This window comes from Xanthomonas sp. AM6 (genome assembly GCF_025665335.1).
Classification (GTDB): Bacteria; Pseudomonadota; Gammaproteobacteria; order Xanthomonadales; family Xanthomonadaceae; genus Xanthomonas_A.
The window spans coordinates 4043373-4157523 of sequence record NZ_CP106869.1; the positions used below are offsets into that span (position 1 = coordinate 4043373).

General features: G+C 68.1%; 97 protein-coding genes, 1 pseudogene and 1 riboswitch (2 of these 99 only partly in view). Of the genes and pseudogenes, 45 read left to right on the top strand and 53 right to left on the bottom strand.

Annotation, left to right across the window (positions count from 1 at the left end; all coding sequences use genetic code 11):
• From purL to xerD, 3 genes are all read right to left on the bottom strand, one after another.
• Window positions 1-1433 carry the start of a phosphoribosylformylglycinamidine synthase gene (gene purL / locus OCJ37_RS17255; RefSeq protein ID WP_263110918.1) on the bottom strand. 2620 nt of this gene lie to the left of the window's left edge, so the window shows 1433 of its 4053 coding nt (coding positions 1-1433); its start codon is at window positions 1431-1433; its stop codon lies beyond the left edge, outside the window.
• Window positions 1434-1762: 329 nt separating this feature from the next.
• Window positions 1763-2569 (bottom strand): DsbC family protein, encoded by an 807-nt coding sequence (locus OCJ37_RS17260; RefSeq protein ID WP_263110919.1) that lies wholly within the window; start codon window positions 2567-2569, stop codon window positions 1763-1765.
• Window positions 2570-2709: 140 nt separating this feature from the next.
• Window positions 2710-3684 carry a site-specific tyrosine recombinase XerD gene (gene xerD / locus OCJ37_RS17265; RefSeq protein WP_263110920.1) on the bottom strand — a complete coding sequence of 325 codons (975 nt, stop codon included), beginning with the start codon at window positions 3682-3684 and terminating at the stop codon, window positions 2710-2712.
• Between the two features lie 178 nt (window positions 3685-3862).
• Here xerD and OCJ37_RS17270 point away from each other — a divergent pair, with 178 nt between their 5' ends.
• Complete coding sequence (locus OCJ37_RS17270) at window positions 3863-4342, top strand: RDD family protein (RefSeq protein ID WP_263110921.1); 480 nt, start codon at window positions 3863-3865, stop codon at window positions 4340-4342.
• A gap of 68 nt (window positions 4343-4410) precedes the next feature.
• Here the strand turns inward: OCJ37_RS17270 and OCJ37_RS17275 are convergent, their stop codons facing one another.
• Genes OCJ37_RS17275 through lptF form a run of 3 tightly spaced genes read right to left on the bottom strand, consistent with a single transcriptional unit; the run spans window position 4411 to window position 6906 of the window.
• A complete protein-coding gene (locus tag OCJ37_RS17275; RefSeq protein WP_263110922.1) occupies window positions 4411-4713 on the bottom strand; it encodes a hypothetical protein in 303 nt (100 codons plus the stop codon).
• Between the two features lie 4 nt (window positions 4714-4717).
• The gene (gene lptG / locus OCJ37_RS17280; RefSeq protein WP_263110923.1) at window positions 4718-5824 is read right to left on the bottom strand and encodes an LPS export ABC transporter permease LptG; all 1107 of its coding nucleotides are present in this window, start codon (window positions 5822-5824) and stop codon (window positions 4718-4720) included.
• The gene (lptF, locus tag OCJ37_RS17285; RefSeq protein WP_263110924.1) at window positions 5821-6906 is read right to left on the bottom strand and encodes an LPS export ABC transporter permease LptF; all 1086 of its coding nucleotides are present in this window, start codon (window positions 6904-6906) and stop codon (window positions 5821-5823) included. Before lptF ends, lptG begins: the two co-directional genes overlap by 4 nt.
• 108 nt (window positions 6907-7014) lie before the next feature.
• Between lptF and OCJ37_RS17290 the strand changes: the two genes are divergently transcribed.
• The 3 genes from OCJ37_RS17290 (at window position 7015) to OCJ37_RS17300 (ending at window position 12062) form a co-directional block, all read left to right on the top strand.
• Entirely contained in the window at window positions 7015-8502 is a 1488-nt protein-coding gene (locus OCJ37_RS17290) for a leucyl aminopeptidase (protein WP_263110925.1), read from the top strand.
• Between the two features lie 121 nt (window positions 8503-8623).
• Window positions 8624-9049: a DNA polymerase III subunit chi gene (locus tag OCJ37_RS17295; protein WP_263110926.1), complete on the top strand. Its 426-nt coding sequence runs from the start codon at window positions 8624-8626 to the stop codon at window positions 9047-9049.
• 109 nt (window positions 9050-9158) lie between these two features.
• Window positions 9159-12062: a valine--tRNA ligase gene (locus tag OCJ37_RS17300; protein WP_263110927.1), complete on the top strand. Its 2904-nt coding sequence runs from the start codon at window positions 9159-9161 to the stop codon at window positions 12060-12062.
• Between the two features lie 203 nt (window positions 12063-12265).
• On the opposite strand, the gene OCJ37_RS17305 is transcribed toward OCJ37_RS17300, so the two are convergent.
• The 4 genes from OCJ37_RS17305 to pssA form a co-directional block, all read right to left on the bottom strand.
• Complete coding sequence (locus tag OCJ37_RS17305; protein WP_263110928.1) at window positions 12266-13417, bottom strand: pectate lyase family protein; 1152 nt, start codon at window positions 13415-13417, stop codon at window positions 12266-12268.
• A 564-nt stretch (window positions 13418-13981) separates the two neighbouring features.
• Window positions 13982-14470 (bottom strand): ribosomal protein S18-alanine N-acetyltransferase, encoded by a 489-nt coding sequence (rimI, locus tag OCJ37_RS17310; protein WP_263110929.1) that lies wholly within the window; start codon window positions 14468-14470, stop codon window positions 13982-13984.
• Window positions 14467-14958: an alanine acetyltransferase gene (locus OCJ37_RS17315; protein ID WP_263113727.1), complete on the bottom strand. Its 492-nt coding sequence runs from the start codon at window positions 14956-14958 to the stop codon at window positions 14467-14469. Before OCJ37_RS17315 ends, rimI begins: the two co-directional genes overlap by 4 nt.
• Before the next feature lie 8 nt (window positions 14959-14966).
• Window positions 14967-15740, bottom strand: coding sequence for a CDP-diacylglycerol--serine O-phosphatidyltransferase (gene pssA / locus OCJ37_RS17320; protein WP_263110930.1), 774 nt, complete (start codon window positions 15738-15740; stop codon window positions 14967-14969).
• A gap of 75 nt (window positions 15741-15815) precedes the next feature.
• Between pssA and OCJ37_RS17325 the strand changes: the two genes are divergently transcribed.
• The 3 genes from OCJ37_RS17325 (at window position 15816) to OCJ37_RS17335 (ending at window position 18754) form a co-directional block, all read left to right on the top strand.
• Window positions 15816-16208, top strand: a complete 393-nt coding sequence (locus OCJ37_RS17325) for a DUF4124 domain-containing protein (protein WP_263110931.1) — start codon at window positions 15816-15818, stop codon at window positions 16206-16208.
• A 100-nt stretch (window positions 16209-16308) separates the two neighbouring features.
• Complete coding sequence (locus tag OCJ37_RS17330; protein ID WP_263110932.1) at window positions 16309-18003, top strand: proline--tRNA ligase; 1695 nt, start codon at window positions 16309-16311, stop codon at window positions 18001-18003.
• 280 nt (window positions 18004-18283) lie between these two features.
• Window positions 18284-18754, top strand: coding sequence for an H-NS histone family protein (locus tag OCJ37_RS17335; RefSeq protein ID WP_263113728.1), 471 nt, complete (start codon window positions 18284-18286; stop codon window positions 18752-18754).
• A gap of 70 nt (window positions 18755-18824) precedes the next feature.
• Here the strand turns inward: OCJ37_RS17335 and OCJ37_RS17340 are convergent, their stop codons facing one another.
• On the bottom strand, window positions 18825-20084 hold the full coding sequence (locus tag OCJ37_RS17340; RefSeq protein ID WP_263110933.1) for a threonine/serine exporter family protein: 1260 nt from the start codon (window positions 20082-20084) through the stop codon (window positions 18825-18827).
• A gap of 108 nt (window positions 20085-20192) precedes the next feature.
• Between OCJ37_RS17340 and OCJ37_RS17345 the strand changes: the two genes are divergently transcribed.
• The 4 genes from OCJ37_RS17345 (at window position 20193) to OCJ37_RS17360 (ending at window position 23801) form a co-directional block, all read left to right on the top strand.
• Window positions 20193-21305 carry an ABC transporter permease gene (locus tag OCJ37_RS17345; protein WP_317633196.1) on the top strand — a complete coding sequence of 371 codons (1113 nt, stop codon included), beginning with the start codon at window positions 20193-20195 and terminating at the stop codon, window positions 21303-21305.
• A gap of 79 nt (window positions 21306-21384) precedes the next feature.
• Window positions 21385-22206 carry an ABC transporter ATP-binding protein gene (locus OCJ37_RS17350; RefSeq protein ID WP_263110935.1) on the top strand — a complete coding sequence of 274 codons (822 nt, stop codon included), beginning with the start codon at window positions 21385-21387 and terminating at the stop codon, window positions 22204-22206.
• 3 nt (window positions 22207-22209) lie between these two features.
• Window positions 22210-23136, top strand: coding sequence for an MlaD family protein (locus OCJ37_RS17355; RefSeq protein ID WP_263110936.1), 927 nt, complete (start codon window positions 22210-22212; stop codon window positions 23134-23136).
• On the top strand, window positions 23133-23801 hold the full coding sequence (locus tag OCJ37_RS17360) for an ABC-type transport auxiliary lipoprotein family protein (protein ID WP_263110937.1): 669 nt from the start codon (window positions 23133-23135) through the stop codon (window positions 23799-23801). Before OCJ37_RS17355 ends, OCJ37_RS17360 begins: the two co-directional genes overlap by 4 nt.
• A 144-nt stretch (window positions 23802-23945) precedes the next feature.
• Here the strand turns inward: OCJ37_RS17360 and OCJ37_RS17365 are convergent, their stop codons facing one another.
• Complete coding sequence (locus OCJ37_RS17365) at window positions 23946-24527, bottom strand: alpha-ketoglutarate-dependent dioxygenase AlkB family protein (protein ID WP_263110938.1); 582 nt, start codon at window positions 24525-24527, stop codon at window positions 23946-23948.
• A 113-nt stretch (window positions 24528-24640) separates the two neighbouring features.
• Between OCJ37_RS17365 and OCJ37_RS17370 the strand changes: the two genes are divergently transcribed.
• Window positions 24641-26284: an electron transfer flavoprotein-ubiquinone oxidoreductase gene (locus OCJ37_RS17370; protein WP_263110939.1), complete on the top strand. Its 1644-nt coding sequence runs from the start codon at window positions 24641-24643 to the stop codon at window positions 26282-26284.
• 80 nt (window positions 26285-26364) lie between these two features.
• Here the strand turns inward: OCJ37_RS17370 and OCJ37_RS17375 are convergent, their stop codons facing one another.
• Window positions 26365-26997: a CoA transferase subunit B gene (locus OCJ37_RS17375; protein WP_263110940.1), complete on the bottom strand. Its 633-nt coding sequence runs from the start codon at window positions 26995-26997 to the stop codon at window positions 26365-26367.
• A 1-nt stretch (window position 26998) separates the two neighbouring features.
• Window positions 26999-27736 (bottom strand): CoA transferase subunit A, encoded by a 738-nt coding sequence (locus OCJ37_RS17380; protein WP_263110941.1) that lies wholly within the window; start codon window positions 27734-27736, stop codon window positions 26999-27001.
• A gap of 134 nt (window positions 27737-27870) precedes the next feature.
• On the opposite strand from OCJ37_RS17380, the gene OCJ37_RS17385 reads away from it, so the two are divergent.
• Entirely contained in the window at window positions 27871-29217 is a 1347-nt protein-coding gene (locus OCJ37_RS17385; RefSeq protein ID WP_263110942.1) for a phosphohexomutase domain-containing protein, read from the top strand.
• A 55-nt stretch (window positions 29218-29272) separates the two neighbouring features.
• On the top strand, window positions 29273-30676 hold the full coding sequence (locus OCJ37_RS17390) for a mannose-1-phosphate guanylyltransferase/mannose-6-phosphate isomerase (protein WP_263110943.1): 1404 nt from the start codon (window positions 29273-29275) through the stop codon (window positions 30674-30676).
• A gap of 167 nt (window positions 30677-30843) precedes the next feature.
• Here the strand turns inward: OCJ37_RS17390 and rfbD are convergent, their stop codons facing one another.
• Genes rfbD through rfbB form a run of 4 tightly spaced genes read right to left on the bottom strand, consistent with a single transcriptional unit; the run spans window position 30844 to window position 34297 of the window.
• On the bottom strand, window positions 30844-31746 hold the full coding sequence (gene rfbD, locus OCJ37_RS17395; protein WP_263110944.1) for a dTDP-4-dehydrorhamnose reductase: 903 nt from the start codon (window positions 31744-31746) through the stop codon (window positions 30844-30846).
• Entirely contained in the window at window positions 31743-32300 is a 558-nt protein-coding gene (rfbC, locus tag OCJ37_RS17400) for a dTDP-4-dehydrorhamnose 3,5-epimerase (protein ID WP_263110945.1), read from the bottom strand. The genes rfbD and rfbC overlap by 4 nt, the downstream gene beginning before the upstream one ends.
• Window positions 32297-33184, bottom strand: a complete 888-nt coding sequence (gene rfbA / locus OCJ37_RS17405) for a glucose-1-phosphate thymidylyltransferase RfbA (RefSeq protein WP_263110946.1) — start codon at window positions 33182-33184, stop codon at window positions 32297-32299. Before rfbA ends, rfbC begins: the two co-directional genes overlap by 4 nt.
• Window positions 33185-33241: 57 nt before the next feature.
• Complete coding sequence (rfbB, locus tag OCJ37_RS17410; protein WP_263110947.1) at window positions 33242-34297, bottom strand: dTDP-glucose 4,6-dehydratase; 1056 nt, start codon at window positions 34295-34297, stop codon at window positions 33242-33244.
• Window positions 34298-34517: 220 nt separating this feature from the next.
• Here rfbB and OCJ37_RS17415 point away from each other — a divergent pair, with 220 nt between their 5' ends.
• The 8 genes from OCJ37_RS17415 to OCJ37_RS17450 all read left to right on the top strand — a co-directional run bounded on the left by OCJ37_RS17415 (window position 34518) and on the right by OCJ37_RS17450 (window position 42955).
• Window positions 34518-35264 (top strand): electron transfer flavoprotein subunit beta/FixA family protein, encoded by a 747-nt coding sequence (locus OCJ37_RS17415; protein WP_263110948.1) that lies wholly within the window; start codon window positions 34518-34520, stop codon window positions 35262-35264.
• Window positions 35264-36205 carry an electron transfer flavoprotein subunit alpha/FixB family protein gene (locus OCJ37_RS17420; protein WP_263110949.1) on the top strand — a complete coding sequence of 314 codons (942 nt, stop codon included), beginning with the start codon at window positions 35264-35266 and terminating at the stop codon, window positions 36203-36205. Before OCJ37_RS17415 ends, OCJ37_RS17420 begins: the two co-directional genes overlap by 1 nt.
• 79 nt (window positions 36206-36284) lie before the next feature.
• Window positions 36285-36989, top strand: coding sequence for an NAD-dependent epimerase/dehydratase family protein (locus tag OCJ37_RS17425; protein ID WP_263110950.1), 705 nt, complete (start codon window positions 36285-36287; stop codon window positions 36987-36989).
• Window positions 36970-37926, top strand: a complete 957-nt coding sequence (locus OCJ37_RS17430) for a glycosyltransferase family 2 protein (protein ID WP_263110951.1) — start codon at window positions 36970-36972, stop codon at window positions 37924-37926. Before OCJ37_RS17425 ends, OCJ37_RS17430 begins: the two co-directional genes overlap by 20 nt.
• Window positions 37923-38345, top strand: coding sequence for a GtrA family protein (locus tag OCJ37_RS17435; RefSeq protein ID WP_263110952.1), 423 nt, complete (start codon window positions 37923-37925; stop codon window positions 38343-38345). The genes OCJ37_RS17430 and OCJ37_RS17435 overlap by 4 nt, the downstream gene beginning before the upstream one ends.
• Before the next feature lie 5 nt (window positions 38346-38350).
• Window positions 38351-39673, top strand: a complete 1323-nt coding sequence (locus tag OCJ37_RS17440; protein ID WP_263110953.1) for an NAD(P)/FAD-dependent oxidoreductase — start codon at window positions 38351-38353, stop codon at window positions 39671-39673.
• Window positions 39670-41700, top strand: a complete 2031-nt coding sequence (locus OCJ37_RS17445; protein WP_263110954.1) for a hypothetical protein — start codon at window positions 39670-39672, stop codon at window positions 41698-41700. Before OCJ37_RS17440 ends, OCJ37_RS17445 begins: the two co-directional genes overlap by 4 nt.
• 187 nt (window positions 41701-41887) lie before the next feature.
• The gene (locus OCJ37_RS17450; protein WP_263110955.1) at window positions 41888-42955 is read left to right on the top strand and encodes a class I SAM-dependent methyltransferase; all 1068 of its coding nucleotides are present in this window, start codon (window positions 41888-41890) and stop codon (window positions 42953-42955) included.
• Between the two features lie 235 nt (window positions 42956-43190).
• Here OCJ37_RS17450 and OCJ37_RS17455 read toward each other — a convergent pair whose 3' ends face one another.
• From OCJ37_RS17455 to OCJ37_RS17530, 16 genes are all read right to left on the bottom strand, one after another.
• Complete coding sequence (locus tag OCJ37_RS17455; RefSeq protein ID WP_263110956.1) at window positions 43191-44525, bottom strand: hypothetical protein; 1335 nt, start codon at window positions 44523-44525, stop codon at window positions 43191-43193.
• A complete protein-coding gene (locus OCJ37_RS17460) occupies window positions 44522-46177 on the bottom strand; it encodes a DUF6311 domain-containing protein (RefSeq protein WP_263110957.1) in 1656 nt (551 codons plus the stop codon). The genes OCJ37_RS17455 and OCJ37_RS17460 overlap by 4 nt, the downstream gene beginning before the upstream one ends.
• 28 nt (window positions 46178-46205) lie before the next feature.
• Window positions 46206-46805 carry a hypothetical protein gene (locus OCJ37_RS17465; RefSeq protein WP_263110958.1) on the bottom strand — a complete coding sequence of 200 codons (600 nt, stop codon included), beginning with the start codon at window positions 46803-46805 and terminating at the stop codon, window positions 46206-46208.
• Window positions 46802-47200 carry a GtrA family protein gene (locus OCJ37_RS17470; protein ID WP_263110959.1) on the bottom strand — a complete coding sequence of 133 codons (399 nt, stop codon included), beginning with the start codon at window positions 47198-47200 and terminating at the stop codon, window positions 46802-46804. Before OCJ37_RS17470 ends, OCJ37_RS17465 begins: the two co-directional genes overlap by 4 nt.
• A complete protein-coding gene (locus tag OCJ37_RS17475; RefSeq protein WP_263110960.1) occupies window positions 47184-48137 on the bottom strand; it encodes a glycosyltransferase in 954 nt (317 codons plus the stop codon). The genes OCJ37_RS17470 and OCJ37_RS17475 overlap by 17 nt, the downstream gene beginning before the upstream one ends.
• Window positions 48134-49081, bottom strand: a complete 948-nt coding sequence (locus OCJ37_RS17480; protein ID WP_263110961.1) for a UDP-glucuronic acid decarboxylase family protein — start codon at window positions 49079-49081, stop codon at window positions 48134-48136. Before OCJ37_RS17480 ends, OCJ37_RS17475 begins: the two co-directional genes overlap by 4 nt.
• Before the next feature lie 164 nt (window positions 49082-49245).
• Window positions 49246-50160 carry an NAD-dependent epimerase/dehydratase family protein gene (locus OCJ37_RS17485; RefSeq protein WP_263110962.1) on the bottom strand — a complete coding sequence of 305 codons (915 nt, stop codon included), beginning with the start codon at window positions 50158-50160 and terminating at the stop codon, window positions 49246-49248.
• Complete coding sequence (gmd, locus tag OCJ37_RS17490; protein WP_263110963.1) at window positions 50160-51200, bottom strand: GDP-mannose 4,6-dehydratase; 1041 nt, start codon at window positions 51198-51200, stop codon at window positions 50160-50162. The genes OCJ37_RS17485 and gmd overlap by 1 nt, the downstream gene beginning before the upstream one ends.
• Before the next feature lie 115 nt (window positions 51201-51315).
• Window positions 51316-53841 (bottom strand): glycosyltransferase family 4 protein, encoded by a 2526-nt coding sequence (locus tag OCJ37_RS17495; protein WP_263110964.1) that lies wholly within the window; start codon window positions 53839-53841, stop codon window positions 51316-51318.
• Window positions 53841-56108, bottom strand: coding sequence for a methyltransferase domain-containing protein (locus tag OCJ37_RS17500; protein WP_263110965.1), 2268 nt, complete (start codon window positions 56106-56108; stop codon window positions 53841-53843). Before OCJ37_RS17500 ends, OCJ37_RS17495 begins: the two co-directional genes overlap by 1 nt.
• A gap of 53 nt (window positions 56109-56161) precedes the next feature.
• On the bottom strand, window positions 56162-57451 hold the full coding sequence (locus tag OCJ37_RS17505) for an ABC transporter ATP-binding protein (protein ID WP_263110966.1): 1290 nt from the start codon (window positions 57449-57451) through the stop codon (window positions 56162-56164).
• Window positions 57448-58242, bottom strand: coding sequence for an ABC transporter permease (locus tag OCJ37_RS17510; RefSeq protein ID WP_263110967.1), 795 nt, complete (start codon window positions 58240-58242; stop codon window positions 57448-57450). The genes OCJ37_RS17505 and OCJ37_RS17510 overlap by 4 nt, the downstream gene beginning before the upstream one ends.
• A gap of 90 nt (window positions 58243-58332) precedes the next feature.
• Window positions 58333-61965: a glycosyltransferase gene (locus OCJ37_RS17515; protein ID WP_263110968.1), complete on the bottom strand. Its 3633-nt coding sequence runs from the start codon at window positions 61963-61965 to the stop codon at window positions 58333-58335.
• The gene (locus OCJ37_RS17520; RefSeq protein WP_263110969.1) at window positions 61949-62272 is read right to left on the bottom strand and encodes a hypothetical protein; all 324 of its coding nucleotides are present in this window, start codon (window positions 62270-62272) and stop codon (window positions 61949-61951) included. Before OCJ37_RS17520 ends, OCJ37_RS17515 begins: the two co-directional genes overlap by 17 nt.
• 45 nt (window positions 62273-62317) lie before the next feature.
• Window positions 62318-63505 carry a cystathionine gamma-synthase gene (locus OCJ37_RS17525; protein ID WP_263110970.1) on the bottom strand — a complete coding sequence of 396 codons (1188 nt, stop codon included), beginning with the start codon at window positions 63503-63505 and terminating at the stop codon, window positions 62318-62320.
• Between the two features lie 82 nt (window positions 63506-63587).
• Window positions 63588-64958: a pyridoxal-phosphate dependent enzyme gene (locus OCJ37_RS17530; RefSeq protein ID WP_263110971.1), complete on the bottom strand. Its 1371-nt coding sequence runs from the start codon at window positions 64956-64958 to the stop codon at window positions 63588-63590.
• Between OCJ37_RS17530 and OCJ37_RS17535 the strand changes: the two genes are divergently transcribed.
• Complete coding sequence (locus OCJ37_RS17535; protein WP_263110972.1) at window positions 64951-65082, top strand: hypothetical protein; 132 nt, start codon at window positions 64951-64953, stop codon at window positions 65080-65082. The two genes, OCJ37_RS17530 and OCJ37_RS17535, sit on opposite strands and share 8 nt — an antisense overlap.
• 77 nt (window positions 65083-65159) lie before the next feature.
• Here the strand turns inward: OCJ37_RS17535 and OCJ37_RS17540 are convergent, their stop codons facing one another.
• The 3 genes from OCJ37_RS17540 to OCJ37_RS17550 form a co-directional block, all read right to left on the bottom strand.
• A complete protein-coding gene (locus tag OCJ37_RS17540) occupies window positions 65160-65384 on the bottom strand; it encodes an HP1242/YdcH family protein (RefSeq protein WP_263110973.1) in 225 nt (74 codons plus the stop codon).
• Between the two features lie 338 nt (window positions 65385-65722).
• Window positions 65723-66619 carry an OmpA family protein gene (locus OCJ37_RS17545; protein ID WP_263110974.1) on the bottom strand — a complete coding sequence of 299 codons (897 nt, stop codon included), beginning with the start codon at window positions 66617-66619 and terminating at the stop codon, window positions 65723-65725.
• Window positions 66616-67008, bottom strand: a complete 393-nt coding sequence (locus tag OCJ37_RS17550) for a DUF4398 domain-containing protein (RefSeq protein WP_263110975.1) — start codon at window positions 67006-67008, stop codon at window positions 66616-66618. The genes OCJ37_RS17545 and OCJ37_RS17550 overlap by 4 nt, the downstream gene beginning before the upstream one ends.
• A gap of 99 nt (window positions 67009-67107) precedes the next feature.
• Here OCJ37_RS17550 and OCJ37_RS17555 point away from each other — a divergent pair, with 99 nt between their 5' ends.
• Window positions 67108-68253 carry a PilT/PilU family type 4a pilus ATPase gene (locus tag OCJ37_RS17555; RefSeq protein ID WP_263110976.1) on the top strand — a complete coding sequence of 382 codons (1146 nt, stop codon included), beginning with the start codon at window positions 67108-67110 and terminating at the stop codon, window positions 68251-68253.
• 111 nt (window positions 68254-68364) lie between these two features.
• Here the strand turns inward: OCJ37_RS17555 and maiA are convergent, their stop codons facing one another.
• Both maiA and OCJ37_RS17565 read right to left on the bottom strand, forming a co-directional pair.
• Window positions 68365-69024 (bottom strand): maleylacetoacetate isomerase, encoded by a 660-nt coding sequence (gene maiA / locus OCJ37_RS17560; RefSeq protein WP_263110977.1) that lies wholly within the window; start codon window positions 69022-69024, stop codon window positions 68365-68367.
• Between the two features lie 89 nt (window positions 69025-69113).
• Entirely contained in the window at window positions 69114-70103 is a 990-nt protein-coding gene (locus OCJ37_RS17565; RefSeq protein ID WP_263110978.1) for a fumarylacetoacetate hydrolase family protein, read from the bottom strand.
• A gap of 373 nt (window positions 70104-70476) precedes the next feature.
• On the opposite strand from OCJ37_RS17565, the gene OCJ37_RS17570 reads away from it, so the two are divergent.
• Window positions 70477-71835 carry a DEAD/DEAH box helicase gene (locus tag OCJ37_RS17570; protein ID WP_263110979.1) on the top strand — a complete coding sequence of 453 codons (1359 nt, stop codon included), beginning with the start codon at window positions 70477-70479 and terminating at the stop codon, window positions 71833-71835.
• A gap of 415 nt (window positions 71836-72250) precedes the next feature.
• On the opposite strand, the gene OCJ37_RS17575 is transcribed toward OCJ37_RS17570, so the two are convergent.
• Together OCJ37_RS17575 and OCJ37_RS17580 are read right to left on the bottom strand one after the other, a co-directional pair.
• The gene (locus OCJ37_RS17575) at window positions 72251-74527 is read right to left on the bottom strand and encodes a transferrin receptor-like dimerization domain-containing protein (RefSeq protein WP_263110980.1); all 2277 of its coding nucleotides are present in this window, start codon (window positions 74525-74527) and stop codon (window positions 72251-72253) included.
• Between the two features lie 32 nt (window positions 74528-74559).
• Window positions 74560-77187 carry a TonB-dependent receptor plug domain-containing protein gene (locus OCJ37_RS17580; protein WP_263110981.1) on the bottom strand — a complete coding sequence of 876 codons (2628 nt, stop codon included), beginning with the start codon at window positions 77185-77187 and terminating at the stop codon, window positions 74560-74562.
• 173 nt (window positions 77188-77360) lie between these two features.
• Between OCJ37_RS17580 and queD the strand changes: the two genes are divergently transcribed.
• Together queD and OCJ37_RS17590 are read left to right on the top strand one after the other, a co-directional pair.
• The gene (queD, locus tag OCJ37_RS17585; RefSeq protein WP_263110982.1) at window positions 77361-77717 is read left to right on the top strand and encodes a 6-carboxytetrahydropterin synthase QueD; all 357 of its coding nucleotides are present in this window, start codon (window positions 77361-77363) and stop codon (window positions 77715-77717) included.
• Between the two features lie 270 nt (window positions 77718-77987).
• The gene (locus OCJ37_RS17590) at window positions 77988-78359 is read left to right on the top strand and encodes a phasin family protein (RefSeq protein ID WP_263110983.1); all 372 of its coding nucleotides are present in this window, start codon (window positions 77988-77990) and stop codon (window positions 78357-78359) included.
• 438 nt (window positions 78360-78797) lie between these two features.
• Here the strand turns inward: OCJ37_RS17590 and bioD are convergent, their stop codons facing one another.
• Window positions 78798-79490 (bottom strand): dethiobiotin synthase, encoded by a 693-nt coding sequence (bioD, locus tag OCJ37_RS17595; RefSeq protein WP_263110984.1) that lies wholly within the window; start codon window positions 79488-79490, stop codon window positions 78798-78800.
• Window positions 79491-79774: 284 nt separating this feature from the next.
• Here bioD and OCJ37_RS17600 point away from each other — a divergent pair, with 284 nt between their 5' ends.
• The 4 genes and pseudogenes from OCJ37_RS17600 to OCJ37_RS21020 form a co-directional block, all read left to right on the top strand.
• Complete coding sequence (locus OCJ37_RS17600; RefSeq protein WP_263110985.1) at window positions 79775-80257, top strand: free L-methionine (R)-S-oxide reductase MsrC; 483 nt, start codon at window positions 79775-79777, stop codon at window positions 80255-80257.
• Between the two features lie 7 nt (window positions 80258-80264).
• Complete coding sequence (locus OCJ37_RS17605; RefSeq protein WP_263110986.1) at window positions 80265-80708, top strand: TfoX/Sxy family protein; 444 nt, start codon at window positions 80265-80267, stop codon at window positions 80706-80708.
• Window positions 80709-81010: 302 nt separating this feature from the next.
• Window positions 81011-81227: riboswitch (cobalamin riboswitch) on the top strand.
• A gap of 114 nt (window positions 81228-81341) precedes the next feature.
• Entirely contained in the window at window positions 81342-83213 is a 1872-nt protein-coding gene (gene btuB, locus OCJ37_RS17610; protein ID WP_263110987.1) for a TonB-dependent vitamin B12 receptor, read from the top strand.
• 191 nt (window positions 83214-83404) lie between these two features.
• Window positions 83405-83535, top strand: a pseudogene (locus OCJ37_RS21020) (GNAT family N-acetyltransferase); the annotation flags it as partial.
• A 46-nt stretch (window positions 83536-83581) separates the two neighbouring features.
• Here OCJ37_RS21020 and gph read toward each other — a convergent pair.
• Together gph and dinB are read right to left on the bottom strand one after the other, a co-directional pair.
• On the bottom strand, window positions 83582-84235 hold the full coding sequence (gene gph / locus OCJ37_RS17615; RefSeq protein ID WP_263110988.1) for a phosphoglycolate phosphatase: 654 nt from the start codon (window positions 84233-84235) through the stop codon (window positions 83582-83584).
• Between the two features lie 251 nt (window positions 84236-84486).
• Entirely contained in the window at window positions 84487-85548 is a 1062-nt protein-coding gene (dinB, locus tag OCJ37_RS17620) for a DNA polymerase IV (RefSeq protein WP_263110989.1), read from the bottom strand.
• A 206-nt stretch (window positions 85549-85754) separates the two neighbouring features.
• Here dinB and fabA point away from each other — a divergent pair, with 206 nt between their 5' ends.
• Together fabA and fabB are read left to right on the top strand one after the other, a co-directional pair.
• Window positions 85755-86270, top strand: a complete 516-nt coding sequence (gene fabA / locus OCJ37_RS17625; protein ID WP_263110990.1) for a 3-hydroxyacyl-[acyl-carrier-protein] dehydratase FabA — start codon at window positions 85755-85757, stop codon at window positions 86268-86270.
• Window positions 86270-87478, top strand: coding sequence for a beta-ketoacyl-ACP synthase I (gene fabB / locus OCJ37_RS17630; RefSeq protein ID WP_263110991.1), 1209 nt, complete (start codon window positions 86270-86272; stop codon window positions 87476-87478). The genes fabA and fabB overlap by 1 nt, the downstream gene beginning before the upstream one ends.
• Window positions 87479-87528: 50 nt before the next feature.
• On the opposite strand, the gene OCJ37_RS17635 is transcribed toward fabB, so the two are convergent.
• The 6 genes from OCJ37_RS17635 to OCJ37_RS17660 all read right to left on the bottom strand — a co-directional run bounded on the left by OCJ37_RS17635 (window position 87529) and on the right by OCJ37_RS17660 (window position 95156).
• Window positions 87529-88368, bottom strand: coding sequence for an SH3 domain-containing protein (locus OCJ37_RS17635; protein ID WP_263110992.1), 840 nt, complete (start codon window positions 88366-88368; stop codon window positions 87529-87531).
• A gap of 308 nt (window positions 88369-88676) precedes the next feature.
• A complete protein-coding gene (locus OCJ37_RS17640) occupies window positions 88677-90701 on the bottom strand; it encodes a M3 family metallopeptidase (protein ID WP_263110993.1) in 2025 nt (674 codons plus the stop codon).
• Between the two features lie 61 nt (window positions 90702-90762).
• Window positions 90763-91866: a PLP-dependent cysteine synthase family protein gene (locus OCJ37_RS17645; protein ID WP_263110994.1), complete on the bottom strand. Its 1104-nt coding sequence runs from the start codon at window positions 91864-91866 to the stop codon at window positions 90763-90765.
• Window positions 91867-92008: 142 nt separating this feature from the next.
• Window positions 92009-92221: a heavy-metal-associated domain-containing protein gene (locus OCJ37_RS17650; protein ID WP_263110995.1), complete on the bottom strand. Its 213-nt coding sequence runs from the start codon at window positions 92219-92221 to the stop codon at window positions 92009-92011.
• 41 nt (window positions 92222-92262) lie between these two features.
• A complete protein-coding gene (locus tag OCJ37_RS17655; protein ID WP_263110996.1) occupies window positions 92263-94716 on the bottom strand; it encodes a heavy metal translocating P-type ATPase in 2454 nt (817 codons plus the stop codon).
• Complete coding sequence (locus tag OCJ37_RS17660) at window positions 94713-95156, bottom strand: heavy metal-responsive transcriptional regulator (RefSeq protein ID WP_263110997.1); 444 nt, start codon at window positions 95154-95156, stop codon at window positions 94713-94715. Before OCJ37_RS17660 ends, OCJ37_RS17655 begins: the two co-directional genes overlap by 4 nt.
• A 234-nt stretch (window positions 95157-95390) precedes the next feature.
• Between OCJ37_RS17660 and OCJ37_RS17665 the strand changes: the two genes are divergently transcribed.
• The 3 genes from OCJ37_RS17665 (at window position 95391) to OCJ37_RS17675 (ending at window position 99147) form a co-directional block, all read left to right on the top strand.
• Complete coding sequence (locus OCJ37_RS17665) at window positions 95391-95813, top strand: CopL family metal-binding regulatory protein (RefSeq protein ID WP_263110998.1); 423 nt, start codon at window positions 95391-95393, stop codon at window positions 95811-95813.
• 107 nt (window positions 95814-95920) lie between these two features.
• Window positions 95921-97714 carry a copper resistance system multicopper oxidase gene (locus OCJ37_RS17670; protein WP_263110999.1) on the top strand — a complete coding sequence of 598 codons (1794 nt, stop codon included), beginning with the start codon at window positions 95921-95923 and terminating at the stop codon, window positions 97712-97714.
• 359 nt (window positions 97715-98073) lie between these two features.
• Window positions 98074-99147, top strand: a complete 1074-nt coding sequence (locus OCJ37_RS17675) for a copper resistance protein B (protein WP_263113729.1) — start codon at window positions 98074-98076, stop codon at window positions 99145-99147.
• A gap of 178 nt (window positions 99148-99325) precedes the next feature.
• Here the strand turns inward: OCJ37_RS17675 and OCJ37_RS17680 are convergent, their stop codons facing one another.
• Both OCJ37_RS17680 and OCJ37_RS17685 read right to left on the bottom strand, forming a co-directional pair.
• Window positions 99326-99799 (bottom strand): hypothetical protein, encoded by a 474-nt coding sequence (locus OCJ37_RS17680; RefSeq protein ID WP_263111000.1) that lies wholly within the window; start codon window positions 99797-99799, stop codon window positions 99326-99328.
• 376 nt (window positions 99800-100175) lie between these two features.
• A complete protein-coding gene (locus OCJ37_RS17685) occupies window positions 100176-100883 on the bottom strand; it encodes a TetR/AcrR family transcriptional regulator (protein ID WP_263111001.1) in 708 nt (235 codons plus the stop codon).
• 97 nt (window positions 100884-100980) lie between these two features.
• Between OCJ37_RS17685 and OCJ37_RS17690 the strand changes: the two genes are divergently transcribed.
• Window positions 100981-102519 (top strand): FAD-dependent monooxygenase, encoded by a 1539-nt coding sequence (locus OCJ37_RS17690; protein ID WP_263111002.1) that lies wholly within the window; start codon window positions 100981-100983, stop codon window positions 102517-102519.
• A 17-nt stretch (window positions 102520-102536) separates the two neighbouring features.
• Entirely contained in the window at window positions 102537-103667 is a 1131-nt protein-coding gene (locus OCJ37_RS17695; RefSeq protein WP_263111003.1) for an FAD-dependent oxidoreductase, read from the top strand.
• A gap of 145 nt (window positions 103668-103812) precedes the next feature.
• Here the strand turns inward: OCJ37_RS17695 and glmS are convergent, their stop codons facing one another.
• Window positions 103813-105645, bottom strand: coding sequence for a glutamine--fructose-6-phosphate transaminase (isomerizing) (glmS, locus tag OCJ37_RS17700; protein ID WP_263111004.1), 1833 nt, complete (start codon window positions 105643-105645; stop codon window positions 103813-103815).
• Window positions 105646-105935: 290 nt separating this feature from the next.
• Here glmS and OCJ37_RS17705 point away from each other — a divergent pair, with 290 nt between their 5' ends.
• From OCJ37_RS17705 to OCJ37_RS17735, 7 genes are all read left to right on the top strand, one after another.
• Window positions 105936-107207 carry an efflux RND transporter periplasmic adaptor subunit gene (locus OCJ37_RS17705; protein WP_263111005.1) on the top strand — a complete coding sequence of 424 codons (1272 nt, stop codon included), beginning with the start codon at window positions 105936-105938 and terminating at the stop codon, window positions 107205-107207.
• A gap of 157 nt (window positions 107208-107364) precedes the next feature.
• Complete coding sequence (locus tag OCJ37_RS17710; RefSeq protein WP_263111006.1) at window positions 107365-108090, top strand: ABC transporter ATP-binding protein; 726 nt, start codon at window positions 107365-107367, stop codon at window positions 108088-108090.
• A gap of 82 nt (window positions 108091-108172) precedes the next feature.
• Complete coding sequence (locus OCJ37_RS17715; protein ID WP_263111007.1) at window positions 108173-109471, top strand: ABC transporter permease; 1299 nt, start codon at window positions 108173-108175, stop codon at window positions 109469-109471.
• A gap of 61 nt (window positions 109472-109532) precedes the next feature.
• Window positions 109533-110759: an ABC transporter permease gene (locus OCJ37_RS17720; RefSeq protein ID WP_263111008.1), complete on the top strand. Its 1227-nt coding sequence runs from the start codon at window positions 109533-109535 to the stop codon at window positions 110757-110759.
• A 49-nt stretch (window positions 110760-110808) separates the two neighbouring features.
• The gene (locus OCJ37_RS17725) at window positions 110809-112110 is read left to right on the top strand and encodes an ABC transporter permease (protein WP_263111009.1); all 1302 of its coding nucleotides are present in this window, start codon (window positions 110809-110811) and stop codon (window positions 112108-112110) included.
• Window positions 112111-112147: 37 nt separating this feature from the next.
• A complete protein-coding gene (locus tag OCJ37_RS17730; RefSeq protein ID WP_263111010.1) occupies window positions 112148-113374 on the top strand; it encodes an ABC transporter permease in 1227 nt (408 codons plus the stop codon).
• A gap of 36 nt (window positions 113375-113410) precedes the next feature.
• On the top strand, window positions 113411-114151 hold the 5' portion of the coding sequence (locus tag OCJ37_RS17735; protein ID WP_263111011.1) for an ABC transporter permease. The gene runs 588 nt beyond the window's last position; the window shows 741 of its 1329 coding nt (coding positions 1-741); its start codon is at window positions 113411-113413; the stop codon falls past the right edge of the window.

The following is a 114151-nucleotide window of genomic DNA, read 5'->3' on the forward strand; positions in this document are numbered from 1 at the left end:
CAGCGGTCGATGACCTCCTGCACGCGCCGCTCCATCTCCGGGTTGTCGCGCTGCACGCTGGCGAAATCCAGGTCCTCGGCGCTGTCGCCGGAGGCCACCGAACTGGCCGCGCCGCCGCCCAGGCCGATCAGCATCGCCGGGCCGCCGAGCACGATCACCGCGTCGCCCGGCTGCAGGCGGATCTTCTCGACCTGGATGCGGTCGATCGCGCCGAGGCCGCCGGCCAGCATGATCGGCTTGTCGTAGGCGCGGGTCAGGTCCTGCGCCTCGGGCAGCTCGAAACTGCGGAAATAGCCGAGCAGGTTGGGCCGGCCGAATTCGTTGTTGAACGCGGCGCCGCCGAGCGGGGCCTCGAGCATGATCTCCAGCGCCGGGGCCATGCGCGGGTTCAACGGACGCTCGCCCTCCCACGGCTGCGGCAGCGTCGGGATGCGCAGGTGCGAGACGCTGAAACCGGTCAGCCCGGCCTTGGGCTTGCCGCCGCGGCCGGTGGCGCCCTCGTCGCGGATCTCGCCGCCGGCGCCGGTGGAGGCGCCCGGGAACGGCGCGATCGCGGTCGGGTGGTTGTGGGTCTCGACCTTGATGCAGAACGCCGACGGCGTCACCGCCTCGCTGCGGTACTCGCCGCTGGCCGGGTCCGGGCGGTAGCGGGCGGCCGGATGCCCTTCCACCACCGCCGCGTTGTCGCTGTACGCGCTGAGCGTGTGCTGCGGGGTCTGCTGGTGGGTGTGCTTGATCATCCGGAACAGCGAGCGTTCCTGCGCCTTGCCGTCGATGCTCCAGCTGGCGTTGAAGATCTTGTGCCGGCAGTGCTCGGAGTTGGCCTGCGCGAACATCATCAGTTCCACGTCGGCCGGATCGCGGCCGAGTTCGCCGAAGCGCTGGCGCAGGTAGTCGATCTCGTCCTGGGCCAGGGCCAGGCCCAGCCGCGCATTGGCCGCTTCCAGCTGGTCCAGCGCGATGCGCTCGACCTCGCCGCGCGCCGGCGCCTGGAACAGCGCCTGCGCCTGCGCCGCGCTGTCCAGCAGCGACTGGGTCATCGGGTCGTGCAGCAGCTTGGCCAGCGCGGCCTGCGCGATGGCGGCGTCCGGCCAGCCGGCCAGGTCCAAACGAGTGCCGCGCTCCACGCGGCGGATCGCCAGGCCGGCGCCGCGCACCAGTTCGGTGGCCTTGCTCGACCACGGCGAGCGCGTGCCCAGCCGCGGCACCACGTAGCGCGAGAGCGCCCCCGCGGCGGCCGCGGCCGGCGCGTCCTGCGCCTGCAGGATGCGCTGCGCGGCGGCGAGGTCCACCGCGCCGTCGGCAGCGCTGTCGATGAAGTAGACGTGCCAGGCGTCAACGATGCGCAGACCGGGAACGACGGATTGCAGGCGGGTTTCGAGCCGAGCGCGACGGAACGGCGAAAGGGCGGAAGCGCCCTCGAGGACGATCATGTCCGGGGAACCGTGTGAGGAAACGGGCCGGCTATTGTAGCTGGAGAGCCGGGATTGGGGATGGTCAGCCTGCGGCTGCCGAAGAGCGAGCGGGATTGGGGAATTCGCAAAAGCCGGCGCCACGGCCGGGGAATCCGCGGCCTCTCGTGGCGCTATCGCGCAGCGATCTCGGGAGACCCGGCGGCCCCGGACCGCCGTTCCGCCGGAGCCTGGCTACCGCCAGGGCCAACTGCGCGGACGAAGCCCTCCAGTCGGGAAACGGCCATGCTTCCCATCGACAGCGCAGCCGCCCTGCCAATCCCCAATCCCGACTCCCGACTCCCGGCCGCTCAGCGGCTCCCGCCCGCCCGGCCCGCCTCGGCCGCGCGCTTGTCCAGGGCCTGGCGCAGCTGCGCCGGCGGCAGGTAGCCGCCGAGCTGGGTGCCGTCCGGGGCGAAGATCGCCGGGGTGCCGTTGACGCCCAGGCGCTGGCCCAGGTTGTACTGCATGGTCACCGGGTTCTTGCAGCTGGCCGCGCCCGGCACCTTGCCGTTGGCCTTGGCGTCGGTCAGCGCCTTCTTCTTGTCGGCCGCGCACCACACCGCGACCATGTCCTTGTAGTCCTGGCTGCCCAGGCCCATGCGCGGGAACGCCAGGTATTCCACCGCGATGCCCTGCTTGTTGAGCTCGGCGATCTCGCTGTGCAGCTTGCGGCAGTAGCCGCATTCGATGTCGGTGAACACGCTGATGGTGTACTTCGGGTTGGCCGGCGCGAACACGATGCGATCGGTGCGCGGCGCCGATTCCAGCAGCTTGCGGCGGTAGCTCAGCAGGCCCTCGCTGGAGGCGAACTGCTTTTCCTGGATGTCGAACGGCTGCGCCTGGAACAGGTAGCGGCCGTCGTCGGACACGTACAGCACCTGGCCGCCGACCACCACTTCGCGGAAGCCCGGGAACGGCGCGCTGCCGATGTAGTCGGGCTTGAAGTTCGGGTCCAGCTGCAGCAGCGCCGCGCGCACCCGCTGCTCGCCCGGGGCGCCGGCAGGCGCGGCGGTGGGCTTGGCCGGCGTTGCGGCGGTGCCGGCGGGCGAGGCCGGCTGCGCGCAGGCAGAAAGGGAAGCGGCGCCCAGCAGCGCGAAAAGAGCAAAACGGAGCATTGGCGATCCATGAGGGCTGCGAATCGGCCGGATTGTCGCATACCCCCCGGCCTGCTCCATGTAGACAGCCTGAGCGGGCCGCCGCGCGGGCCGGTGCCGGCGCGCAGCGCGCCGCGCCAGGCGCCCGCGGCGGCCACGCCTCAACCGCGCGGATGGTGCTTGCTGTGCAGCTTCTGCAGGTGTTCGCGCGCCACCAGGGTGTAGATCTGGGTGGTGGACAGCGAGCTGTGGCCGAGCAGCATCTGCAGCGCGCGCAGGTCGGCGCCGCGGTTGAGCAGGTGGGTGGCGAAGCTGTGGCGCAGGCCGTGAGGGCTGACCGAGGCCGGGTCGATGCCGGCCAGCGCCGCGTAGCGCTTGACCAGGCCCCAGAACTGCTGCCGGCTCAGCGGGCGCCGCGCCGCGTCGATGAACATCGGCACGATGCCATCGCTGGCCGGCACCGCCTGCCCGGCCGCCAGCGCCGGCCGCGCGGTGTCCAGGTAGCGCTGCAGCCAGTGCTGCGATTCCTCGCCCAGCGGCACCAGGCGTTCCTTGCTGCCCTTGCCGGTGACCCGCAACACGCCCTGGCGCAGGTTCACCGCGTTCGCCGGCAGGTTCACCAGCTCGCTGACGCGCAACCCGGCCGCGTACATCAGTTCGAGCATGGCGCGGTCGCGCAGGCCGGCCGGGTCGGCGTCGTCCGGCGCCGCCAGCAGCGCCTCGATCTGGCTCTCGGCCAGCGCCTTGGGCAGCGAGCGTGGCAGCTTGGGCGGGTCCAGCAGCGCGGTCGGATCGTCGCTGCGCTCGCCGCGGCGCAGGCGCAGCGCGAAGAACGCGCGCAGCGACGACAGCCAGCGCGCGTTGCTGCGCTGCGAGTAGCCCATGCGGGCGCGCCAGGCCAGGTAGTCGAACAAGGCCTGGCGGTCGGCGCCGGGCAGCCCGCCGCCGGCGCCGTCGCGCCAGCGCGCGAAGCCCTCCAGGTCGCGCCGATAGCTGTCCAGGCTCTGCCGCGCCAGGCCCTGCTCGGCCCAGGCCACGTCCAGGAACTGCTGGATCGCGGCGGCATCGGCATCGCGCAGCGGGGCCAGGTGCTGCGCCTGCTGGCGGCGTTCGGCGGGAGTGTGGAGGTCGGGCATGCGGGGAGCTTACGGGACTCGGGACTCGGGACTCGGGACTCGGGATTGGGGATTGGGGATTGGGGATTGGGGATTGGGCATTGGGGAAGCCTAGTGCCTGCGCGAGGTGGCGCAAGGCGGCGGCGCCGGTGGCGGGCGGCCGGTGACGTGCCGGTGGCGCTGCCGCTAAGCTGTGGCGATGTCCGCCTCGTCGCCCACCGCCGTCGCTTCCCGTCCGCGCGCGCTGCTGCCGTGGCGGCTGCTGGCGCTGTTCTACGACGCCTGGCCGGTGCTGGCGCTGTGGTTCGTGATCTCGGCGCTGTTCACCCTGGGCTATACGCTCGAAGGCCATGCGCCGCGCGAGAACATCGCCCCGTTCAGCGCGCTGCAGTGGCTGCTGTGGCTGTGCTGCTGGCTGGTGGCCGGGCTGTACGCGACGCTGAGCTGGCGCCGCGGCGGCCAGACCCTGGGCATGCGCCCGTGGCGGCTGCGCCTGCACGGCGCCGATGGCGGCACGCCGACATGGGGCGCGCTGTGGCGGCGTTATCTAATTGGCACCCTGTCGCTGCTGCTGGGCGGGCTGGGGTTCTGGTGGGCCTTGTTCGACCGGGAACGGCTGACCTGGCACGACCGTGCCAGCGGCACGCGGCTGGTCCGGCTTCCGAAGCGACGGCCCTGACCTTGGCGCCCGAAACGCGCGGCGAATCCTATTCCGTGCCAATGCCACTGCGGCACAAGGCGCTCCGCTCAATCCGGACGCGCAAGGCGTACCGCGGCGCGGCGCAGCATCGCCTCCAGTCCATGGCCCGACGCATACAGCAATAGCAACAACGGCGGCACCAGCAACGAATAGCTGGCAATCCAGGACATGCCGCGCAACCAGGCGTCGGCCCCGAGCGCGTCCAGCAACAGCAACTGGGGGGTCAACGGCAGTTGCAGCAGCACGAAATGCCCTTTGTCGTCGGCACCTTGCGCGCCCCACACGCACAACGCGGTCGGCACTGCATACGACAGGCACAAGCCCACGCCGAGCAGGCTCAACCGGCGCACCGGCTCAACCGCTGCGTTTGCGGAACAGCAGCCAGGACACGGTCAGCATCACCAGCGGCGGCAATGCGTAGGCGATGCGGTAGTCGAACTTCAGCGCGCCGGCCATGCGCCCGAAGAACAGCTGCAGCAGCCAGAACACCAGCGCGAACAGGATGCCCAGGAACAGGCGCTTGCCCATGCCGCCGCTGCGCAGCGCGCCGAACGCGAACGGGATCGCGGCAAAGCACAGCGCCAGCACGTTGAGCGGGTAGAACCAGCGGCTCCAGTACTGGTCCTCGTAGTCGCGCGCGTCCAGGCCGTTGCGGCGCCGGTACTCGATGCTGGTGCGCAGCTCGTGCGCCGACAGGTTGCGCGGCTTGGCCAGGCCCGAGGCCAGCGCGGCCGCGTCCAGCTGCGACGTCCATGGCAGGCTGTCGAACGTCTCGCGCTGCACCGCGCGCTCGGCGAAGGTGTCGCGGTAGACCTGCTTCAGGGTCCAGCCGCGGTCGCGGTGCTCGGCGGTCGCGGCATGGGTCAGCGACGCCAGCCGCCCGGTCTGGTCGAGCGTGTACAGGCGTACGTCGCGCAGTTCCAGCCAGGTGCCGCCGGCGCCTTCCAGATGCTCTTCGCCGCTTTGCGCATTGAGGAAGGTGTCGCCCTCGCGCGCCCACAGCCCGGAATAGCGGGCCATGCTCATGTTGCCGTTGTACTTGGCGTTGGCCTTGATCGCGTCGGCCTGGTTCTGCGCCCACGGCGCCAGGGTCTCGCCGCTGAACACCATCGCCACGGTCAGCACCGCCATCGTCGACGCGGCCGCCACGCTCAGCCGCCGCCGCGACAGGCCCAGCGCGCGCAGCGCGGTCAGCTCGGAGGTCGCCGCCAGTTGTCCCAGGCCCATCAGCACGCCGATCACCGCGCCGGTCGGGAACAGGGTGTAGGCGCGCCGCGGCACGGTGTAGGCGACGTAGGCCACGGCGTGGCCGAGGCTGTAGCTGCCCTTGCCGATGTCCTTGAATTCGTTGGACAAGGCCATGATCACGTCCAGGCCCAGCAGCACCGCCCAGGTCAGCAGGACGGTGCCGAGCACGGCGCGGCCGACGTACAGGTCGTGCAGGTTCGGGCGCAGCTTCATGCGGCCTGCCTCCGCGGCCGCGCCAGGTGCCCGTCGCGCAGGTAGCTCCACACCGCCAGCGCCAGCAGCGGCAGGGTCAGCCACCACAGGCCCAGCGCGCGCGGCAGCTTGTCGGTGCTCAGCCACTGGGTGCCGATGAACATCAGGTTGGTGCCGACCAGGTAGGCCAGGAACGCCAGCATGATCCGGCCGTAGCGCTGCTGCCGCGGCGAACTGCGCGACAGCGGCAGGGTCAGCAGCGCGAACGCCAGCGCCAGCAGCGGTGGGGCGATGCGCGCGTGCAGCTGCGCGTTGGCCTGCGGCCGCGGGTCGCCGATCAGCCTGGTGGTGGGCAGCAGCTCCGGATCGTCGTCCTTGCGCGCCTCGTCGCGGTCCGGCAGGGCCACGTCGTTGCTGGCGTAGCGCATCAGCCGGTAGTCCATGTCGGCGCCGGCCAGCGGGCCTTCGATGCGGTAGCCGTCCTCCAGGCGCAGGTAGCGGTCGGCCCGGCCCTCGAAGAACATCGCGCCGCGCTGCGCGGTGACCACGTCCAGGCGGCCGTCCTTCTGCCGCTGCATGAACACCTTGCCCAGCTTGGTGCCGTCGCCGGACAGGGTGCTGATGTAGACGATGCCGCCGTCGGACAGCGTGGTGAAGCGCCCGGCCTCCAGCCCCGCCATCAGCAGGCTGCGGTTGGCCTCGTCGATCAGCCGGTCGGAGGTGCGGTCGGCCCAGGGGCCCAGCCACAGCGAACACAGCCCGACCAGGGTCACCACCGGCACCACCAGCATCAGGATCGGCCGCAGCATCCGCCGCGGGCCGACGCCGATGGCGGTGATCACCGCCATCTCCGAATCGCGGTACAGCCGCGCCAGCGCCAGCAGCAGGCCCAGCATCAGCGCCAGCGGCAGGATCAGCGGCAGGTACACCACGAACTGCAGGCCGAGCTGGGAGAACAACAGCTTGGCCGGGATGCGGCCGTCGGCGATGTTGCCCAGGACGTCGACCAGCACCCCGCCGACGCTGACCACCAGCAACACGATGAGGGTGGCAGAGAAGCTCTGGACGAAATCGCGCAGCAGGTATCGATCGAGCTTCGGCATGGGGGTGGGTTGATTTAAACTCTCGGATTCGTTCGCGGCGGAGCCAGCCTAACCCGGCTGGACGTAAACAGCCCGCGATTGTACGGATTTGCCAACGGAATCTGATCAATGGCCCTGGAATTCACCCTGAACCACGACGCCCCGGCCACCGCGGCGTTCGATTGCATCGTCGTCGGCATGTTCGCCGACAAGCGCCTGTCGCCCGCCGCCCAGGCCCTGGATGCGGCCAGCGGCGGACGCCTGGCGGCCCTGGCCGGCCGCGGCGACGTCAGCGGCAAGACCGGCGCCACCGCGCTGCTGCACGACCTGCCCGGGGTGGCCGCACCGCGCGTGCTGGTGGTCGGCCTGGGCGAGGCCGCCAAGTTCGGCGTGCCGCAGTACCTGAAGGCGGTCGGCGACGCGGCGCGCGCGCTGAAGAGCGGGCCGGCGGCCAAGGCGCTGTTCACCCTGTCCGAACTGGAGGTCAAGGGCCGCGACCAGGCCTGGGCGATCCGCCAGGCGGTGATCGCCAGCGACCACGCCTGCTACCGCTACACCGCCACGCTGGGCAAGAAGAAGCCCGACGACGGCGGCCTGGCCAGCCTGGCCGTGCTGGGCGAAGACGCCACCGCGCTGGCCCAGGGCCAGGCCATCGCCGCCGGCGTGAAGTTCGCCCGCGAGCTGGGCAACCTGCCGCCGAACCTGTGCACCCCGGCCTACCTGGCCGAGACCGCGGCGGCGTTCGCCGAAGGCGTGGACGGCGCCGAGGCCGAGATCCTCGACGAGACGCAGATGCAGGAACTGGGCATGGGCTCGCTGCTGGCGGTGGCGCGCGGCTCGGCCAACCGCCCGCGGCTGCTGGTGCTGAAGTGGAACGGCGGCGACGAGGCCAAGCCCTACGTGCTGGTCGGCAAGGGCATCACCTTCGACACCGGCGGCGTCAACCTGAAGACCCAGGGCGGCATCGAGGAGATGAAGTACGACATGTGCGGCGGCGCCAACGTCATCGGCACCTTCGTCGCCGCCGCGACCGCGCGCCTGCCGCTTAACCTGGTGGTGGTGGTGCCGGCGGTGGAGAACGCGATCGACGGCAACGCCTACCGCCCCTCCGACGTGATCACCAGCATGTCCGGCAAGACCATCGAGGTCGGCAACACCGACGCCGAAGGCCGCCTGATCCTGTGCGACGCGCTGACCTACGCCGAGCGCTTCAACCCCGAGGCGCTGATCGACGTGGCCACCCTCACCGGCGCCTGCATGGTCGCGCTCGGCCACCAGACCGCCGGCCTGATGAGCAAGCACGACGACCTGGCCAACGAACTGCTGGCCGCCGGCGAGCACGTGTTCGACCGCGCCTGGCGCCTGCCGCTGTGGGACGAGTACCAGGGCCTGCTCGATTCCAGCTTCGCCGACGTCTACAACATCGGCGGCCGCTGGGCCGGCGCCATCACCGCCGGCTGCTTCCTGTCGCGCTTCACCGAAGGCCAGCGCTGGGCGCACCTGGACATCGCCGGCGTGGCCAGCGACGAAGGCAAGCGCGGCATGGCCACGGGGCGGCCGGTGGGGCTGCTTTCGCAGTGGTTGCTGGACCGCGCCGCGGCTGGCGGCGCGGCGTGATTGGGGCGTCGGGATTGGGGATTCGTGAAAAGCGCCTCCACTTTCCCGTCCCACCTCTTCGGCAGACGATCCTGATGCGCGTTTGCCAATCCCGAATCTCGAACAACGAATCCCTGCCCTGATGCCCCGCGCCGATTTCTACCTGATCGCCAAGCCGCGCTTCCTCACCGAACCGCTGCGGCTGGTCTGCGAGCTGGCGCGCAAGGCCAACGACGCCAACCTGTGGACGCTGGTGCTGGCGCGCGACGAAGCGCAGGCCGAGGAGCTGGACGAGCTGCTGTGGGCGTTCGACGACGACGCCTACATCCCGCACCAGATCGCCGGCGCCGATGTCGACGAGGAAGAGGCGCAGGTGCTGATCGCCCCGCCCGGGGTGGAAGCGCCGTCGCGCCCGCTGGTGATCAACCTGCGCGACGACGCCTACCTCGGCGCCTGCGACCGCGTGCTGGAAGTGGTGCCGGCCGACCCGGCCGCGCGCGACCCGCTGCGCGAGCGCTGGAAACAGTACAAGGCGCTGGGCTTCGAGGTCAGCAAGTACGACATGTGATGGAGCCGGGATTGGGGAGTGGGGATTCGGGATGGGTTCCCACGCCTCCTCCACCGGCACCATCCCTGCACCCCATCCCCAATCCCGAATAACGAATCCCGGCTTTCCAATGACCACCCTCGCCCCCAGCTACGACCCCAAATCCTTCGAAGCGCGCCTGTATGCGGCGTGGGAGCAGGCCGGCTACTTCAAGCCGTCCGGGCAGGGCGAGCCGTACACGGTGCTGCTGCCGCCGCCGAACGTGACCGGCACGCTGCACATGGGCCACGCCTTCCAGCAGACGCTGATGGACGCGCTGGTGCGCTACCACCGCATGCGCGGCTTCGACACGCTGTGGCAGGTCGGCAGCGACCACGCCGGTATCGCCACCGAGATGGTGGTGTCGCGCAACCTGGCGCTGGAGGGCAAGGGCGAGACCCGCGACTCGCTGGGGCGCGAGGGCTTCATCGCCAAGGTCTGGGAATGGAAGGCGCAGTCGGGCGACACCATCGAGCGGCAGATGCGCCGGCTGGGCACTTCCAGCGACTGGTCGCGCAGCACCTTCACCATGGACCCGCAGCCGTCGGCGGCGGTGGTCGAGGCGTTCGTGCGCTGGCACGAACAGGGCCTGATCTACCGCGGCCAGCGCCTGGTCAACTGGGACCCGGTGCTGAAGACCGCGATCTCCGACCTGGAAGTGGAGAACGTGGAGGAAGACGGCTTCCTGTGGTCGATCGCCTACGCGCTCGAGGACGGCGCCAGCTACGAGCACGTCGAGCGCGATGCCGACGGCAACGAAACCCTGCGCGAGACCCGCGACTACCTGGTGGTGGCCACCACGCGCCCGGAAACGATGCTCGGCGACACCGCGGTGATGGTGCATCCGCAGGACGAACGCTACGCGCACCTGATCGGCAGGACGGTGACGCTGCCGCTGACCGGGCGCCAGGTGCCGGTGATCGGCGACGATTACGTGGACCGCGCGTTCGGCACCGGCGTGGTCAAGGTCACGCCGGCGCACGATTTCAACGATTACCAGGTCGGCGTGCGCCACGGCCTGCCGATGATCAACCTGTTCACCCCGACCGCGGCGATCAACGACAACGCGCCGGAACGCTACCGCGGCCTGGACCGCTACGACGCGCGCAAGGCGGTGCTGGCCGAACTGGAAGACCTCGGCATCCTGGTGGAAACCAGGCCGCACAAGCTGCAGGTGCCGCGCGGCGACCGCACCGGCCAGGTGATCGAGCCCTACCTCACCGACCAGTGGTTCGTGAAGATGGACGCGCTGGCCAAGCGCGGCCTGGAGCTGGTCGAATCCGGGCAGATCCAGTTCGTGCCGCCGAACTGGATCAACACCTATCGCCACTGGATGGAGAACATCCAGGACTGGTGCATCAGCCGCCAGCTGTGGTGGGGGCATCGCATTCCGGCGTGGTTCGACGACGCCGGCAACTGCTACGTCGGCCGCGACGAGGCCGACGCGCGCGCGAAGGGCGGCCTGCCCGCCGACGTCGCCCTGCACCAGGACAGCGACGTGCTGGAGACCTGGTTCTCCTCGCAGCTGTGGCCGTTCTCGACGATGGGCTGGCCGGACGCGCAGGCGATGGCCGAGCGCGGCTTCGACCGCTACCTGCCGTCGAGCGTGCTGGTCACCGGCTTCGACATCATCTTCTTCTGGGTGGCGCGGATGATCATGGCCACCGACAGCTTCACCGGCCAGGTGCCGTTCCGCGACGTGTACATCACCGGCCTGATCCGCGACGCGCAGGGCCAGAAGATGTCCAAGTCCAAGGGCAACGTGCTCGATCCGCTGGACATCATCGACGGCATCGGCATCGAGGACCTGGTCGCCAAGCGCACCACCGGCCTGATGAAGCCCACCGACGCGCCGAAGATCGAGAAGGCCACGCGCAAGGAATTCCCCGGCGGCATCATCGCCCACGGCGCCGACGCGCTGCGCTTCACCATCGCCGCGCTGGCCGGCCACGGCCGCGACATCAAGTTCGACCTGGGGCGCGCCGAGGGCTACAAGAATTTCTGCAACAAGCTGTGGAATGCCAGCCGGTTCGTGCTGATGAATACGCGCTCCGAGGATTCCGCGGACGCGACAGTGGCAAACGCGTCGCCACGCGCCCAGATGGCGAACCATGCGGACACCGCCTTGCATCTGAACGCGCGCCAGCACGTGCCCGTCACCGATGCCGAAAAGTGGATCCTGGTGCGGCTGGACAAGGTCGCCGCCGAGGCGCAGGCGCATTTCGCCGCCTACCGCTTCGACCTGCTGGCGCAGTCGCTGTACGAGTTCGCCTGGAACGAGTTCTGCGACTGGTTCCTGGAACTGGCAAAGCCGGCCTTGAACGGCGACGACGCCGCAGCCGCCGACAGCACCCGCCACACCCTGCTGCAGGTGCTGGAGACGCTGCTGCGCCTGCTGCACCCGCTGATCCCGTTCGTCACCGAGGAGCTGTGGCAGCAGGTGGCGCCGCGCCTGGGCATCGCCGCGCCGACCATCTCGCTGCAGCCGTATCCGCATGCCGGCGAGCTGGACGTGACCGCCTATGCCGGCGCGGAAGCCGACATCGAATGGCTCAAGGCGATGGTCTCGGCGCTGCGCCGGGTCCGCAGCGAGCTCAACGTGCCGCCGTCCAAGCTGGTGCCGCTGCTGCTGCAGGGCGGCCAGGCCGACGACCGCACGCGGGTGGAGCGCTTCGCCTCGCAACTGACGTTCCTGCTGCGGCTGGAGGCGATCCAGTGGCTGGACACCACGCAGGACACGCCGCCGGCGGCCGCGGCGATCGTCGGCGAGCTGCGCCTGCTGGTGCCGCTGCAGGGGCTGGTCGACCTGGACGCCGAGCGCACGCGCCTGGACAAGGAGATCGCCCGGGTCGGCGCCGAGCAGGACAAGAGCGCGGCCAAGCTGGAGAAGTTCACCGACAAGGTGCCGGCGGCGGTGGTCGAGCAGGAGCGGCAGCGCCTGGCCGACTGGACCGCGCAGCTCACCGGCCTGCGCGAGCAGCGCGCCAAGCTGTAGCGCCCAGGCGGCGCGCTGCAGGCGATCGCGGCGGGCGCGGTGATGCGCGCCGGCCAGCGTTCTCATCGACAACTGTAGGAGCGGCTTCAGCCGCGACAGGCACCACCGGTCATGCCCGTCGCGGCTGATGGCCCAAGGCCACCCGGAGTCGCCCACAATGGCCTGACATGCCGCCGCCGCAAACTGGCGGCGGCACATTTCCCTCAGAGCTTGCCGGCCCCGGCCTTGGCCTTGACGTCGTTCGCCACCTGGTTCGCCGGCAGCAGCGCGTAGGTGTACGGCGGCGTCCAGCCGATGCTGTTGTTCCACGCGCAGGTCAGCGCCTGGCCGTTGAGCAGCGAGCCGAAGTCGCGGTACACGCTGCCGCCGTAATCGGCGGCGATCTTGTCGCAGCCGCTGACGCCGGCGATGTCGAAGGCGTTGTTCTCGGAGAAGATCTTCGACTCCTTGCCGACGCCGTGCGCGTAGGAGAACGGATACACCGCGTGGCCGGTGCTGCCCACGTGGTAGTTGTTGTACAGGTGCACCTGGCCGTAGCGCACCCGCGGCGCGCGCGCGGAGATGTTCTCGAACAGCGTGTTGTGGATGGTCACCTTCAGCTTGCCGCTGTCGGTGCTGGAGGCGCTGTCGCTGGAGCCGATCAGGTTGTTCTTCTCGTGCGACTTGAACGCCGAGTAGGACACGGTCACGTAGTTGGCGCCCTTCTTGATGTCCAGCGCGCCGTCGTGGTGCTGCTTGGGGCGGCCGTTGGCGGTGCCGTTCTGGTCGTCGGTGCGGCGTCCGTCGGTGAAGGTGACGTGGTCCACCCACACGTTGCTGGCGCCCTCGATGGTCAGGCCGTCGTATTCGGCGTTCCAGTTGCCGGCGCTGCCGTCGTCCGGGTCCCACACCGGCTGCGGATCCCACGGGTTCTCGATGGTGAGGTTGCGGATGATCACGTCGTTGGCCTTGACGTACAGATAGCCCTCGCGGATCTCGGCGTTGCTGCCGATGCCGATCAGCGTGGTCTTGGTCGGGATGTCCAGGCGCGCGCGGCTCTTCATGTCCGCGGTGGTGCTGTACGGCGTGCCTTCGCTGACGTCGATGATGCCGCTGACCTTGATGATGCGGCCGTTGCTGCCGACGCTGGCCTTCAGCGCGGCCTTCAGCTGCGCGGCGGTGCTGACGCTGTAGACGTTGGCGGCCGCGGCCTTGGAGCCGCCCTTGGTGCCGCCGTTCTGCGTCGCCCAGCCGGTGCTGGCGACGTCCAGGCTGGCGTCGGCGCAGGCGCTGCCGGCCGCGCCCGCCAGACAGACCGCAAGCGCAATCGCGTGGGCGCGCGTGCGCGGGGATGCAATGAGTGACTGTGTCTTCATCCTGGAACCTCGTAGGCATGGGTGGAGCGGTCGCACGCAGCGCGGAAAACGCAAGCGGCGCGAGCGCATTCGCTGTCCCTTCGGACAATTGCGCACCAGTCCATCGAACGGGGCAGCGCCGAAGAGGCGCGCACTGTAGGCAGCGCGTTCGGCTTGGGAAGAGACAAATGCAGCGCGCGGGGATCCAACGCTGCGATATGTGGAAGGCATCTAGCAAAAACGCGGGTGCGACGCGGCGCGCTCACCCGCTCCCGCTGCGGGACAACAACGCTGTCCCGGCGACACGTGGCGACATTGCGCAGAACCCGCGATGCGTTGCGGAGCGACGGAAAAAGTGCAATGACCGGGAGCGGCACCTGGGCGGGTTCTGCGCCCGGATTGTCGATCGCAGCGGGCGACACCGGTACAGCGCGTCGCGACTGAAGTCGCTCCCACAACATTTCGGAGTCGGCAACATCTGCGTCGAAATGCTTTGGCGATCGGGAAAAAAGGCCGGAGGCGGACGCGGCACGCAACGCACTTGCGATACGCCCAACGGCGCCGGCAGCGGCACGCCGTCGCGCGTTACGACATGCCTTCGAAGAACAGCTCGATGGCCATCACCAGCGCGTCCTCGCGCCCGTTCGCCGCCGGGTAGTAGCGCGGACGGCGGCCGATCTCGTTGAAACCTTCGCTGTGGTACAGCGCGATCGCGTTGGGATTGGACGGGCGCACTTCCAGGAACACGCGGCGCGCGCCCAGGTCCGCGCCGTACTTGATCAGCGCGCGCAGCAGCAGGCGCCCGTAGCCGCGCGACTGCCGTTCCGGCGCGACGCAGACGTTGAGGATGTGCGCCTCGTCGGCCGCCACGCTGATCACCCCGTAGCCGACAATCTGGCCCTGCTCCAGCAGCACCCAGCCCGGGTAGCCGGCCTGCAGGCAGTCGCGGAAGATGCCGCGCGTCCACGGGAACGGATAGGCGCGGCGCTCGATCTCCATCACCGTGTCGAGATCGGTCTCGCGCAACGCGCGCAGCGTCGCCCCTGGCGCGGATGCCGTGCCCAGCGCGCTCATCGCGGCGCCTGCCTGCGCAGCGCGCGCAGCTGCGGCCACAGCGCGCGCTTGGCGGCGGCGTTGCCGCGCAACTCGGCCAGCGGCCAGGTCGCCATCAGCGTCTGCGTGGCCGGATCGTTGGGGTTGCGCCCGGAAGCGCGCAGCAAGGCGATCTGCAGCCGGTCGGGCAGGCGCAGGCCGGCGCGCCGCGCAGCCGGCACGGGCGCGCCGCGATGCGGTTCGGCAACGTCGGCCGGCGCGGCCGGCGCGCGCGCCCGCGGCGGCGGCGACACCGGCGCGGGCGTCGGTGATGGCGCGGATGCGCGCGCATGGACCGGCGCCGCGCGCTCGGCCGGCGCCGGCGCCATGCCGGCGGCGTCATCGCGCGCCTCGGGCACTGGCGCCTGCGCGACCACCGCATCGGCATCCACGCCCACGTAGAGCGTATGTCCCAACGCCTGCAGCCAACCGTGCTGCTCGGCCGACCACAATGGCGCGTCGTTGGCCATCGCCTCGCTCACGTCGCGTCCGGCAGCTTGCGCCAGCGCCGCCACAGCCAGTAGCAGGGGCCGGACAGGGCGTACAGCACGCCGATCGCCAGCAGCGCGCGCGCCAGGTCGATGACCAGCACCGCGATCACGATGGGCGCCAGCACCAGCATCAGGAACGGCACCCGGTCGGCGCGCGGGCCCTTCTCGCCGCCCTTGAAGCTCCAGAAGCGGATGCGGCTGACCATCAGCAGCGCCGCGGCCACGGTCAGGCCCAGCGCCACGTAGCGCAGCTGCTCGCCGTCCCAGCCGAGGTTGCCGTCGGCAAACGCCCACACGAAGGCCATCATCAACCCGGCCGCGGCCGGGCTGGCCAGGCCGACGAACCAGCGCTTGTCGACGGTGCCGACCTGGGTGTTGAAGCGCGCCAGGCGCAGCGCGGCGCAGGCCGCGTACAGGAACGCCACCGACCAGCCGACCCGGCCCATCACGCTGCCGTCGAACTTCAGCGCCGACAGCGACCAGTGGTACATCACCAGCGCCGGCGCCATGCCGAAGCTGACCAGGTCGGCCAGCGAGTCGTACTGCACGCCGAATTCGCTGCTGGTGCCGGTCAGCCGCGCCACCCGCCCGTCCAGCCCGTCCATCACCGCGGCGACGAACACCGCCACGCTGGCGTGCACGAACTGGCCGTTGGCCGCGGCGATGATGGCGTAGAAGCCGGAGAACAGGCCGGCGGTGGTGAACAGGTTCGGCAGCAGGTAGATGGTGCGCGAACGGGGGGGCGGGCGGGATGGGTCCATCCGGGCAGTTTAATCGACTTGCCAGGCCCGTCGGCGGGTGCTGCAATCGGCGCTCGCCCCGCCCCGGAGAACGTGATGCGCGCCCTGCCCCGGCTTTGCTGCCTGTTCCTGCTCGCCGCCAGCGGCGTGGCCGGCGCCGCCACCCTGTACCAATGGAAGGATGCGCAGGGCGTCACCCACTATTCGCAGAGCCCGCCGCCGGGCGGCAAGTACCAGGCGCGGCGGGTCGACAGCCACGGCGGCGCCCCGGCCGAGGCCACCGAGGTCGCCGCGCCGGCCGAGAACGCCAACTGCCTCAGCGCGCGCAGGAACCTGGACATCCTCGGCAAGCCGGGCAAGGTGATGACCGACCGCGACGGCGACGGCAAGCCCGATGCCGAACTGGACGATGCCCAGCGCGAGGCGCAGAAGGGCCTGGCCGAGGCCGCGATCAAGGCCTATTGCGCAGCGCCCGCCGCCGCCGAGTGAGCGCGCGCGGCCGGCGCGGACGCGGCGCCGGCCGCCGCGCATCCCCGCAGCGCCGGCAATGACTGGCAAAATGGGCGCCCGCCGTCCACGAAGCCCCTCGATGCGCCTTTCCCAGTTCCACCTGCACACCACCAAGGAAACCCCGGCCGACGCCGAACTGGTCAGCCATCGGCTGATGCTGCGCGCCGGCATGATCCGCAAGCTCGCCTCCGGCCTGTACACCTGGTCGCCGCTGGGCCTGCGCGTGCTGCGCAAGGTGGAGGCGGTGGTGCGCGAGGAAATGAACCGCGCCGGCGCGGTGGAAGTGTTGTTCCCGACCATCCAGCCGCGCGAGCTGTGGGAAGCCACCGGGCGCTGGAAGAAGTTCGGCGGCCTGATGCTGCGGATGAAGGACCGCAAGGACCAGGAATACTGCTACAGCCCCACCGCCGAGGAGGCCGCCGCCGATTTCGCGCGCCAGGAGCTGAGCAGCTACAAGCAGCTGCCGGTCAACTTCTACCAGATCCAGACCAAGTTCCGCGACGAGATCCGCCCGCGCTTCGGGGTGATGCGCGCGCGCGAGTTCCTGATGAAGGACGCCTATTCGTTCCACGTCAGCGACGAGGACCTGGCCCGCGAATACGAGAACATGAAGGCCGCCTACAGCCGGATCTTCACCCGCCTGGGCCTGCAGTTCCGCGCGGTGCAGGCCGATTCCGGCGACATCGGCGGCGACGCCTCGCAGGAATTCCACGTGCTGGCCGAGTCCGGCGAGGATTCGCTGGCGTTCTCCACCGGCTCGGACTACGCGGCCAACGTCGAGACCGCGGTCGCCGCCGACCCGGCGCCGCGTGCGGCTGCGCAGGAAGAGCTGCGCAAGGTCGCCACGCCGACCCAGAAGACCTGCGAGGCCGTGGCGCAGCTGCTCGGCATCGCGCTGCAGCGCACGGTCAAGTCGGTCGCGGTGATGGCCGGCGAGACGTTCGTGCTGGCGCTGGTGCGCGGCGACCACGCGGTGAACGAGATCAAGCTGGGCAAGGTCGCCGGCCTGGCCGGCTACCGCATGGCCAACGAAGCCGAGATCCGTGCCCACCTCGGCAGCGAACCGGGCTTCCTCGGACCGCTCGGTCCGCGCCAGCCGATCCGCGTGGTCGCCGACCGGGACGTGGCGGCGATGGCCGATTTCGTGGTCGGCGCCAACGAGGCCGGCTTCCACCTGGCCGGGGTCAACTGGGGCCGCGACCTGCCCGAGCCGGACGCCGTCGCCGACCTGCGCAACGTGGTCGAAGGCGAACGCGCGCACGACGGCGGCGAAATCCGCCTGGCGCGCGGCATCGAGGTCGGCCACGTGTTCCAGCTCGGGCGCCAGTATGCGCAGGCGCTGGACGCCACCGTGCTGGACGAGCACGGCAAGACCGTGGCGATGGCGATGGGCTGCTACGGCATCGGCATTTCGCGCATCGTCGCCGCGGCGATCGAGCAGAACCACGACGAGGCCGGCATCCGCTGGCCGCAGCCGATGGCGCCGTGGTCGGTGGCGGTGTGCGTGATCAATCCCAAGCGCGACCCGGCGATCGACGCGGCCGGCGAGGCGCTGCTGGCCGAGCTGCAGCAGGCCGGCCTGGACGCGGTGCTCGACGATCGCGGCCTGCGCGCCGGCGCGATGTTCGCCGATATCGAACTGATCGGCATTCCGCACCGCGTGGTGGTCTCCGAGCGCGGGTTGGCGGCCGGCACCTTCGAGTACCGCGCGCGCAGCGGCGGCGAGGCCGAAAGCCTGGACCGCGCCGCATTGCTGGCGCGCCTGCAGGGTTAATCGGAAAGGCCGGGAATATATCCCGGCCTTTTTTTTTGCGCGGCCTTCGTTACGACACCGCTTGCACATTTGCCGCGGCAATATGCCCTGGCGGAACGCGACGGCATGCCGGTTTTATTTGACAAGCGGAATCCGGCGCGTATAAGTGTCCCGCACGCCGATCCTGCGGCGGCCGCATATCGAAATAAGCGGAATATTTGTCAATCCGATAAAGCGATATTATGATTCCGCTCGAGCCAGGGAATGGCTGTATGCCCATCATCCATTTTCCGGAGTACAGATGACCATCGATCTCAGCGGCCTGTCGGCCAAGCAGTTGGGCGCTCTTATCAAGACTGCCAAGAAACAACAGACCATCGTCGCCAAGCGCACGCCCATCGCGAAGGTCCGCACCCAGCTGGCACGCCTGGCCAAGACCCACGGCTACAGCCTCGATGAAGTCCTCGGTGGCGCCGCTCCGGCCAAGCGCGGCCGCAAGGCCGCCGGCAAGCCGGGCCCGAAGCCGGGCCGCAAGCTGGGCAAGGTCCCGCCGAAATACCGCAATCCGGCCAATGCGGCGGAAACCTGGACCGGCCGCGGCAAGCAGCCGCGCTGGCTGGCCGAGCAGGTGAGCAAGGGCAAGAAGGTCGAAGACTTCCTGATCGCGGCACCGGCCAAGTCCGCGGCCCCGGCCCCGGCAAAGAAGACCGCCAAGAAGGCGGCCAAGAAAGTCGCCAAGAAAGCCAGCAAGTCCGCCGCATCGAAAAACTGATCCGTCGATTGGCGGATATTCGAAAGACGCCGGCGCGAGCCGGCGTTTTTCATGCGCGCCGCGGCGGCCGCTAGAGATTCTTCCGCGCCGGCACCAGCAGGTTGCCGAACAGCAGGCCGGCGACCAGCGCCATCACGATATTGGTCACCGCCAGCAGCGCCGACTGCCCGCCGGGCACGTCGTGCTGCTGCACCAGGGTCAGCAGGCCGCGCAGGCTGGCGCTGCCCGGCACCAGCATGATGATGCCGGGCAATCGGATCAACGCGCCCGGGCGGTGCACCAGCCGGCCGAACAGGTTGCCGGCCGCGGTCAGCGACATCGCCGACAGGAAGATGCCGACCGGGCTGCCCCAGGCCTCGCCGGCCACGCGCGCGATCACGTAGCCGGCCACCGAGGCCGCCATCACCCACGGATAATCGCGGCCGCTGGCCTTGAACAGCAGCGCGAAGGCATACGCGGCGACCGGCAGCGAGGCCCATTCCACCCAGTCCGCCTGCGGCCGCGACGCGTGCACCATCGGCTCCAGGCCCAGCAGCTGCGCCAGGGTCACCGCGATCACCGCGCCCACGGTCAGCTTCAGGATCGTGGTCACCGCGCCGGCGAAGCGCGCCGTGCCGGAGACCCAGTGCTGGCTGGTCAGTTCGTTGACCGCGTTGGTCAGCGCCATACCCGGCAGCAGCACCACCAGCGAGGCGATGATCACCGAATTGAGGTTCAGCGGCGCCACGCTGGTCGCCACCAGCGCGGCGACCACGCCGGCCAGCAGCGCCGCCAGCGCCTCGTTGGCCTCCTTGGCCGCCGGACGCTTGTCGGTGAACTGGGTCAGCGCGCCGATCAGCAGGCCGATCGCGGTGGCGGTGGCGATATCCAGCCACGGCAACCGCCACAGCCCGGCCACGCCGGTCGCGGCCAGGCCGAAGCCGAGGATCTGCATCGCCTTCCAGCGCCGCCCCGGCGGGCGGTCCAGCTGGCGCAGCGCGGTGTGTCCCTGGGCCACGCTCATGCGCCCGCTGGCGACGTCGTCGGCGATGCGATCGGCGACGCTGAGCTTGTGCAGGTCGTTGTCGCCCGGCGCCAGCCGCACCACGCGGGTGATGTCGCTGGAGCCGATCGCCTTGGTCGGGTCGCTGAAACTGAGGATCAGCCCGGTCGGGTTGGACCAGGGCTCGCAGTCCAGGTCCAGTTGCTGCGACAGCGCCACCACCGCCGCTTCCAGGCGCTGCGCGGTGGTGCCGTAGGTGTGCAGGCGGCCGGCGATCTCGGAGACGAAGGCGATCCGCTGCGCATAGGTGGCGGCGGTGGACGGGCTGGCGGTAGGCGCGGCGGGCATGTCGGCTAGTATGGCGCGAACGCCGCGCGCAGCCACCTCCGTGGCGCGCGACGACGTTGCAATGCGGGCGAAACGGGTATGCTCGCGCCCGGACGCCCCGGACGCCCCATGATCGAACCGCAACCGCCCACCCTCAGCCAGGACGACCGAGACCCCTCGCGGGTGCGGCTGTCCGGCAGTTGGACGCTGGCCACTGCGCTGGCCTCGTCGGACGTGCTGCGCACGATGCCGTCGGGCACCACCGGCATCGACGCCAGCGGCATCGGCCAGCTGGATTCGGCCGGCGTGCTGCAGCTGATGCGCCATGCCACCCGCAACGGCATCGCCCACGAAGCGCTGCAGTTCCGCCACGACCACCAGGCGCTGGTCAGCACCATCGAGGACGTCGCCGACGACCGCCCCAAGCGCAAGCGCGACTACGGTTTCGCCGCGGCGCTGGAGCGGCTGGGCTACGCGGTGCACCGCAACGGCAAGGAGATCGTCGCGCTGGTCGGCTTCCTCGGCGAGACCCTGGTCAAGGTGCTGCGCCTGGTGCACGAACCGCGGCGCTTCCGCCTGACCTCGACCGTGCACCACATGGAGCAGGTCGGGCTGGACGCGGTGCCGCTGGTGGCGCTGCTGTCCTACCTGGTCGGCGCGGTGATCGCGTTCCTGGGCTCGACCATCCTGCGCGACTTCGGCGCCGAGATCTACGTGGTGGAACTGGTCAGCATCGCCTTCCTGCGCGAATTCGCAGTGCTGCTGACCGCGATCGTGCTGGCCGGGCGCACCGCCAGCGCGTTCACCGCGCAGATCGGCGCGATGAAGGCGCGCGAGGAAGTGGACGCGATCCAGACCCTGGGCCTGGACCCGATGGACCTGCTGGTGATCCCGCGGCTGGTGGCGCTGCTGGTGATGCTGCCGCTGCTGACCTTCGTGGCGATGATCGCCGGCCTGGCCGGCGGCGTCACCGTCGGCGCCTTCGACCTGGGCATCCCGCCGCAGATGTACCTGGCGCGCATGCACGAGACCATCCAGCTGCGGCACATGCTGGTAGGCCTGTCGAAGGCGCCGATCTTCGCGATCGTGATCGGCCTGATCGGCTGCCTGGAAGGCCTGCGCGTGGAAGGCACCGCGCAGTCGGTCGGCGAGCGCACCACCTCCAGCGTGGTGCAGACGATCTCGCTGGTGATCATCATCGACGCGGTCGCCGCGCTGTGGTTCATGAACGTGGGGTGGTGATGGAGCCGGGATTGGAGAGTGGGAATTGGGGATTCGTCGACGCCGGGCGCCTTGCGCTGCCTGGTCGGGAGCCATTGCCTTGACCAATCCCGAATCCCCGATCCCGAATCCCGAAGAAGACCTGGCCATCTCGGTGCGCGGCCTGCTCAACCGCTTCGGCAGCCAGACCGTGCACGAGGATCTGGACCTGGACGTACGCCGCGGCGAGATCCTCGGCGTGGTCGGCGGCTCGGGCACCGGCAAGTCGGTGCTGATGCGCAGCATCCTGGGCCTGCGCGATCCCGATGCCGGCCACATCCGCGTGCTCGGCGTGGACACCGACTCCAAGCGCCGCGAAGACCGCCTGCACGTGGAGCGCAATACCGGCGTGCTGTTCCAGGACGGCGCGCTGTTCTCCTCGCTGAGCGTGGGCGAGAACGTGCAGGTGCCGCTGAAGGAGCACTTCGGCGAACTGCCCGACAGCTGGCACTACGAACTGGCGCTGCTGAAGGTGAAGCTGGCCGGGTTGCCGGCCGACGCGATCAACAAGCTGCCCTCGCAGCTGTCCGGCGGCATGCGCAAGCGCGCCGGGCTGGCGCGCGCGCTGGCACTGGACCCGCCGCTGCTGTTCCTGGACGAACCCACCGCCGGGCTGGACCCGATCGGCGCGGCCGCCTTCGACCGGCTGATCCGCACCCTGCAGGAAGCGCTGGGGCTGACCGTGTTCCTCATCACCCACGACCTGGACACCCTGTACGCTATCTGCGACCGCGTGGCGGTGCTGGCCGACCGCAAGGTCATCGCCACCGCGCCGCTGGCGCAGATCGAGCAAGTCGACCACCCCTGGATCCAGGAATACTTCCACGGCCCGCGCGCGCGCGCGGCCCGCGACGCCAAGACCGCCTGGACCGAGAAAGCCTGAGCCATGGAAACCAAAGCCAACTACGTCCTGATCGGCGCCTTCACCATCGTGGCCGGGCTCGCCTTGCTGCTGTTCGGGCTGTGGGCCGCCAAGTATTCGTCCGACCGCACCTGGCAGGAATACCGGGTGGTGTTCCGCGAGGCGGTCACCGGCCTGTCGGTGGGCAGCCCGGTGCAGTACAACGGCATCGCGGTCGGCTCGATCACCGAGCTGACCCTGGCGCCGAACGATCCGCGCCAGGTGGTGGCGCGGGTGCGGCTGAACTCGACGACCCCGATCAAGAGCGACACCCGCGCCAAGCTGGGCATCACCAGCCTGACCGGACCGTCGATCATCCAGCTCTCCGGCGGCACCCCGGAGGCGCCGTCGCTGACCTCGGTCGACACCAGCGACGCGCCGATCATCCAGACCACGCCGTCGGCGCTGCAGAACATCACCGACACCGCCAACCGCATCGTTGAGCGCCTGGACGAGGTGCTCAGCGACCGCAACGTGGCCAGCATCACCGCCACCCTGCACAACCTGGAGACGATCAGCGGCTCGCTGGCCAACCGCGACGAAGGCATGCAGTCGCTGATCCTCAGCGCGCGCGACGCCGCGCGCAACCTCGACGTGACCCTGAAGACCACCAACGGCACCATCCAGCGCCTGGACCAGAACCTGGTGCAGCAGCTGCCGCCGATCCTGGACAAGCTGGAAAGCACGCTGAGCAAGCTGGATTCGGCCAGCGGCAACGCCGACAAGATCCTTGGCGAGAACCGCGCGGCGATCAACAGCTTCGCCAACGACGGCCTGGGCCAGCTCGGCCCGACCCTGACCGAGCTGCGCGGGCTGATCCGCGACCTGCGCCGGGTCAGCGACCGCCTGGACAACAACCCCGCGCGCTACCTGCTCGGCCGCGACGCCCCGAAGGAGTTCGAACCCAAATGAAGCCGACGCGCGCCCTCCTGCTGCTCGCCATCCCGGCCCTGCTGCTCGCCGGTTGCTCGGCGCTGACCGGCGGCAGCAAGGACCCGGTCACGATCTACGCGCCCGACGTGCGGGTGACGCCGGACCCGTCCTGGCCGCAGGTGACCTGGCAGCTGGCGATCGCCAAGCCCAGCGCCGCGCGCGTGGTCGACAGTGCGCGCATCGCGGTGCGCCCCACCCCGGGCGAACTGCAGGTCTACAGCGGCGTCGGCTGGGCGCAGCCGGCCACCGACATGCTCGAGGACACGCTGGTGCGCGCGTTCGAGGATTCCGGGCGCATCCCCGGCGTGGCCCGGCTCGGCACCGGCATCCGCGCCGACTACAAGCTGCTGCTGGACCTGCGCCGCTTCGAATCCGACTACGCCGGCCGCGACCTGCCCTCGGCCACGATCGAGCTCAACGCCAAGCTGCTGTACACCCCCGACCAGCGCGTGGTCGCCTCGCGCACCTTCCTCGCCGCGCAGCCGGCCGCCAGCACCGACAAGGCGCAGGTCGCCGACGCCTTCGGCCAGGCGCTGTCGCAGCTGAGCGGCGAGGTGGTCGGCTGGACCCTGCAGCAAGGCCAGGCGGATGCAGCGACCGCACTGGCGCCAGCGCCGACGATCGCCCCAACCCCACGCCGCTGAGATTTAGCCCTGCTCCCACCGGAAGGGTTGGGTGAGGGTACGACCGCCAGGAATGCGCACCATCAGGCTTCGCTCGCCCCCTCATCCGCTCCGAGGCACTTCCCCTAGAAGGGGCCATGGTCCCGATGGGAGAAGGGACCGCGGCTACTCCGTGGCAACCCTGCGAAACGTCAGATTGATCCGCTCGCCGACCGGCTTGGCGGTCCGCGGCAAGGCGTGCCGGTACAGCCGCTGGGTCTCGCCTCCCATCAGCAGCAGCCCGCCCGTGCTCAGTTCCAGCGCCTGGCGCAGCGCCGGTTCGCTGCGATGGCGCAGCACGAAGCGGCGCGTCGCGCCCAGGCTCAGCGAGGCGATCAGCGGGCGCGGTCCCAACTCCTTCTCGTCGTCGCTGTGCCAGCCCATCGCGTCGCGGCCGTCGCGGTAGCGGTTGGCCAGCACGCTGTTGAACGGCACCCCGGTTTCCGCGGCCAGCCGATCGCGCAACGGCCGTAGCGCCGGCGGCCACGGGTGCGGCGCGAAGCGGGTGCCGGAGTAGCGGTAGCTCGCCTCCGGGTCGCCGATCCAGCAACTCAGCCGCGGCGAATCGACCAGCCGCCCGAACAGGCGGATGCGGTGCACTTCCCAGGCCACCTCGCCCAGCAACTGCGCGAACAACGCCGCCGCCTCCGCCGGCGCCAGCCAGCCGGGCAGCCAGCGGACGTCGGCGCCGGGCAGATCCAGTTGCATCGCGCCACGCTAGCACGCCCTGGCCCACCATACGCCAGCGTGCGGAATTTGCCCCGCCACGCACAAAGCCTGAAAATGCAGACAGCCAGAACGAGCCAACGGGAGCGGACCAGATGACGGGATTGGAGGGCGGCGCCAGCGCGCCGGAGCCAGTGGAACGCGACGTCATGGAATACGACGTGGTCACCGTCGGCGCGGGTCCGGCCGGGCTGGCGTTCGCGATCCGGCTCAAGCAGCTCAACCCCGACATCTCGGTCTGCGTGATCGAGAAGGCCAGCACCGTCGGCGCGCAGATCCTGTCCGGCGCGGTGATCGAACCGGCGCCGCTGGACGCGCTGCTGCCCGGCTGGCGCGACAACCCGCCGCCGATCTGCGTGCCCGCCGGCGAGGACGAGTTCTGGCACCTGAGCAAGGACGGCGGACGCAAGTTCCCGATCGTGCCGCCGGGCATGCGCAACCACGGCAACTTCATCGTCAGCCTCGGCGCGCTGTGCGCGTGGCTGGCGCCGCAGGCCGAGGCGCTGGGCGTGGAGATCTACCCCGGCTTCGCCGCCGCCGAGACCCTGCACGCCGACGACGGCACCGTGCTCGGCGTGCGCATCGGCGACATGGGCGTGGCCAAGGACGGCTCGCACAAGCCCGGCTACACCCCCGGCATCGACATCCGCGCCAAGGTCACGGTGCTGGCCGAAGGCGCGCGCGGGCACCTGACCAAGCGCCTAGTCAAGCGCTTCGCGCTGGACGCCGGCAGCGACCCGCAGGCCTATTCGATCGGCATCAAGGAACTGTGGCAGCTGCCGGAAGGCCGCGTGGTGCCCGGCAAGATCGTGCACACCCTGGGCTGGCCGGCCGACAGCGCCACCTATGCCGGCAGCTTCCTGTACCACCTGGAGAACAACCAGGTGGCGCTGGGCTACGTCAGCGGCCTGGACTACCACGACCCCGAATACCGGCCGTGGGAAGCGTTCCAGCAGTGGAAGAACCACCCGCTGATGAAGCCGCTGCTGGAAGGCGGCACCATCCTGTCGGCCGGCGCCCGCGCCATCGCCAGCGGCGGCTGGCAGTCGCTGCCGAAGGTGGAGATGCCCGGCGCGCTGCTGATCGGCGACACCGCCGGCCTGCTCAACGTGCCCAAGATCAAGGGCACCCACCAGGCGATCCGCAGCGGCATGCTCGCCGCCGAGCACCTGGCCGCCGGCGCGGCGCTGGACCCGGCCGGCTTCGACGCCAAGCTGCGCGGCTCGGAGGTGATGGCCGAACTGCGCCAGGTGCGCAACATCAAGCCCGGCTTCAAGAAGGGCCTGTGGTTCGGCATGCTCAACGCCGCCTGGGAAACCCTGGTCAAGGGCGCCTCGCCGTGGACGCTGAAGGTGACGGCGGACTGGTCGTCGCTAGACCGGCTCGGCGAACACGAACAGCCCAAGCGCGACTACGTGCAACGCGACCTGGCGCCGCGCGACCGCCTGCAGGCCGTGTACTTCGCCGCCACCGAACACGACGAGGACCAGCCCGTGCACCTGCACGTGCTGGACCCGCAAATCTGCGTGACCCGCTGCACCGAGGAGTACGGCAACCCCTGCACCCGCTTCTGCCCCGCCGCGGTCTACGAGATCGTCGACGACGCGGCCGGCAAGCGCCTGCAGATCAACGCCGCCAACTGCGTGCACTGCAAGACCTGCGACATCAAGGATCCCTACGAGATCATCAACTGGGTCACGCCGGAAGGCGGCTCCGGCCCGAATTACCAGAACCTGTGAGCCGATCGGCACGGGCCGACCGGCTTTGATGAGGTGCAAGATGCCAAGGTGCCGCCCCGACGGCCCCTTGGCGCCAATGGCTAGGCGCGCCGGAACGGCACCCCGGTCTTGCTGCGCAGTTCGTCCTCGCCCACGCCATCGGCGCTCTCGACCAGCACCAATCCGTCCGCGGTCACGTCGAACACCGCCAGGTCGGTGATGATGCGGTCGACCACCCCGACGCCGGTCAGCGGCAGGTCGCAGTCGGGCAGGAGCTTGTGGCTGCCGTCCTTGGCCACGTGCTCCATCAGCACCACCACGCGCTTGACCCCGGCCACCAGGTCCATCGCCCCGCCCATGCCCTTTACCATCTTGCCGGGCACCATCCAGTTGGCCAGGTCGCCGCGCGCGCTGACCTGCATCGCGCCGAGGATCGCCAGATCGATGTGGCCGCCGCGGATCATCGCGAAGGAATCGTGGCTGCCGAAATAGCTGGCGCCGGCGCGGGCGGTGACGGTCTGCTTGCCGGCGTTGATCAGGTCGGCGTCGACCTCGTCCTCGTCCGGGAACGGGCCGATGCCGAGCAGGCCGTTCTCCGACTGCAGCCACACGTCCACGCCTTCGGGAATGTGGTTGGCGACCAGGGTCGGCAGGCCGATGCCCAGGTTCACGTAGGCGCCGTCGGTGAGTTCGCGGGCGGCGCGCTGCGCCATTTCGTCGCGGGTCCAGGCCATGTCAGGCGTCCTTCTGGCGCAGGGTGCGCTGTTCGATGCGTTTTTCCGGATGCGGATTGTGCACGATGCGGTCGACGTAGATGCCGGGCAGATGCACCTGGTCCGGATCGATGCTGCCGGTGTCGACGATCTGCTCGACCTCGGCGATGCAGACCCTGCCGGCCATCGCGCAGGCCGGATTGAAGTTGCGCGCGGTCTTGCGGAACACCAGGTTGCCGGCGGCGTCGGCCTTCCATGCCTTGACCAGGGCCACGTCGGCCTGCAGCGCGGTCTCCAGCACGTAGTGCTTGCCGTCGAACTCGCGCGTCTCCTTGCCCTCGGCGACGACGGTGCCGTAGCCGGTGGCGGTGAAGAACGCGGGAATGCCGGCGCCGCCGGCGCGCAGCCGCTCGGCCAGGGTGCCCTGCGGATTGAACTCCAGCTCCAGTTCGCCGGCCAGGTACTGGCGCTCGAACTCCTTGTTCTCGCCGACATAGGACGAGATCATCTTGCGGATCTGCCGGGTCGCCAGCAGCTGGCCCAGGCCGAAGCCGTCGACGCCGGCGTTGTTGGAGATCACCGTGAGCCCGGTCACGGCGCTGTCGCGCAGCGCCGCGATCAGCGCCTCGGGGATGCCGCACAGGCCGAACCCGCCGACCGCCAGGGTCTGGCCGTTGGCCACCACGTCGGCCAGCGCCGTGCGCGCGTCGGGGAAAAGCTTGCCGCGTCGCCCGGTCGCCCGGGTAGAGGTGTCGCCCATTGGCCAGCATCCGCGTTGGAAGTAGACAAGTAGTTTAGCCGCTCCCCGCCCCGGGCCTACGTCGCACTGCCGCAACGACCGATTAAGGGCTGGAACGTTACACTCCGGTTTCCCCCAAGCCAGGACCCTCCCCTATGCCGCTTCCCGCATTCAAGGCCTACGACATCCGCGGCCGCGTTCCCGACGAACTGAACGAGGACCTGGCCCGCCGCATCGGCGTGGCCTTGGCGGGGCAGCTGCAAAGCGGCCCGGTGGTGGTGGGCCACGACGTGCGCCTGGCCAGCCAGGGGCTGCAGGACGCCCTCTCTGCCGGCCTGCGCGCCAGCGGCCGCGAGGTCATCGACATCGGCCTGTGCGGCACCGAGGAAGTGTATTTCCAGACCGACCACCTGCAGGCGGCCGGCGGGGTGATGGTGACCGCCAGCCACAACCCGATGGACTACAACGGCATGAAGCTGGTGCGCGAGAACGCGCGCCCGATCAGCTCCGACACCGGCCTGTTCGCGATCCGCGACACCGTGGCCGCCGACACCGCGCCCGCCGGCACCCCGACCGCGGCCGAGCACAGCCGCCCGGACAAGAGCGCCTACATCGCGCACCTGCTCAGCTACGTCGACATCGGCACGCTCAAGCCGCTGAAGCTGGTGGTCAACGCCGGCAACGGCGGCGCCGGCGCCATCGTCGACCTGCTGGCGCCGCACCTGCCGTTCGAGTTCGTGCGCGTGTTCCACGAGCCGGACGGCCATTTCCCCAACGGCATCCCCAACCCGCTGCTGCCCGAGAACCGCGAAGCCACCGCCAAGGCGGTGAAGGAACACGGCGCGGACTTCGGCATCGCCTGGGATGGCGATTTCGACCGCTGCTTCTTCTTCGACGAGAACGGCCGCTTCATCGAAGGCTACTACCTGGTCGGCCTGCTGGCGCAGGCGATCCTGGCCAAGCAGCCGGGCGGCAAGGTGGTGCACGATCCCCGCCTGACCTGGAACACGATCGAGATGGTCGAGGACGCTGGCGGCGTACCGGTGCTGTGCAAGAGCGGGCACGCCTTCATCAAGGAGAAGATGCGCAGCGAAAACGCCGTGTACGGCGGCGAGATGAGCGCGCACCACTACTTCCGCGAGTTCGCCTACGCCGACTCGGGCATGATCCCGTGGCTGCTGATCGCCGAACTGGTGTCGCAGTCGGGCCGCTCGCTGGCCGACCTGGTCGAGGCGCGCATGCAGAAGTTCCCGTGCAGCGGCGAGATCAACTTCAAGGTCGCCGACGCCAAGGCTTCGGTGGCGCGGGTGATGGAACACTTCGCCTCGCACGCGCCGACGCTGGACTATACCGACGGCGTCAGCGCCGAGTTCGCCGACTGGCGCTTCAACCTGCGCAGCTCCAATACCGAACCGCTGTTGCGCCTGAACGTGGAAACGCGTGGCGATGCGGCACTGCTGGAACAGCGCACCGCTGAAATCTCCGATCTATTGAAAGCATGATCCTCTCCATTCCCCCGCACCTTCCTTTCAACGCATTTGTGGAGTCCCCCCGCCCATGAGCGAAGTCCTTCCCATCATCCTGTCCGGCGGCTCCGGCACGCGCCTGTGGCCGCTGTCGCGCGAAACCTATCCCAAGCAGTTCCTGCCATTGGTCGGCGAGCACAGCATGCTGCAAGCCACCTGGCTGCGTGCCGCCCCCGTCGCCGGGCAGGCGCCCATCGTGGTCGCCAACGAAGAACATCGCTTCATCGCGGCCGAGCAGTTGCAGCAGCTCGGGGTCAAGCCGGCCTCCATCCTGCTCGAACCGAAGGGCCGCAACACCGCCCCGGCCATCGCGGTGGCCGCATTGGAAGCCACGCACGACGGTGCCGACCCGTTGTTGCTAGTGCTACCTTCCGACCACGTGATCCTCGATGAGAACGCCTTCCAAGCAGCGGTCAAAGTCGCCGCCGCGGCCGCGGAGCAAGGCAAGCTGGTCACGTTCGGAATCCGTCCGACCAGCCCGGAAACCGGCTACGGCTATATCAAGGCGAGCGGCGGCGATCAGGTGCGGCCGGTCGAGCGTTTCGTCGAGAAACCCGACCTAGCGACGGCGCAGGGCTACCTGTCATCCGGCGAGTACTTCTGGAACAGCGGCATGTTCCTGTTCCGCGCCTCGCGCTATCTTGCCGAACTGCGCAAGTTTCAGCCGGCCATCGCCGAAGCCTGCACCCAGGCCTGGACCGCGGCCAAGCGCGATGCCGACTTCATCCGTCTGGACAAGGACGCGTTCGCGGCCAGCCCGTCGGATTCCATCGACTACGCGGTAATGGAGAAGACCGCCGATGCGGTGGTGGTGCCGCTGGATGCCGGCTGGAGCGACGTCGGCTCCTGGTCCGCGCTGCTGGAGGTCTCGCCGCAGGACGCGCGCGGCAATGCCCATCACGGTGACGTGATCGAAATCGACTGCAGCAACACCTACGCTTACGGCTCGCGGCTGATCGCAATGGTCGGACTGGAAAACGTAGTCGTGGTGGAAACCGACGACGCGGTGCTGGTCGGACACCGCGACCGCATCCAGGAAGTCAAGGATATCGTGGCCAAGATCAAGTCCAGCGGCCGGTCGGAAGCCACCTGGCACCGCAAGGTCTACCGTCCCTGGGGCGCCTACGACTCGATCGACAACGGCCAGCGCTTCCAGGTCAAGCGCATCACCGTCAAGCCGGGCGCCACGCTGAGCCTGCAGATGCACCACCATCGTGCCGAACACTGGATCGTGGTCAGCGGCACGGCCGAAGTCACCCGCGGCGAAGAAGTGCTGCTGCTCACCGAGAACCAGAGCACCTACATCCCGCTGGGCGTGACCCATCGACTGCGCAATCCGGGCAAGCTGCCGCTGGAACTGATCGAGGTGCAGTCGGGCAGCTACCTGGGCGAGGACGATATCGTGCGCTTCGAGGATACCTACGGGCGCGCGTAGCGCCATCTCGTTCATCGGCGTCGCGGCGGCCAGGCTCCCCTGGCCGTTTCACCCGCCGGCGCATCCTTGCGATTTGCCGGCGTGACGCACCGCCCTGCGCCGGCGCAACGGGTTCGACCATCGCCGCCGCTCCTCGGGCGATTCGCCGTCGCCCGAAGGCAGGGACTTCATCGCTGCGCGGGGGGAAGAGCGTCCATCACCTCGGCGAGCCCTTCGCGCCAATCCGGCAACCGCACGCCGAACGTTCGCGCCAGTTCGCCCGGATCCAGGCAGGAATAGGCCGGCCGCCGTGCCACGGTGGGAAAGTCCACGCTGGCGATCGCCTGCACCCGCGGCATGCGCGCAAGCAAGCCGCGCTCGACCGCCCGCGCAAGAAGCTGTTCGGCGAAACCGTGCCAGGTGGTCTGGCCAGCTGCGGTCAGGTGCCAGATGCCGCTGGCCGCCACTCCATCCAGCGCACGCGCGGTGACCGCCGCGATCAGCGCTGCCGGCGTCGGCGTGCCGATCTGGTCGGCCACTACCCGCAGCTCGTCGCGTTCCGCCGCCAGCTTCAGCATCGTGCGCAGGAAGTTGTTTCCGTACGCGGCATATACCCATGCGGTGCGGAAGATCAGATGCCGCCCGCCCGCCTCCTGGATCGCGCGCTCGCCCGCCAACTTGCTCTCGCCATAGACGCTCAACGGCGCCACTGGATCGTCGACCCGGTATGGCCTGTGGCCGCGGCCGTCGAACACGTAATCGGTCGAGTAGTGCACCAGCGGAACATCATGCGACGCGCACCATTGCGCAATCAGCGCGGGCGTGTGGGCGTTGACGCGAAACGCAGCATCGCGTTCGCCTTCGGCCCTGTCCACCGCGGTGTATGCCGCCGCGTTCACCACCTGGCTCGGACGCTCGGCGTCGAGCAGCGCGCGGATCTCGGCAGGCCGGTCGAAATCCGCTTGCAGGCAGGCGCGTCCGTCGCCCGAGCGCCCGCTGCGCGTCGCCGCGAGCACGGGCATGCGCCCGTCCAGGGCACGCACCACTGCCCGCCCCACCTGCCCGTTGCTGCCGAAGACCAGTACGCTCACGACGGGAAGATCGGCAGGCGCTCGGCGGGAATCTCCTCCAGGAACGGCGCCGCGCTGTCCTTGGGCGACAGCAACGGCGCCTGGATCGGCCAGTCGATGGCGATGGCAGCGTCGTTCCAACGGATGCAGGCGTCCGCTTCCTGCACGTAAACGTCCGTGCACAGGTAGTTGAACACTACCTGCTCGGACAGCGCCACAAAGCCATGCGCGAAGCCTTCCGGAATCCAGAGCTGGCGCTTGTTGGCCTCGCTCAGAATCACCGCCTCCCAGCGGCCGAAATGCGGCGACCCGCGGCGTATGTCGACGATCACGTCGTAGACCTCTCCCCTCAGCACCGTCACCAGCTTGCCTTGGGGCCGCGGCCACTGGTAGTGCAGCCCGCGCAGCACGCCGTGGGTCGAGGTGGATACATTGCTCTGCACGAACCGCGTTGGCAACCCGCTGCCGCCAAACCGCTCCGCGTTCCACGCTTCGAAGAACTCGCCGCGGGCGTCGCCGAACACCTTCGGTTCGATCACGATGCCCCCTGGCAGCGCGGTGTGCACCAACTTCATGGCACGCGCCCCCGCTTGATCAGGTCGAGCAGGTAGTGGCCGTAATGGCTCTTGGAAAGAGGCACCGCCAAGCGCTCCAGCTGTTGTTCGTCGATCCAGCGCTGGCCATAGGCGATCTCTTCCGGACAGCAGACCTGCAGGCCCTGCCGCGCCTGGATGGTCTCGATGAAGTTGGAAGCCTCGTGCAGCGATTGATGCGTCCCCGTATCCAGCCAGGCATAGCCGCGGCCGAGCGGCTGCAGTTGCAGTGATCCTTCCTGCAGGTAGCGGCGATTGAGATCGGTGATCTCCAGTTCCCCGCGCGCCGAAGGGCGCAACTCCGCAGCGAACTCGGCGGCACGCCCATCGTAGAAATACAGGCCAGTGACCGCATAGTTGGAGCGGGGTGCCGCCGGCTTCTCTTCGATGTTGACGACCCGCCCATCAGCGTCGAACTCCGCGACGCCGTAACGCTCGGGATCGCTCACCCAGTAGCCGAACACCGTCGCGCCGACGGTGTGCGCGCTGGCGCGCCTGAGCAGGCCGGTCAAGCCATGCCCGTAGAAGATGTTGTCGCCCAGCACCAGGCAGCTGGGCTGTCCGGCAACGAAATCGCGGCCGATGAGGTACGCCTGCGCCAGCCCGTCGGGACTCGGCTGCACGGCGTACTGGATGTCCATGCCCCATTGCGACCCGTCTCCCAGCAGCGCCTGGAACAGCGCCTGCTCATGCGGGGTATTGATGATCAGCACTTCGCGGATGCCCGACAGCATCAGCACGCTCAGCGGGTAGTAGATCATCGGCTTGTCGTAGACCGGCAGCAGCTGCTTGCTGACGCCCTTGGTCAGCGGATAGAGCCGTGTACCGGAGCCGCCGGCCAAGATGATGCCTTTGCGTTGCGTCATGTTCTTACCTGGGGGAGCGACCGCGCAGGATGCGCAGCTGCGGGTACGGATTCAGGGTCACGCTGCGGTACCGATGCGCTCGAGCCGGTAGCTGCCGTCGAGCACGCTTCGCACCCATTCCTGGTGGGTGAGGTACCAGTCCACCGTTTTGGCGATGCCCTGCTCGAACGTGTGTTTCGGCTCCCAGCCCAACTCGTTCTTGAGCTTGGACGCATCGATAGCATAACGGCGGTCGTGGCCGGGGCGATCGGCCACGTAGCTGATCTGGCAGGCACGCGGCCGGCCGTCTTCGCGCGGGCGCCGCGCGTCGAGCAGTACGCAGATCGCCTGCACCACTTCGATGTTCTGGCGCTCGGAGTTCCCGCCCACGTTGTAGGTCTGGCCCACGGCGCCCTTGTCCAGCACCGTACGGATCGCCTCGCAGTGGTCGCTTACGAACAGCCAGTCGCGCACCTGCTTGCCGTCGCCATAGACCGGCAACGAATCGCCGGCCAACGCCCTGGCTATCACCAGCGGGATGAGTTTCTCGGGGAAATGGTATGGGCCGTAGTTGTTCGAGCAGTTGGTGGTCAACACCGGCAACCCGTAGGTGTGGTGGAACGCACGCACCAGATGGTCGGAGGCCGCCTTGGAGGCCGAATACGGCGAGTTCGGCGCATAGGGCGTCGATTCGGTGAACTTGCCGGTCGCGCCGAGCGAGCCGTACACCTCGTCGGTAGAGATGTGCAGAAAACGGAAGGCCTCGCTGCGCTCGGGTGCCAAGGCCTTCCAGTAGTCGCGCACCTCTTCCAGCAGGGCCAGCGTGCCGACGACGTTGGTCTGGACGAACGCGCCTGGCCCGTCGATCGAGCGGTCCACATGGCTTTCGGCAGCGAAGTTCACGACCGCGTCCGGCGCATGCTCCCGCAATATCCGCCGCACCAGGCCGCGGTCGCCGATGTCGCCATGGACGAAGACATGGTCCGGGTTGCCGGCCAGGGAGGACAGCGTGTTCAGGTTTCCCGCATAGGTCAGGGCATCGAGATTGACCACGCGGATGCCGAGTGCGACCGCCTCCAGGACAAAATTGCCGCCAATGAACCCTGCCCCACCGGTGACGAGCCAAGTCGGCACGTTATCTCTCCTGTTCGTGCGGCGCCCGACTGCGCCGAATCCAAGCCCCCAAGGATAGCGATTTTGGCCGCAACGGCGGGATCGGCACTGAACGGCAGGACTCGGCAGCCAAGTTCCGTACGCAATCGCATGGAATCGTGCCAGCGGCTAGAATTACCCCCTCCCCCGTGCCGGCCGCCGCGGCCGGGCCTTCCCGCATTGCTGAAGGATCTCGTACAAGATGAAAATCCTCGTCGCCTACAAGCGCGTGGTGGACTACAACGTCCGCATCCAGGTCAAGCCGGATGGCTCCGGCGTCGTGACCGAGGGCGTCAAGCTTTCCCCCAATCCGTTCGACGAAATCGCCCTGGAAGAGGCGCTGCGCCTGCGCGACGCCGGCATCGCCAGCGAGGTCGTGGTGGTTACCCTGGCCCCGGCCGATGCCGCCGCGCACCTGCGCAACGGCCTGGCGATGGGTGCCAACCGCGCCATCCACGTGGTCACCGACGCCGCGATCCAGCCGCTGACCGCCGCCCGCACGCTGCTCAAGCTGGTCGAGCAGGAACAGCCGGACCTGGTGATCCTGGGCAAGCAGGCGATCGACGACGACGCCAACCAGACCGGGCAGATGCTGGCCACGCTGTGGGGCCGCCCACAGGCGACCTTCGCCGGCAAGCTGGTCGTCGCCGACGGCAAGGCCACCGTGACCCGCGAGGTCGATGCCGGCCTGGAAACGCTGGAAGTGGACCTGCCGGCCGTGGTCACCACCGATCTGCGCCTGAACGAGCCGCGCTTCATCAAACTGCCGGACATCATGAAGGCCAAGAGCAAGCCGCTGCAGACCCTGGCGTTCGCCGACCTGGGCGTGGAATCCAACGACAGCCTGACCACCACCCACTACGCCCCGCCGCCCAAGCGCAGCCGCGGCGTGATGGTCAAGGACGCCGCCGAACTGGTGGCCGCACTCAAGCAGAAGGGGTTGCTGTAATGGCCAAGATCCTCGTCGTCGCCGAACACCTGAACGGCCAGCTCAACGCGGCCACCGCCAAGACCGTCAGCGCCGCGCAGGCGCTGTCGCCGGAAGCCATCGACATCGTGGTGCTGGCGGCCGATCCTGGCGCCGTCGCCGCCCAGGCCGCGCAGATCGCCGGCGTGAACCGTGTGCTCACCGTCGCCGATCCGGCCAACGAACACGCCATCGCGCAGGTGCTGGGGCCGCAGATCGCGCAGTTGGCGCAGGGCTACAGCCACGTGTTCGGCCCCTCCACCACCTTCGGCAAGGACCTGATGCCGGTGGTCGCCGCGCTGCTTGGCGTCAACCAGATCTCCGACCTGATGGCGGTGGATGGCGACTACGCGTTCAAGCGCCCGATCTACGCGGGCAACGCGATCATCAGCGTGCAGGCGCCCGCCGACCAGACCGTCGTCGCCACCGTGCGCAGCGCCTCGTGGCCGGAAGCGGCCAAGGGCGGCAGCGCCGCGATCGAGGCGGCCAGCGTCAGCGCAACGCTGCCCACCCATACCCGCTTCGTCGGCCTGGCCGCGGGCAAGTCCGACCGCCCCGACCTGCAGAGCGCCAAGCGCGTGGTCTCCGGCGGCCGCGGCGTGGGCTCGGCGGACAACTTCAAGCACATCTACAGCCTGGCCGACAAGCTCGGCGCCGCGGTGGGCGCCTCGCGCGCGGCGGTGGATGCCGGCTACGTGCCCAATGAGCTGCAGGTCGGCCAGACCGGCAAGATCATCGCCCCGGACCTGTACCTGGCCATCGGCATCTCCGGCGCGATCCAGCATCTGACCGGGATCAAGGACGCCGGCACCATCGTGGCGATCAACAAGGACCCGGAATCGCCGATCTTCGAGATCGCGGATATCGGGTTGGTGGGTGATCTGTTCGCGCTGCTGCCGGAACTCGAACGCCAATTGGGCTAATCGCTGCGGGTGCGGTATCTTCGTCGGCTGGCAGCAGCGGACGCGTTCATGCACGAAAAGCTATTCACCGGACGATGCCATGACTGAGGAAGTCATTGGCAGTGGCATGCTCGCGCGTTCCTTCGATGCCGAGCGCCTGCGCGACCTCGATGCCAGGATATTCGCCTCGGGCGTCTCCAATTCTTCGGAGACCCGGGGCGAAGCCTTCCTGCGCGAAGAGCAACTGTTGAAGCAGCACTTGGCCAGCACGGGCTGCCGCTTCGTCTATTTCAGCACCTGCAGCGTTTCAGATCCGGACCGTGCGACCAGCGACTACGTCCTGCACAAGCTGCGGATGGAGGATCTTGTGCGCGAACGCTTGCCGCATCTCATCCTCCGTCTGCCCCAAGTCGTTGGGCACACGTCCAACCCGCATACCCTCACCAATTTCCTGGCTCGCAACCTCGTGAGCGGCGCGCCGTTCCAGGTGTGGACCCATGCACTGCGCTGCCTGGTCGACGTGGACCACGTCGCCGCGATCACGATGGAACTGCTCAAGGAACAGGGCGCGCCTTCGCAAACGCTGGAGATCGCACCGCCGGAGACGATCAGCATGCGCGATCTCGTCCCCGCCATGGAAGAAGCGCTGGGCCGGAAGGCCGTGTGCACGTTCATCGAGCGCGGCGGCGGCGCGGTGCCCGATTCCAGCGTCATGCAAGCGTATTCGGAAAAAATTGGAATAGACGTCTCGCCAGGCTACGCCCGCCGGGTGATCAGGAAATACTATGTCGACCGCCACCCCTGAACTTTCGATCGTAATACCCGTGTACCGGAGTGCTACGATCCTGCCCGTTCTGGCCGACAGGATCGAACAGGCCCTGGGTACGGCATTCCATGACAACTTCGAAGTCATCCTGGTGAATGACTGCAGCCCGGACGATTCGTGGGAGGTGCTGCTACGGCTGGCCGCCGACCGTCCTTGGTGGAAAGTGGTCAATCTGCGCAAGAATGCCGGCCAGCACAACGCCATCCTGGTGGGCTTGCGCCTCTCCAGCGGCCGGCGCGTCGTCACCATGGACGACGATCTGCAGCATTCGCCGGAAGACATTCCCCTACTGCTAGGCGCGCTGAACCAAAAGGTGGACGTCTGCTACGCCAAGTTCCGCAGCAAACAACACCCGCTGTGGAAACGCGCGGGCAGTGCATTCAACGACGCTGTTGCAAACCGGCTGCTAGGCAAGCCCCCCGGCCTGTACCTATCCCCGTTCAAGGCGATGGTGGGCGGCATCCGCGACGAAGTCATCAAGTTCACCGGGCCGCATGTCTACCTGGACGGACTCATCCTGTCGGCGACCAATCGGCTGACCACCATCACGCTGGACCATCATCAGCGGGCCGATGGCCAATCGGGCTACAGCTTGCGAAAATCGATATCGCTATGGCTGAAGATGGCGACCAGCTTCTCGCTTCTGCCGCTGCGGCTCGCCTCGATGTCGGGGCTCATGTTCGCCGCGCTGGGATTCCTCCTGGCGCTGGCGTTCGTGATTCAGCGCTTCACCCTGAACGCCATGCCCGTGGGCTGGTCGTCTTTGATCGTATCGGCGCTGATCATGGGGGGAATCCAACTGATGGCGCTGGGGATCATCGGCGAGTACTTGGGCCGAGTACTTCTCCATGTCAATGGAAATCCGCAGGCGGTGGTGGAATCCACGCGCAACTTCGACCAGCGAAAATCATCGTGAACGCTCCGCAGCCAATGAAAGAAAGAAACGCTCGCATCCGCCAGTTCGTCGTTTACGCACTATGCGGTGGAACCGGCGTGTGCAGCGACCTGGCCATCTACGCCGCGCTGGTCGCCTTCGGAGTGAACTACCAATTGGCGAACGCGGCGGGCTACGCCGTGGGCACGCTGGTAAGCTTCGCGCTGAACCGGCATTTCACCTTCCAATCCTACGACCGGACATTGCTCAGGCTTGCGCTGTTTTTTGGCACGGCGCTGATAGGCTATCTGGTCTCCACGCTGTTGCTCTGGGTCATGGTTTCCAGGCTGGACATGAACGTATTCCTGGCAAAGCTGGCCACACTGGCGGTTGTCCTGGTCATCCAGTTCTCGCTCAACCGCGCTGTGACTTTTCGCCCGACTACGGACATTGCTCGATGAACCCTATGCAGCGCTATCACACCGCCGTGGTCGGCGGCGGATTCTCCGGACTGGCCAGCGCGTACGCCCTCGCGCGCGCAGGCAAATCGGTGATCGTATTGGAACGTGACGCGGAGCTGGGCGGACTGGCCGGCGGCTTCACCGTGGGCAACGAGGTGCTGGAGAAGTTCTACCACCACTGGTTCAACAACGATCGCGAAATATTCCAGCTGATAGACGAGTTGGGAGCCCGCGACAACGTATTGCTGCGTCCGACGCGCACCGGCATGTACTATGCGCGGCAGTTTTTCCGCCTCAGCACGCCCCTGGATCTGTTGCGCTTCAAAGCGCTGCCGTTCTTCGACAGGGTGCGGCTGGGAATAGCGGTGTTGCGCGCGCGCAGGATCAAGGACTGGCGCCAGTTGGAAGGCCTTAGCGCCAAGGAATGGCTGATCGATCTTTGCGGACAGCGGGCCTACGACGTGGTATGGGATCCGTTGCTGGTGGGCAAGTTCGGCGCGGTGGCGGACGACATCTCGGCCGTGTGGTTCTGGAAGAAACTGGTGCTGCGCGGCGGCAGCAGAAGCAGCGCGGGAGACGAGGTGCTGGCGTACTACCGCGGCGGTTTCGCCGCGCTGGCGAACAAACTGGCGGACGAGATCAGGGAGCTCGGCGGCGAGATCAGGGTCCGCTGCAAGGTCACCTCGGTCGTTGCGGAGGGCACCACGGCAACCCACCTGCAGGCGGGCGACGAGCAGATCGCGGCGGACAACTTTGTCTTGTCTACGCCTTTTCCCATTTCCGCCGACCTGCTCGAAGGGATGGTTCCGCCGGACTATGTGCGATCCCTTCGGCGCATACGCTATCTTTCCAACGTCTGCATGGTGCTGTCTTTGGATCGCAGCCTATCGGAGACGTACTGGCTGAACGTCAACGACCCGGGCTTTCCCTATGTCGGCGTGATTGAGCACACCAACTTCGAACCGCCGAGCTCCTATGGCGGCCGTCATATCGTATACCTGTCGAAATATCTCCCGCCCGAACACCCGATGTATACGATGAGCGACGACGAACTCGTCGAATTTTCGATACCGCATCTGCAGAAGATGTTCCCGGCGTTTTCGCGCAGCTGGATCAAGGACGTGCACGTATGGCGCGCCGACTACGCGCAGCCGATCGCGGAGAAGCACTATTCCAAACTCGTCCCGGGACGGGCCACGCCGCTTGAGAACGTATTCGTGACCAGCATGGCGCAGGTCTATCCAGAAGATCGTGGAACCAATTACGCCGTGCGCGAGGGCAAGGGCCTTGCCGCCGAGATCCTTTCCAAGGCAAAGCCTGGCGCGTGAATACCGAACACATCACGGAAGGCACCGACGACCTCCAGCGCGCGGTGTCGCCGGGCCAGCGCCGCATGCGCGTGGCCGCAGCGTATGGCATCACCGCGCTGATACTGATCGCAGCGCTGTACAACCTCCTCTGCGCCTTTCCAGCGACCAGGGTCGGCGACGGAGCGGAGTACTACGTGATGGAGCGCGCCGTCCTGCTGAGCCATAGGCCCTACGCGGACGAAGCTGCATGGCGAGCCTACGAAAAGCTGCACGCGACCGAACAGATCGCCGATCTGCTTCCGGCTGCCAGGCTGAAGAAGGTCTATGAGCAGCTGACGCTGGGACCAGGGACCGATTTCAACCATTTCTGGTTTTACCCAGCGGCCGCGGCCGGCGCCGGCTGGGTAGCCAGCCAGATCGGCATGCAGGCCGGCAGCCATGCGCACTTCATGCTCCTGCATGCGGTGCTGATCGCCGGCTTGCTGCTCCTTTGTTTCCGGCTGCATGGTTTCAAGGGAGCGCTGGCCGCGCTACTGATCATCGCCCTGTCTCCCACGCTGTGGTTCACCAACAAGGTTCACACCGAACTCTTCACCATCGTTTTCAGCACTGCGGCGGTTGCGTACGCGCTCAGGAGAGCGTGGGCCTGGGCCGGGCTGGCACTCGCGATCGCCGCTACCCAGAACATCAGCTTCGCGATTCCGGCACTCTACGCCTGCGCGGCCGCGCTGGTTCAGATGCGCGATCCGAATCGAGGCGGCATCGGTGCTCCGGTTTCGGCAGTGGTGCTTTCGCTGGCGGCATTGGTCGCCGCACTCCACCCCGCCTACTACTTCTTTCGTTACGGCGGACTTTCGCCTCAGCTTTTCCTCAGGGGCGCAGACACCACGGCGTTGAATCCGCTCTCGTCGATTCAGTACCTCCTGGACCCGGATATCGGTCTGCTTCCGAACTGGCTGCTCGGAGCGCTGCTTGTCGTCGCCGCGTGCTTCGGCTTGGCCAGGCGAAAAGATCTTCTGGCGCGCGGGTCTTTGCTCGCCTTCTTCGCCGTGTATATCGCAGCGGCGATGGCAGCCCAAGCCGCGACCGTGAACATCAATTCCGGCGCCACGCCCGGGCCGGCCCGCTATGGGCTCTGGTATCTGTGCCTGTTCTATCCATGCTTTCTTATCGCAGCACGGTACTTGGATTTTCGTGGGCGGCGCGCCTGGCTGGCCTGGCTGTTAGGCAGCCTGGCGCTGTTCATGGGCGTGACGGCGGTACGCGACTACTGGCCCACGAAGAAAGAGTCGTATGTCACCCCGAGTTCCGCCGCCGTGACCGTATACACCTACGCTCCCTGGGCGTGGGATCCGGCAATCGAAGTCTTCGCTGAGCGCAACGCCCAGATCGGCGAAATGACCCCGATCAGACCTGCTGTCGTACTAGGGCCGGGTTGCCGGAAGCTGCTCTATCTCCCTGGCCGCGGCGCCAACAGCATCGGCGTGTATCCGGCAATAAATTGCGGAGTGGGCACTCACGAAGCGGAACACCTGTTGAAGCGCAAGCTAGGGTCGCTCCCCTCGAAGCCGACCTATCTCTCGCTCACGCAGGCGGACCTCGACTCCACGCTCCCAGCCCTGCGCACGGGACAGATCGTCAAGCCCGACCAACTGTCCCGCTATCTGAAAAGCGGCTGGTCGAACCAGGAGCCGTGGGGTGTCTGGTCGCTCGGCAGCACCTCCATCGTGAAGTTTCGCGTCACGGAAACCATCCGCAACCGCGAGCTCGTATTGACCGCAAACGGGTTCTGGGCAGGGAAGCGCCAATCGATGATGGTCAACACACGCATCAATGGGGTCGCCATCCAGCCCCAGTCCTTCTCTGCGACCGCTCCACAACCGGTGCGCATCGTTGCCAGACTTCCGGAAATCAGCGCCGGCTCGGCGGTCACCGTTGAACTGCAATACGACAGCACAATCTCTCCGGCCGCCGCAGGGGTGTCAGTGGACGACCGCGAATTGGCGATCGGCTTGACCAACCTGGAGCTTCGCAACGTCCGATGATCACGCATTGGCGCCTCCTTCCTGGGACCCCGGCGATTCGACATCGACCGTTGGCGAGGCGCGCGGCTTGGATACGAGATTGCAACGCGCCTTCTTAGGCTGCGCGTTCTTGCGATTGCTCCCAGCGATCTGTAACTTCACCACCCATGGCGCAGAAGTGCCCGCCGCTTTTCACCTAGAGGAACCTATGCAGAAGATTTCCGAAGATGCTGTGAGATGGGCGTATCGGTTGTTGTTGGATCGAGAGGTCGAGAGCGATCAGGTGATTGCTCAGAACTTAGGGACCTTTTCCACCGTAAGCGAGCTCAAGCGGGACATCGTCAACTCTGCGGAGTACCGCACCACCCAGGGTGCACCCGCGCGCGATGCGCAGAGCCCGTTCTTCCACTATGCATCCACGTTCGACCCCATCGAGACCATGTATCGTCACGCCGCGTCGGGGCTTACCGCCAAGCCAGGCATGGTGGTCAACTTCCTCGGCGTAGTGATCGATCCCAAGTTCTTTCCGGCGATCCTGTCAGCCAAAGGCGGCGAGATTGAAGCCATTCCGATTCCGGCCAACTGGCACGCGGATATCGCCGAATGGGGGGCGGCCCTTCGCGCGGTCGACCTGTCGAGCAACGACTTCGTCATGATCGAGCTTGGGTGCGGCTGGGGATGCTGGATGAACAATAGCGGCGTTGCCGCGCGCGCTCAGGGGCGCAACGTAAAGGTGATCGGCATCGAAGCCGACGAAGACCATGTGGGGTTCGCCCGCGAATCGCTCGCCACCAATGGATTTCGTCCGGATCAGATCGAGCTGCACCGCGGAATCGCGTCCTTCAAGACTGGCGTAGCGCTGTTTCCGAAACAGGATATTCCCGGATCGACCTGGGGAAGCGAGCCGTTGTTCGATCCTACGCCGGAGCAGCGGGACGAAGCGATCGCCAGCGGCCACTTCGACGAGGTGGCGATGGTGCCGCTTGCCGATGTCATTGGGTCCAATCCCCGCATCGATCTGCTGCACATCGATATTCAAGGCGGGGAAGCGGATCTCGTGGCACAGAACCTCGCCTTGTTGGGCGAGCGAGTGGCTTACATGCTGATTGGCACTCACTCCAAGCAGATCGAAGGTAGACTCTATTCCACGCTGCTCGAAGCGGGTTGGCTGCTAGAAATGGAACGTGCCGCGATCTTCGATCTTCCCGAAGGACAGCCCCGGATTCGGGTTGACGGCGTGCAAGGATGGCGCAACCCGGCACTTCTTCCGCTCTGAACCGCGAGGAATATCCATGCCGGGCGCCAACGCTCGTGGCGCAACCCGCACCTGCAAGCCACCTGCCCGCCTTGACTGCGCACAGGTGGTCGCATCCGCCAAGCGACGAGAAAAAGCGCTTGCCCGGAGGCGCCATGTCGGCACATGAAAGATGCCAGAGCGAAGATCGCTCAGGTCCACCCAGCTCCAGCGGCGCTGACCGCCCCCGCCGCGCTGCCCAGGTCGTCAAGAAAAGTCAACCTGGATCCATTGTTGGCACATACATCATTCGCTCGCGTGCGCATCGATAATAGACGTCGCTCTTCCAGAACGACAGGCCCATCGTCGGCGCCTGCACCCGCAGTCCCTGCCGCATGTCTTCGCATGCCGGCCCGGACCACAGCGAGGCACCGATGATTTCGGATCGCCCCGCCACGTAAGGTACGGCGACATAGTAGGCCGACCAACCCAGCACAGGCAGGCAGAGCAGCGAAACCCAAATGGGCGGCAGCGTACGGAGCCGCTCCAGGTTCGGCCTCAGGCAAACCAACATGGCGACCAGGAGCGCAAGCATGGGCTGGACCATCAGCCGATTGCCCCAGCCATCCCAACCAAACGGTGCCCACCAGCACGAGAACGCCACGCAGGAAAGCAAGGCAGCGATGGCGGCCAGCCACACGGCATGCCCGCGGGGAGCCAGTCCGAGCAAGCGCCAGCCCGATACGGCCAGGAAGATCGGCAGGAGCCAGAACACGAACACACCGCCATTTGGAGAAAGCAACGAACCCAACAGGAATTCGGCGCTTCGCTCGACGCTGGGACTGGTGGCCTTGCCTTCGGCGACATAGGCAATCGACCAAGGCACTCCGTACTTGAAGACGTTGTACGCCGAGGAAAGCATCAAGCCGATCGCGACAGGCAGGCCACCGAAGAGCAGGAACGACCGAATCGCCTTCCACCTCGGCAGCCGGGAGCGGCTTTCCTTGCGCAAGCAGCCGATCGCGAATGCCACGGCCGCGCTGGCCGCCAGCAGAACCGCGATGGTGTCCTTGAAAAGCGGCAGCAACAATCCCGAAAGGAAAAGCACCCATGGTGCCGCTCCTGCGCGCCGGGTCGTGCCGTCGTCTTCCAACAGGACAGCCAGCGTGCCGATATAGATTCCGCAGACCGCGCCCGCCTGCACTTCCAGAGCTCCGGAATAGATATAGAACGCGGGCAACGGACTCAGCAATAGCGCAACCGCATACACGCCGCTTGCGCCCAACGACATTCGCCATCCGCGCAGCAGCCCCAGACATAGCAAGGGCAAACCCAGGGCCAGCAGATTGGCCAACGCAAGCAATACGGTGCCATGCCCGACCAGCATCGCATTGAAGAGATACGCCAACGGAAACTTGCTCAGGCTGCCACAGTGGGTCGCCCCGGCATGGAAGCAGGACAACGCCAGCGCCCAGTCATTCTGCCATGCGGCAAGGTCGGTCGGATTGAAGAAGCCGCTGGCCAAACCTGCCAGGACAATGAAAATGATCAACGCACCTAGCGCGCTGAACCACATCTGCGTCGGCGAGAACGTCCTGGCGTGCTTGATCATTTTCTTGGCTCGCAAATCCAGAATGCCGGCCCGGTCTGCGGTTCCGCCGGCCGCTCGGAGCAACTGAACCCGCTGGCGAAGTCCGGCCGGTACTGGGCATACAGCTTGCCCGACAACAAGTAGATCGCGTGCGGGTCGAGTCTCGCAAGCCGTTGCGGGTAGTTGCAGTGATATTCGGACTGATCTGCAGTTGTGCGCGCCGCGTAGAAATTGTTGGTGGGTAGGTGCCTGCCCAGAGCGAAGTAGCCGACCAGCTCATAGTTGCGCAACCCGCCCGGGGTACTTTCGTGATCGCACTGCCAAGCCGGGAACACCAGGACAGCGTGCGCTTGGCCAGCATTCACCCCTTCGAGCTTCAATGCGCTCGCATTGGAGATATTGCCGCGGGTATTGGCGGCCAACGGCAAGATGTCCACCAGCTGCACGGCAAGTATGGCGCTCAGCAAGAGCGCAGCGCGCTTGGCTCCGAACCGGCGCGCGGCAGCCGCGGCCAGGATCAGCACCAGCCAGAAGCCCGCCATCCAGAAGAATCTTCCGCTACCGCGAAAGCGCGACAGCAGGAAACGCACGGAGTCGGGGATCGGTAGCTCGAGCTGGTATCCAGCCAGCGTAATGCTCGCCGACAACGCCAGCACATAACAGCACAGAACTGCCAGCATCGCACCGAGGAAAGGAAAGCGCTGGGCGGTGACCTGGCGCCTGGAAACCAGGAACGGTCCAAGCGCACAGAGGATCGCCATGCCAAGGCCGATGTAGGTGTAGCCCTCAAAGGACTGACCGCCGGTCGCATCCACCACGTCCAGATGCAACAGTTTAGCGCCGCCGTTGGAATCCAGCGGCCCAAGCATGTTCATCGAGTAGACGCCATAACCGCCGGTGGCCGCGGACGAAGCGCTCATGAAACCGAATATCGTCAGTCCCAGGGCAGCGATGGCGACCAACATCACCAACCGGATCATAAGTTCCAGCCGCTCACCCTTTCGGTAGAGCATCGAACAAACAATCACGGCATTGCTCGCAGCTACCATGAGCGCCAGGTAGGGATTCAGACCGGTGGCCAGCAACAGGACCGCGCCGTTGAGCGCGAGCCAACGCAACCTGCCCGACTCCAACGTGGCCAGGGTTGCCCACAGCGACAGCACCAACACCCACTGGGAAGACAATGCGGCGTGGCCCTGGAAGCGAAAGAACGTATACGGCATCGACGCCAGCAACACCCCGCCAATCAGCGCGATGCAGCGTCCCCATACCGGATCGTCGACACCGGCCAGGCGCAACGCTCGCTGGGCTGCGAAGTATCCGAAGACCCCCTGCATGGCGAGGCAGGCCGTGAAGTAGTATCCGAAATACTGCCGCCCCTCGCCCAGCACACCGGCAAACGGACGCGATAGCAGCAACAACAATGGCATGGGATCGAACAGCGAGACGCTGATCGGCAGCGGATAGCTCAGTCGGGTGGTGTTCAACCAGATGGCATCGGGATCGGAGAGATACTGCGACCACGCTACGTAGACCTGGGCAAGGTCACCCCACAGCCATTTGACGCTGGCAGGATCTATCCCCGTACGCCCCAATGCCAGATGCGCCCACGTCGCCCCGAAGGCAGCTGCCAACAAAGGACAAACTATAGCGACCGCTCTGCCGAAGTTCATATGCATATCGCCTGTTCGGATATTTCGACTACCGACATTGATAGGTCACATCAGCGGTACTGTGTCGGAACGGGTCGGTCAGGTCATCGGTGTACTGACCCATGATCAACCGCCGCTTCGGCAGCAAATGCGTCCTGTAGAAACGGCTGAAATTGGCGAAGCGTTGCCCCTTGGAGGTCAAGCGAACGCACCCGCCGCTGATGACGATCGTTCCCGACTCCAACTGTTCGGTGAGCCGGATATCGACCAATCGATGTTCGGGCATGTACTCCTTGACAAACACTTCGTGCATGCGATCGCGACGAATGCCCCCACCCCGCTGCTGCAACTTTTCCAGGATGTAGAACGAAAGCGATCGGTCGATGACCGTGGGGACGCTCAACGCAAAGGCATAGCCAGCCAGCATCCATATCGCCAGGAGTTGCACCCGCTCCAGACCTGTGAACGGCTTCAGCATGCCCGCTACCCACATCAGCGCAAAGGCCAGCCCTGCGGCGATGACCACGTCGAGCAGACTCGAGTACAACACCACGTTGACTTGGAAATAGCGCACATGCAGAAAATAGACGGCGAAGAGCGCCCCAACGTAAAGCGCGCACGACAGTAGCGCGACCAGATAACGATTCATCGAAACACCATGAATTTGTTGGCCACGAAGCTACCCGCCATCTGCATCCCTGTGGCGAGGATGAATCCAATGGTGTAGTCGAGCCCGTAACGATCGGTCCACAGATATAGAAATGAGCCATGCAGCAGCGCGATGACGCCATAAACCAACAGGAAAAGCACGCCCTGGCGGGCCACTCGGCCCTGGGCGGCGCGAAACACGAAATATCGGCTGCCAATGAAGGATGTGCCGATGCCGAACACGGCCGCAACGGCGTTGGCCACTCCCACCGAGGGAAAGTCCAGCACCTCGATGTTGAAGCGCAGCACGCTGTAGTGGACCAGCGTCGCCACTACCCCATTGAGGCCGTAGCGCAGAACCTCGCTAGCCAGCGCGCGTTCAACCGGGCCTCGCATGTAGGACCTCTGCGACGAACTCGCGATAACCGCCGGAAAGCAACACGCCGCCGCCGCGTACGATGCCCGACAGCATCAGAATGATCAGCGTCAGCGCGCCGGTCTGCAGGAACACCAAGAGCAAGATTCCGGAGACGATCGAGAACCAGCCCGGGGTGGCGAAACCGATCGCCTTCAGAATAAGCGCGAGCATGGCGCCACAGACGGTCAGCGCTGCCACCAGAGTGCACGCGATCCCGACCCGGACGAGTACGTCCTCGGCGAAGACCATCAACGCCCTGAACCCATGCAGCGCCAAGCCGACAAAGTTCATCTTGCTGCGGCCCGCGTAGCGCGGTCCTCTATCCAGGGCACAGGTACTGACGCGCAGCTTGGAGTTGAGCACGCAGGCCGCGACGTGGGTCCACAGCTCCTGCATCGCCGCAAGTCGCTGTACCGCCGACATCTTGGCGGCCATGAAGTTGCCGAAGCTGATCTTTCGACCGCTGAGCAACGAGAATAGCCACTTGTACACGACGTAAAAAGCCCGGAATCGCAACGTCTCGACTCTGCTCTTGCGCGTGGCCACAACGACATCGACCTCGGGATCGTCGAGCCGCTTGATCAATTCGCTAATGCTCTGCGGCGTATCCTCCCCATCCGAATCCATTACGACGACGTACTGATCGCCGGTGAAATTTTCCGCCACGTAGCCGAGGCCGATGGCGATCGCGCGTTGGTGGCCGACGTTCCGACGCAGCTTGATGACCACACCTTCGAGCCCGGCTGCGGCGATCGCACCGGGACTGAGTGGCTGCCGAACCGAACCATCATCCACGGCGACGACGTACACACCGGAACCCTGGCTGCTCTTGAGCTCATGAAATAGCCGCGAGGATGCTTCAAGGTCCTCGAACACCGGCATCACGACCACCAGCGATGGCGAAAGCGGACTCATTGCTGAAGCCGCCTGCGGAAGTACGCGATTGTCTCCTTCAGGCCATCTTCGAGAGCGACCTTCGGCTGCCAGCCCAACTCGGATTTCGCCAAGGCTATGTCTGGCTGGCGCTGCTTCGGATCGTCCGCGGGGAGGGGCTGGAACACGATCCTGGAAGTTCCGCCCACCAGCTTGAGCACGGTTTCAGCCAATTGCAACATCGTGAACTCGCCCGGATTGCCGATATTCACCGGACCAGTGAAATCGGCGCGACTTTCCATCAACTTGAGCATGCCATCGATCAGGTCGTCGACATAGCAAAAGCTGCGCGTCTGAGTACCGTCGCCATAGATGGTAATCGGCTCGCCCCGCAGCGCCTGGACGATAAAGTTGCTGACCACGCGTCCATCATTTGGATGCATGCGGGGGCCATACGTATTGAAGATGCGCATCACCTTGATTTCCAGGTGGTGCTGGCGCCAATAGTCGAAGAACAGGGTTTCCGCGCAGCGCTTGCCCTCGTCGTAGCAACTGCGTATCCCGATCGGATTGACGCGCCCCCAATAGCCCTCCACCTGAGGGTGGATCTCCGGATCGCCATACACCTCGCTCGTGCTTGCCTGCAGGATCCTTGCATTGACGCGCTTTGCCAGCCCCAACATATTGATCGCACCGTGCACGCTGGTCTTGGTGGTCTGCACAGGGTCATATTGGTAGTGCACGGGCGAGGCCGGACATGCGAGATTGTAGATTCGATCCACTTCAACGTAGAGAGGGAAGGTAACGTCGTGCCGCAGAAGTTCGAAACGGGAATTGTTCATCAACCCGGCGACATTCTGCTTGCGGCCGGTATAGAAGTTGTCGACGCAAAGCACATCGAAACCGGAGGCTATCAGGCGATCGCACAGGTGCGAACCCAGAAATCCCGCTCCGCCGGTAACCAACACCCTGTCATTTTCCGACATTGCTAATCCTCAATAGTACGTAACGCGCCGCCCGCTCGACGCAGCGGGCAATCGCAGGAATTATTTACGCGAGTTACAGGTGACCGAAGAAAATCGCCCGCCCCATTCCCAATCCAGCCAGTCGCGCGTCGGCTGATTGCCGCCCCGCAACCGGCTGCGAACCCTCAATCGCCGCTCAGCATCCAGCCCAATGTCTGCTCCAGCGCAGGACTGCTCCAAGGACCAATCAACTGCTGCAACAGGCTATTGTCGCCCCGCAGCACCTTTACCTCGTTTTGGCGCACAAACGCAGGATTGACCTTCACCGTCAAGGAGTGCCCGGTGATGTTCTCGCACATCGAGATGACTTCCCCCAGAGAATGGGCTTCGCCCGAGCAGACGTTGACGGTCTCGCCCACCGCCCCTTCTGCGCTCAGCAACCTGCGATATGCCTGGACTACCGCCCTTACATCGCTAAAATCCCGCCATACGGCCGTATTGCCCAGCTCGATGCTGGATTCCCGTCGGCGGAAATGGGCGACGATCTTAGGGATCAGGAAGTTCTCGGCCTGTCCTATCCCCGTATAGTTGAATGGCCGAGTCAGCACGATGGGCAGTCGTCCCATCCAAAGCTTCGCCACGTACTCCATTGCAAGCTTGCTCACGGCATAGTCGTTCGCGGGGGCAGCGGGCGTCGCCTCGTTCAATACGCCCGCGGAAGCGTTCCCGTAGACATTTGCGCTACTGGCCAGCAAGACCCGCTCGGGCATGACCGCGCTCGACGCGAGTGCTTCGAGCAGGTTGCGGGTGCCGATCAGATTCACGTTGTAGAAGTCGCTGGCGCCGCCATGCCCGACGAACGCCATTGCCGCGAGATGTATCACGAGCTCCGGACGCACCTCGGCCATCAGCCTCGCCAAGGCATCTTGATCACGAAGGTCCACCGCCAGCAGCGAGCTGCCGTCTTGCATCGGATTCCCGGAAGTAGGCCGCCCCAGGCCGATCACCTCGTAACCATGCGCTTGCAACTCAGCTTGCATGTAGCGACCGGTGAAACCATTTGCTCCGGTCAATAACACGCGTTTACCAAGAGCGCTCATCAGAATGAAAAACCCTGTTGGTTGCGGCGCATGTCGGCTTCGACCATCATCGCACTGAGCTGTTCCAGTGTCGTCGACGGTTCCCAACCCAGCTTGGCCTTGGCCTTGGCGGGATTCCCGATCAACAACTCGACCTCAGCGGGCCGATAGAACTTCGGATTCACCGCGACTAGCGTCTTGCCGGTGGCCACGTCGATGCCCCGTTCGTGCTCGGCTTCTCCTTTCCAAACGAGTTCGATGCCCGCAGCCCGCGCCGAAAGGTCGACGAAATCGCGCACCGTCTCGGTTCGATTGGTAGCCAGCACAAACGTATCCGGCTCGTCGGCCTGGAGCATCCGCCACATTCCTTCCACGTATTCCTTCGCAAATCCCCAGTCGCGCTTCGCGTCCAGATTGCCGAGCTCGAGCTGCTCCAGTTGCCCGAGCTTGATCTTGGCGATCGAATCGGTGATCTTCCGGGTCACGAACTCGCGAGCGCGCAACGGCGACTCGTGATTGAACAGGATGCCGCTGGTGGCGAATATCCCATAGGATTCCCGGTAGTTCACGGTCATCCAATGGGCATACAGCTTGGCCACGCCGTATGGACTGCGCGGATAGAACGGAGTCTCTTCCACCTGCGGAATCGCCTGAACCTTGCCGAACATCTCAGAGGTCGACGCTTGGTAGAAGCGGATCTTCGGATCGACGATCCGGATGGCCTCCAGCAGATTGACGGCGCCGATGCCGGTGATCTCGGCCGTGGTCAGCGGCTGATCGAAGGATACGCCCACGAAGCTCTGAGCTGCCAGGTTGTAGACTTCCTTCACGCCCGTCGCCTGCAACAGGCGGATGCTCGACGAAAGATCGGTCAAATCGTACTCGACAAGATGCAGGTCGGGATGCTGTTCGATTCCCAATTCCCCAATCCGCCAAAAATTCACCGAACTGGAACGACGATACGTCCCGTAGACGGTATAGCCCTTGGTCAACAGCAGTTGCGCCAGATACGCGCCATCTTGCCCGGTGATCCCTGTGATGATTGCGCTCTTGTTGCTCATTTTATTCTCTTCAAACATGGAAAGATTCACGCCCGGCGCCGTATCGACAACTCGCCAGCGCCTGGAGGACGGGGGCCGACATCCATCGCAGGGACTATCTTAAGCGATCGCATGCTCACGGTCCTGCCGCCTGCCGGGGCGCGGCGCCGGCGGGCGCCAAAAGGCCGCCAGCCAGTTCCGCCGCGCTTTGCTGCCAGGTCAGCCATTGCATGGCGGCCGTCGTCGGATGGTCTCCTGCGCGAAACTTGGCGGTCCAATCGAGGATGGCCGCGCAGATCGCCTCGGGAGAGCGGCCGTCGAAGTAAGCGGCCGACGTGCCCGCCACCTCGCGGAATACCGGGATGTCGCGGACAAGCAAGGGCATACCCCGTTGCGCCGCCTCGACGAGGGGCAGGCCGAAACCCTCCGCGTACGAGGCCGCGAGCAAGCAGCTGCACACCGCGTACAGCCGCTCGAGGAATTCATCGCTGATCCCGGCCAACCAGAAGAGCCGCCGCCCTTCTTCGGGATGCTGCCGCAGGCGGCTGCATAGCTCGTCCACCAGCCAGCCCTGCTTGCCGACGATGACAAGGACTTGGTCGTGACCCTCCGCCCAGAGTCGCTCGAATGCGTCAAGCACCTGCGCATGTCCCTTCCTGGGCTCCAGCGTGCCGACCATGAGAAAGCTGACCGAGGCCGCGAGCTGATCCAGCAGTGCCTGCCCATCCTCCGGGAACCCGCGGCTCGGCGAACTTCCCTGGATGTCCGCGCCGAGATGGAACCAGGAAACCTCCGGCCGCTTTTCGAGCCGGTTCTCGTCCATCCATGCCAACACATCGTCGGCAGTGGCCTTCGATATGCAAAGCAGCAGGTCGCCAGCATGCACGATGCCGCGCAACCAGCGCTCGTGATGGCGCCCTCCCTGCCCGGGCCACCACTCGGGATTGCGCACCGGCAGCAGGTCGTAGACGACGAACGCCACACGCACTCCAGCGGCGTGAAAATAGTCGAACCAGTCCGGCAGAAGGCCGACGCCATCCCCTACCAGATCCAGACCCAGGAATATGTCTCCGGCATGGCAGACCAACGGAGTATCCTCGCAGGGCGCTTCGGTTCCAAGCAACTGGCCGGCATAGCTGTTGGCGCATACGTAGCGCCTGTTATCCCGATCGATGCGCACCAGCTGCACCGCATACCCTTCAGGGGGCCGTGCGCACCACTCCATCGCAATGGCGCGGGTAACGCGCTGAATACCGGTCTTGAGATCATTCAATGCCAGCTCGGTCACATCGAGCATGATCTTGGGTAGCGGAGTCGGCAACGAGCGGTCGATCGAGTCGGCCAAGGCAGCCAGTTCGCCATCGGACTCATCGAACGACTCGGCCAGTTTGGCCTGCAGCTCGGCGACGATCGTCTCGAGTCCGTGCTTGTGGACAGGAGCCAATGCGAGATGGATCTGCTCGCAGGCGTCCCAGAACTTCCGAGCCACATCCTCCCAGGAAAAGTCCAAGGCGCGAGAACGCGAGTACACGCGCAACTCATCCAGCGCTTCTGCATTGTCCAGGTAGAAGGACATCAGCGCGCGCATTCCATCGACGTGGTACGGATCGAACAACGCGACCGATCCGGCCATCACCTCCTTTATGCTGGAGACATTCGACGCCAGTACCGCCGCACCGCACGTCATCGCCTCCAGCACCGGCAAGCCGAAGCCTTCGTGCCAGGAAGGGAAGACGAAAAAATGACAGGCGCTGTAAAGAGCCGTCAGCTCCTCCTCGGAGACGTAACCCGTGAACACCAGTTCGTCGGAGCCAAGACCCGCGTTCGCGCCCAACGACCGAAGCGCTTCCACGTGCGACGCATGCATGCGACCGGCCAGCACCAGGCGATACTGCATCCGTTGCCGAGGCTCCAGCCCCGCATATGCCTCTACCAGCCTCTTAAGATTCTTCCGCTCATCGGAGCCGCCCGAGTAGAGAATGAAATCCCGATCGAGCCCGAATCGCGCTCGGACGTCGCGTATCGCTGGCGAATCTTCGGGCATGCCGTGGAAAGAGCCGTCGCATGCAGCAGAAATATTGAACACATTCGCAGGATCGGCATTCGCGGCCTCGACGACCTCCGCTAGCGCCGTCTCGGAGATCGTCAACAGCGCATCGGCGTAGCGCAGTTGGTCCAACTTTTCCTCGTAGAAGCGCTTGTAAGATGGAACGGGATCCAGATAGATCCCCGGATGCAGCAAGGGAATCATGTCGTAGGAGGTGACCACCGTCGGGACGTGCAGCAGGCGTCCGATGCTGGCTATGGCGTTGTCTCCGAAGCCGTCGAACATGCTCGAGACGTGCACCAGGTCCGGTGCCAGGGCGGCTATCGCCGCCTCCCTGATCAGCTCCGCCCGCCTGATCCTCTTGTGATTCGCCGGATACATACCTTGCACCGGCAGCGGAACGTGCCAGACATGGATGTTTTCCTTAGGCAGGATTCCATCGAACCCGGAACGTATCGCTGCGACGGTATCCGCAAAAGCGCCGTTGAGCACTATGTGGACATCGTGCCCGCGGTTGTCCCGTGCCGCGGCAAGCGCCAGCGCAAGGGAATAGCGGCCGATGCCGCGATAGCGGCTTTCGGATTGCGCCCCTTGCAGGTCCATGACGATACGCATTACTTGCCCACCCCACTGTTTTCGGTATCGCGCTTCAGCTGCGCATACAGCGTTCGCCCCCTTGCGGACAGCCTGGAGACCACCTGTTCCTGCTCAAGGTCCGAGAACGACGAAACCTGCCCCAGGAGGTGAGGCACGAAGACAGGCGCGATTTCAGGAGCGGCGACTTCCACGCCTTGGCTGGTCGCGAGCGAAACCAACCTTTGATGCAACGGAGGGACCAATTTCGTCACCTTGCCCAAGGCGCGCGCGGCCACGGGATTCCCTGCGATTCGGTGCATCAACCTCTTGAGATACTCGCGCCCGTAGTATCTCGGCTGCCGAACCAATCGCATGCAGCCACGCAACGGACGCGTCATCCGCCAGGAAGTGCTCGCAAGAACTTCGTTCAAGCGCATTTGCAGGTCGGCGGCCACCAGATACCAGTTGTGCGCGTTGCTCAACGACGCGTCGCGCTCCAGCGCAACGGTGCGGGCGTTCTGCTCGGCGTCGTCCTGCAGCTGTCGTGCTTTGCGCAATTTGCCGTGAGCGGCTTCCAGCTCGGCGCATTTGCGAGCGCGGTCATCCTCCAGCGCGGCGGCCACGGCCTGGGCATCTGCCAGTTCCGTCCTCACTGCATCGCGCGCTTCTCGCAGCGCCTCGACCTCCTGCTGAAGCAGTCGGATTTCCTCTTTTGCCGCTTCGAGAGCACCCACTTCGGCGTCAGCGCGTTGCCGCGGGTCGCCGCGCTCCTCGCATAGACATGCGGCGTCGTCGCGCCAGTTTCGCGCATCGTTGCACAACTCGGCCATGTAGCTGGCCAAGTCCTGATCCTGGTTGCGCAGCCCTCGCAGCACGTTGTCATAAACAGCGATGGCACGTTCCTGACTGGCAACGAGTGCATTCCATGCGGGAATGGCGGCCTCACCTCCATCGAAACCGCGAACGAACTGCTGGAGCTTAGAAAAGCTCCATTCGCTCTTGTCCAGCGAAAACAAGTTCGCGAACGCGCTTCTATATCGAACTGGCAGCACGGAGATGTCGAGCCGGGGCCGCCTCAAGGGGAACGGTTCGACCACGTGCGCCTGAACTATTTCGCGCAACGTCACCAGCAGTGAAAGCAGCAGATCATCCGGCCAGGCACAGTCCCGTGGGACCGTGGAGATCGCGCCATAGTCGATGAGCGAGACCTCGTGCCTCTCCCCCACCAATATGTTCCAGGTGCGAACATCGTTGTGATACAGGCGTGCATTCTCCAGCAAGACCAGCTGATCCAGGAGATCGTCGAATATCGCTTCATATGAGTAAGGAACGTGCTCGGCGATCAGCTCGGACAGGATTTGGCCTGGAAGCACCTCTCGCACCAACCAAAGCTCGTTACCGTCGTTTTTATTGAAAATCAGCTTCGGAGCGCGAAAACCAGCCGGAGCGCCGCCACTCAGGAACGCGACCTCGTTACCGTATTCACTCAGGTTCAACTCCGAGCGGGTGGGATCCTTCAGCGACAGGCGCTTGACCATCAGCCCGTCGGCGAAATAATAGCTCCGGGTTCCCCGGTGGCTTTTCATGGTGAGACCATGCGATTCCTGCCGCCAGGACGCGAACTTCGTCAGGCGCCCCCCCAAGAACCAGTAACTGTTGCTGGCGTAGTAGAGGGGCCGAGCGATTCCGGACAGATGCGTCTCCTGCAGCGAAATCACCCGCGTGAAGGCGTAGGAGCGCAACAGCTCGGCCGGATCCGCCGGCTGCGAAGCCGCCCAGTACAGCGGCTCCTCGCGGAGAGCGACTTCATAAATGCCTATGGTGATCCGCTCCGCGAGCGCGCCGACCAGATTGGCTATCGCATCGATTCCATGCTGGTGCACCAGATGGTGAAAGACGCTCAGTCCGAGCACGGCATCATACTGACCCGCCCGCAATGGCCCGACGGCGTCTTCGATGCTCCCGCACTCGAATTTCGCGTTGGACAGGGAATGTAGCGCCGCGAGCTCGTTGCAGACATCGATATTCGCCTGCAGGAAATCCACGCCTCGCACGGAATGCCCACGAGCGGCGAGCTGCAGGGAGAAGAACCCCTGCGCGCACCCCAGGTCCAGGATGCGCAGAGGCCGCCCGAGTTCGGCCGCCAACGCCTCGATCGCTTCGAGTATGCGCTCCAACCGGTCTTCGCATGCGCGCGAACTGCCTTCCGACAGCTCCGGAAAGCCATAGATAGGTTGGTACTTCTCGGGCAGAGAGGCCACCAGGCTGTTGATCCGTGAGACCGGCGACATCTGAATATCCATCATGGTCAAGCTCGTGTAGAAGAACTAACGGGGACGATCACGCGAGGGCGCAGCGGTCAGCTATCGACGACATCGAACGTGGCCCGCATGTCGACAATGCCCCAGAACTGCATGGCCCGGGATACCTCGATCAGGATTGAATCGTAGCGACGGTCCAGCGGCACCAGCTCGGACATCGGATCCCCCGACGAAATCCCGAGCGAGATCATGTAGTTGCCGGCATTCAAGGCAAGCGGCAAAGAGAATCGGTAGACGACGACATCGCCTGCGCCGCCCTTTATCGTCGCGTCGCCTTCCGAGGCCAGGAAGGAATTCGTGCCATAAAGGAAAATTCCTTCCAGCGTCTTGATCAGGAAGCCAGGAACCGCGCATTCTACGTCCTGATCAAATCGCACCTTCACCAGGAAGTCGACCCGACTTTGGCTTTCGATCCGATTAGGGAACGCTTCGCCGTCGCACACCACCGCATAGTCGATTATGCTCGCGCCGCCGCTTCCCCAGCGATGTTCGCCCTTGTTGTAGTACGGGCGCTGGCTGAACATGTCCTCAGCACTCGTGTCCATGACCTTGTCCAGCTGCTGCCCCGCCCCGGCGCTCCTGGATTTGGTGGCTGCACTCTTCCCGAACAGTTCATCCAGGTAGAGATTGGACACGTCGCGGGACGGACCGTCGGCAAATACCGTGCCGTCCTTGATGAAGATGGCGCGCTCGCAATGCTTGACGATATCGCCGACCGCATGACTGACCAGGATCAACGTCGCGCCCTGTTCCTTGAACTCCTGAATGCGGCGGAAGCATTTGGCCTGGAAATACGCGTCGCCGACCGACAATGCCTCGTCGATAATCAATATGTCCGGCTGAAACGCGGTCGCCACGGCAAAGGCCACGCGCACCTGCATGCCACTGGAATAGGTCCGCACGGGTTCGTCGAAGTATTCCCCGATCTCGGCAAAAGCCTCGATAGCAGGCATCGCCGCTTCGATCTGATCTTGACCGTAGCCCATCAGACCCGAGGAATGAACGGCGTTCTGACGGCCAGTCAGATCGGGATTGAAGCCCATCCCCAGTTCCAGAATGGCCGCGATGCGCCCCCTGCGGCTGACCTTGCCCTCGGTAGGATGCGAGGTCCCGGTAATCAGCTTCAGCAGGGTGCTCTTGCCGGCGCCGTTGCGCCCCACGATGCCTACCGACTCCCCCGGACCGATGGAGAAGGACACTCCCCTGAGCACCCAATGCTCTTCGCGTGGCTTTACCGGAAGACCGAACCAGCTGCCGGCGCGCAACCATTCGCTGCCCCAAACCCGGTACGACTTGCCGATATTCTGCACATGAAGCTCGCCGGTCATAGCGCATCCACCATTTCCGGGCTCGCGCGGCGGAATACGGTCAGCGAGATCAAAGCCAGCACAAGCGTTGCCACGATCATGCCCACCAGTTCCCGCCACAGCGGCGCGGTATCGTAAAGCAGGACGTTTTGGTAACTGGTGACCAATGGATAGAGCGGATTCATCTTGAACCAGTGTTGAGCCGATTCGGGGAAGATTCGGATGTTGTATACGACAGGCGTAAACCAGAACAGCGCCTGCAGCACGACCGGGACAACCTGCCCGATATCGCGCATGAAGACGTTCATGACGCCGAGCAGCAAGCCGATGGACATGGCGAAGCTCAAGGTGAGCAGCATCAGAGCGGGCAGCCAAAGCACCTTCTCCTGAGGGAAGTGGCCCAGTACCGCGAACACCACGAATATGGCCACCAGCAACAACAGGTTGTTGATGAGAATCGTACCGCCGGCAATGAAAGGCAGGCATATCCGCGGGAAAGCGACCTTCTTCATCAGGTTTCCGTTTTCTATGAACAGCGTGCCTCCGCGGGTAATGGTCTCCGAGAACATGCTCCAGCACAGCGTTCCGGCCATCAGATACAGCGCATAAGCGTACTTGCTGTCCATTCCTGGCAGTTTCGCCGATAGGACCTCGGAAAGGATCGTGGCGAAAATCAGCACCTGCATCATCGGGTGGATGATCATCCATAGCGCGCCGAGCTTGCTCTGCGCGAACCTGGAGCGGAATTCGTTCCTGATGGAGGACAGGACGAAGTTCCGGTATGCCCATAGCGATAGCAACATATCCTTCATGGCAACATTATTCCCAGCAAGTCGAAGTTCGCGCAGCCATCCAGACCCGCCTACGCGGCAGCCTGGGCATGGACAGTTTTCGCGGCGCGGTCACGAGACGTGCCCGGTGCGGTACGCATTCGCGCGCTCGGGCAGAACCGGCCCGCCGTGCAGCACCGGCCCGTCGTGCAGCGCTGTTGAGCAGGTTGCGCGACGCGCGGAGGCATCCCACGCAATGGCTTTCATCATATTCCACAAGCGCCGCCCGAGCCGCGAGTACCGGCGCGCATCGCGCCACCTCGCGAAGCGTTGCTCCGCCCCCCAGCCCTGGCCGCGAAAACTCGCCGCCAGCGCATCGACCAAACGTCTCGCGGCGTCCGGCTCCAGGTGCTGGACCGGAAACGGCCAGGCGACGCGTTCGGAGATGCTCAGCACCGGTCGCTCCAACGCCAGGGCGCGACGCGCGACCAAGGGGAGCCCGTCGGGTTGCGCGTCGCCGATCAGCACCACGGCAGCGACATCGGCCAGTTCCTGCTCATCCGTGCATGCGCTGATCCAGGGTTCGTCGGCATTCGGCGGCGGCGTGTCCGCCAGCAAGACGAGCGAGGCATCGCCGATCTCCAGCCGCAAGCGGCCGATTGCGCCGATCAGCGATTGCAGTTCCCGATCCCAGGCGCCGCTCGTTACGGCGAGCACGCGGCGCGGCACCGCAGTACGGGACTCGCCCGGCGCCATCGCCGCATCCTCCATCCCGTAAGGCAGGATCGCTGCGTTGTTCACGATGCCGTGCGCGCGCAGCACGTTGAGCGCGCCGATGGCGGGCACCAGGACGCGATCGCAGGCCTGGAGCGCCTGGCGAAAGGTGCCGCTCTCCCACGCCTCTTCGCCTGCCAGCCCATGCAGCATGGCGACCACGACTCGTCCGTCGTGCCGCTTCTGCCGTTCCACCAGTGCGGAAAACCGGTCTGCTTGCACCAGCCCGCGATGGAGCTGGAGCACCACTACGTCGGGAGCCAGCACATCCAGCTGCGCATCCAGCTCGGATAGCGCATCCGGCCCCTGCGGCCGCCAGCAGTGCTCCAGTTCCGGTACAGGCGCCACCGGCGCGCCTGCGGCCCAGGCCAACCGGAAAATCCGTGCATCCATCTGCCCCACCAGGCCCAATGCATGCGCGGTCACGGCGCAGTCTTGCTGCCAAGGACCTACCCACGCCACCGATAGCGCGGTCGCGGCCATTGGCAGCGCCGCCACCTCTCTGGTGAACCCGATCAACCGGCGTGCCACATCGCCCCAGCCAAACTTGGCCCGCAGCAATTGCTCGCCGCGGCGAACGCGCTGGGCGCGCTCGCTTGCGCCGAGCGAATGCAGTTCCCTAAGCAAGGAAGCCAGGTGAGCACGCGAAGGTTCGGCCCAGACCGACTCGGGCAGATCGAACAGGGTCGCAGCGGATGCGAATTCGTAATCCAGCAGCCACGCGGTTTCGGGCGTGCAGAAGTCGCACTGCCCTCCCCATCCGGTGGTGATCACCGCCAACCCCGACATCATCGCCTCCGCCATCGGCAGCCCGAACCCCTCCGCGCGACTGGGCGCTACCATCACGTGGCACTGGGAATACAGCCCCTGAAGCTGCGCGTCGGAGAGATCCTCTTCAATGATCTCCACATGCGGGAATCCGGGCCTGGAAGCCCGCGCGGCCGCCAGCCAGCGCTCCACCTGATTCTGTGGGTTGGCGAAGGTCTTGATGACCAGGGAAACGTCGTCGTCCTCGCTGAATGCGTCGCCGTATGCCTGCAGCAGTACGTCCACGCCCTTGCGGGGGAGACAGGAGGAAACATGCAGGAAGCGGAACCGCCTGGCCTTCAGTTCGAAGTCCGCGTGGGCTGGAGCGCGCCGCCAATGGTCGACACCGGCGCCGCACACGGAAATCGGCAAGCCGACTCCATTGTCGATCAACACCTTCTTGACGTGCGCCGAGAGCGCCGAGGCGCCCTGCAGGAATTCGTTGAAATCGTCGACCCATTCGCAGGGTAGCTCCGACTCCTCCCAAGCGTAGGCATGCAACAGGTTGAAACGTGAACTCATATCCTGCACGCGAGGCGGATACAGCAGGCGGCTGCTGACATCGGCCGCCGTCGGATCCAGGGCAGCGGCCCGGCGATGCAAGTCCGCGATCTCGGGCTCTCGCGTCAGAAAGGCGGGGTCAGGTTCGAAATCCCCGTCGCCGTCTGTGCAGTGCAACGCCACCTGCACGCCTTCGCGATGCAGGGCGAGCGCAATCTCCCGGTTGACCAAGGCCAGGCTGTAGCTGCTGTCGAAGGGCCCCTCCACGCGCCAGGAAAGCGTTGAAGGCAACGGCTGCATGCGCCGGAGCGCTTCCAGCGCGGTTTCCTGGTTCGCGGCAATCGCCGCCGCCGCCGCCATCAAGTCGCAGGTCGGGGCGGCGTTCCCGGTCGACAGGTCGTGCACCAGTTCCTTGACCAGCGCGGCCTCGTTCGTTTGCATGTCCGCATGCAGCGCCCTCCAGGGCCGCGGCGACGTACGCTGCCGATGACAGCTCTCGAACGCATCGAGGGCGCGCGCGGCCGTCGCGGACCAGGAAAAGGTCGACGCTTGGCGCAGGCCGTGGGCACGAAGATCCCGCGCGAACTCCGGCGTATCGAGCACTCGCTGGATCGCGCCGGCGATCGCGCCGACATCCGTCGGATCGAACAGGGCATCGCGCCTTCCTATCACTTCCGGAATGCTCGTCAGCGCCGAACCAATGACCGCCGTTCCGCACGACATAGCCTCAAGCGCGGGCAGTCCGAAGCCTTCCTGCAACGAGGGAAACACGAACAACTCGGCGCCGCAGTAAAGCTCGACGAGTTGCTCATCGGACACATGACCGGTCAACACGATGCGATCTGGCGCCACGCCAAGGCGCCGCGCGACCAGCGCCAGACGCCCCTTCTCCAGTTCGGACAGGCCGCCGACTATCACCAGCTGATGCTGCGACAGCAGGCGTCCCGGCAGTGCGGCGTACGCCGCCAGCAGGCGCTCCAGGTTCTTGCGCGGATCCATGGCCCCGCTGTAGATCAGGTACTTGCCGCGGATCCCGAACGCCGCCGACAACCTGGCGCGAAGCAGATCGTTCACCGGGACCGGACGAAACGTCTCCGACGCCGCCGACGAGATGTTCACGACGTTTGGCCGCAGCCGCAGAGTTTCCAGCGCGTCCTGCCTGACGTATTCGGAGATGGCGAGCAGCACCTCGGCACGCTCCAGCGATTCGAGCTTGGAGGCATACCACTGCCTGACCCAATCGGCATTCAGATAACTCGGATCATGAAGCGGGATCAGATCGTACAGCGTCGCAGCGGTCGGCCTGGGACAGGGACGCACGCCGATGGAAGTGACCGCCGCCTCCTGCGCGCCTTCCATCAGGCTCGATACATGCACCAGGTCCGGCTGCAGATCCTGCAGGAATGCCTCTCTGATCCGCTCGGACGCATGACGGCGCCAGGCATTGGCCGGGTCGCGCCAGTGCGCGGGCTGAACTGAGCGGAAGGTTACGAACCGCTCGCGCGGCAACAGGCTCGCGATCCCCTCCAGCTTGTCGCGCTCCATGTCCGCGTTGCTCACCACCCAGAACTCATGCCCGCGCGGCTGCCTGAGCATGGCCTCCGCAAGCGCCAGGGAGTATCTGCCGATGCCTCTGTGCTTGCTCTGCGTTTGCACTCCCTGGAGATCAATCAGAATGCGCACGCTTCCCGTCCTCAGTAGCGGCCGCTGCCTGGAGCTGGGCGAAGATTCGCGCGGCGCGCGAGGAAAGCTGCATCGGACCGCCCGGGCCGCGACTGCGCCCGTTGATCGCGATGTGGCGATGCCCCATGTCCGCCGCCAATCCGGCGCGCACGGCAAAGCGCTTCAGCGCCAGCAGCACGCCCGGATGGAGAGAAAGCATGCGTAGCGCCGCGTTCTTCAATCGAGGCCGCAGCAGCGCATATCGCATCAACCCCACAAGCATCGCCATAGGCTTGCGGCTTTGCGACGAAGGCGGGTGCACGTCCACTTCAGGCCTCGTTGCGGCCGGTCGGCAGGCGACGACTGCGGCAAATCACGAGCCCAGGGCCCGTTGCAGGTCGCGCCGCAAATCCCCCACATCCTCCACCCCCACGCTCAACCGCACCAGCGCATCGCTGATGCCGAGCTGGGCGCGCCGTTCCACCGGCACCGAGGCATGGGTCATCACCGCGGGATGGTTGACCAGGCTCTCCACGCCGCCCAGCGATTCGGCCAGGGTGAACAGTTCGGTGCGTTCGCAGAAACGCTTGGCCGCGTCGAAGCCGCCCTTGAGCACGATCGAGACGATGCCGCCGAAGCCGGACATCTGTTGCTGCGCCAGGGCGTGCTGCGGGTGCGAGGCCAGGCCGGGGTAGATCACCTTCTCCACGGCAGGATGGCGTTCCAGCCACTGCGCCAGCGCCAGCGCGTTCTCGCAATGCGCGCGCATGCGCAGCGGCAGGGTCTTGAGCCCGCGCAGCGCCAGGAAGCTGTCGAACGGGCCCTGCACGCCGCCCACCGAGTTCTGCAGGAACGCCAGCTGCTCGGCCAGTGCGGCGTTGGCGCCGACCACGGCGATGCCGCCGACCATGTCCGAGTGGCCGTTGAGGTACTTGGTGGCCGAGTGCACGACGATGTCCGCGCCCAGTTCCAGCGGGCGCTGCAGCATCGGCGAGGCGAAGGTGTTGTCCACCACCACCAGCAGGCCGTGCTGGCGCGCGATCGCGGCGATCGCGGCGATGTCGACGATCTTCAGCATCGGGTTGGTGGGGGTCTCGATCCACACCATCCGGGTCTTGGGCGTGATCGCCGCGGCGAACGCGGCCGGATCGGTCAGGTCGACGAAGCTGAAGTCCAGGGCGGCGGTGCGCCGGCGCACGCGCTCGAACAGGCGGTAGCTGCCGCCGTACAGGTCGTCCATCGCCACCACGTGGCTGCCGCTGTCCAGCAGCTCCATCACCGTGGAGGTGGCGGCCATGCCGGAGGCGAACGCGAAGCCGCGGCTGCCGCCTTCCAGCGCGGCGACGCAGCGCTCGTAGGCGAAGCGGGTCGGGTTGTGGGTGCGCGAGTACTCGAAGCCCTGGTGTTCGCCGGGGCTGGACTGGGCGTAGGTGGAGGTCGCATAGATCGGCGGCATCACCGCGCCCGTGGACGGGTCCGGATGCTGGCCGCCATGGATCGCCAGGGTCGCCAGCGACAGCGCAGGGCCGTCGCCATTGGGTTTGGACGCGTTGTCCGTCATGAGGGGTTCCCGGAGAAGGGGCGTGATTCTAGCAGCGCGGTCTGAACGGCCCCATGTACCGGGGCCGCTCGCGAGACCACCGTCACTGCACGCGGCGGCGCAGGTAGTTGAGCAGGTCGATGCGGGTGATCAGGCCGAGGAAGGCGCCTTCGTTCATGACGATGGCGACCTGGCCGCGGTCGAACACCGGCAGCAGCGCTTCGATCGGCGATTTCACGTCGAGCCGGTCGAGCTTGCTGACCATGGCCGTGGAGACCGGGTCGCGGAACCGCGCCTCGTCGCCGTAGACGTGCAACAAGACGTCGCTTTCGTCGACGATGCCGACCAGTTGGTCGCCGTCCATCACCGGCAGCTGCGACACGTCGTACAGCTTCATGCGCTGGTAGGCGGTGGTCAGCAGGTCGTTGGGGCCGACCACCACGGTGTCGCGCTGGCTGTACGGGCGCAGGATCAGGTCGCGCAGGTCGCCGTGCTGCGGGCGCTCCAGGAAGCCGTTGTCCAGCATCCAGTAGTCGTTGTACATCTTCGACAGGTACTTGTTGCCGGTGTCGCAGACGAACACCAGCACGCGCTTGGGCTCGGTCTGCGCGCGGCAGTACTTCAGCGCCGCGGCCAGCAGGGTGCCGGTCGAGGAGCCGCCGAGGATGCCCTCCTTGGCCAGCAGCTCGCGCGCGGTGTGGAAGCTCTCCGCGTCGCTGATCGAGTAGGCCTTCTTGACCCGGGTGAAATCGGAGATCGCCGGCAGGAAGTCCTCGCCGATGCCCTCCACCAGCCAGCTGCCGGACTTCTCGCTGACCGTGCCCTGCTCGATGTACTCGGTCAGGATCGAGCCGACCGGGTCGGCCAGCACCAGTTCGGTGTGCGGCGAGGCGGCGGCGAAGGCGCGCGACAGGCCGGTCATGGTGCCGGAGCTGCCGCAGCCGAACACGATCGCGTCCAGCCTGCCGTCCATCTGCCGCAGGATCTCCGGGCCGGTGCCGAATTCGTGCGCGGCCGGGTTGTCGGGGTTGCCGAACTGGTTGATGAAGTAGGCGCCCGGGGTCTCGGAGGCGATGCGCGCGGCCAGGTCCTGGTAGTACTCCGGATGGCCCTTGGCCACGTCCGAGCGGGTCAGCACCACCTCGGCGCCCATCGCCTTGAGGTTGAAGATCTTCTCCCGGCTCATCTTGTCCGGCACCACCAGGATCAGCTTGTAGCCCTTCTGCTGGGCGACCAGGGCCAGGCCGATGCCGGTGTTGCCGGCGGTGCCCTCGACCAGCACCGCGCCGGGCTTGAGCTCGCCGCGGCGCTCGGCCGCCTCGATCATCGACAGGCCGATGCGGTCCTTGATCGAACCGCCGGGGTTGGCGCTCTCCAGCTTCAGGTACAGCTCGCACACGCCGGTGTCGAGCTTGCTGGCCTTGACGATGGGGGTGTCGCCGATCAGGTCGAGTACGGAAGAATGAATGGCCATCGTGTCCGGAAACATCGCGCCGTCGCAGCGGCTGGACCGGGCATTATCCGCGGTATGCGCCGGAATGTCAGACGGTGGCGCGGAAATCGGCATGAAAAAAGCCGCGATTGCGGCTTCAGGGTAGATGACGCGGACGGTGGCGAGCCGACGAGGAGGCCGGCCACCGCCCGCGACAAGTGAACGCGTCGTGGGAGAGGTGGATCAGTGGGGCTTCTGCTGCTCGTCGTACAGCCGCAGCAGCTTTTCCTTGGCCGCGAGCTTTTCCCGCTTCATCTGGGACAGGGTGAGATCGTCGATCGGCAGCACGCCGAGTTCGGCATCCATGCATTTCTTGTCCAGGGTCTTGTGGCGCTGGTACAGCTGCTTGAACTCGGGATCGGATTTGATCAGCGCGTCGATTTCGGTCTGCGATTGCCCTTCGAACATAGGAATAGCCTCCTTCAGCTGGAAACAAGAACGCCCCGGCCGGAACGGCGCGGGGCGTTGCCTGGGAGCGGAGTCGCGCGGACCGCCAGCCACTCCACCGCAACGCCCGGGCCTGCGGCCCCTGGAACGTCGTGCTGCGGTGCGTGCCACTGTTTCATCGGCCCGGTGCCTCCGTGGGACCAGGCGACGCGATGCCGCCTGGGATATCGACCCTACGCCTCCCCACCGGATCCGACAAGGGAGGCTTGCCCGCTTTCCCGCATTCAGTTGCTTGCCGCTCAGGCCCAGGGAAAAACCGCGTTAAAAACGGTTACAGGATCCGAAAACGGCCACCCGGCTCAGGGCGCGATCACCACCTCGGCGGCGCGGGCCTTGGTCGCCGGCGCCTTCTTGCCGACCGCCTGCAGCCGGCTCGCGGCGACGCCGCCGCCGACCAACGCGTCGCGCAGGGCGTCGGCGCGCTTCTGCGCCACGCCCGCATCGGCGTCGTAGGCCTCGATCCGCACCCGGCCCTTGGCGCCGATCTGCAGGTACTGCGCCAGCGCCTTGGCCTGGCCGGCGGCATCGGCGGTCAGCGCCGCCTTGCCCGCGGCGAACGCGCCGCCGGTGACGGTGAAGACTTCCCCGCGCGGCTCGAAGCGCGAAGCCGGCAGCTTGGCCCCGGCGACCAGTTCGGCCTCCTCGCGGGCCAGCTTGGCCGACTTCTGCTGCGCGGCGCTGAGCTTGGCGGTCTGCTGCCCGGCCACGCTGGTCAGGGCCAGCTCGGCGTCCTGCCGCGCCAGCTGCTCGGCCTCGGCCGCCTGGCGCAGGCTTTCGGCCTCCTCGGCCTGGATCTGCGCCTGCACCCGCAGCCGCTCGGCTTCCTGGCGCGCGCGCGCGGCCTCGCGGCGGCTGGCCTCGACCAGCAGCTCGTTGCGGGTCTTCTCCAGCCGGTCGACCTCGCGCCGCGCCAGCGCCGCGCGCGCGGCGGTCTCGGCGATCTCGACGCGGCGCTCGGCAAGATAGCGCGCGTCGTCCTGTTCCTTGCGCTTGGCCGCGGCGAACGCGGCGACCGCCTGCTGCGCCTGCAGGCGCTCGTAGGCGGCCACGTCGGCGCTCAGCGGATCGGCCTGCAGCGCGACCAGGCGCTGGTTCAGCACCGCCAGCTCCGGATCCTCGGCGGCGAAGGCGGCCAGCGGCGCGAGCAGCAACAGCAGCGCGGCCAGGCGGCCGGCCATCCCCTGGCGGCGGCTCATGGGCGGCCCTCCCCGGTGTTCAGGGTGCGCTGCAGCTCGGCCACCTCGGCCTTGCGCTGCTGCAGTTGCGCGTTCGCCACCGCCTCCTCGCTGCGTACCCGCGCCAGGTCGGCGTCGGCCGCCACGCGCAGCGCCAGCTGCGGGGCGGTCTTGCGTTGGCGGCGGTCCAGCGCCGCCTGCTGGGCCTGCTCCAGGCCCTGGCGGGCGGTGGCGATCAGGTCCGGGGCGTACTGGTCGGCGTCGGCCTGGACCGCGCGCTGCACCGCCTGCTGCGCGGTCTGCAGCTCCGGCGAGGCGACCTGGGCGAAGGCGGCGGGCGCGGCAAACAGCGCCAATGCGCACGCCATCACGTACTGCGGGCAACGGATTTGTGCGAAGCTAGTTTTCATCAAGGGGGGCCGTAGGCGGAGACGTCGAGCGCGGCCATTGTCGGAAGCCTGTGGCGCGCTTGCAACGGGCAGCCGCGGATTGTTGGGGAACCATTGCGCATGGATATCGGCTACTTCCTGAAGCTGATGACCGAAAAGAACGCCTCGGACATGTTCCTGACCACGGGAGCACCGGTCTATATCAAGATCGAAGGCAAGCTGTACCCGCTCGGCGCCACCGGCCTGCCGCCGGGCATGGTCAAGAAGATCGCCTACTCGCTGATGGACGAGGGCCAGGTGCCGCAGTTCGAGCGCGAGCTGGAACTGAACATGGCCATCGCGCTGCAGGACGCCGGCCGCTTCCGGGTCAACGTGTTCAAGCAGCGCGGCGAGGTCGGCATGGTGATCCGCGCGATCCGCAGCAAGATCCCCAGCATCGAGGAACTGCACCTGCCGCAGGTGCTCAAGGACGTGATCATGACCCCGCGCGGGCTGGTGCTGGTGGTCGGCTCGACCGGCTCGGGCAAGTCCACCTCGCTGGCGTCGATGATCGACCACCGCAACAGCACCACCACCGGGCACATCCTCACCATCGAGGACCCGATCGAATACCTGCACAAGCACAAGATGTCCATCGTCAACCAGCGCGAGGTCGGCCTGGACACCCACGCCTTCCACAACGCGCTGAAGAACGCGATGCGCGAGGCGCCGGACGTGATCCTGATCGGCGAGATCCTGGACGCGACGACGATGGAAGCGGCGATCGCCTTCGCCGAGACCGGCCACCTGTGCCTGGCCACGCTGCACTCCAACAACGCCGACCAGACCATCGAGCGCATCCTCAACTTCTTCCCCGAGAGCGCGCACAAGAACGTGCTGATGAACCTGGCGCTGAACCTGCGCGCGGTGATCTCCCAGCGCCTGGTCAAGGACAAGAACGAGCGCCGCCGCCCGGCCACCGAAGTGCTGCTGAACACGCCGATGATCCGCGACCTGCTGCGCCGCGGCCAGGTGCACGAGATCAAGCAGGCGATGGAGGAATCGCTGGAGGAAGGCATGGAGACCTTCGACCAGTGCCTGTTCCGGATGGTCAAGCAGGGCCAGATCGAGCAGGAGGAAGCGCTGCGCGCGGCCGACTCGCGCGACGGCCTGGCGCTGAAGTTCCGCCTGTCCGAGGGCGCCAGCGGCGAGCACGATCCCTACGCCGACTACGACGCCGGTAGCGGCGGCGCCAGTTCGCCGCGGATCACCCACGGTTTCGTCTGAGGGCGCGCGCCGCCGCGTCGCCCCTGTAGGAGCGGCTTCAGCCGCGACACGCTTTACCGGTAGCGCCGGTCGCGGCTGAAGCCGCTCCTACAGGTCATGGCGCAGGGTGGTTCAGCCCTGCGCATCCGGCTGCCGCTCCGGGCGCGCCGCATCGAACGCCGGCAGCGCCAGGCAGGCCTGCTCGATCCGCGCCAGGGTCGGATAGACCTGCATGTCCACGCCGAAGCGGCGCGCGTTGAACACCTGCGGCACCAGGCAGCAATCGGCCAGTCCCGGCTGCTCGCCATGGCAGAACGTGCCGGTGTCGGGCGATTCGGCGAGCAGCTGCTCCAGCGCGTCGAAGCCCAGCACGATCCAGTGCAGCATCCACTCCTCGCGCTCGGACTGCGGCACGTTCCACACGTTCTCGAAGAACCGGCCCACGCGCAGGTTGTTGAGCGGGTGGATGTCGCAGGCGATCAGCTGCGCCAGCCCGCGCACCCGCGCGCGGTCGATCGCCGCGTCGGGCAGCAGCGGCGGCTCGGGCCAGCGTTCGTCCAGGTACTCCAGGATCGCCAGCGACTGGCGGATCGGCTGGCCGTCGTGGGACAGCGTCGGCACCAGCTCCTGCGGATTGAGCCGCGCGTATTCCGGCGCATGCTGCTGGCCGCCGTCGCGCACCAGGTGCACCGGCACTGCCTGGTAGGCCAGCCCCTTCAGGTTCAGGCCGATGCGCACGCGATAGGCAGCGCTGGAACGCCAGTAGGTGTACAGCTGCAACGCTTCTTCCACGTTCCGTCCCCTCCCCAGCAGAACGACGAAGATACCGCGGACCCGGCAGCGCAGGCGCCGCCGGTCGCCCCATGCCGCCGCTGGCCGGCTCAGGGCCGGGACGCGGGCTCGATGCGCTGCTCGATCGCGCCGAAGATGCTCACGCCGTCACGGTCCAGCATCTCGATCCGCACCACGTCGCCGAACTTCATGAACGGCGTGCTCGGCTGGCCGTCGCGCAAGGTCTCGACCACGCGCTGTTCGGCGAAGCAGGAGGCGCCGCGCGAGGTGTCCTGGTTGGCGATGGTGCCCGAGCCGATCACCGCGCCGGCCGCCAGCGGCCGCGTCCTGGCCGCATGCGCGACCAGCTGCGCGAAGTCGAACTGCATGTCCTCGCCGGCCTCCGGCGCGCCGAACCAGGCGCCGTTGATGTGGGTCAGCAGCGGCAGGTGCACCTTGTTGCCGCGCCACGCCTCGCCCAGTTCGTCGGGGGTGACGAACACCGGCGACAGCGCCGAGCGCGGCTTGGACTGCACGAAACCGAAGCCCTTGGCCAGTTCGGCCGGGATCAGATTGCGCAGCGACACGTCGTTGACCAGCCCGACCAGCTGGATGTGCGCGGCCGCCTGCTGCGCATCGACCGCCATCGGCACGTCGTCGGTGACCACCACGATCTCCGCCTCCAGGTCGATGCCGTGGTCCTCGCTGACCACCTTGACCGCATCGCGCGGGCCGTAGAAGCCGGCGCTGACCGCCTGGTACATCAGCGGGTCGGTGTAGAAGCTCTCCGGCACCTCGGCGCCGCGCGCGCGGCGCACCCGCTCCACGTGCGGCAGGTAGGCGCTGCCGTCGAGGAACTCGTAGGCGCGCGGCAGCGGCGCGGCCAGTGCGGCGACGTCCAGGTCGAACTGGCCGTCGGCGCTGCCGTCGTTGAGCGACTCGGACAGCGCGTTCAGCCGCGGCGCCAAGTTGCTCCAGTCCTCCAGCGCGCGCTGCAGGGTCGCGGCGATGCCGGTGGCGCGCACGGCGCGGGTCAGGTCGCGGGACACGACGATCAGGGTGCCGTCGCGGCCGCCCTCCTTCAGGGAACCTAGCTTCATGTCCGTCCAGTGCTGGGGAGCCGATCGGGCGATTGTACGGCCACACCGGATATTGGTTGCAACTGAAACGGAGCCGCCGGCCGTCGGGAAACCTGCCGCCTTTTGTGCATTGCGCCAATTCAGCGTAGACTGGCCCGGTCTGCATGCGGCCGTCCGTTTCCCTCAGGGACCGCCGGCGAGGTCAGGATCGCTTCGATCCGCTCGCCCGCCCCGCCCGACGCCTTTCGTGGTGCCGACGAACCCGAGCGATGTGTGCTCCGGGTTGATCCACCCTCTCGCAGCGCGGTTCACGGGAACGCTCCGAGCCTCACCCTACTTGCGTCTGCACTCCGGGCACGTCCCGGCGACGGCGCGTTATCTGGAGCTTTCCTCGATGTCGTTCGAATCCCTGGGCCTGGCGCCCTTCCTGCTGCGTGCGTTGGCCGAGCAGGGCTACGAAACCCCCACCCCGATCCAGTTGCAGGCGATCCCGCTGGCGCTGGCCGGCCACGACCTGATGGCCGGCGCGCAGACCGGCACCGGCAAGACCGCCGCGTTCGGCCTGCCGCTGCTGCAGCACCTGGGTACCACCCCGCAGCCGGTCGGCCCCGGCCCGCGCAAGCCGCGCGCGCTGATCCTGACCCCGACCCGCGAGCTGGCCACCCAGGTGCACGACAGCCTGCGCGGCTACAGCAAGTACCTGCGCATCCCCAGCACCACCATCTACGGCGGCGTCGGCATGGGCAACCAGCTCGACGCGCTGCGCCGTGGCGTGGACCTGCTGATCGCCTGCCCGGGCCGCCTGCTCGACCACCTCGAGCGCCGCAGCGTGGACCTGTCGGGCATCGAGATCCTGGTGCTGGACGAGGCCGACCGCATGCTCGACATGGGCTTCCTGCCCTCGATCAAGCGCATCCTGGCCAAGCTGCCCAAGCAGAACCGGCAGACCCTGCTGTTCTCGGCCACCTTCGAGGAAGGCATCAAGCAGCTGGCCCGCGAGTTCATGCACGACCCGCAGGAAATCCAGGCCACGCCGAGCAACACCGTGGCCGACACAATCACCCACCGCGTGCACCCGGTCGATGGCGCGCGCAAGCGCGAACTGCTGCTGCACCTGCTGGCCGCCGACTCGCGCATGCAGACCCTGGTGTTCGCGCGCACCAAGCACGGCGCCGACAAGCTGACCATGTTCCTGGACAAGTCCGGGCTCAAGACCGCCGCGATCCACGGCAACAAGAGCCAGGGCCAGCGCCTGCGCGCGCTCAGCGACTTCAAGGCCGGCCGCATCACCGTGCTGGTGGCCACCGACATCGCCGCGCGCGGCATCGACATCGACCAGCTGCCGAAGGTCATCAACTACGACCTGCCGATGGTCGCCGAGGACTACGTGCACCGCATCGGCCGCACCGGCCGCAACGGCTCGCAGGGCGAGGCGGTGTCGCTGGTGGCGCAGGACGAGGCCAAGCTGCTGCGCGCGATCGCGCGCATGCTCAAGCGCGACATGGACATCCGCGACGTGCCGGGCTTCGAGCCGGTGACGCCGATCCGCTGGGGCAACAACAACCCGGCCGACGAGCGTCCGGGCGGTCAGCGCCCGCCGCGCAAGAGCACCCATGCGCGCCGCCCGCACGGCGATGCGCCGCGCCCGCACGCGCACGCCGGGGCCAAGCCGGCCGGCGCCCAGCCCAACGGCGGGCGCGGCCAGGGCCGCCGCCAGGCCAACGGCGGCAACCGCCAGCCCGGCGCGCGCTGAGGCCGCCGGCGCGATCCGCTCGCACGGATCGCGCGCTGCAAACAGACAGCCGCCCTTCGGGGCGGCTTTTTTGTGCGTGCCGCATCGGCGCCACGCGACCCTGGCGTGCACGGCATGCCGATGCGGCAGATGACATGCAGTCGAGCCGCTTCTCCAGCCAAGCCACAGGCTGCATGGGCACGCGGCGCGAGCCGTCGCTCGCGACGATCTCGGCCGACAACGCCCGTCGCGGCGATGACCCGAAGCCACCGAGAGTCCCGCGACGCGCCCCTGCCCGCCGCAAGCCGCCCGCTCGCCGATCCGATCCTGACCGCAGGGACGCGGCTCCCGGCTGCTCGCGCAGGCGGATGCCGTCCGGCCCGGCGCCGCGCGCGGCAGGCGCTGCCGCACGCACCATCGCGCCGGAGCGGCCGCCCTAGCCCTCGATCAACGCGGCATTGCGGTCGATCTGCGCGCGATACGCGTCCAGCACCGCGGCGGTACGCACGATGTAGGTGCGCAGGTCGTCCCAGCGCTGGTCTTCCAGCGCCTCGCGGATGCCGGGCAGGGTCTTGACCTCGTAACCGGTCGCCAGTCCCGGCGCGTAGACCAGATTGCGGTACCACGCGCGTCCCGGCAGCCCTTCTTCGGCCAGCAGGCTCTGGTCGATGCGCTGCAGCGAGGCGTTGAGCTGGCGCCGCGTCGCCGCGTCCAGCGTGCCGCCACGGGCGGCCAGTGCCGCGTCGTAGCGCTGGCTGCTGGATTGCAGGCGGGCGATGGCCTGGTCCAGCGCGGCGAAGTCGATCGGCGGCACCGCCTGCTTGGGCTGCGGCGGCCGCAGCGGACGACTGGGATTGTCGGCCGCGCGGTACGCGCCGTCGCGCAGCAGCGCGGCCTGGGTCAGCGCCGCCTCGCGATCGCTGTCGGCCTGCTGCTTGAGCTCCTTGGCGTAGCCGGCCACCGCGTCGGCGAAGTCGCCGAAGCGCTGCGGCAGCACCGGCGCATTGGCCACCCGCAGCACGGTGCGGCCGACCGTCTGCGACAGCAGCGGCAGATAGCGGAAGTCCGGATCGATGAAGCGCGCGAAGTAGTCGTAGGAATCGTAGAGCGAGTGGTAGACGCCGTTGCCGCCGCCCTGGCCGCCGTAGCCCAGGTCCAGCGTGGCCAGGCCCAGATGCTGCAGGAACGGGCTGTAGTCGCTGCCCGAGCCCAACGCCTTGAGCGGCAGGTCCTCGCCGGCCGCCGCCTTCCTGGCGATGTCCTTCTGCGCCGGCTTGGCGCTGGGCGCCAGCGCATCCAGGCGCGCGCGGGCGCGTTGCCGCTCGAGCACGCTGACCCCGCTGTCGGGATCGCGCAGATCCGCGGCCACGCCGTTGACCAGCCGCTGCAGCGCATGGCTGCCGCCGGCGTTGAGGAAGCCGCGGCCGTTGCCGTCGGTGTTCACGTACAGCACCGCCTTGCGCCGCAACTCGTCGGCATGCTGTTCGGCCCATTCGGTGGAGCCGAGCAGCCCGGCTTCCTCGCCGTCCCAGCTGGCGTAGACCAGGGTGCGCTTAGGCCGCTGGCCCTGCCGCGCGAGTTCGCCGATCGCCTTGGCCTCGGCCAGCAACGCGGCAGTGCCGGACAGCGGATCGGCGGCGCCGAACACCCAGCCGTCGCGATGGTTGCCGCGCACCACCCACTGGTCGGGGTACTCGCTGCCGCGCAACGTGGCGATGACGTTGTACAGGGTCTTGCGCCCGCTCCAGTCGGCATCGACCTTCAGGTGCACCTGCGCCGCGCCGTCGCCGCCGAGGCGGTAGGTGATCGGCAATGCGCCGCGCCAGTCCTCCGGCGCCACCGGGCCGCGCAGCGCGGCCAACAGCGGTTGCGCATCGCCCCAGCTGATCGGCAGGGTCGGGATCTTCAGCACATTGCGCGCCTGCTCGATCGGCAGGCGCTTGGCGCCGGCGGTGGCGCCCACGCCGGGCGTCAGCGGATCGCCGGGATAGATCGCGAAATTGGCGACCGAGCCGCGCTGCACGCTCCACTGGTTGCGCGCCGGACCGTCCGGATACGGCAGGTCCTGGAAATAGCCATCGTCGCGCGGATCGGAATAGATGATCGCGCCGATCGCGCCGTGCTCCTGCGCCAGGCGCGGCTTGAGCCCGCGCCAGCCCTTGCCGTAGCGGGCGATGACGATCTTGCCGCGCACGTCCACGCCGTTGCGCGCCAGCGCCTCGTAGTCCTCGGCGATGCCGTAGTTGACGTAGACCAGGTCGGCGGTGACGTCGCCGTTGCCGCCGTAGATCACGTACGGCGGCAGCACGTCCTGGGTCTGCGTGGAGGTGCTGTCGCCGGGCAGCGGCGGTTCCTGCAGCCGCGCCACGTACGGGCGCGCGCCGAGCAGCTGCAGTTCTGCGCTCTTCGGCGACGGCCACAGCACCTCGTACTGCTCGATCCGCGCGTCCCAGCCATAACTGCGCAACCGCGCCTGCAGGTCGCGGGCGTTCTCCAGGTTGTGCGGGGCGCCGACCTGGTTGGGGCGCGAGGACCACTGCCTGAGCCAGCCGCGGTAGTCCGCGTCCTGCAGCCCGGCATCGAAGCGCGCCTCCAGCGCGCGTTGCGCCTCGGCGGCCGCGGCGTCGTAGCCGGGCAGCGACGCCGGCTGCGCGAACGCGGAGGAAACGGCGAGGACCAGGACCAGCCCGGCACTGCGGCGGCGATGCGACATGAAGACACTCCTTGGACGTGGCATGGGCGAGCTCAGAAACGGTAGTCGAAACCGACGGTGAAATAGCGGCCGCGCAGGTCGTACTGGGTGAAGTCGTAAGGCGCGCGGATGCCGGGGAAAGAGGCGTCGTACGGCGGCTTTTCGTCGGCCAGGTTCTCGATCTTGGCGTAGAGGGTGAGCCTGTCGATGCCGCGGTAGCCCAGGTACAGGTCGAACTGGTCGTAGTGGTCGACCCGCGACTGCACCGCGCTGGCCGCCGCGCTGGCCTTCTGCGCGTAGCCGCCGCTGTAGTACCAGGTCAGGGCCGCGCTGACGTCGCCCAGGTTCCAGTCCAGCGTGGTGGTCGCCTTGTTGCGCGGCAGCGACGGGCCGAGGTTGCTGCCGGCGTAGTCTTCGAGCGGACCGCCGACCACGGTCGGCCGGCGGTAGTCGCGCACATGGGTGTAGGCGCTGCTCAGGCCGAAGTCGCCGAGCGCGGCGCTGCGCCAGCGCTGGCGCAGTTCCACGTCGATGCCCGAGGTGCTCAGCTCGCTCAGGTTCTGGTAGCGGTTGTAGACCGCGACCAGCTTGCCGCGCGCGTCGCGGACCACGTCGGCCGGGTCGTTGTTCTGCACCAGGGTGGCGACGTTGCCGGTGCCGATCAGGTGCTCCAGCTCGATCTTGTACCAGTCCACGCTGAGGCTGGTGTCGGCCCAGGGCGACAGCACCACGCCGAGGTTGTAGCTGCGCGTGCGCTCCGGATCCAGGTCGGTGTTGCCGACGGTGAAGAAGGTCGGATTCTGCCGCGAGCCGGGCACGTCCGGATCGTACGGGTCCACCACCGAACCGTAGGAGATGTTGGTGCTGGCCGCGTTCTCCGACAGCGACGGCGCGCGGAAGCCGCGCGAGGCCGCCGCGCGCACCAGCAACGCCTCCAGCGGCTGCCAGCGCAGGCTGACCTTGGGCGAGAACGCATCGCCGAAATCGCTGTAGTGGTCGCCGCGCCCGGCCAGCTGCAGTTCCAGCGATCGCAGCAGCGGCACGTTGACCTCGGCGTACAGCGCCGACACCTCGCGCTTGCCGTCGACCTCGGCGATCGCCGGGCGGATCTGCAGGCCGGCGTCGATCTGCCACGGGTTACGCGACACCAGCTCCTCCTGCCGCCACTCGGCGCCGGCGGCGAAGCCGACGCTGCCGGCCGGCAACGCGAACAGGGTGCCCGACAGCTTGGCATCGACGCCGCGCAAACTGGACCGCGCCGGCCGCAGGGTGCTGAGGTTGATCGCATCGATCACCGATTGCGGCGTGGCCGCCGGATCGAGCAGGTCGTAGCTGCCGTCGGCCAGCGCCTGGGCCAGGGTCCAGCGATTGGCGAAGCCGCCGGACACCGTCTCGTGCTCGCTGCTGCGCGCGGCGAACGCGGCCGCCTCCCAATCCCAGCGCGCGAGCGAACCGCGCACGCCGCCGAGGAAGCGGTAGGACTGCGAGCGGTTGGTCTTGATCGACTCGCCGAGGTCGAAGAACGTGTATTCGATCGGCACCGCCACGCCGTAGGGGTTGTACGGGCTGGAGGCCGGCAGCAGGTTGGAGACCGGCTCGGCCAGCCCGGTGTTCGCGTTCAGGGCGAAGCGCCCGCCTTCCAGGGTGAAATAGGGGCTGGAGCCGAAGATCGACACGCCCTTGACCTCGCTGTAGAGCGCCTCGCCGAACGCCTCCAGATCGTCGCCGAGCCGGAACGTGGCGTTGGTGTAGGCCTGGTAGCGCTTGGTCGAGGGAATCAGCGTGGTGTACGGCGCCTGGTTGAACGCGCAGGTGTCGCCGGCCAGTCCGTCGATCGGCGCGCTGGCGGTCAGCACCGTGCCGTCGGGGCACTGGCCCTGTGCGTCGAGCATCGGCACCGAACGCCCGCCGACCAGATAGCGCGCGCCCTTGGCCGACCAGCCGTTCCAGCGGCCGCCCGGCGAATCGGTGTAGATGCCCGAGCGGGTCAGCGCGCGCTGGTCCTGGTCCAGCCGGTCGCGGTTGTAGGCATCGAAGCTGAAGAGGAGGTTGTAGCCGTCGCGGTCCAGATCGCCGATGCCGCCGATGAACTTGGCGCGCTGGGTATCCAGCCCGCCCTGGTCCGAGGTGCCGCCGCTGAGGCCGAGCTCGGCGCCCTGGAAATCCTGCCGGGTGATGATGTTGACCACCCCGGCGACCGCATCGGACCCGTACACCGCGGACGCGCCGTCCTTCAGCACTTCGATGCGTTCCACCGCCACCAGCGGCAGGGCGTTGAGGTTGACGAAGGTGTCGCCCAGGCCGTTGGCCGGGAAGCCGTAGTTGGCCAGGCGCCGGCCATTGAGCAGCACCAGCGTGTTCTTCTGCGACAGGCCGCGCAGGCCGATGCCGGCCGAGCCGGAGGCCCAGCCGTTGTTGGTGGTCTCGTTGCTGGCGTTGCCGGTGTTGGCCGAGATCGAGCGCAGCGCGTCGGCGACGGTGAGCTTGCCGGACCGCTCCAGTTGCTGGCGGTCGATCACCTGCACCGGGTTGGGTCCTTCGCTGTCGCTGCGCTTGATGTTGGAGCCGGTCACGCTGACCGTCGCCAGGGTCTTTCCGGTGGCGTCGTCGGTGCGGGACTGCGCAGCGGCGACGGGGGCGAGCAGGACGCTCGCAAGGCTCATGGCGAGCAGGTGGGGCATGTGCGGCTTCACGTGGAGGTCCGTAGGCGGGGCGCACCAGTGGGCCATCGCCACCTGCTTAACGAAAATTACATAACTGCATACGAATATGTCTTCGCGTGACATGCATCGACACCATGCCGCGCTTCGGATGCCGCGATGGCCAGGCCCGGCCTGGCTTTACAATGCCGGGCATGGATATCTTCAAAGTCTTCACCCTCGAAGCGGCGCACCGCCTGCCCAACGTCCCGCCCGGCCACAAGTGCGCGCGGTTGCACGGGCATTCGTTCCGGGTCGAACTGCACGTCAGCGGCGAGCCGGGCGCCGACACCGGCTGGGTCATGGACTTCGGCGACATCAAGGCCGCGTTCGGCCCGATCTACGACCAGCTCGACCACCACTACCTCAACGACATCGAGGGATTGGAGAACCCGACCAGCGAGCGCCTGGCGGTGTGGATCTGGGAACGGCTCAAGCCGGCGCTGCCGTTGCTGAGCGAGATCGTGGTGCACGAGACCTGCACTTCCGGCTGCCGGTACCGTGGGGCGTGAAGCAGGGATCGGGATGGGGATTGGCAAAGGCGGCATCCCGATGTGCGAGGAGTCCCTAGTGCGTCCCTCCGGAGTGCCCGTTGCAGCGCAAGTGGCGTCCGAGTGGCGCGTCGCCGGGGGTGGATGGGCGCCGGGCCTCTTGGCTCAACTCGTTGATTTGCAAGCCAGTTTGAACGAAACCTGAGCGGCTTCAGAAAATTTTGTTGCATTGCAGCAGAATGCGCGTATGTTGCACTGCAACAGCAATCGGCATTCCTCTGGAGTTGCATGATGTCCGCTCAATTCAACGATCAGTTCAGCAGCTATACCCAGCAGTTCGCCGCCGCTGCCGCGCGGGCCAACCGTCTGGCGCTGGAAAGCGCCGAGAGCGTGTTCGGCGTGCAGCTGAAGACCTTCGAGAAGAACGTCGCCGCGACCACCGGCTTCCTCGGCGAGCTCACCGAAGCGCGCGACCTGGGCAGCGTGCAGTCGCTGTGGCCGAAGGGCCTGCAGATCGCCCGCGACAACTTCGAACGGCTGGCCACGGCCAACCAGGAAGTGTTCGGCCTGGGCCTGAAGACCTCCGAGGCCATCGGCCAGCTCGCCAAGAACCAGTTCGAGGCGGCCACCGACCAGGCCGCGCCGAAAGCCAAGACCAAATAAGCAACACCAGACAAGTCCGCTGCGGCGCTGCCGCACGACTGACCAGTGGTATGCGCGGGTCCCTCCCCCCGCGCCACCCAGGCCCGGTAGATCCCTCCCTCTACCGGGCCTTTTTTTGGCCGGGATTCGGGATTGGGGATTCGCAACGGCGTCAGCCTACTTCGACAGTGCGGCCAACAGCTTCACGACCAGCGTCCTTCCCGCATCGTCGGTGAGTCTCCATCTCGCGGAACTCGACGTACACGCTGAAAGCAGTTTGCGGTTGGCCAGCGACCGCTTTTGAGCACACCGCGTTTTTGTCGGGAACGGCTGGAGGGGTCGAAACAGGTCCTCCAACGCCTGGACGCATCACGCATCACGATGCGATGCACGGCATTGACGCTCAGGTCCCCGTCGGCCGGGATTCGCGATGTTCGCACGTGTTCGGCATTCCGCGAATCAGCCCTGCGTCTGCTCGCCCCGCCATGGCGACAGCGATGCGGCCAGTTCCGCCGGATCCGGTTGCGGCCGGTACGGCAGGCGTCCCCAGCACGGCACCGGCAAGCGCTCCTGCAGCATCGCCATGTTGTCGTCGATGCGCTGCATCGCCGGATCGATCTCGTTGCCGATCCAGCCGATGCAGCGCAGGCCGTCGGCGGCGATCGCCGCGGCGCTGAGCCGGGCGTGGTTGAGGCAGCCCAGGCGCAGCCCGACCACCAGCAGCACCGGCAGCGCCAGCGCGCGCGCCAGGTCGGCCTGGTCCAGCGTCGCCGACAACGGTGCCGCCCAGCCGCCGACGCCTTCCACCACCACCACGTCGGCTTGCGCGCGCAGGCGCGCGAAGGCCGCGGCGATCGGCTCCAGCTCCACGCGCACGCCGGCGTCGGCGGCGGCCAGTTCCGGCGCCAGCGGCAGCGGCAAGGCGTAGGGATTGAGGTCGGCGTAGTCCGGCCGCGGCGCGCTCGCCGCCTGCAGCGCCAGCGCATCCTCGTTGCGCCAGCCGTCCGCCTCGCGCTCGCAGCCGCTGGCGACCGGCTTCATGCCCACCGCCGACTGCCCGCGCGCGCGCAGCGCATGCAGCAGCGCGGTGCTGGCGACGGTCTTGCCGATGCCGGTATCGGTGCCGGTGACGTAGAAGGCGGGAAAGCTCATCGCTGCATCAACCTCGAGGCCGCCGCATGCGGCGCGGCCGCGCAGGATAGCCGGCGCGGCGCGCCACGTCAGCGCCACCGGCGGCCTGTCCGGGCGTCCGGAGCGGCCTGCCGCGTGGACGGATGCGCACGAGGGCAACCGGCGGCGCGCAGGTCGAGCGCTGGCGCACGACGGCAAGGCCGCTGCGCATCCGCGCGCGGCGTCCCGGGTGGGGTCGCGGCCGGCCCATCGCGCCTCGCCCGCCTGGCGCACAGGCCGCCATCGGCCGCTGCTAGACTCGTGCGATGTTCGCCTCCTCTTCGCTCACCGGCAGCAAGCCGGAACAATACGCCCAGCTGATCGCCCAGGCCCGCGCCCTGGTCGACGGCGAGCCGGACCGCATCGCCAACGCCGCCAACCTGGCAGCGCTGGTGTACCACGCGCTGCCGCGGCTGAACTGGGTCGGCTTCTACCTGTACGACGGCAAGGAACTGGTCGTCGGGCCGTTCCAGGGCCTGCCGGCGTGCGTGCGCATCCCGCTGCACAAGGGCGTATGCGGTGCCGCGGCCAGCAGCGGCCAGACCCAGCGCATCGACGACGTGGAGGCCTTTCCCGGGCATATCGCCTGCGACGCGGCCTCGCGCTCGGAGCTGGTGGTGCCGCTGCTGCGCGACGGCGCGCTGATCGGCGTGTTCGACCTGGACAGCCCGGACCTGGCGCGCTTCGACGCCGACGACCAGCACGGCCTGGAAGCGATCGCCCAGGTCTTCGTCGACGCGCTGCGGTGAGCCGGCGATGAGCACCGAGAAGCTGCGCAACATCGGCCCCAAGAGCGCGGCCTGGCTGCGCCAGGTCGGCCTGCGCACGCAGCAGGACCTGGCCGCGGCCGGTGCGGTCGGCGCGTTCCTGAAGGTCAAGCGTGCCGGCTTCAAGCCCAGCCTCAACCTGCTGTACTCGCTGGAAGGCGCGCTGACCGGCTGCCATTGGCAGGAACTGCCCGAGGCGCGGCGCGCGCAACTGCTCGGCGAGCTGGAAACCGCGGCGGCGCAGCTGCCGGCGCCGCGCGGCCTGCCGGTGGCCGGGCCGGTGGCGACCACCCACTTCGACCGCGACGGCGACCGCAGCGACGCGCCCTACGCCGACTACGCGCACGATGCCTCCGGCGGCCATGGGTACGACGCCGAGCGCGACCATGACCGCGCCGACGACGACCGCGGCGGCGAGCGCGACGCCGACTGATCCGCGCGCCACCTGCTCGCATCGCCCATCCCCGGGTAGGCCGCGTTGGGCGACCCCGGGCATGCCGGCGGATCGCGCCCAGCGCGTTGCCGACGCCGGCGGTGGCCAGCGACCCGGTCTCCGTCAGGCCGTCAGCCGCTGCCGCGTGGCAGCGCTGACGGCGCCGGCTGGCGGCCTGGCAGGCGCCTTTGCGGACCGCGGCGTCGCCGGGGAGAGGACATTGCCCCCCTTTTTCCTCGCCGCGAACGCGCAAGCGCGGCGCGACCTGCACGGGAATGGGCGACACGCCCCGGGGATCGCGTACAATCGCGCCGCTTCAAGGTGACCTGCCGGCCCCGGCCTGCAGGTTGAAACGGGAAGCCGGTGCGTCTTGCGACAAGGCCGGCGCTGCCCCCGCAACGGTAAGCGATCCGCGCTGACGACTTGCGCCACTGTGCCTGGCACGGGAAGGCGTCGCAGCCGGGAGTTCCGACTCCCAGATCGCCAGCCCGGAGACCGGCCTTGCAGTCCACTGGTTGCGATGCGGAGGGCGTCGCGGCGTGCCGCGCCGCGTCTGGCGCCGTCCGCTTGCACCTTCCGTTCGCGACTCCTTCGCCGTCACTGCGCGCACCCGCGCGCCGGAGTTGCTGCCCCATGTCGTCCCGCCTGCTTTCGGTCGCGATCGCGTCCGCCCTGTCCCTGCCCTCGCTGGCGCTCGCCGCCGATGCCGCCACCGACCTGGACCAGGTCCTGGTCACCGCCACCCGCACCCAGATCTCGGTGGAGGACAGCGTGGTGCCGGCGCAGGTGATCGACCGCGCCGAGATCGAGCGCAGCCAGGCCACCTCGCTGGCGCAGCTGCTGCAGGGCCGCGCCGGCATCGGCGTGTCCAACCAGGGCGGGCTGGGCAAGCTGACCACGCTGAGCCTGCGCGGCAGCGAATCGGACCACGTGCTGGTGCTGGTGGACGGCGTGCGCATCGGCTCGGCCAGCGCCGGCCTGGCCGCGTTCCAGGACCTGCCGCTGGGCCAGATCGAGCGCATCGAGATCGTGCGCGGGCCGCGTTCGAGCCTGTACGGCTCCGATGCGATCGGCGGCGTGATCCAGATCTTCACCCGCCGCGGTGGCCAGGGCCTGCAGCAGAACCTGAGCCTGGGCGCGGGCAGCAACGGCCTGCGCGAGGCCAGCGCCGGCTTCAGCAACCGCGGCGAGCGCGGCTGGCTGTCGGTGCAGGGCGGCTACCAGAAGACCGACGGCATCAACGCCTGCAACGGCTCGGCCACGCTGTTCGCCGGCTGCTTCGTCGACCAGCCCGACCGCGACGGCTACCGCAACACCTCGCTGAGCGCGCGCGCCGGCTACGCGCTGAGCGACACGCTGCGCATCGAAGGCCAGGCGCTGAACATCGACAGCCGCAACGAGTACGACGGCGATGCGCTGTTCGCCGGCAACGAGGCCGACAACACCCAGCAGGTGTTCGGCGGCAAGCTCGACTGGACCCCGTCCGAGCGCGTGCACGTGGCCGCCCAGCTCGGCCGCAATACCGACCAGGCCGACAGCTACTACCACGCCCCCGGCAGCGATACGCGCAGCTTCGTCAGCACCTTCGACAGCCGCCGCGACACCGCCTCGCTGCAGGGCGATTTCGGCCTGGCCGACGGCCACCTGCTCAGCGCCGGCGCCGACTGGCAGCGCGAAGAGGTCACCGGCAGCACCGCCTTCGACGTCGACCAGCGCGACAACACCGGCGTGTTCGCCGAGTACCAGGGCCGCTTCGGCGCGCAGCAGCTGCAGGCCAGCGTGCGCAGCGACGACAACGAGCAGTTCGGCCAGCACACCACCGGCAGCCTGGGCTGGGGCCTGGCGCTGGACGGCGGCTTCAAGCTCACCGCCAGCATCGGCACCGGCTTCAAGGCGCCGACCTTCAACGACCTGTACTACCCGTTCGCCGGCAATCCGGAGCTGAAGCCGGAGAAGTCCCGGAGCGGCAACCTGGGCGTGGCGCAGTACGCCGACACCTGGAACTGGACCTTCAACGTCTACGAGACCCGCGTCGACGACCTGATCTCCTACGACGCCGTCAGCTTTCTGCCGGTCAACGTGGACGAGGCGCGGATCCGCGGCGCCGAACTGACCGGCTACGCCACGCTGGCCGGCTGGGAACTGTCGGCGCAGCTCAGCCATACCGATCCGCGCAACCGCAGCGACGGCGCCAACCGCGACAACTGGCTGGCGCGGCGCGCGCAGAACACCGCGCGGCTGGACGTGGACCGCGGCTTCGGCCCGGTCAAGCTCGGAGTGACCGCGTTCGGCAGCGGCCACCGCTACGACGACGCGGCCAACAGCGTGCGCCTGGCCGGCTACGGCACCGTCGACCTGCGCGTGGAATACGCGTTCGCGCCGGACTGGACGCTGCAGGCCAAGGCCAGCAACGTGTTCGACCGCGACTACCAGACCATCAACTGGTACAACCAGCCGGGCCGCGAGTACGCGCTGAGCCTGCGCTACGCGCCGGCGGCGCGCTGAGGGAACCAGGCGCTGCGCCGCACGGCGCAGCGCTTGCCGCGGCGGTCGCGAACGGCCGATGCCGGGCACGGCAGCATCGACACCGACGCTGCGGTTCTTGTGGGAGCGGCTTCAGCCGCGACCGGGCGCTACCGGTAAAGCGTCGCGGCTGAAGCCGCTCCTACAGGATTGGAACGCATGACCGCTTCGCGCGGCTGTTCCTCGGCTGCGCAGCCGACCCGGCGGTGCGCTCGCACGGTTTCTATCGGCACCTGGCTGGCGTCCCACCGGCGAGATCGATGACCTGGGCGATGAAGTGCTGGAGTACCGGCTGTCGGCTTGATCTGCCCGCAAGCCCGAGCCTGCGCTCGGGCAGCGATTGCCGGCGGCTACGCCAGCGCCAGCAGCTCGCGCATGTCGTCCATCAGCAGCACCACGTCGGCCTTGGCCAGGTCCAGGTCGCGCGGATAGCCGTAGCGCACCAGCGCCGCCGGCATGCCCGCGGCCTGCGCGGCCTGCAGGTCGGTGCCGGAATCGCCGACCATCAGGCAGCGCGCCGGCGGCTGCGCGAAGCGCTGCGCCAGGTGCAGCAGCGGCAGCGGGCTGGGCTTGCGCTCGGGCAGGCTGTCGCCGCCGAGCAACGCGGCGAACGCATCGGCCACGCCGAGGTGGCGCAGCAGCGGCGGCACGAACGCGGACGGCTTGTTGGTGCACAGCGCCAGCGTCACTCCGCGCGCGTGCAACTGCGCCAGCGCCTCGGCCACGCCCGGATACAGGCGCGGGCTGCGCAGCAGGCATTCGGCGTAGTGGCGCATGAAGGTCGGCATCACGGTGTCGACCGGGGTGCCGTCGTGCGCATGCCGCCACGCGGCCTCGACCAGCTTGCGCACGCCCTCGCCGATCCAGCCGAGCACGGTGGCTTCCGGCACCCGCGCCAGGCCGAAGTCGGCCAGGGTGCGATTGAGCGCCTCGGCAATATCGGCGCCGCTGTCCACCAGCGTGCCGTCCAGATCGAAGACCACCAGCGCGTACGGAAACGTCATCTCGTTCTCGGGTGCGGAAACCGGCGCCCATTGTAGGCGCCATGCCCGCGCGCGCCGTGGCGACATCGCGGCACGGCCACGCGTGGAAACGCGCGACCTGACTCCAGCGGCGCATGCTCGGCGCTGCTGCGGGCGCGATGCGCGTACGCCGAAGGCGCCCCGCGTGCCGAATGCAAGGCGGGCGCTACGTACTGCGGCCGCTTCCAGCAGCACGCTGGCTGCGTGGCGGTGGGTGCGCAGCGGCGCACCGTTCAGCGGAACAACTGCCCCTGCTTCTGCATCGACTCGGGTTCGTGGAAACCGGACAGGCCCACGCCGACCAGGCGGTAGCGCGTGGACGCGGGCAATTCCACGCGCTGTCGCAGGGCCAGCGCGATGTCGGTCAGCGCCTGCAGTGAATCGGGCGGCTGCTCCGGGGTGAAGCTGCGGGTCAGGATGCGGAACTGCGCGGTCTTCAGCTTCAGCACCACGGTGCGCGCGACGCGCTCGGTGCGGCGGGTCGCGTTCCAGGTCTTTTCCGCCAGTTGCCGGATCGCCGGCTCCAGCGCGTCCAGTGCCAGGTCCTCGGCGAAGGTGTCTTCGGAGGAGATCGACTGCACCGGCTGGTCCGATTCCACCGGCCGCTCGTCGATGCCGCGCGCGCGCTGGTACAGGCGTCGCCCGAAGCTGCCGAAGCGCGCTTCCAGTTCCTCTGCGCTGTGCGTGCGCAAATCGCCGACGGTGACGATGCCCAGCGCCGCCAGCTTGGCCTGCATCACCCTGCCCACGCCGTGCACCTTGCTGACCGGCAGCGGGGTCAGGAACGCCTCGACCTGGTGCGGGCGGATCACGAACTGGCCGTCGGGCTTGCGCCAGTCCGAGGCGATCTTGGCCAGGAACTTGTTCGGCGCGATGCCGGCCGACGCGGTCAGCTGGGTTTCCTCGCGGATCTGCGCGCGGATGGCCTGCGCGATCTCGGTGGCGGTGGCGAGTTCGCCCTTGGGCACGGTGACGTCGAGATAGGCCTCGTCCAGCGACAGCGGCTCGATCAGGTCGGTGTGGCGCTGGAAGATTTCGCGCACCTGCCGCGACACCGCCTTGTAGCGCGCGAAATCCGGCGGCACGAAGATCGCGTCCGGACACAGCCGCTCGGCGCGCAACGCCGGCATCGCCGAGCGGATGCCGAACACGCGCGCCTCGTACGAGGCGGCGCAGACCACCGAACGCATGCCGCGCCAGGCCACCACCACCGGCTTGCCGCGCAATGTGGGATCGTCACGCTGTTCCACGGACGCGTAGAACGCATCCATGTCGACGTGAATGATCTTGCGCATCGGCCCTGCACCCTACGCCAGCGAACGGTCGCTGCATGATAAGCCAGGCCTGCGCATGCGCTGAGAATGCATGCCTTGATTTCGCTCAGCGCGCCGCAGCGCAGCACTGTCTACGCTACGCGTGCGTACGGATAAAACGTTTGATTGAAAGCGCGCACGTCGTGCACGCTTGCGCGCCTCGACCGTCTGCCTTGGGAAATTCGCTCATGAGCCGCCTCACTTCGTATTCACGCGAACACCTCCTCGCCAGCGCGCGCGGCGAGCTGTTCGGCGCCGAGGCTGGACGCCTGCCCAACGATCCGATGCTGATGTTCGACCGCATCACCCACATCGACGACGACGGCGGCGCGCACGGCAAGGGCGTGGTCCGCGCCGAACTGGACGTGCGCCCGGACCTGTGGTTCTTCGGCTGCCACTTCATCGGCGACCCGGTGATGCCCGGCTGCCTGGGCCTGGATGCGATGTGGCAGTTGACCGGCTTCTTCCTGACCTGGATCGGCGCGCCCGGCCGCGGCCGCGCGCTGGGCGTGGGCGAGGTGAAGTTCACCGGGCAGGTGCTGCCGAGCGCCAAGCGGGTGGTCTACGAGATCGACATCAGCCGGGTGATCAACCGCAAGCTGGTGATGGCGGTGGCCGACGGGCGCATGTCCGTGGACGGCCGCGAGATCTACCACGCCAAGGACCTGCGCGTGGGCCTGTTCACCTCGACGGAGGCCTTCTGATGCGCCGCGTCGCGGTCACCGGCATGGGCATCACCTCATGCCTGGGCAACGACCTGGACACGGTGTCGCGCGCGCTGCGCGAGAGCCGCGCCGGCATCCGCGCCAACCCCGAGGCGGCCGAACACGGCCTGCGCAGCCAGGTCGCCGGCGACGTGCAACTGGACCTGGAGGCGCTGATCGACCGCAAGCTCAAGCGCTTCATGGGCGATGCGTCGGCCTACGCCTACCTGGCGATGCGCGATGCGATCGCCGACGCGGGGCTGGACGAGGCCGTCATCAGCGACGTGCGCACCGGCCTGATCGCCGGCTCCGGCGGCGGTTCCAGCCACTGGCAGGTGGAAGCGGCGGACCTGCTGCGCAACCGCGGCGTGCGCAAGGTCGGCCCGTACATGGTGCCGCGCACCATGTGTTCGGCGGTGTCGGCCAGCCTGGCCACCGCGTACAAGATCAAGGGCGTCAGCTATTCGCTGTCGGCCGCCTGCGCGACCTCGGCGCACTGCATCGGCGCGGCCGCGGAGCTGATCCGCCATGGCCAGCAGGACGTGATGTTCGCCGGCGGCGGCGAGGAACTGGACTGGACCATGAGCCTGATGTTCGACGCGATGGGTGCGCTGTCCAGCGGCTTCAACGACCGCCCGGCGGTGGCCTCGCGCCCGTACGACGCCGAGCGCGACGGCTTCGTCATCGCCGGCGGCGGCGGCATGCTGGTGCTGGAGGACTACGACCGCGCGGTGGCGCGCGGCGCGCGCATCCATGCCGAACTGCTCGGCTACGGCGTGACCTCCGACGGCGCCGACATGGTCGCCCCGTCCGGCGAAGGCGCGGTGCGCTGCATGCGCATGGCGATGCAGGGCGTGGACGCGCCGATCGACTACCTCAACACGCACGGCACCTCGACGCCGCTGGGCGACGTCACCGAACTGGGCGCGGTGCGCGAGGTGTTCGGCGACGCGGTGCCGCCGTTGTCCTCGACCAAGGCGCTGTCCGGGCATTCGCTGGGCGCAGCCAGCGTGCACGAGGCGATCTACTGCCTGCTGATGATGCGCGACGGCTTCATCGCCGGCTCGGCCAACATCGACGCGCTGGACCCGCGCGCCGAGGGTTTCCCGATCGTGCGCGAGAGCCGCGCGGCGACGCCGCGCACGGTGATGTCCAATAGCTTCGGCTTCGGCGGCACCAACGCCGCGCTGGTGTTCGGCAAGCGCTGAGCGGTCTGTGCACGGCAGCGGCAGGGACGTCCTGCCGCCGACCGGCCGCGTCAGCGTTCCAGTTGCTTGCCGTCGCGGCGCTTTTTCTCGTCCTCCTCGTTCGTCCGCTCTTTCCTGGGCGGCGGCGCGGATGGCGGCGGCGGCGAAGTAGGCTTCGGCGGCGGTGCCGGCGGCGGCGTGTGCTGCGCCGCCTGCACCACCGTCTCCGGCTTCGGCGGCCACCACGGCGAGGCGGACGACGAGGATCGCGGGGACTCGGTCGACTGGTGCACGGATTCGCGCCAACGGCGATCCTCTTCGTCGCGCCGCTGTTGCTCGGCCAGTTCCTTGTTGCGCTTGGGATTGAGCGCATCCGGCGGCGGCGCCTGGTACATGCGCTCGCCGGGCGGCACCCATTGCGACTGCATCGGCGCCTCCACGGCGGGCTGCGCCGGCTGGTAGCCGCGCGTGTCGGCGATGCGCTGGGGTATCAGCTGGCGCTTGAGCGCCTCGGGCAACGGCGCCGGCGCAGCCTGCGATGCCTGCGCTTGCTGCCGCCAGCGTGCGCGGTCGCGGGCCCAGGGCCGGCCACGGTAGTGCGCGTCCCAATAGGCATCGATGGCGAACCCGATGGCAGGAGCGAAGGCACCGTCGCGCGCGTCGAACTCGACCACGCCGGCCGGCAGCCATCCGCGCGCCTCGCGCCAGCGCACGTCGCACCACGAAAAATCGTCGACGCACCCGTAGACGGTGAGGCTGTCGCCGCCCACTACCGTCGCCACCCGCGGATACGCGTTGGCCGGTCCTGCGCGCAGATTGGCGCCGCTGCGGGCGAACCCGTCGCTGTTCTGCGCCAGCACCGGCGCGGCGGCCGCCAGCAGCAATGGCGCCATCCAGATGCCTCGTTTCATGCCGAACCTCCTGTGCCGCCGGTCCCGTGGCCAGCGTGTCTTCCCTGGGCGCGTGCGCGCCATCGTGTTCGGCGATGTTCTAGCACGCCGCGGCGCTAAGGACCTGTTAACCCGATCGGGCCGCGCGCCCGGGCGCATGCGAAGCATGCAGAGAGCGAAGCACCGATGCCATCGGCGACCGGGCGGGCGCGCTGCGGCCTGCGCCAAGCGCGACCGGCGGATCGCGGCGCGCGAGAGGCGGATGCGCGCGCTGTCGCATCCTGCCCGCTCCTCGTCGCGCCGCGTATCAGGGGCACCGCGGCGCGCGGTCAGCCGGCCATGCCGCTGTGCCGCAGCAGCGCGTCCAGTTCCGGCGCGCGGCCGCGGAACGCGGTGAAGTTCTCCAGCGCGGGGCGGCTGCCGCCGCGCGCCAGGATCTCCTGCAGGAACCGCGCGCCGGTGGCGGCCAGCTGGTCCGGCGCTTCCTCGAACGCGGCGTAGGCGTCGGCGCTGAGCACTTCGGCCCACTTGTAGCTGTAGTAGCCGGCACCGTAGCCGCCGGCGAAGATGTGGCTGAACTGGTGCGGGAAGCGGTTCCATGCCGGCGGCCGGTTCACCGCGACCTCGTCGCGCACGCGCTCGAGCAGCTGCAGCATGCTGTCGCCGGCGGCGTCGAAGCCGTGGTGCAGCTGCATGTCGAACAGCGCGAATTCCAGCTGGCGCACGGTGAACATGCCGCTCTGGTAGTTCTTCGCCGCCAGCATCTTGTCGAACAGCGCGCGTGGCAGCGGCTGCCCGCTGTCCACGTGCGCGGTCATCGCCTGCAGCCGCGGCCACTCCCAGCAGAAGTTCTCCATGAACTGGCTGGGCAGTTCCACCGCGTCCCACTCCACGCCGTTGATGCCGGCCACGCCGAGTTCGCCGACCTGGGTCAGCAACTGGTGCAGGCCGTGGCCCATCTCGTGGAACAGGGTGGTGACGTCGTTGTGGGTGAAGGTGGCCGGCTTGCCGTCGCTGCCGCGGCCGAAGTTGCACACCAGGTACACCAGCGGCGTCTGCACGCCGTCGGCGCGGTCGCGGCGGTTGCGGCAGTCGTCCATCCACGCGCCGCCGCGCTTGCCCTCGCGCGCGTACAGGTCGAGGTAGAACTGCCCGACCAGGCGGCCCTGCGCGTCGCTGACGCGGAAGAAACGCACGTCCGGATGCCACACCGGCGCGCTGTCGGCTTCGACCTGCAAGCCATAAAGATCGGAGATGACGCCGAACAGGCCGTCCAGCACCTTCGGCTCGGTGAAGTAGAGCTTCACTTCCTGCTCGGAGAAGCTGTAGCGCGCCTGCTTGAGCTTTTCGCTGGCGTAGGCCAGGTCCCAGGCCTGCAGTTCGTCCAGGCCCAGGTGTTCGCGCGCATAGGCTTCCAGTTCGGCGCGGTCGCGCTGCGCGTACGGCTTGGCGCGCGCGGCCAGGTCGCGCAGGAAGCCCAGCACCTCGCCGGGGCTGCGCGCCATCTTGGTCGCCAGCGAATACTCGGCATAGCTGGCGAAGCCGAGCAGGCCGGCCAATTCGCCGCGCAGCGCCAGGATGCGTTCGATCGCCGCGCTGTTGTCCAGCGCCGCGTCGCCGAACTCCGAGGCGCGGATCGCGTTGGCGCGGTACAGGGTCTCGCGCAGCGCGCGGTCGTCGGCGTACATCTGCACCGGCAGGTAGCACGGCATCTGCAGGGTCAGCTTCCAGCCGGCCTGGCCGTCCTTCTCGGCGGCCGCGCGCGCCGCGGCGACCACGTCCTCGGGCAGGCCGGCCAGCCGCGCCGGGTCGTCGACCAGCAGCGACCACGCATCGGTGGCGTCGAGCACGTTCTGCGAGAACTTCGCCGACAGCGCCGACAGTTCTTCCTGGATCGCGGCGAAGCGCTGCTTGTCGGCCTCGCCCAGTTCGGCGCCGCCCAGGCGGAAGTCGCGCAGCGCGTTGTCCAGCACCTTGCGCCGCGCCGCGTCGTAGCCGGCGGCCTCGGGCGTGGCGGCCAGCGCGCGGTATTGCGCGAACAGCGCCAGGTTCTGCCCCAGCGCGCTGGAGAAGCGCGTCACCTTGGGCAGGTTGGCGTTGTAGGCCTCGCGCAGCGCCGGGGTGTTGACCACGCCCTGCAGGTGGTTGACCTGGCCCCAGGCGCGCCACAGGCGCTCGGTGGCGTCGTCCAGCGGCGCCACGAAGCTGTCCCAGTTCAGCGGCGCGACCCGCTCGGCCTGGGCGACCGCCGCCTCGGCCGCGGCCAGCAGCGTGTCGATCGCCGGGCCGATGTGCTCGGGCTGGATCGCGTCGAAGCGCGGCAGGCCGGAAAAATCGAGCAGGGGGTTGGTCATCGCGGAACTCTCGGTAGCGGGGGAAGGGCCGGCGCCGCCGGCCATGATGGGGATATGGCGGTCAAGACAACGCGGCACAAGCCAGCGGCGGCAGCCCGGCGCCGGCCACCGCCGCGGCCAACTGCGCGTCGGCCTGCTCCACGTCGATGCCGTGCTCGCGGTACCAGTCCGGCCGGTAGTAGCTGTGCCCGTAGCGTTCGCCGCTGTCGCACAGGATCGTCACGATGGAGCCGTCGCGGCCCTGCTCGCGCATCCGCGTGGCCGCCTGCAGCACGCCGACGAAGTTGGTGCCGGTGGAACCGCCCACGCGCCGGCCCAGGCGCGCGCTGACGTAGCGCATCGCCGCCAGGCTCAGCGCATCGGGCACCTTGACCATCGCATCGACGCAGCTGGGAATGAAGCTCGGTTCCACCCGTGGCCGGCCGATGCCCTCGATGCGCGAGCCGCCGGTGCTGGCCAGCCCGGCGTGGTCGCGCCCGGCCAGCGCCTCGCGGTAGCCGTCGAAGAACATCGACACCTCCGGATCGGCGCACAGGATGCGGGTGGCGTGGCGGCGATAGCGCACGTAGCGGCCGAGCGTGGCCGCGGTGCCGCCGGTGCCCGGGCTGCACACGATCCATTCCGGCACCGGGTGCGGCTCTTCCTGCATCTGCCGGAAGATCGACTCGGCGATGTTGTTGTTGGCGCGCCAGTCGGTGGCGCGTTCGGCGTACAGGAACTGGTCCATGAAATGGCCGCCGGTCTCGCGCGCCAGCTGCACCGAATCGGCGTGCAGGTCGCAGGCACGCTCGACCAGGTGGCAGCGCCCGCCCTGGAACTCGATCGCGGCGATCTTCTCCGGCGACGTCGCGGCCGGCATCACCGCGATGAACGGCAGCCCCAGCAGACGCGCGAAATAGGCTTCGGACACCGCGGTGGAGCCGCTGGAGGCCTCGATCACCGGCCGCCCCTCGCGCAGCCAGCCGTTGGCCAGCGCGTACAGGAACAGCGAGCGCGCCAGGCGGTGCTTGAGGCTGCCGGTGGGGTGGCTGGACTCGTCCTTGAAATACAGGTCGATGCCGGGGAAACCGGGCAGGTCCAGCGGGATCAGGTGGGTGTCGGCCGAACGGTTGAAATCGGCTTCGATCTTCTGGATGGCGTTGGCCACCCAATCGCGAGGGGTCATGGCGGTGCGCAGGGCGGAAAAATCGTGCCAACGATACACGGCTGCCCGCGCCCTGGGGCTGCGCGCGGAGGGTGCCGCGCGGCGACGTTCACCTGGCGGCGGCAGCGGCGTTGCGATCCGTGGCTGCTGCGGCCGGCGCCGCTCAGCGCGCCGCGACCCCGAAGCCAGCATCGGCGATGGCGCGCTCGATCGCCGCCGGGTCGATGCGCGCCTCGTCGTAGTCGACGCCCACCCGCCCGCCGGCCAGCACCACCTCGGCCGCAGCGACCCCGGCGCTGGCCTCCAGCACCCGTTTCAGCCGCGCCGTGCAGCCGCCGCAGGTCATGCCGTGGACCGTGAGTTCGAGATGGCGCATGGCGGTGTCCTCGTTCGGGAATGGCGTTGCCGGCAGCACGCTCAGTGCGGCCGCCAGCGGTTCAGCAGCAGGGAGTTGCCCAGCACCGAGACCGAGCTCAGCGCCATCGCCGCGCCGGCGATCACCGGGTTGAGCAGGCCGAACGCCGCCAGGGGGATGCCGAGCACGTTGTAGACGAAGGCGAAGAACAGGTTCTGGCGGATCTTGCGCAGGGTCGCCGCGGACAGGTCGATGGCGGTGGCCACGCCGTCCAGGTCGCCGTGCACCAGCACCACGTCGGCCGCTTCCACGGCGATGTCCGAGCCGGCGCCGATCGCGAAGCTGACGTCGGCCGCGGCCAGCGCCGGCGCGTCGTTGATGCCGTCGCCGACCATGCCCACGTGGGCGCCGCGCTCGGCCTGCAGGCGCTGCACCTCCTCGGCCTTGTGCTGCGGCAGCACTTCGGCGAGGACGCGTTCGATGCCGACCTGGGCGGCGATGTTGCGTGCGACGTGGCGGTTGTCGCCGGTCAGCATCGCCACCGCGATGCCGCGCGCCTTGAGCCGCGCCACCGCGCCGGCCGAGGTCGCGCGCAGCGGATCGGCGATGCCAATGTAGCCGGCGAGCCGGCCGTCCAGGGCGACGCCGACCACGCTGTGCCCGCGCGCCTGCGCCGCCTCCGCGCGCTGCAGCAGGGCCGCATCCGGCGCCTGCACGTCCAGTTCGCGCAGCCATGCCAGCGAACCCAGCGCCACCGCCTGCGCATCGACGCGACCACGCACGCCCTTGCCGGGCAGGGTCTCGACCGCCTCCGGCACCGGTGCGGGCACCGGCCCGCGCACGCCCTCGTCGGCGGCGCGGCGCACGATCGCATGCGCCAGCGGGTGCGCCGAGCCGGCCTCCAGCGCCGCGGCCAGGCGCAGCAGCGCGCCCGCGTCGCCGCCGTGCGCCACGTCCACCTCCGTCACCTGCGGGCGGCCCTCGGTCAGGGTGCCGGTCTTGTCCACCACGAGCGTGGTCAACGCACGCGCGCGCTCCAGCACCTCGGCGTTGCGGATCAGGATGCCGGCCCGCGCGCCCACGCCGGTGCCGACCATGATCGCGGTCGGCGTGGCCAGGCCCAGCGCGCATGGGCAGGCGATCACCAGCACCGCCACCGCTTGCACCAGCGCGGTGGCGAAGCTGCTGCTCAGCCACCAGGTGGCGGCCAGGGTCACGGCGGCGACGGCGATCACCGCCGGCACGAAGATCCCGGCGATGCGGTCGACCAGGCGCTGGATCGGCGCCTTGGAGCCCTGCGCCGCGTCGACCATGCGGATGATCTGCGCCAGCAGGGTGTCAGCGCCGACGCTGGTGGCGCGGGCGCGCAGCATGCCCAGCTGGTTCACGGTGGCGGCGAACAGGCGGCTGCCCGGCTCCTTGGCCACCGGCATCGCCTCGCCCGACAGCATCGCCTCGTCCACGCTGGAGCGGCCGTCGAGCACCTCGCCGTCCACCGGCACGCGCTCGCCGGCGGCGACCACGAACACGTCGCCGACCACCAGCGCGGCAGCATCGATCTCCACGATCGCGCCGTCGCGCTCGACCCTGGCGGTCTTCGGCTTGAGGTCGAGCAAGGCACGGATCGCCGAGGAGGTCCTGCGCCTGGCGCGCGCCTCCAGCAGGCGCCCGAGCAGCACCAGGGTGATGATCGCGGCGCTGGCCTCGAAGTACACGTGCTGCCCGGCCAGGCCGAACACGGTGACCGCGGCGCTGTACAGCCAGGCCATGCTGGTGCCGAGCGCGACCAGCACGTCCATGTTGGCGCGGCCGTTGCGCAGGGCGGCGAACCCGGCGCGGTAGAAGCGCGCACCGATCCAGAACTGCACCGGCGTGGCCAGCAGCAGCTGCAGCCAGCGCGGCAACGGTTCGCTGTGTTGGCCGCTGAGCGTGTGCTCGATGCCGGACATGTCGAACATGCCGGCCATCTGCACCAGCAGCGGCAGGGTCAGCAGCACAGATGCGGCGAACAGGCCCAGCTCGCGGCGCCAGGCGCGGCGCTCGGCCTGTTCGCGCGCCGCCATCTGCGCCTGGTCCAGGTCGCGCACCGCGCTGGCGCCGAAGCCGGCCTTGCCGATCCGCGCGATCAGGTCGGCCGGTTCGACCACGCCCGGCACGTACTCCACGCGCGCCCGGGCCGAGGCCAGGTTGACCGCGCCGGCGGTCACCCCGGGCGTGTTCGCCAGCACCGTTTCGATCGAGGCCGCGCAGGACGCGCAGCTCATGCCGCTGAGCTCCAGCGTCAGCGCCTGCGTCGGCACCGTGTAGCCGGCCTGCGCGATGCGTTGCAACAGCGCCGGCGCCTCCACCTGCTGCGGGTCGTAGTCCAGGCGCACGCGCGCGGCGGCGACGTTGGCCTGGGCGCTGACCCCGGGCAACTGGTTGAGCGCCCGCTCCAGGCCGACGGCGCACGACGCGCAGGTCATGCCGTGTACCGGCAGGCTCAGCGTGGCCGTGCGGGCGGTGGTTGCGCTCATGCTTGCGGCTTGCCCGGCGCCGCATCGCCACGGATGTCGCCGAGGATCGGGCAGCGCTCCGGTTCGCCGCTGCCCGGGCATTCCTCGACCAGCGCGGCCAGCGCGTCGCGCATCTCGGTCAGTTGCGCGATGCGCAGGTCCAGCGCGTGCAGGCGCTTGCTCGCGCGCTGCTTGATGCCTTCCACGCCATGCAGGCGGTCGTCCTGCAGCGCGAGCAGGTCGCCGATCTCCTCCAGCGAGAACCCCAGGTCCTTGGCGCGGCGGATGAAGCGCACCCGCTCCACCGCGGCGGCATCGTAGTCGCGGTAGCCGGACGCGCGCCGCGGCGGCGCCGGCAGCAGGCCCTGGCGCTCGTAGTAGCGGACGGTGTCGATGGCGACCTCGGCCTGGCGGGCGAGCGCGCCGATGGTGAAGCGGGACGGAGAGGAGACCTGGTTCATGCGGCCAACGTACTCCCTGGACGATGGTCCAGGGTCAAGCCCTCGTCGAGGTCGTCCGCGACTCGTTCATTGGCGGCTCATGCTGGGACGCAAATCCCGATCCGCCAGGCGTTCCGCACGCATGCCGGCGCCATCTGGACCCGGCTCCAGGGTGCATGGCCGACATGCGACGGCGCTTGCCGGCGGCGACCACTCCAGTATCCTCTTGCTTCTTCCCTGCGCGTTTCGTCTTCCGTGCCGATCTTCGCCCTGCTGACCCGCCTGCTGCTGTGCCTGAGCCTGGTGCTCAACGGCGCCGGCACGGCCGTGGCGATGCCCGGCATGCACGACACGCCGGCGGGCGCCGCCCATGCCGCGTCCACGCACGACACCGGCCATGCGCAGGCCACGCTTGCCGCCGCGGCGATGCCCTGCCACGAGGCCGCGCCGCCGCAGGTGGACCATGGCGATCGCCACGACCACGAGCGCGCCGGCAAGAAACATGGTTGCTGCGGCACCGCGGCCGGTTGCCAGTGTCCGCATGCGCAGCCGCTGCCGGCGTTGATCGCGATGCCGCTGGCGTTGCCCAGTGCTGCGCGACACCTGTTCCCCCGCGGCCGCCAGGATGGCCGCGGCGCGCCCGGCCTGCCCCGGCTCGAACGACCTCCCAGCGCCTGAGCGCGATGCCGCCGCCTGCGGGTGGCGCCACTGCGGCCGCGCCTGAGCGCCGCCGCTTCCGCGCATGGACCGCCCCAGGCGGTCGCGCATCGCATCGAGGTTCGCTCATGAAACCACCTTCCTCCGGCCTGCCGGCCCTGCCGTCGCGGCGCCGTTTCGTCACCGGACTGGCGCTGGGCGCCGCCGCCGGCCTCGGCGGCCTGTCGCTGCGCCCGGCCCAGGCCGCGGCGCTGGCGCGCAGCGGCGCCGTGCCCTATCAGCTGCACGGCAGCGATTTCGACCTGAGCATCGGCAGCGCCCGGGTCAACTTCACCGGGCGCGAGCGCCCAGCCATCACCGTCAATGGCAGCGTGCCCGCACCGATCCTGCGCTGGCGCGAGGGCGACACCGTCGAGGTACGCGTGGCCAACCGCCTGCCCGGGCACACCCAGACCTCCGTGCACTGGCACGGCATCGTGCTGCCGGCCAACATGGACGGCGTGCCCGGCATGAGTTTCGACGGCATCTATCCCGGCGAGACCTATCGCTACCGTTTCACCCTGCGCCAGTCCGGCACCTACTGGTACCACAGCCATTCGCTGCACCAGGAGCAGGCCGGCCTGTACGGCGCGATCGTGATCGACCCGCTGCAGCCGCCGCCCTACCGCTACGACCGCGAGCACGTGCTGCTGCTGTCGGACTGGACCGACCTGGATCCGGCGGCGCTGTTCCGGCGGCTGAAGAAGATGCCGTCCTACGACAACACCTACCAGCGCACCGTCGGCGATTTCCTGCGCGACGCGCGCGAGGACGGGCTGCGCGCCACCCTCGCCGACCGCGGCATGTGGGGCCGCATGCGGATGACGCCGAGCGACCTGTCCGACGTCAACGCCAACACCTACACCTACCTGCTCAACGGCGTCGCGCCCGACGGCAACTGGACCGGCGAATTCCGCCCCGGCGAGAAGCTGCTGCTGCGCCTGATCAACGCCTCCAGCATGACCTACTTCGACCTGCGCATTCCCGGGCTGAAGATGACCGTGGTCGCCGCCGACGGCCAGTACGTGCACCCGGTGAGCGTGGACGAGCTGCGCATCGCCGCGGCCGAAACCTACGACGTGCTGGTCGAGCCCAGCGGCCAGGACGCCTACACCGTGTTCGCCCAGGACATGGGCCGCACCGGCTACGCGCGCGGCACCCTGGCGGTGCGCCAGGGCCTGCAGGCACCGGTGCCGGCGAACGATCCGCGCCCGCTGCTGCGCATGCAGGACATGGGACACGACATGGGCGGACATGCCGGCATGGACCACGGCGGCATGGACCATGCCAGCGGCGCCGCGGCGATGCAGGGCATGGCCGGCATGGACCATGCGGCGCATGCGCCGGCCGGCGCGCACGCACCGACGCATCCGGCCAGCGAACGCGGCAATCCGCTGGTGGACATGCAGTCCTCGGCCACCGCGCCGAAGCTGGACGATCCGGGCATCGGCCTGCGCGGCAACGGCCGCCGCGTGCTGACCTACGCCGACCTGCACAGCCTGTTCGACGACCCCGACGGCCGCGAGCCCGGGCGCGAGATCGAACTGCACCTGACCGGCAACATGGAGAAGTTCGCCTGGTCCTTCGACGGCATCCCGTTCGCCAGCGCCGAGCCGCTGCGGCTCAACTACGGCGAGCGCCTGCGCATCGTGCTGGTCAACGACACGATGATGCAGCACCCGATCCACCTGCACGGCATGTGGAGCGACGTGGAGGACGCCGAAGGCCGGTTCCAGGTGCGCAAGCACACCGTGGACATGCCGCCGGGCACGCGCCGCAGCTACCGCGTGCGCGCCGACGCGCTGGGCCGCTGGGCCTACCACTGCCACCTGCTGTACCACATGGACGGCGGCATGATGCGCGAAGTGCGGGTGGACGCATGAACGCCGCGCCGCTCGCCACGCTCGCGCAGGCCATCGGCCTGGCGCTGCTGTTCGCGCATGGCGCCGCCTGCGCGCAGCATGCGCATGCGCCTGCGACTGCGGCCGATGCCGATCCGGCCGCGGTGACGCCCACAGTCGCCTCTACCTCTACCTCTACACCTGCCACCGCACCTGCGCGTGCGCCTGCATCGTGCGAGTGCCCGCCACCCGACGACAGGGCGCACATGCACACTCCACCGTCGGCCGATACCACCGGCGGCGACGCGGAGACGGCGCATGCCGGCATGGACCATGCCGCGATGAACCATGCCGCACACGCCGACCGCGCGTTGCCCGCCCCCACGGCAAGCGACACCGGCATGCAGCACATGCCCATGGACCACGATGCGCATGGCGGCCACGCCATGCCGGCGTCGCATGGCTCGGCACCAGAGCCGCCAACGGTACCTGGATCGGCGTCGTCCTCGACCGGAACGGCAGTGTCCGAAACCTCGGCAGCGGCACCCCGGACCGGGCATGCGTCCGCCGACCTGCAACATCCGGGCATGGACCACGCCACGATGGAGCACGGCGCGCCGGCGGCATCGCACGCCGACCATGCCATGCACGATCCTGCCGTGCGGGAGCATGCCGCGATGCGTCATGCCGCTGTGGCGCCGCCACCTCCAAAGCAACCGGACACGGCGTGCGCCTGCCCCGATGCGCCCGCGTCCGCGCTGCCGCGCGAGCCGATCCCGCCGCTCACCGACGCCGACCGCGCCGCCGCATTCCCGGCGTTGCGCGCGCACACGATGCAGCATGGTCCCTCGCGGACCGGCTACCTGCTGTTCGATCGCCTGGAAGGCTGGGACGCCGACCGCGGCAGCGGCCAGGCCTGGGAGGCGAGCGCGTGGTACGGCGGCGACGTCGATCGGCTGTGGCTGCGCAGCGAAGGCGAGCGCAGCGGCGGCCACACCGAAGCGGCGGACCTGGAAGCGCTGTACGGCCACGCGGTCTCGCCGTGGTGGGACGTGCTGATCGGCGTGAGGCAGGAGGTCGCGCCGGGCGACGCGCGCACCTCGGCCGCGTTCGGCGTGCAGGGCATGGCGCCGTACAAGTTCGAGGTCGCCGCCACCCTGTACGTCGGCGAAGGCGGCAGCGCCAGCGTGCGCCTGCAAGGCGAATACGACGTGCTGCTGAGCAACCGCTGGATCCTGCAGCCGCGGCTGGAAGCGGAGGCGGCGTTCGCCGACGATCGCACACGCGGCATCGGCAGCGGCCTGTCCACGCTGGAAGCCGGTGTGCGCCTGCGCTACGAGATCAGCCGCCGTTTCGCGCCGTATCTGGGCGTGGTCCACGAGCGCGCGTTCGGCGCGACCGCCGACCATCGCCGCGACGCGGGAGAAGCCGCACGCGAGACGCGCGTCGTCGCCGGCGTACGCGTCTGGTTCTGAGCGGCCGTTCGAGCGCTCCTGAACCCTGTGGGAGCGGCTTCAGCCGCGGCAGGCCTTCCCGATGGATCCTGTCGCGGCTGAAGCCGCTCCTACAACACCGCCTCCGCTGTATTGGCATCAATTGCAGCATGCGACGCCGCGGCGACCCACGAACACTTCGTCGTGGTGTTTCCGCCGCTCAAGCGGGCAACGAACCATCCTCCCCGATCTGCCAACCACGCGGCGGACGCAGCGCGCCCAGCGTGCGCACCAGCTCCTGGTAACTACGTGCCAGCTGCCCGAACAGGCCAGCGTCGCTGGCGCGGGTTTCAGCCACTTCGTAGTAGGCACCGCGGCCCAGGTCGATGAAATAGTCCACGCTGACCCGGCGCCGCGCGGCCACCCCCGGGAACAGCCCGGCGATCAGCAGGCAGCCGTCGCCGACCTCGCGCAGCGCGTCGGCGCGGGCGCGCCCGACCTGCTCCTGCGCATGCAGCCAGGCCAGCGCCTGGGTACGCGACAGCAGATGCCCGTCGGCCTGGTAGCGCAGCAGCACGAACACCAAGTAGCTCTCGCGCGATTCGTCCAGCGGCTGGCCCAGCCGTAGCCCTGCCTCGTGCACCAGCGCCTGCCAAAGTTCGGCCGGCGCCCCCTGTCTGAAAGACTCGTACATACGTCCTCCTGCGTGGTGGGAACCCTCGCCGAAAGCTTATGCATAACCTGGGCCAATGCGTTGGCAGCCGCAGGTAGCGGCTGCCAGGTACGAAGGAGTGCCTGGTCCACGCGGCCGTAACGATCTGCGAACCGCCGGCGTGCGATCACCCGCCAGTACACCCTTGCCCTGGAGGTATGCCGGCATAGCGACCTGGACGTCACGCTGTCAGGCAGCGCCTTCGATCTGCATGCAGCGCTGCGGAGGAACGACCACGCCGGTACACCTGCGATGGCGCGCAGGCGGGGGGCCGCCACGACGGCGCGTGCGGAAGGGCGTCGGAGGCCTGTGCAAACCCAACAGCCGCACCCTGCCGCGGTCGTCGCCTGCGCGGCGATCAGGCAGCGGACGCGCCCGCGATCCGCCGCGTCTCCAGCCCGCCGAGGATGAGGTCGACGCCGGCGAGGAAATCGCTGCGGTCGTCATGATCGCGCAGTTGCCCGGCGACGCTGCGCACGAACGGATACGCGTCCGGATCGAGCTGCGCCCACGCATCCGCCATCGCGCCCAGGAAGCCGTCGCGGTCGATGCCCCGGGCGCGGGCGAACTGCGTGTTGGCGGCGTTCTGCCCCGCGACGCCGAGAATGTAGTGCAGCAGCGCGGACACGGCGGCCCACTGCTCCCCGTCCGCCACGCCCAGCGCGCGGACCTGCCGCCCCAGGCATTCGACGATCCGCAACAACGGCAGTTGCCCTGCCCCATGCATGAGCGCCGAACCCACCCACGGATGTGCATCGAGCGTATCGAACATGCCGAGCGCGAGCGCGCGGATCGTCGCCGCCGGGGCCGTGTCGGCCACGGTCGAGGCCAGCGTGCGGATCACGATGGCGTCGCAAGCGGCGGTCAACAGATCGCTCTTGTTCTCCACGTGCCAGTAGATCGCGCCGGCGCCGGTGGCGAGCCGCTCGGACAGGGCGCGGAAGGTCAGCCCGCCTTCGCCGCCGCTATCCAGCAACGCGATCGACGCCTCCACGATGCGCTCGCGCGAAAGCGACGCTTCCCGTCGTCCGGGGCCGCGCGCAACGGTGCTTCCAGGTTTGCTCATGGCGGCATGTTGACACAACTGGAACCACGTTCCAATATTATGGAATGACGTTCCATTCCATCGCGGCACTACCTGCCGCCACCCACCAAGAGACGCGATGCACCGCCCGGCCATCCCCCTCCACGACGCGATCGTTTCCGGCGCAGGTCCCGTGGGCCTGTTCCTGGCCTGCGAACTGGCCCTGGCCGGATGTTCGGTCCTGGTGCTGGAAAAGGCCGGGGATCCGCGCTCGCCGTTGAAGCGGCTTCCGTTCGGGACACGCGGCCTGTCGGCGCCGTCCATCGAAGCGCTCGCCCGCCGCGGACTGCTGCAGGAACTTGAGACCCACAAGCGTCTCAAGAATCCGCACCGGCACTCCGGCCAGGGCGCGCGCCGCCAAGTGGGCCACTTCGCCGGCATTGCGTTCCATGAAGAAGACATCGATCCCGCGCAATGGCCGTATCGCCTGCCGAGTTCGACCGCGACCAGCCTGATCTCCGAAATGGAAGAGCTCGAAACCGTGCTGACGCGGCGCGCCGAAGCGCTGGGCGTGACGATCAGGCGCGGGCTTGCGGTGACCGGCCTGCATCAAGCCGAGGACGGCGTCGGCGTCCAGTGCGGCGAGCAGACGTGGCACGGCCGCTGGCTGGTGGGGTGCGACGGAAGCCGCAGCACGGTGCGCAAGGCCGGCGGTTTCGAATTCGCCGGCACCGAGCCGGAATTCACCGGCTACACCGCGAAACTGGACATCGCCGACCCGGGAAAACTCAAGCCGGGCCGGAACATGACGCCCGCGGGCATGTACCTGCTGTCGCAGCCGGACCACCTGGTGATCCAGGACTTCGACGGCGGCGCATTCCACGACGCCGGAGCGCCGATCACGCGGGACCATCTGCAGGACGTGCTGCGCCGCGTCTCCGGCACCGACGTGACCATCGATGCGGTGCATCTGGCGACCACGTGGACGGATCGGGCGCGGCAGGCGACGCGCTACCGCAACGGCCGGCTCCTGCTGGCCGGCGATGCCGCGCACATCCACGCGCCGCTCGGGGGCCAGGGGCTCAATCTGGGATTGGGCGATGCGCTGAACCTGGGCTGGAAACTCGCCGCGACCATCAACAAGCACGCCCCGGACGACCTGCTGGACAGCTATCAGGCCGAACGGCATCCGATCGGCGCGCAGGTGCTGGACTGGTCGCGCGCCCAGGTCGCACTGATGCGGCCGGATCCCCACGCGCGCGCGCTCTACGCGATCGTCCGCGACCTCATGGACACGCGCGACGGCGCCACCTACTTCGCCGGACGGGTGTGGGGCGTGCCCACGCACCACACGGCCGGCGGCGGCCACCCCCTGGTGGGCCACCGCACGCCCAACTTCCGGTTCGAGGACGGGAGCACCGTCGATGCGCTGATGCGCGATGGCGCGGGACTATTGCTGGATTTCGGCCGCAACGCGTCGCTGCGAACGCTCGCGAGCGACTACGCCGACCGCTTCGCGTATGTGCCGGGCCCGGCGCAGGAACAGTTCGGCCTGGGCGCCGTCCTGATACGCCCCGACGGCGTCGTCGCCTGGGCCGCCGACGATGCGCCGCCATGCGCCGAACTGCGAAAGATCGCCGATCGCTGGTTTGGCCTCGTCCGCCAATCGGACCACTGAAGAAACGAGGAACGCAAATGCACACTCCCATCGCGATCGTCGGCGCCGGACTCGGCGGGCTCATGCTCGCGCGCGTCCTGCACGTGCACGGCATCGCCGCGACGATCTACGAAGCGGAAGCCGCGGCGGATGCCCGCCCGCAGGGCGGCCTGCTCGACATCCACACCTACAACGGCCAGCTCGCGCTCAAGGCGGCGGGCCTGTACGACGCGTTCCTCGCCCTGGTCCTACCCGGCGCCGATGCCAAGCGGGTCGTGGACCGGGACGGCACCCTTCTGGTCGACCGGCCCGACATGGGCAACGGCGGCAGGCCCGAGGTGGAGCGCGGCAGCCTGCGCCGGCTCCTGATCCACGCGCTGCCCGAGGGCACGATCCGCTGGGGACGCAAGCTCGCCGCGGCCGATCCGCTCGCCGGCGGGCGCCACCTGCTGCGCTTCGCCGACGGTGCGACGACGACCACCGATGTGTTGGTGGGCGCGGACGGGGCCTGGTCGCGCGTGCGCTCGCTGCTGTCCGACGCCGTGCCCGCCTATGCCGGCATCTCGTTCATCGAGACCAGCCTGTTCGACGGCGACACCCGCCACCCGGCCAGCGCGCAGGCGGTCGGCGGCGGCACGATGATGGCGGTCGCGCCGGGCAAGGGCATCCTCGCGCACCGCCATGCCGACGGAACGCTGCAGACCTACGTGTCGCTGAGCAGGCCGCAGGACTGGTTCGCCCGCATCGATTTCGCCGACCCGGCGACGGCGCTGGCCCGCGTCGCCGCGGAATTCGCCGGCTGGGCGCCGGCATTGACGGCGCTCGTCACCGACGGCGACACCGCCCCGGTGTTGCGCCCGATCCACGCGCTGCCGGTCGGGCACCGCTGGGAGCGCAGGCCCGGGGTGACCCTGCTCGGCGATGCGGCGCACCTGATGTCGCCGTTCGCCGGCGAAGGCGCCAACCTGGCGCTCCACGACGGCGCCGAACTCGGCAAGGCCATCGTCGCCCATCCCGGCGATGTCGACGCCGCGCTCGCCGCGTACGAAAAGGACCTCTTCCCCCGCAGCGCGTCCTTCGCCGAGGAGTCGGCGCGGAACCTGGCGATGTTCTTCGACGACGACGCGCCCCGGGGCCTGGTCGACTTCTTCAACGGCGTTGCCGAATAGCGAGTCGGCTACGCCGGAATCAGGCCGCGCCGTGCGCCCGCGCCCGCGCTGGCGACGGAGCGTGCCGCGTCGCCCTGCCGTGGCCGGCAATGCGTTGCCGGCGGTGCCGTGCGCAGCGCAGCCGGCCGAACGGCACGCGCCGCGCCTACTCCACCGTCACCGACTTGGCCAGGTTGCGCGGCTTGTCCACGTCGGTGCCGCGCGCCAGCGCGGTGTGATACGCCAGCAGCTGCACCGGGATGGTGTGCACCACCGGGCTGAGCAGGCCGGCGTTGCGCGGCGTGCGGATCACGTGCACGCCGTCCGATTCGCTGAAGTGGCTGTCCTGGTCGGCGAACACGAACAGCTCGCCGCCGCGCGCGCGCACTTCCTGCATGTTGGATTTCACCTTCTCCAGCAGCGCGTCGTTGGGCGCGATCACCACCACCGGCATGCTCGCGTCGACCAGCGCCAGCGGGCCGTGCTTGAGCTCGCCGGCCGGGTAGCCTTCGGCGTGGATGTAGGTGATTTCCTTGAGCTTGAGCGCGCCTTCCAGCGCGATCGGGTAGTGCAGGCCGCGGCCCAGGAACAGCGCGTTGTGCTTGTCGGCGAAGCGCTCGGCCCACACCGCGATCTGCGGCTCCAGGTTCAGCGCGTGCTGCACGCTGCCCGGCAGGTAACGCAGCTGCTCCAGGCACTCGGCTTCCCGGGCGGCGCTCAGGCGCCCGCGCAGCTTGGCCAGCACGCAGGTGAGCTGGAACAGCGCCGCCAGCTGGGTGGTGAAGGCCTTGGTCGAGGCCACGCCGATCTCGGCGCCGGCGCGCGTGTACAGCACCAGCGCGCTGGCGCGCGGGATCGCGCTCTCGGGTACGTTGCAGACCGACAGGGTCTTGGCGTGGCCCAGCGACTTGGCGTATTTCAGCGCCTCCATCGTGTCCAGGGTTTCGCCGGACTGGGAGATGGTGACGATCAGTTGCCGCGGATTGGCGTAGGCGGCGCGGTAGCGGTATTCGCTGGCGATCTCCACGCTGCACGGCAGGCCGGCGATCGATTCGATCCAGTAGCGCGCGGTCAGCCCGGCGTAGTAGCTGGTGCCGCAGGCGAGGATCTGCACGCCGTCGACGTCGGCCAGCAGCGCATCGGCGTTGCCGCCGAACAGCGCCGTGTCGAAACCGCCGGCGTCGAACAGCGCTTCCAGCGTGTCGGCCAGCGCGCGCGGCTGCTCGTGGATCTCCTTCTGCATGAAGTGGCGGTACGGGCCCAGTTCCAGCGAGGCCAGCGACACCTCGGACATGTGCGCCTCGCGCTGCACCGGCCGGTCCTCGGCGTCGTACACCTGCACGTCGGCCCGGCTCAGCTCGGCGGTGTCGCCTTCTTCCAGGAAGATCACCCGGCGCGTGGCCTGGATCACCGCCGACACGTCGGAGGCGATGAAGTTCTCGCCCTCGCCCAGCCCGATCAGCAGCGGGCAGCCCATGCGCGCGCAGACCAGCACGTCCGGGCGCGACTTGCTGACCGCGGCCAGCGCGTAGGCGCCGGTCAGTTCCTTCACCGCCGCCTGCAGCGCCGCCAGCAACGTCAGCCCTTGCGACGCGTGGTAATGGATCAGGTGCGCGATGACCTCGGTATCGGTCTGCGACTCGAACACGTAGCCCAGCGCGCGCAGGCGCTCGCGCTGCTGTTCGTGGTTCTCGATGATGCCGTTGTGCACCAGCGCCAAGTCGCCGTGGCTGACGTGCGGATGCGCGTTGGCCTCGGTGACGCCGCCATGCGTGGCCCAGCGGGTGTGGCCGATGCCCAGCGTGGCGTGGACGTCCTCGGCCAGCGCGGCGCTTTCCATCTCGGCCACGCGCCCGGTGCGGCGCACCCGGCGCACGCCGTCGCCGGCCACCACGGCGATGCCGGAAGAGTCGTAGCCGCGGTATTCCAGGCGCTTCAGGCCCTCGATCAGCACCGGCACCACGTCCCGCTCCGCTATCGCACCCACGATCCCGCACATAGCCGCGTACCCTTCGACGAAAGACCGCCATTCTAGCGTTGTCCGCTGGATGTCCCGCGGGACCCGGCAGTGCGACTCGAACGAGCCACGCCGTGCATGGACGCAGCCGTCGAGGGTCATGCTCGCGCCGACGATCCGGCGACCGGCACCCCGGACACGGTGTCCGCGAACGTGTCCGCGGACACGTGGACATCCGGCCGTCGAACAGAAAATCAATTTATTTCAACAACTTGCGATTGGCACGCGGTGTGCTTTGCATTCGTTCATCTTCCACTGCGCCGACCCGACCGATGATCCGCGATACCTCTGCCCAGGACCAGGTTCTCGCCCGCCCCCGCTCCGCCGCCGCGTGGCGCCGCTGGTTCTGGCCGGCGCTGGTCGGCCTGGCGGTGCTGCTCGGCATCGCCTTCGCCGCGCGCGGCTGGATCGCCGGCAGCCGCTCGTTCGACGCGCAACGCGTGCGCATCGCCACGGTCAGCCGCGGCGACCTGGTCCGCGACATCTCCGCCGACGGGCGCCTGATCGCCGCCAACAGCCCCACCCTGTACGCGATCTCCGGCGGCACCGTGAGCCTGAAGGTGGTCGCCGGCGACGTGGTCAAGCAGGGCCAGGAACTGGCCGAGATCGACAGCCCGGAACTGCGCAGCAAGCTTGCCCAGGAAGAGGCCACGCTGGCCGGCCTGGAGGCCGAGGCCGGCCGCGCCGACCTGGATGCGGTGCTGGCGCGCGCCAATGCCAGCAAGCTGGTCGACCAGGCGCAGATCGAGCGGCAGGCGGCCAGCCGCGACCTGGAGCGCTACCAGCGCGGCTACGACGGCGGCGCGGTACCGGCGGTGGAACTGGCCAAGGCGCAGGACTCGCTGAAGAAGGCCGACATCGCGATGAGCCATGCGCAGAAGGACTCCGGCCTGCAGACCCAGGGGGCGGGCCTGGACGCGCGCAACAAGCGCCTGCTCGCCGAGCGCCAGCGCGCGGTGGTGACCGAGGTGAAGCGGCAGGTGGACCTGCTCACGCTGCGCTCGCCGTTCGACGGCCAGGTCGGCCAGGTGCAGGTGTCGCAGCACACCAACGTGGCCGCCAACGCGCCGGTGCTGAGCGTGGTCGACCTGTCCAAGTTCGAACTGGAGATCAAGGTGCCGGAGAGCTTCGCCCGCGACCTGGCGATCGGCATGCCGGCGCAGCTGACCAGCGGTGCCGGCGAACCGTTCGCCGGCGCGATCTCGGCGGTATCGCCGGAAGTGGTCAACGGCGAGGTCAACGCGCGCATCCGCTTCACCGACAAGCAGCCGCCGGGCCTGCGCCAGAGCCAGCGCATGAGCGCGCGGGTGCTGCTGGACACCCGCCGCAACGTGCTCAAGGTCGAGCGCGGCCCGTTCGTCGAACAGTCCGGCGGCCGCTACGCCTACGTGATGGACGGCAACTCCGCGATCCGCCGCCCGGTGGAACTGGGCGTCACCAGCCTCGGCGAGGTCGAGGTGCGCTCGGGCCTGCAGCCCGGCGACCGCGTCGTGGTCTCCGGCAGCGACCTGTTCGGCGATGCGCCGCAGGTGACAGTGCATTGAAGCCGGGATTGGGGGGTCGGGAGTGGGGATTGGGAAGAGCAGGAGCGAAGTCCCGGTTCATCCTCGCCGATCCATGTCTCCGTACCGAATCCTGATCTGATTCCCCTCCATCGCAGCGGCTGCCCCACTGCAGTTAACCACCAACAAGGAACCCGTCATGCTCGAAATGCGCTCCGTTTCCAAGGTCTTCCGTACCGAACAGGTCGAGACGCACGCGTTGCGCTCGCTGGACCTGCATGTGCGCGAGGGCGAATTCGTCGCCGTCACCGGGCCGTCCGGCTCCGGCAAGACCACCTTCCTCAACATCGCCGGGCTGCTGGAAACCTTCACCAGCGGCCAGTACGTGCTCGACGGCCAGGACGTCAGCAACCTCAACGACGACGCGCGCTCGCGCATGCGCAACCAGAAGATCGGCTTCATCTTCCAGGGCTTCAACCTGATCCCCGACCTCAACCTGTTCGACAACGTCGACGTGCCGCTGCGCTACCGCGGCATGGCCGCGGCCGAGCGCAAGCAGCGCATCGAGGACGCGCTGGGCCGGGTCGGGCTGGGCTCGCGCATGAAGCACTATCCGTCCGAACTGTCCGGCGGCCAGCAGCAGCGCGCGGCGATCGCGCGCGCGCTGGCCGGCAGCCCGCGCCTGCTGCTGGCCGACGAACCGACCGGCAACCTCGACTCGCAGATGGCGCGCGGGGTGATGGAACTGCTGGAGGAAATCAACGCGCAGGGCTCGACCATCGTCATGGTCACCCACGACCCGGAACTGGCCGCGCGCGCGCAGCGCAACGTGCACATCGTCGACGGCCAGGCCACCGACCTGCAGCGCGAACCGGTGCTGGCGCACGCTGCGATCGGCGGCGCCCAGCCCGACCTCGCGCGCTGAGCGCACGCACCGGCCCGGCGCCGCCCGCCATCGCCATTCCCACCCATCGCCACCACCCGCAGCGCCCGCCCCGGAGCCACCCATGTTCGGCTATTACTTCCGCCTCGCCTTGCGCAGCTTCCGCCGCAACAAGGTGCTCACCGCGCTGATGGTGCTGGCCATCGCGCTGGGCATCGGCGCCAGCATGACCACGCTGACCGTGTTCTACGTGCTCTCCGGCGATCCGATCCCGCAAAAGAGCGACCGCCTGTTCTACGTGCAGGTCGATGCGCTGCCGAAGGCCGGCTTCCAGCCGGGCGAGGAGCCGGACTTCCAGAACACGCGCTACGATGCCGAGGCGCTGCTGCGCGAGAAGCGCGCCAAGCGGCAGGCGCTGATGACCGGAGGCGAGGCGGCGATCGAACCGCTCAAGAGCGGCCTGAAACCGTTCAAGTCGGAAGTGCGCTTCACCTCGGCGGACTTCTTCCCGATGTTCGACACGCCGTTCCTGTACGGCCGCGGCTGGACCGGCGCGGAAGACGAGCGCCACGAGCGCGTGGCGGTCATCAGCAAGAAGCTCAACGAGAAACTCTACGATGGCGCCGACAGCGTCGGCCGCGAGCTGCGCATGGACCAGAACACGTTCCGCATCGTCGGCGTGCTGGATACGTGGGAGCCCAATCCGCGCTTCTACGACATCACCAACACCTACGGCTCGGACGAGCAGGCCTACCTGCCGTTCTCGGTCGCGATGGACCTGAAGGTGGACCGCAACGGCAGCATGAACTGCTTCGGCGACAGCGACGGCGAGCCGACCGGGCTCAACGCCCCCTGCACCTGGATCCAGTACTGGGCGGAACTGGAGAGTCCGGCACAGGTCGCCGACTACAAGGCCTACCTGGAAAACTATTCCAACCAGCAGCGCGCCGCCGGCCGCTTCCAGCGTCCGAACAACGTGCGCCTGCGCAACGTGATGCAGTGGCTGGACCACAACGAAGTGGTGCCGGGCGACGTGCGCCTGCAGCTGTGGCTGGCGATGGGGTTCCTGCTGGTGTGCCTGCTCAACACCGTCGGCCTGCTGCTGGCCAAGTTCCTGCGTCGCAGCGGCGAGATCGGCATCCGCCGCGCGCTGGGCGCCTCGCGTCGCGCCATCTTCGCGCAATGCCTGGTGGAGGCCGGCACCATCGGCCTGGCCGGCGGCATCGCCGGGCTGGGCCTGGCCATGCTCGGCCTGTGGGCCGTGCGTCAGCAGCCTACCGGCTACGCCAAGCTGGCCCACCTGGATCCCAGCATGCTCGCACTGACCTTCGCCCTGGCCCTGGTCGCCAGCCTGCTGGCGGGCCTGCTGCCGTCCTGGCGCGCGATCCAGGTCGCACCGGCGCTGCAGCTCAAATCGTCCTGACCACCACGCCCGCCGCCCGGCGGGCAGACCGCCAACGAAGGTCCCTCACAAGGTTATCGCCATGGACATCCGCCCCATCCTCTCCACCCTGCGCCGGCACAAGACCGCCGCCGCGCTGATCGTGCTCGAGATCGCGCTGGCCTGCGCGATCGTGTGCAACGCGCTGTTCCTGATCGGCAACCGCATCGAGACCCTGCACCGTCCCAGCGGCATCGTCGAATCGGAACTGGTCACGGTCTCGCTGGGCGGCATCGGCCAGCAGGTCAACGCCGCCGCGCGCACCCGCGAGGACCTGGCCGCGTTGCGCGCCGTGCCCGGCGTGCGCAGCGCGACCGTGCTCAACCAGGTGCCGTTCGTCCGTTACTCCTGGAACACCGGCCTGTCCCTGACGCCGGACCAGGAGCGGCAAACGCTCAACGCGGCGCAATACCTGGCCGAAGAAGGCACGCTGCAGACCCTGGGCCTGCGGCTGGTGGCCGGGCGCGATTTCGCCCCCGACGAGTACGTCGACTTCGAGACCGCGCAGAGCGACAAGACCGTGCGCGACAAGGGCACCGCCGTCATCCTCAACCGCGCCACCGCGGAGAAGATGTTTCCCGGCCAAAACCCCTTGGGCAAGACCGTCTATACCGGGACGACGCCGCTGCGCGTGGTCGGCGTCGCCGAGGCGTTGGCGCGTCCGAACCCGGCCAGCGGCCTGGCCGAGATCGGCTACGCGATGCTGATGCCGCTGCGCCTGAGCTACACCAACGGCCTGTACGTGGTGCGGGTCACCGACCCGGCGCGGCGCCAGGAGGTGCTCGCCTCGGCGACCGCGGCGCTGATGAAGGTGGACAGCAGCCGCCTGGTGCTGAAGCAGCAGACCTATACCGAGATCCGCGACGAGTACTTCCAGGGCGACCGCGCGATGGTGTGGCTGCTCGGCGCGGTGTGCATCGCGCTGCTGGTGGTCACCGCGCTGGGCATCGTCGGCCTGGCCAGTTTCTGGGTGCAGCAGCGCACCAAGCAGATCGGCATCCGCCGCGCGCTGGGGGCCACCCGCGGGCAGATCCTGCGTTACTTCCAGACCGAGAACTTCCTGCTGGCCAGCACCGGCATCGTGCTCGGCATGCTGCTGGCCTATGCGATCAACCAGTGGCTGATGGGCAAGTACGAGCTGCCGCGGCTGCCGCTGTACTACCTGCCGTTCGGTGCGCTGACCCTGTGGCTGCTCGGCCAGATCGCGGTGTTCGCGCCGGCGCGCCGCGCCGCGGCGGTGCCGCCGGCGGTGGCCACCCGCAGCGCGTGACGCGTCCCCTTGGCCGGCGCCATGCCGGCCCTTTTTCCCAGGATTCCCGATGCTCGGCTACTACTGCAAGCTGGCGCTGCACAGTTTCCGCCGCAACCGGCTGCTGACCACGCTGATGGTGCTCGCCATCGCGGTCGGCATCGGCGCCTCGATGACCACGCTGACCGTGTTCCACGTGCTGTCCGCCGATCCGATCCCGGACAAGAGCGCGCAGCTGTTCTACGTGGAAATGAACGTCTATCCGGACGACAAGTACGAGCCGGCCGGCGAGGAGCCGCTGCAGCTGACCCGCCGCGACGCGCAGGCGCTGTTGCGCGACAGGCGCGGCGACCGCCAGGCGATGATGTCCGCCGGCGGCGTCAACGTGGTGCCGGTCAAGGCCGAACAGACGCCGCTGGACGTCGAAGCGCGCTTCACGTCGGCCGATTTCTTCCCGATGTTCGCCGTGCCGATGCGCTACGGCCATCCCTGGAACGCCGAGGACGACGCGCGCCACGCGCGGGTGGCGGTCATCTCGCGCAAGCTCAACGCCGAGCTGTTCGGCGACGTGGACAGCGTCGGCCGCGACCTGCAGGTCGGCGACGACATGCTGCGCATCGTCGGCGTGACCGACGACTGGAGCATGAACCCGCGCTTCTACGACCTGACCAACACCGAATACGGCGACAGCGAGGACATCTTCGTCCCGTTCTCGACCTCGCGCGACCTGAAGATGGGCATGAGCGGCAGCATGGAGTGCTGGGGCAACAGCGGCGATGACCGCGACGGCGAGAACGCGCCCTGCGCGTGGATCCAGTACTGGGTCGAACTCGGCGATGCCGGCAAGCGCGCCGCCTACCGCGACTACCTGGACGGCTACGCGCGCCAGCAGCAGGATGGCGGCCGCTTCACCCATTCGGCGGACGTGCGCCTGAGCGACGTGATGACGTGGCTGGACCGCAACCACGCGGTGCCGGCCGACGTGCGCCTGCAACTGTGGCTGGCCCTGGTGTTCCTGGGCATCTGCCTGCTCAACAGCGTCGGCCTGATGCTGGCCAAGTTCCTGCGACACAGCGGCGAGATCGGCGTGCGCCGGGCGCTGGGCGCGTCGCGTCGCGCGATCTTCGCCCAGCACCTGGTGGAAGCGGCAATGATCGGCGCGGCGGGCGGTGCCGGCGGCCTGCTGCTGGCCTGGATCGGCCTGTGGCTGGTACGCCGGCAACCGGCCGCCTACGCCGCGCTGGCGCACATGGACGGCAGCATGATGCTCACCACGTTGGCGCTGGCGCTCGGCAGCAGCCTGCTGGCCGGCGCCCTGCCGGCGTGGCAGGCCATGCGCGTGCAGACCGCGCTGCAACTCAAGTCGCAATGACGCGCCACGCGCCTCCCTTCCCGCCAGGAACGCTCCCGTGCCCATCCGCCCCATCCTCTCCAGTTTGCGCAAGCACAAGATCGCCGCACTGCTCATCGTGCTGGAGATCGCCTTCAGCTGCGCCGTGGTGTGCAACGCGCTGTTCCTGATCGGCACGCGCCTGCAGAACATGCAGCGCCCGACCGGGGTGGCGGAAGCGCAGCTGGTCTACGTCAAGGTGAGCAGCGTGCTCGGCAGCGACGATGCCGCCGCGCTCACCCGCGCGGACCTGGACGCGCTGCGGCGCATTCCCGGCGTCCGCAACGCCAGCGTCATCAACCAGCCGCTGTTCGGCAGCTCGATCGGCACCAGCGGCGTTTCGCTCGGCCCGGACCAGCAACGCGCCACCTTGGCCGCCACCAACTACTTCGGCGACGCGCAGCTGCTGGACACGCTGGGACTGAAGCTGGTCGCCGGCCGCCGCTTCAACGCCGACGAATTCCTCGACCACGCACGGTTGATGGATCCCAACGACGGCGCCGTCGTGCCCTCGGTGATCCTGAGCCGGGCGCTGGCCGAACGCCTGTTCCCCGGCCAGTCGGCGATCGGCAAATCGATCTACGTGTACGGCCAGCAGCGGGTCGTGGGCGTGGTCGAACGCCTGGTGCAGCCGCGCGACTACGGCTCGGCCAGCGATTACCAGAGCACGATGCTGTTCCCGGTGAACATGCCCTACACCCGCGGCACCTACGTGCTGCGCGTGGACGATCCGGCGCGGCGCGAGGCGGTGCAGCAGCAGGCGCGCAAAGTGCTGCTGGCGCACGGCCCGCGGCGCATGATCCGCGACAAGAGGAGCGTGTCCTTCGAGCAGGCGCGCGCGACCTACTACCGCAACGACCGCGCGATGGCCTGGCTGCTGGCCGGAGTCTGCGTGATGTTGCTGCTGGTCACCGCGCTGGGCATCGTCGGCCTGGCCAGCTTCTGGGTGCAGCAGCGCACCAAGCAGATCGGCGTGCGCCGCGCGCTCGGCGCCACCCGCGGCCAGATCCTGCGCTACTTCCAGCTGGAGAATTTCCTGCTCGCCGGCGCCGGCATCGCCCTGGGCATGCTGCTGGCCTATGCCGCCAACCTGTACCTGATGAGCGCCTACGAACTGGAACGCCTGCCGCTGTGGTACCTGCCGGTGGGCGCGCTGACGCTGTGGCTGCTCGGCCAGCTCGCGGTCCTGGGCCCGGCGCGGCGCGCCACCCGCGTGCCGCCGGCGGTGGCCACGCGCAGTGCCTGACCTATCGCGAACGGAACGCAACCGAGGAGTTCCAGGATGCTGCACTACTCCCTGATGATGGCCTGGCGCAGTCTGCTGCGCACGCCGATCGCCACCGCGCTGATGGTGCTGGCGATCGGCCTGGGCATCGGCGCCAGCATGACCATGCTGACGGTGCTGCACGTGATGGCGCGCGATCCGCTGCCAGGCAAGAGCGGCGTGCTCTACACCCCGCACCTGGATCCGTTGCCGGCCGACGCTCCCGAAAACCAGGAGTGGGGCGACCCGGCGGACAACCTCACCTGGCCCGACGCCATGGCCTTGTTGCGTGCCGACCGCGCCACGCACCAGGCGGCGATGGCGGGCGGACAGACGCTGCTGTGGCCGCCGCGCGCGACCACCCCGCCGCTCGACCTGAGCGGCCGCTATGCCAGCGCGGAGTTCTTCGCCCTGTTCGGTGTGCCGCTGCAACGCGGACACGGCTGGAGCGCGAGCGACGACCAGAACCATGCCCGTGTCGTCGTGCTGAGCCACACGCTGGCCGTCACCCTGTTCGGCGCGCGCGATCCGATCGGCCAGCGGATCGCCCTCGGCGAACAACGGATCGGCTTCCAGGTGATCGGCGTGGCCGGAAAGTGGAATCCGCAGCCGTTGTTCTATGCCGATCCGAACAGCAAGGGCGGCTTCGGCCAGCAGGACGACTTCTTCCTCCCGCTGTCCACCGCGATGGAGCTGGGGCTGGACACCAGCAACAGCGTCAGCAGCTGGGAAGCGTCCAACGGCAGCGGCCAGGCGCGA

Excerpts from the sequence above, each read along its gene's own strand:
- OCJ37_RS17260 (WP_263110919.1), bottom strand. The coding sequence starts at position 2,569 with ATGCTCCGTTTTGCTCTTTTCGCGCTGCTGGGCGCCGCTTCCCTTTCT.
- xerD (WP_263110920.1), bottom strand. The coding sequence starts at position 3,684 with ATGCCCGACCTCCACACTCCCGCCGAACGCCGCCAGCAGGCGCAGCAC.
- OCJ37_RS17270 (WP_263110921.1), top strand. The coding sequence starts at position 3,863 with ATGTCCGCCTCGTCGCCCACCGCCGTCGCTTCCCGTCCGCGCGCGCTG.
- lptG (WP_263110923.1), bottom strand. The coding sequence starts at position 5,824 with ATGAAGCTGCGCCCGAACCTGCACGACCTGTACGTCGGCCGCGCCGTG.
- lptF (WP_263110924.1), bottom strand. The coding sequence starts at position 6,906 with ATGCCGAAGCTCGATCGATACCTGCTGCGCGATTTCGTCCAGAGCTTC.
- OCJ37_RS17290 (WP_263110925.1), top strand. The coding sequence starts at position 7,015 with ATGGCCCTGGAATTCACCCTGAACCACGACGCCCCGGCCACCGCGGCG.
- OCJ37_RS17295 (WP_263110926.1), top strand. The coding sequence starts at position 8,624 with ATGCCCCGCGCCGATTTCTACCTGATCGCCAAGCCGCGCTTCCTCACC.
- OCJ37_RS17300 (WP_263110927.1), top strand. The coding sequence starts at position 9,159 with ATGACCACCCTCGCCCCCAGCTACGACCCCAAATCCTTCGAAGCGCGC.
- OCJ37_RS17305 (WP_263110928.1), bottom strand. The coding sequence starts at position 13,417 with ATGAAGACACAGTCACTCATTGCATCCCCGCGCACGCGCGCCCACGCG.
- rimI (WP_263110929.1), bottom strand. The coding sequence starts at position 14,470 with ATGAGCGCGCTGGGCACGGCATCCGCGCCAGGGGCGACGCTGCGCGCG.
- OCJ37_RS17315 (WP_263113727.1), bottom strand. The coding sequence starts at position 14,958 with ATGGCCAACGACGCGCCATTGTGGTCGGCCGAGCAGCACGGTTGGCTG.
- pssA (WP_263110930.1), bottom strand. The coding sequence starts at position 15,740 with ATGGACCCATCCCGCCCGCCCCCCCGTTCGCGCACCATCTACCTGCTG.
- OCJ37_RS17325 (WP_263110931.1), top strand. The coding sequence starts at position 15,816 with ATGCGCGCCCTGCCCCGGCTTTGCTGCCTGTTCCTGCTCGCCGCCAGC.
- OCJ37_RS17330 (WP_263110932.1), top strand. The coding sequence starts at position 16,309 with ATGCGCCTTTCCCAGTTCCACCTGCACACCACCAAGGAAACCCCGGCC.
- OCJ37_RS17335 (WP_263113728.1), top strand. The coding sequence starts at position 18,284 with ATGACCATCGATCTCAGCGGCCTGTCGGCCAAGCAGTTGGGCGCTCTT.
- OCJ37_RS17340 (WP_263110933.1), bottom strand. The coding sequence starts at position 20,084 with ATGCCCGCCGCGCCTACCGCCAGCCCGTCCACCGCCGCCACCTATGCG.
- OCJ37_RS17345 (WP_317633196.1), top strand. The coding sequence starts at position 20,193 with ATGATCGAACCGCAACCGCCCACCCTCAGCCAGGACGACCGAGACCCC.
- OCJ37_RS17355 (WP_263110936.1), top strand. The coding sequence starts at position 22,210 with ATGGAAACCAAAGCCAACTACGTCCTGATCGGCGCCTTCACCATCGTG.
- OCJ37_RS17360 (WP_263110937.1), top strand. The coding sequence starts at position 23,133 with ATGAAGCCGACGCGCGCCCTCCTGCTGCTCGCCATCCCGGCCCTGCTG.
- OCJ37_RS17365 (WP_263110938.1), bottom strand. The coding sequence starts at position 24,527 with ATGCAACTGGATCTGCCCGGCGCCGACGTCCGCTGGCTGCCCGGCTGG.
- OCJ37_RS17370 (WP_263110939.1), top strand. The coding sequence starts at position 24,641 with ATGACGGGATTGGAGGGCGGCGCCAGCGCGCCGGAGCCAGTGGAACGC.
- OCJ37_RS17375 (WP_263110940.1), bottom strand. The coding sequence starts at position 26,997 with ATGGCCTGGACCCGCGACGAAATGGCGCAGCGCGCCGCCCGCGAACTC.
- OCJ37_RS17380 (WP_263110941.1), bottom strand. The coding sequence starts at position 27,736 with ATGGGCGACACCTCTACCCGGGCGACCGGGCGACGCGGCAAGCTTTTC.
- OCJ37_RS17385 (WP_263110942.1), top strand. The coding sequence starts at position 27,871 with ATGCCGCTTCCCGCATTCAAGGCCTACGACATCCGCGGCCGCGTTCCC.
- OCJ37_RS17390 (WP_263110943.1), top strand. The coding sequence starts at position 29,273 with ATGAGCGAAGTCCTTCCCATCATCCTGTCCGGCGGCTCCGGCACGCGC.
- rfbC (WP_263110945.1), bottom strand. The coding sequence starts at position 32,300 with ATGAAGTTGGTGCACACCGCGCTGCCAGGGGGCATCGTGATCGAACCG.
- rfbA (WP_263110946.1), bottom strand. The coding sequence starts at position 33,184 with ATGACGCAACGCAAAGGCATCATCTTGGCCGGCGGCTCCGGTACACGG.
- OCJ37_RS17415 (WP_263110948.1), top strand. The coding sequence starts at position 34,518 with ATGAAAATCCTCGTCGCCTACAAGCGCGTGGTGGACTACAACGTCCGC.
- OCJ37_RS17420 (WP_263110949.1), top strand. The coding sequence starts at position 35,264 with ATGGCCAAGATCCTCGTCGTCGCCGAACACCTGAACGGCCAGCTCAAC.
- OCJ37_RS17425 (WP_263110950.1), top strand. The coding sequence starts at position 36,285 with ATGACTGAGGAAGTCATTGGCAGTGGCATGCTCGCGCGTTCCTTCGAT.
- OCJ37_RS17430 (WP_263110951.1), top strand. The coding sequence starts at position 36,970 with ATGTCGACCGCCACCCCTGAACTTTCGATCGTAATACCCGTGTACCGG.
- OCJ37_RS17440 (WP_263110953.1), top strand. The coding sequence starts at position 38,351 with ATGCAGCGCTATCACACCGCCGTGGTCGGCGGCGGATTCTCCGGACTG.
- OCJ37_RS17450 (WP_263110955.1), top strand. The coding sequence starts at position 41,888 with ATGCAGAAGATTTCCGAAGATGCTGTGAGATGGGCGTATCGGTTGTTG.
- OCJ37_RS17455 (WP_263110956.1), bottom strand. The coding sequence starts at position 44,525 with ATGATCAAGCACGCCAGGACGTTCTCGCCGACGCAGATGTGGTTCAGC.
- OCJ37_RS17460 (WP_263110957.1), bottom strand. The coding sequence starts at position 46,177 with ATGAACTTCGGCAGAGCGGTCGCTATAGTTTGTCCTTTGTTGGCAGCT.
- OCJ37_RS17465 (WP_263110958.1), bottom strand. The coding sequence starts at position 46,805 with ATGAATCGTTATCTGGTCGCGCTACTGTCGTGCGCGCTTTACGTTGGG.
- OCJ37_RS17470 (WP_263110959.1), bottom strand. The coding sequence starts at position 47,200 with ATGCGAGGCCCGGTTGAACGCGCGCTGGCTAGCGAGGTTCTGCGCTAC.
- OCJ37_RS17475 (WP_263110960.1), bottom strand. The coding sequence starts at position 48,137 with ATGAGTCCGCTTTCGCCATCGCTGGTGGTCGTGATGCCGGTGTTCGAG.
- OCJ37_RS17480 (WP_263110961.1), bottom strand. The coding sequence starts at position 49,081 with ATGTCGGAAAATGACAGGGTGTTGGTTACCGGCGGAGCGGGATTTCTG.
- OCJ37_RS17485 (WP_263110962.1), bottom strand. The coding sequence starts at position 50,160 with ATGAGCGCTCTTGGTAAACGCGTGTTATTGACCGGAGCAAATGGTTTC.
- gmd (WP_263110963.1), bottom strand. The coding sequence starts at position 51,200 with ATGAGCAACAAGAGCGCAATCATCACAGGGATCACCGGGCAAGATGGC.
- OCJ37_RS17495 (WP_263110964.1), bottom strand. The coding sequence starts at position 53,841 with ATGCGTATCGTCATGGACCTGCAAGGGGCGCAATCCGAAAGCCGCTAT.
- OCJ37_RS17500 (WP_263110965.1), bottom strand. The coding sequence starts at position 56,108 with ATGATGGATATTCAGATGTCGCCGGTCTCACGGATCAACAGCCTGGTG.
- OCJ37_RS17505 (WP_263110966.1), bottom strand. The coding sequence starts at position 57,451 with ATGACCGGCGAGCTTCATGTGCAGAATATCGGCAAGTCGTACCGGGTT.
- OCJ37_RS17510 (WP_263110967.1), bottom strand. The coding sequence starts at position 58,242 with ATGAAGGATATGTTGCTATCGCTATGGGCATACCGGAACTTCGTCCTG.
- OCJ37_RS17525 (WP_263110970.1), bottom strand. The coding sequence starts at position 63,505 with ATGACGGACAACGCGTCCAAACCCAATGGCGACGGCCCTGCGCTGTCG.
- OCJ37_RS17535 (WP_263110972.1), top strand. The coding sequence starts at position 64,951 with ATGGCCATCGTGTCCGGAAACATCGCGCCGTCGCAGCGGCTGGACCGG.
- OCJ37_RS17530 (WP_263110971.1), bottom strand. The coding sequence starts at position 64,958 with ATGGCCATTCATTCTTCCGTACTCGACCTGATCGGCGACACCCCCATC.
- OCJ37_RS17540 (WP_263110973.1), bottom strand. The coding sequence starts at position 65,384 with ATGTTCGAAGGGCAATCGCAGACCGAAATCGACGCGCTGATCAAATCC.
- OCJ37_RS17545 (WP_263110974.1), bottom strand. The coding sequence starts at position 66,619 with ATGAGCCGCCGCCAGGGGATGGCCGGCCGCCTGGCCGCGCTGCTGTTG.
- OCJ37_RS17550 (WP_263110975.1), bottom strand. The coding sequence starts at position 67,008 with ATGAAAACTAGCTTCGCACAAATCCGTTGCCCGCAGTACGTGATGGCG.
- OCJ37_RS17555 (WP_263110976.1), top strand. The coding sequence starts at position 67,108 with ATGGATATCGGCTACTTCCTGAAGCTGATGACCGAAAAGAACGCCTCG.
- OCJ37_RS17565 (WP_263110978.1), bottom strand. The coding sequence starts at position 70,103 with ATGAAGCTAGGTTCCCTGAAGGAGGGCGGCCGCGACGGCACCCTGATC.
- OCJ37_RS17570 (WP_263110979.1), top strand. The coding sequence starts at position 70,477 with ATGTCGTTCGAATCCCTGGGCCTGGCGCCCTTCCTGCTGCGTGCGTTG.
- OCJ37_RS17575 (WP_263110980.1), bottom strand. The coding sequence starts at position 74,527 with ATGTCGCATCGCCGCCGCAGTGCCGGGCTGGTCCTGGTCCTCGCCGTT.
- OCJ37_RS17580 (WP_263110981.1), bottom strand. The coding sequence starts at position 77,187 with ATGCCCCACCTGCTCGCCATGAGCCTTGCGAGCGTCCTGCTCGCCCCC.
- queD (WP_263110982.1), top strand. The coding sequence starts at position 77,361 with ATGGATATCTTCAAAGTCTTCACCCTCGAAGCGGCGCACCGCCTGCCC.
- OCJ37_RS17590 (WP_263110983.1), top strand. The coding sequence starts at position 77,988 with ATGTCCGCTCAATTCAACGATCAGTTCAGCAGCTATACCCAGCAGTTC.
- bioD (WP_263110984.1), bottom strand. The coding sequence starts at position 79,490 with ATGAGCTTTCCCGCCTTCTACGTCACCGGCACCGATACCGGCATCGGC.
- OCJ37_RS17600 (WP_263110985.1), top strand. The coding sequence starts at position 79,775 with ATGTTCGCCTCCTCTTCGCTCACCGGCAGCAAGCCGGAACAATACGCC.
- OCJ37_RS17605 (WP_263110986.1), top strand. The coding sequence starts at position 80,265 with ATGAGCACCGAGAAGCTGCGCAACATCGGCCCCAAGAGCGCGGCCTGG.
- btuB (WP_263110987.1), top strand. The coding sequence starts at position 81,342 with ATGTCGTCCCGCCTGCTTTCGGTCGCGATCGCGTCCGCCCTGTCCCTG.
- gph (WP_263110988.1), bottom strand. The coding sequence starts at position 84,235 with ATGACGTTTCCGTACGCGCTGGTGGTCTTCGATCTGGACGGCACGCTG.
- dinB (WP_263110989.1), bottom strand. The coding sequence starts at position 85,548 with ATGCGCAAGATCATTCACGTCGACATGGATGCGTTCTACGCGTCCGTG.
- fabA (WP_263110990.1), top strand. The coding sequence starts at position 85,755 with ATGAGCCGCCTCACTTCGTATTCACGCGAACACCTCCTCGCCAGCGCG.
- fabB (WP_263110991.1), top strand. The coding sequence starts at position 86,270 with ATGCGCCGCGTCGCGGTCACCGGCATGGGCATCACCTCATGCCTGGGC.
- OCJ37_RS17635 (WP_263110992.1), bottom strand. The coding sequence starts at position 88,368 with ATGAAACGAGGCATCTGGATGGCGCCATTGCTGCTGGCGGCCGCCGCG.
- OCJ37_RS17640 (WP_263110993.1), bottom strand. The coding sequence starts at position 90,701 with ATGACCAACCCCCTGCTCGATTTTTCCGGCCTGCCGCGCTTCGACGCG.
- OCJ37_RS17645 (WP_263110994.1), bottom strand. The coding sequence starts at position 91,866 with ATGACCCCTCGCGATTGGGTGGCCAACGCCATCCAGAAGATCGAAGCC.
- OCJ37_RS17650 (WP_263110995.1), bottom strand. The coding sequence starts at position 92,221 with ATGCGCCATCTCGAACTCACGGTCCACGGCATGACCTGCGGCGGCTGC.
- OCJ37_RS17655 (WP_263110996.1), bottom strand. The coding sequence starts at position 94,716 with ATGAGCGCAACCACCGCCCGCACGGCCACGCTGAGCCTGCCGGTACAC.
- OCJ37_RS17660 (WP_263110997.1), bottom strand. The coding sequence starts at position 95,156 with ATGAACCAGGTCTCCTCTCCGTCCCGCTTCACCATCGGCGCGCTCGCC.
- OCJ37_RS17670 (WP_263110999.1), top strand. The coding sequence starts at position 95,921 with ATGAAACCACCTTCCTCCGGCCTGCCGGCCCTGCCGTCGCGGCGCCGT.
- OCJ37_RS17675 (WP_263113729.1), top strand. The coding sequence starts at position 98,074 with ATGCAGCACATGCCCATGGACCACGATGCGCATGGCGGCCACGCCATG.
- OCJ37_RS17680 (WP_263111000.1), bottom strand. The coding sequence starts at position 99,799 with ATGTACGAGTCTTTCAGACAGGGGGCGCCGGCCGAACTTTGGCAGGCG.
- OCJ37_RS17685 (WP_263111001.1), bottom strand. The coding sequence starts at position 100,883 with ATGAGCAAACCTGGAAGCACCGTTGCGCGCGGCCCCGGACGACGGGAA.
- OCJ37_RS17690 (WP_263111002.1), top strand. The coding sequence starts at position 100,981 with ATGCACCGCCCGGCCATCCCCCTCCACGACGCGATCGTTTCCGGCGCA.
- OCJ37_RS17695 (WP_263111003.1), top strand. The coding sequence starts at position 102,537 with ATGCACACTCCCATCGCGATCGTCGGCGCCGGACTCGGCGGGCTCATG.
- glmS (WP_263111004.1), bottom strand. The coding sequence starts at position 105,645 with ATGTGCGGGATCGTGGGTGCGATAGCGGAGCGGGACGTGGTGCCGGTG.
- OCJ37_RS17705 (WP_263111005.1), top strand. The coding sequence starts at position 105,936 with ATGATCCGCGATACCTCTGCCCAGGACCAGGTTCTCGCCCGCCCCCGC.
- OCJ37_RS17710 (WP_263111006.1), top strand. The coding sequence starts at position 107,365 with ATGCTCGAAATGCGCTCCGTTTCCAAGGTCTTCCGTACCGAACAGGTC.
- OCJ37_RS17715 (WP_263111007.1), top strand. The coding sequence starts at position 108,173 with ATGTTCGGCTATTACTTCCGCCTCGCCTTGCGCAGCTTCCGCCGCAAC.
- OCJ37_RS17720 (WP_263111008.1), top strand. The coding sequence starts at position 109,533 with ATGGACATCCGCCCCATCCTCTCCACCCTGCGCCGGCACAAGACCGCC.
- OCJ37_RS17725 (WP_263111009.1), top strand. The coding sequence starts at position 110,809 with ATGCTCGGCTACTACTGCAAGCTGGCGCTGCACAGTTTCCGCCGCAAC.